At 75.0% G+C, this 115,343-nt stretch carries 103 protein-coding genes and 1 riboswitch (2 of these 104 only partly in view); of the genes, 45 read left to right on the top strand and 58 right to left on the bottom strand.

Features of this window, described 5'->3' with window-relative positions; genetic code table 11:
* Positions 1-1,310, bottom strand: partial view of an acyl-CoA carboxylase subunit beta gene (locus WAA21_RS01100; RefSeq protein ID WP_336920877.1) — the 5' portion only. It extends 250 nt beyond the left edge of the window; only the first 1,310 of its 1,560 coding nucleotides appear in the window; it begins with the start codon at positions 1,308-1,310; the stop codon falls past the left edge of the window.
* A complete protein-coding gene (locus WAA21_RS01095) occupies positions 1,307-2,485 on the bottom strand; it encodes an acyl-CoA dehydrogenase family protein (protein WP_336920876.1) in 1,179 nt (392 codons plus the stop codon). The genes WAA21_RS01100 and WAA21_RS01095 overlap by 4 nt, the downstream gene beginning before the upstream one ends.
* Before the next feature lie 117 nt (positions 2,486-2,602).
* On the opposite strand from WAA21_RS01095, the gene pta reads away from it, so the two are divergent.
* The 4 genes from pta to WAA21_RS01075 are packed head-to-tail and all read left to right on the top strand — an operon-like array spanning position 2,603 to position 6,805.
* Positions 2,603-4,753: a phosphate acetyltransferase gene (gene pta, locus WAA21_RS01090; RefSeq protein WP_336920875.1), complete on the top strand. Its 2,151-nt coding sequence runs from the start codon at positions 2,603-2,605 to the stop codon at positions 4,751-4,753.
* A complete protein-coding gene (locus WAA21_RS01085) occupies positions 4,750-5,985 on the top strand; it encodes an acetate/propionate family kinase (protein WP_336920874.1) in 1,236 nt (411 codons plus the stop codon). Before pta ends, WAA21_RS01085 begins: the two co-directional genes overlap by 4 nt.
* A gap of 47 nt (positions 5,986-6,032) precedes the next feature.
* Positions 6,033-6,464 (top strand): hypothetical protein, encoded by a 432-nt coding sequence (locus tag WAA21_RS01080; RefSeq protein WP_336920873.1) that lies wholly within the window; start codon positions 6,033-6,035, stop codon positions 6,462-6,464.
* Complete coding sequence (locus WAA21_RS01075; RefSeq protein ID WP_336920872.1) at positions 6,461-6,805, top strand: winged helix-turn-helix domain-containing protein; 345 nt, start codon at positions 6,461-6,463, stop codon at positions 6,803-6,805. The genes WAA21_RS01080 and WAA21_RS01075 overlap by 4 nt, the downstream gene beginning before the upstream one ends.
* Before the next feature lie 110 nt (positions 6,806-6,915).
* Here WAA21_RS01075 and WAA21_RS01070 read toward each other — a convergent pair whose 3' ends face one another.
* From WAA21_RS01070 to WAA21_RS01055, 4 genes are read right to left on the bottom strand one after another with little or no spacing between them, the layout of a single operon-like run.
* Positions 6,916-8,226, bottom strand: a complete 1,311-nt coding sequence (locus WAA21_RS01070; protein ID WP_336920871.1) for an ABC transporter ATP-binding protein — start codon at positions 8,224-8,226, stop codon at positions 6,916-6,918.
* Between the two features lie 27 nt (positions 8,227-8,253).
* Positions 8,254-9,096, bottom strand: a complete 843-nt coding sequence (locus tag WAA21_RS01065) for a carbohydrate ABC transporter permease (RefSeq protein WP_336920870.1) — start codon at positions 9,094-9,096, stop codon at positions 8,254-8,256.
* Positions 9,096-10,070 carry a carbohydrate ABC transporter permease gene (locus tag WAA21_RS01060; protein WP_442893206.1) on the bottom strand — a complete coding sequence of 325 codons (975 nt, stop codon included), beginning with the start codon at positions 10,068-10,070 and terminating at the stop codon, positions 9,096-9,098. The genes WAA21_RS01065 and WAA21_RS01060 overlap by 1 nt, the downstream gene beginning before the upstream one ends.
* 38 nt (positions 10,071-10,108) lie before the next feature.
* Complete coding sequence (locus tag WAA21_RS01055; protein WP_336920868.1) at positions 10,109-11,368, bottom strand: extracellular solute-binding protein; 1,260 nt, start codon at positions 11,366-11,368, stop codon at positions 10,109-10,111.
* A 313-nt stretch (positions 11,369-11,681) separates the two neighbouring features.
* On the opposite strand from WAA21_RS01055, the gene WAA21_RS01050 reads away from it, so the two are divergent.
* Entirely contained in the window at positions 11,682-13,493 is a 1,812-nt protein-coding gene (locus tag WAA21_RS01050) for an acetyl/propionyl/methylcrotonyl-CoA carboxylase subunit alpha (RefSeq protein ID WP_336920867.1), read from the top strand.
* Between the two features lie 4 nt (positions 13,494-13,497).
* Here WAA21_RS01050 and arr read toward each other — a convergent pair whose 3' ends face one another.
* A complete protein-coding gene (gene arr, locus WAA21_RS01045) occupies positions 13,498-13,941 on the bottom strand; it encodes an NAD(+)--rifampin ADP-ribosyltransferase (protein WP_336920915.1) in 444 nt (147 codons plus the stop codon).
* Positions 13,942-13,961: 20 nt separating this feature from the next.
* Complete coding sequence (locus WAA21_RS01040) at positions 13,962-15,377, bottom strand: NAD(P)H-quinone dehydrogenase (protein WP_336920866.1); 1,416 nt, start codon at positions 15,375-15,377, stop codon at positions 13,962-13,964.
* A gap of 56 nt (positions 15,378-15,433) precedes the next feature.
* On the opposite strand from WAA21_RS01040, the gene WAA21_RS01035 reads away from it, so the two are divergent.
* Positions 15,434-15,889: a gamma-glutamylcyclotransferase gene (locus WAA21_RS01035; RefSeq protein ID WP_336920865.1), complete on the top strand. Its 456-nt coding sequence runs from the start codon at positions 15,434-15,436 to the stop codon at positions 15,887-15,889.
* On the opposite strand, the gene WAA21_RS01030 is transcribed toward WAA21_RS01035, so the two are convergent.
* A complete protein-coding gene (locus WAA21_RS01030; RefSeq protein ID WP_336920864.1) occupies positions 15,844-17,004 on the bottom strand; it encodes a DUF418 domain-containing protein in 1,161 nt (386 codons plus the stop codon). The two genes, WAA21_RS01035 and WAA21_RS01030, sit on opposite strands and share 46 nt — an antisense overlap.
* 126 nt (positions 17,005-17,130) lie before the next feature.
* On the opposite strand from WAA21_RS01030, the gene WAA21_RS01025 reads away from it, so the two are divergent.
* Both WAA21_RS01025 and WAA21_RS01020 read left to right on the top strand, forming a co-directional pair.
* A complete protein-coding gene (locus tag WAA21_RS01025; protein ID WP_336920863.1) occupies positions 17,131-18,024 on the top strand; it encodes a purine-nucleoside phosphorylase in 894 nt (297 codons plus the stop codon).
* Positions 18,021-19,832, top strand: coding sequence for a phospho-sugar mutase (locus tag WAA21_RS01020; RefSeq protein WP_336920862.1), 1,812 nt, complete (start codon positions 18,021-18,023; stop codon positions 19,830-19,832). Before WAA21_RS01025 ends, WAA21_RS01020 begins: the two co-directional genes overlap by 4 nt.
* 28 nt (positions 19,833-19,860) lie before the next feature.
* Here the strand turns inward: WAA21_RS01020 and WAA21_RS01015 are convergent, their stop codons facing one another.
* Positions 19,861-20,577 (bottom strand): PH domain-containing protein, encoded by a 717-nt coding sequence (locus tag WAA21_RS01015; protein ID WP_336920861.1) that lies wholly within the window; start codon positions 20,575-20,577, stop codon positions 19,861-19,863.
* A gap of 147 nt (positions 20,578-20,724) precedes the next feature.
* Between WAA21_RS01015 and deoC the strand changes: the two genes are divergently transcribed.
* Positions 20,725-21,711 (top strand): deoxyribose-phosphate aldolase, encoded by a 987-nt coding sequence (gene deoC, locus WAA21_RS01010; RefSeq protein ID WP_336920914.1) that lies wholly within the window; start codon positions 20,725-20,727, stop codon positions 21,709-21,711.
* A 32-nt stretch (positions 21,712-21,743) separates the two neighbouring features.
* Positions 21,744-23,216: an aldehyde dehydrogenase family protein gene (locus WAA21_RS01005; protein ID WP_336920860.1), complete on the top strand. Its 1,473-nt coding sequence runs from the start codon at positions 21,744-21,746 to the stop codon at positions 23,214-23,216.
* Between the two features lie 50 nt (positions 23,217-23,266).
* Here WAA21_RS01005 and WAA21_RS01000 read toward each other — a convergent pair whose 3' ends face one another.
* Together WAA21_RS01000 and WAA21_RS00995 are read right to left on the bottom strand one after the other, a co-directional pair.
* Positions 23,267-24,190 carry a hypothetical protein gene (locus tag WAA21_RS01000; protein ID WP_336920859.1) on the bottom strand — a complete coding sequence of 308 codons (924 nt, stop codon included), beginning with the start codon at positions 24,188-24,190 and terminating at the stop codon, positions 23,267-23,269.
* Positions 24,191-24,315: 125 nt separating this feature from the next.
* On the bottom strand, positions 24,316-25,233 hold the full coding sequence (locus tag WAA21_RS00995; protein ID WP_336920858.1) for a hypothetical protein: 918 nt from the start codon (positions 25,231-25,233) through the stop codon (positions 24,316-24,318).
* 67 nt (positions 25,234-25,300) lie between these two features.
* Here WAA21_RS00995 and WAA21_RS00990 point away from each other — a divergent pair, with 67 nt between their 5' ends.
* The 4 genes from WAA21_RS00990 to WAA21_RS00975 are packed head-to-tail and all read left to right on the top strand — an operon-like array spanning position 25,301 to position 29,410.
* Positions 25,301-26,212, top strand: a complete 912-nt coding sequence (locus tag WAA21_RS00990) for an aldehyde dehydrogenase family protein (protein ID WP_336920857.1) — start codon at positions 25,301-25,303, stop codon at positions 26,210-26,212.
* Positions 26,213-26,216: 4 nt separating this feature from the next.
* Complete coding sequence (locus WAA21_RS00985; protein WP_336920856.1) at positions 26,217-26,855, top strand: uridine kinase family protein; 639 nt, start codon at positions 26,217-26,219, stop codon at positions 26,853-26,855.
* 4 nt (positions 26,856-26,859) lie between these two features.
* Positions 26,860-29,010, top strand: a complete 2,151-nt coding sequence (locus WAA21_RS00980) for an MMPL family transporter (protein ID WP_336920855.1) — start codon at positions 26,860-26,862, stop codon at positions 29,008-29,010.
* A 58-nt stretch (positions 29,011-29,068) separates the two neighbouring features.
* Entirely contained in the window at positions 29,069-29,410 is a 342-nt protein-coding gene (locus tag WAA21_RS00975; RefSeq protein WP_336920854.1) for a DUF2200 domain-containing protein, read from the top strand.
* Here the strand turns inward: WAA21_RS00975 and WAA21_RS00970 are convergent.
* The 9 genes from WAA21_RS00970 to WAA21_RS00930 form a co-directional block, all read right to left on the bottom strand.
* Positions 29,400-30,470, bottom strand: a complete 1,071-nt coding sequence (locus WAA21_RS00970) for an adenosine deaminase (RefSeq protein ID WP_336920853.1) — start codon at positions 30,468-30,470, stop codon at positions 29,400-29,402. The genes WAA21_RS00975 and WAA21_RS00970 overlap by 11 nt on opposite strands.
* Positions 30,471-30,890: 420 nt before the next feature.
* A complete protein-coding gene (locus tag WAA21_RS00965) occupies positions 30,891-32,189 on the bottom strand; it encodes a thymidine phosphorylase (RefSeq protein ID WP_336920851.1) in 1,299 nt (432 codons plus the stop codon).
* Positions 32,186-32,659, bottom strand: coding sequence for a cytidine deaminase (locus WAA21_RS00960; protein ID WP_336920850.1), 474 nt, complete (start codon positions 32,657-32,659; stop codon positions 32,186-32,188). Before WAA21_RS00960 ends, WAA21_RS00965 begins: the two co-directional genes overlap by 4 nt.
* Positions 32,656-33,960 carry an ABC transporter permease gene (locus WAA21_RS00955; RefSeq protein ID WP_336920849.1) on the bottom strand — a complete coding sequence of 435 codons (1,305 nt, stop codon included), beginning with the start codon at positions 33,958-33,960 and terminating at the stop codon, positions 32,656-32,658. Before WAA21_RS00955 ends, WAA21_RS00960 begins: the two co-directional genes overlap by 4 nt.
* Positions 33,957-35,201 (bottom strand): ABC transporter permease, encoded by a 1,245-nt coding sequence (locus WAA21_RS00950; RefSeq protein WP_336920848.1) that lies wholly within the window; start codon positions 35,199-35,201, stop codon positions 33,957-33,959. The genes WAA21_RS00955 and WAA21_RS00950 overlap by 4 nt, the downstream gene beginning before the upstream one ends.
* Positions 35,198-36,796, bottom strand: a complete 1,599-nt coding sequence (locus tag WAA21_RS00945; protein ID WP_336920847.1) for an ABC transporter ATP-binding protein — start codon at positions 36,794-36,796, stop codon at positions 35,198-35,200. Before WAA21_RS00945 ends, WAA21_RS00950 begins: the two co-directional genes overlap by 4 nt.
* A gap of 114 nt (positions 36,797-36,910) precedes the next feature.
* Positions 36,911-38,041, bottom strand: coding sequence for a BMP family lipoprotein (locus WAA21_RS00940; protein ID WP_336920846.1), 1,131 nt, complete (start codon positions 38,039-38,041; stop codon positions 36,911-36,913).
* 140 nt (positions 38,042-38,181) lie between these two features.
* Entirely contained in the window at positions 38,182-39,762 is a 1,581-nt protein-coding gene (locus tag WAA21_RS00935) for an acyl-CoA mutase large subunit family protein (protein ID WP_336920845.1), read from the bottom strand.
* Between the two features lie 44 nt (positions 39,763-39,806).
* Positions 39,807-40,949, bottom strand: coding sequence for a mannose-1-phosphate guanylyltransferase (locus WAA21_RS00930; protein ID WP_336920844.1), 1,143 nt, complete (start codon positions 40,947-40,949; stop codon positions 39,807-39,809).
* A 71-nt stretch (positions 40,950-41,020) separates the two neighbouring features.
* On the opposite strand from WAA21_RS00930, the gene WAA21_RS00925 reads away from it, so the two are divergent.
* The 7 genes from WAA21_RS00925 to WAA21_RS00895 all read left to right on the top strand — a co-directional run bounded on the left by WAA21_RS00925 (position 41,021) and on the right by WAA21_RS00895 (position 48,987).
* Complete coding sequence (locus tag WAA21_RS00925) at positions 41,021-42,202, top strand: glycosyltransferase family 4 protein (RefSeq protein WP_336920843.1); 1,182 nt, start codon at positions 41,021-41,023, stop codon at positions 42,200-42,202.
* A gap of 404 nt (positions 42,203-42,606) precedes the next feature.
* Entirely contained in the window at positions 42,607-43,035 is a 429-nt protein-coding gene (gene sdhC / locus WAA21_RS00920; protein ID WP_336920913.1) for a succinate dehydrogenase, cytochrome b556 subunit, read from the top strand.
* Between the two features lie 2 nt (positions 43,036-43,037).
* Positions 43,038-43,478, top strand: a complete 441-nt coding sequence (locus WAA21_RS00915) for a succinate dehydrogenase hydrophobic membrane anchor subunit (protein ID WP_336920842.1) — start codon at positions 43,038-43,040, stop codon at positions 43,476-43,478.
* Between the two features lie 62 nt (positions 43,479-43,540).
* On the top strand, positions 43,541-45,316 hold the full coding sequence (gene sdhA / locus WAA21_RS00910; protein WP_336920841.1) for a succinate dehydrogenase flavoprotein subunit: 1,776 nt from the start codon (positions 43,541-43,543) through the stop codon (positions 45,314-45,316).
* Positions 45,317-45,357: 41 nt separating this feature from the next.
* Positions 45,358-46,122 (top strand): succinate dehydrogenase iron-sulfur subunit, encoded by a 765-nt coding sequence (locus WAA21_RS00905; protein ID WP_336920912.1) that lies wholly within the window; start codon positions 45,358-45,360, stop codon positions 46,120-46,122.
* A 4-nt stretch (positions 46,123-46,126) separates the two neighbouring features.
* On the top strand, positions 46,127-47,545 hold the full coding sequence (locus WAA21_RS00900) for a D-alanyl-D-alanine carboxypeptidase family protein (protein WP_336920840.1): 1,419 nt from the start codon (positions 46,127-46,129) through the stop codon (positions 47,543-47,545).
* Positions 47,542-48,987 (top strand): threonine/serine ThrE exporter family protein, encoded by a 1,446-nt coding sequence (locus WAA21_RS00895; RefSeq protein ID WP_336920839.1) that lies wholly within the window; start codon positions 47,542-47,544, stop codon positions 48,985-48,987. The genes WAA21_RS00900 and WAA21_RS00895 overlap by 4 nt, the downstream gene beginning before the upstream one ends.
* Before the next feature lie 63 nt (positions 48,988-49,050).
* Here WAA21_RS00895 and WAA21_RS00890 read toward each other — a convergent pair whose 3' ends face one another.
* The 7 genes from WAA21_RS00890 to WAA21_RS00860 form a co-directional block, all read right to left on the bottom strand.
* Entirely contained in the window at positions 49,051-50,202 is a 1,152-nt protein-coding gene (locus tag WAA21_RS00890) for a YihY/virulence factor BrkB family protein (protein ID WP_336920838.1), read from the bottom strand.
* A 28-nt stretch (positions 50,203-50,230) separates the two neighbouring features.
* A complete protein-coding gene (locus WAA21_RS00885; protein WP_336920837.1) occupies positions 50,231-50,833 on the bottom strand; it encodes a 2'-5' RNA ligase family protein in 603 nt (200 codons plus the stop codon).
* An 18-nt stretch (positions 50,834-50,851) separates the two neighbouring features.
* Complete coding sequence (trpS, locus tag WAA21_RS00880) at positions 50,852-51,946, bottom strand: tryptophan--tRNA ligase (protein WP_336920836.1); 1,095 nt, start codon at positions 51,944-51,946, stop codon at positions 50,852-50,854.
* Between the two features lie 83 nt (positions 51,947-52,029).
* Entirely contained in the window at positions 52,030-54,243 is a 2,214-nt protein-coding gene (locus WAA21_RS00875) for an alpha-galactosidase (RefSeq protein ID WP_336920835.1), read from the bottom strand.
* A gap of 1 nt (position 54,244) precedes the next feature.
* Positions 54,245-55,174, bottom strand: coding sequence for a carbohydrate ABC transporter permease (locus WAA21_RS00870; RefSeq protein WP_336920834.1), 930 nt, complete (start codon positions 55,172-55,174; stop codon positions 54,245-54,247).
* Positions 55,171-56,139: a carbohydrate ABC transporter permease gene (locus tag WAA21_RS00865; RefSeq protein ID WP_336920833.1), complete on the bottom strand. Its 969-nt coding sequence runs from the start codon at positions 56,137-56,139 to the stop codon at positions 55,171-55,173. The genes WAA21_RS00870 and WAA21_RS00865 overlap by 4 nt, the downstream gene beginning before the upstream one ends.
* Positions 56,140-56,146: 7 nt before the next feature.
* The gene (locus tag WAA21_RS00860) at positions 56,147-57,496 is read right to left on the bottom strand and encodes an ABC transporter substrate-binding protein (RefSeq protein ID WP_336920832.1); all 1,350 of its coding nucleotides are present in this window, start codon (positions 57,494-57,496) and stop codon (positions 56,147-56,149) included.
* 233 nt (positions 57,497-57,729) lie between these two features.
* On the opposite strand from WAA21_RS00860, the gene WAA21_RS00855 reads away from it, so the two are divergent.
* The 4 genes from WAA21_RS00855 to galK are packed head-to-tail and all read left to right on the top strand — an operon-like array spanning position 57,730 to position 63,033.
* A complete protein-coding gene (locus WAA21_RS00855; RefSeq protein WP_336920831.1) occupies positions 57,730-59,790 on the top strand; it encodes a beta-galactosidase in 2,061 nt (686 codons plus the stop codon).
* Positions 59,787-60,596, top strand: coding sequence for a DeoR/GlpR family DNA-binding transcription regulator (locus WAA21_RS00850; protein WP_336920830.1), 810 nt, complete (start codon positions 59,787-59,789; stop codon positions 60,594-60,596). Before WAA21_RS00855 ends, WAA21_RS00850 begins: the two co-directional genes overlap by 4 nt.
* Positions 60,593-61,789: a galactose-1-phosphate uridylyltransferase gene (gene galT, locus WAA21_RS00845; protein WP_336920829.1), complete on the top strand. Its 1,197-nt coding sequence runs from the start codon at positions 60,593-60,595 to the stop codon at positions 61,787-61,789. The genes WAA21_RS00850 and galT overlap by 4 nt, the downstream gene beginning before the upstream one ends.
* Positions 61,786-63,033 (top strand): galactokinase, encoded by a 1,248-nt coding sequence (gene galK / locus WAA21_RS00840; RefSeq protein WP_336920828.1) that lies wholly within the window; start codon positions 61,786-61,788, stop codon positions 63,031-63,033. Before galT ends, galK begins: the two co-directional genes overlap by 4 nt.
* 347 nt (positions 63,034-63,380) lie before the next feature.
* Here galK and WAA21_RS00835 read toward each other — a convergent pair whose 3' ends face one another.
* Positions 63,381-64,352, bottom strand: a complete 972-nt coding sequence (locus tag WAA21_RS00835) for a helix-turn-helix domain-containing protein (RefSeq protein WP_336920827.1) — start codon at positions 64,350-64,352, stop codon at positions 63,381-63,383.
* Between the two features lie 117 nt (positions 64,353-64,469).
* On the opposite strand from WAA21_RS00835, the gene WAA21_RS00830 reads away from it, so the two are divergent.
* The 3 genes from WAA21_RS00830 to WAA21_RS00820 are packed head-to-tail and all read left to right on the top strand — an operon-like array spanning position 64,470 to position 65,984.
* A complete protein-coding gene (locus WAA21_RS00830; protein ID WP_336920826.1) occupies positions 64,470-64,787 on the top strand; it encodes a hypothetical protein in 318 nt (105 codons plus the stop codon).
* A gap of 1 nt (position 64,788) precedes the next feature.
* Positions 64,789-65,025 carry a hypothetical protein gene (locus WAA21_RS00825; protein WP_336920825.1) on the top strand — a complete coding sequence of 79 codons (237 nt, stop codon included), beginning with the start codon at positions 64,789-64,791 and terminating at the stop codon, positions 65,023-65,025.
* Positions 65,022-65,984: a proline dehydrogenase family protein gene (locus WAA21_RS00820; protein WP_336920824.1), complete on the top strand. Its 963-nt coding sequence runs from the start codon at positions 65,022-65,024 to the stop codon at positions 65,982-65,984. Before WAA21_RS00825 ends, WAA21_RS00820 begins: the two co-directional genes overlap by 4 nt.
* A gap of 118 nt (positions 65,985-66,102) precedes the next feature.
* Here WAA21_RS00820 and WAA21_RS00815 read toward each other — a convergent pair whose 3' ends face one another.
* Positions 66,103-66,837: an alpha/beta fold hydrolase gene (locus tag WAA21_RS00815; protein WP_336920911.1), complete on the bottom strand. Its 735-nt coding sequence runs from the start codon at positions 66,835-66,837 to the stop codon at positions 66,103-66,105.
* Positions 66,838-67,123: 286 nt separating this feature from the next.
* A complete protein-coding gene (locus WAA21_RS00810; RefSeq protein ID WP_336920823.1) occupies positions 67,124-67,669 on the bottom strand; it encodes a DUF3592 domain-containing protein in 546 nt (181 codons plus the stop codon).
* A 347-nt stretch (positions 67,670-68,016) separates the two neighbouring features.
* On the opposite strand from WAA21_RS00810, the gene WAA21_RS00805 reads away from it, so the two are divergent.
* Genes WAA21_RS00805 through WAA21_RS00785 form a run of 5 tightly spaced genes read left to right on the top strand, consistent with a single transcriptional unit; the run spans position 68,017 to position 74,409 of the window.
* On the top strand, positions 68,017-69,477 hold the full coding sequence (locus tag WAA21_RS00805) for a dihydrolipoyl dehydrogenase family protein (RefSeq protein WP_336920822.1): 1,461 nt from the start codon (positions 68,017-68,019) through the stop codon (positions 69,475-69,477).
* A 9-nt stretch (positions 69,478-69,486) separates the two neighbouring features.
* Positions 69,487-71,172, top strand: coding sequence for a Gfo/Idh/MocA family protein (locus WAA21_RS00800; protein ID WP_336920821.1), 1,686 nt, complete (start codon positions 69,487-69,489; stop codon positions 71,170-71,172).
* On the top strand, positions 71,169-72,209 hold the full coding sequence (locus WAA21_RS00795; protein WP_336920820.1) for a Gfo/Idh/MocA family protein: 1,041 nt from the start codon (positions 71,169-71,171) through the stop codon (positions 72,207-72,209). The genes WAA21_RS00800 and WAA21_RS00795 overlap by 4 nt, the downstream gene beginning before the upstream one ends.
* The gene (locus tag WAA21_RS00790; RefSeq protein ID WP_336920819.1) at positions 72,206-73,114 is read left to right on the top strand and encodes an alpha/beta hydrolase; all 909 of its coding nucleotides are present in this window, start codon (positions 72,206-72,208) and stop codon (positions 73,112-73,114) included. The genes WAA21_RS00795 and WAA21_RS00790 overlap by 4 nt, the downstream gene beginning before the upstream one ends.
* The gene (locus tag WAA21_RS00785) at positions 73,111-74,409 is read left to right on the top strand and encodes a CysS/YqeB C-terminal domain-containing protein (RefSeq protein WP_336920818.1); all 1,299 of its coding nucleotides are present in this window, start codon (positions 73,111-73,113) and stop codon (positions 74,407-74,409) included. Before WAA21_RS00790 ends, WAA21_RS00785 begins: the two co-directional genes overlap by 4 nt.
* Positions 74,410-74,430: 21 nt before the next feature.
* Here WAA21_RS00785 and WAA21_RS00780 read toward each other — a convergent pair whose 3' ends face one another.
* Complete coding sequence (locus WAA21_RS00780) at positions 74,431-75,222, bottom strand: exodeoxyribonuclease III (protein WP_336920910.1); 792 nt, start codon at positions 75,220-75,222, stop codon at positions 74,431-74,433.
* A gap of 27 nt (positions 75,223-75,249) precedes the next feature.
* Between WAA21_RS00780 and WAA21_RS00775 the strand changes: the two genes are divergently transcribed.
* From WAA21_RS00775 to WAA21_RS00760, 4 genes are read left to right on the top strand one after another with little or no spacing between them, the layout of a single operon-like run.
* A complete protein-coding gene (locus tag WAA21_RS00775; protein ID WP_336920817.1) occupies positions 75,250-76,512 on the top strand; it encodes a M20 metallopeptidase family protein in 1,263 nt (420 codons plus the stop codon).
* A 38-nt stretch (positions 76,513-76,550) separates the two neighbouring features.
* The gene (locus WAA21_RS00770; RefSeq protein ID WP_336920816.1) at positions 76,551-76,910 is read left to right on the top strand and encodes a VOC family protein; all 360 of its coding nucleotides are present in this window, start codon (positions 76,551-76,553) and stop codon (positions 76,908-76,910) included.
* Positions 76,907-77,383, top strand: coding sequence for a nucleotidyltransferase domain-containing protein (locus tag WAA21_RS00765; protein WP_336920815.1), 477 nt, complete (start codon positions 76,907-76,909; stop codon positions 77,381-77,383). Before WAA21_RS00770 ends, WAA21_RS00765 begins: the two co-directional genes overlap by 4 nt.
* Complete coding sequence (locus WAA21_RS00760; protein ID WP_336920814.1) at positions 77,374-77,766, top strand: VOC family protein; 393 nt, start codon at positions 77,374-77,376, stop codon at positions 77,764-77,766. Before WAA21_RS00765 ends, WAA21_RS00760 begins: the two co-directional genes overlap by 10 nt.
* 19 nt (positions 77,767-77,785) lie before the next feature.
* Here the strand turns inward: WAA21_RS00760 and WAA21_RS00755 are convergent, their stop codons facing one another.
* Together WAA21_RS00755 and glyA are read right to left on the bottom strand one after the other, a co-directional pair.
* Complete coding sequence (locus WAA21_RS00755; protein WP_336920813.1) at positions 77,786-78,670, bottom strand: bifunctional methylenetetrahydrofolate dehydrogenase/methenyltetrahydrofolate cyclohydrolase; 885 nt, start codon at positions 78,668-78,670, stop codon at positions 77,786-77,788.
* Positions 78,667-79,989 carry a serine hydroxymethyltransferase gene (gene glyA, locus WAA21_RS00750; protein WP_336920812.1) on the bottom strand — a complete coding sequence of 441 codons (1,323 nt, stop codon included), beginning with the start codon at positions 79,987-79,989 and terminating at the stop codon, positions 78,667-78,669. Before glyA ends, WAA21_RS00755 begins: the two co-directional genes overlap by 4 nt.
* Positions 79,990-80,011: 22 nt before the next feature.
* Positions 80,012-80,094: riboswitch (ZMP/ZTP riboswitch) on the bottom strand.
* Between the two features lie 39 nt (positions 80,095-80,133).
* On the opposite strand from glyA, the gene purU reads away from it, so the two are divergent.
* The gene (gene purU, locus WAA21_RS00745) at positions 80,134-80,997 is read left to right on the top strand and encodes a formyltetrahydrofolate deformylase (RefSeq protein WP_336920811.1); all 864 of its coding nucleotides are present in this window, start codon (positions 80,134-80,136) and stop codon (positions 80,995-80,997) included.
* A 16-nt stretch (positions 80,998-81,013) separates the two neighbouring features.
* Here purU and WAA21_RS00740 read toward each other — a convergent pair whose 3' ends face one another.
* The 3 genes from WAA21_RS00740 to WAA21_RS00730 form a co-directional block, all read right to left on the bottom strand.
* On the bottom strand, positions 81,014-81,667 hold the full coding sequence (locus tag WAA21_RS00740) for a gluconokinase (protein ID WP_336920810.1): 654 nt from the start codon (positions 81,665-81,667) through the stop codon (positions 81,014-81,016).
* Positions 81,664-83,196, bottom strand: a complete 1,533-nt coding sequence (locus tag WAA21_RS00735; RefSeq protein WP_336920809.1) for a GntP family permease — start codon at positions 83,194-83,196, stop codon at positions 81,664-81,666. Before WAA21_RS00735 ends, WAA21_RS00740 begins: the two co-directional genes overlap by 4 nt.
* Before the next feature lie 112 nt (positions 83,197-83,308).
* A complete protein-coding gene (locus WAA21_RS00730; RefSeq protein ID WP_336920808.1) occupies positions 83,309-84,526 on the bottom strand; it encodes an NADP-dependent isocitrate dehydrogenase in 1,218 nt (405 codons plus the stop codon).
* A 149-nt stretch (positions 84,527-84,675) separates the two neighbouring features.
* Here WAA21_RS00730 and WAA21_RS00725 point away from each other — a divergent pair, with 149 nt between their 5' ends.
* Positions 84,676-85,674: a malate dehydrogenase gene (locus WAA21_RS00725; protein WP_336920807.1), complete on the top strand. Its 999-nt coding sequence runs from the start codon at positions 84,676-84,678 to the stop codon at positions 85,672-85,674.
* Between the two features lie 237 nt (positions 85,675-85,911).
* Here the strand turns inward: WAA21_RS00725 and purH are convergent, their stop codons facing one another.
* Both purH and purN read right to left on the bottom strand, forming a co-directional pair.
* Positions 85,912-87,561: a bifunctional phosphoribosylaminoimidazolecarboxamide formyltransferase/IMP cyclohydrolase gene (gene purH / locus WAA21_RS00720; RefSeq protein ID WP_336920806.1), complete on the bottom strand. Its 1,650-nt coding sequence runs from the start codon at positions 87,559-87,561 to the stop codon at positions 85,912-85,914.
* An 11-nt stretch (positions 87,562-87,572) separates the two neighbouring features.
* Positions 87,573-88,223 (bottom strand): phosphoribosylglycinamide formyltransferase, encoded by a 651-nt coding sequence (purN, locus tag WAA21_RS00715; protein WP_336920805.1) that lies wholly within the window; start codon positions 88,221-88,223, stop codon positions 87,573-87,575.
* A gap of 50 nt (positions 88,224-88,273) precedes the next feature.
* Here purN and WAA21_RS00710 point away from each other — a divergent pair, with 50 nt between their 5' ends.
* Positions 88,274-88,705, top strand: coding sequence for a hypothetical protein (locus tag WAA21_RS00710; protein WP_336920804.1), 432 nt, complete (start codon positions 88,274-88,276; stop codon positions 88,703-88,705).
* Here the strand turns inward: WAA21_RS00710 and WAA21_RS00705 are convergent.
* From WAA21_RS00705 to WAA21_RS00685, 5 genes are all read right to left on the bottom strand, one after another.
* Entirely contained in the window at positions 88,680-90,041 is a 1,362-nt protein-coding gene (locus WAA21_RS00705) for a cell division protein PerM (RefSeq protein ID WP_336920803.1), read from the bottom strand. The two genes, WAA21_RS00710 and WAA21_RS00705, sit on opposite strands and share 26 nt — an antisense overlap.
* Before the next feature lie 88 nt (positions 90,042-90,129).
* On the bottom strand, positions 90,130-91,029 hold the full coding sequence (sucD, locus tag WAA21_RS00700) for a succinate--CoA ligase subunit alpha (RefSeq protein WP_336920802.1): 900 nt from the start codon (positions 91,027-91,029) through the stop codon (positions 90,130-90,132).
* A gap of 19 nt (positions 91,030-91,048) precedes the next feature.
* A complete protein-coding gene (gene sucC / locus WAA21_RS00695; RefSeq protein ID WP_336920801.1) occupies positions 91,049-92,221 on the bottom strand; it encodes an ADP-forming succinate--CoA ligase subunit beta in 1,173 nt (390 codons plus the stop codon).
* A gap of 132 nt (positions 92,222-92,353) precedes the next feature.
* The gene (locus WAA21_RS00690) at positions 92,354-92,947 is read right to left on the bottom strand and encodes a hypothetical protein (RefSeq protein ID WP_336920800.1); all 594 of its coding nucleotides are present in this window, start codon (positions 92,945-92,947) and stop codon (positions 92,354-92,356) included.
* Positions 92,944-93,318 (bottom strand): PadR family transcriptional regulator, encoded by a 375-nt coding sequence (locus WAA21_RS00685; protein WP_336920799.1) that lies wholly within the window; start codon positions 93,316-93,318, stop codon positions 92,944-92,946. Before WAA21_RS00685 ends, WAA21_RS00690 begins: the two co-directional genes overlap by 4 nt.
* A gap of 128 nt (positions 93,319-93,446) precedes the next feature.
* On the opposite strand from WAA21_RS00685, the gene WAA21_RS00680 reads away from it, so the two are divergent.
* Positions 93,447-93,878, top strand: coding sequence for a cobalamin B12-binding domain-containing protein (locus WAA21_RS00680; protein ID WP_336920909.1), 432 nt, complete (start codon positions 93,447-93,449; stop codon positions 93,876-93,878).
* Positions 93,879-93,906: 28 nt separating this feature from the next.
* Positions 93,907-94,707, top strand: coding sequence for an esterase/lipase family protein (locus tag WAA21_RS00675; RefSeq protein WP_336920798.1), 801 nt, complete (start codon positions 93,907-93,909; stop codon positions 94,705-94,707).
* A 23-nt stretch (positions 94,708-94,730) separates the two neighbouring features.
* Here the strand turns inward: WAA21_RS00675 and pcrA are convergent, their stop codons facing one another.
* On the bottom strand, positions 94,731-97,196 hold the full coding sequence (gene pcrA / locus WAA21_RS00670; RefSeq protein WP_336920797.1) for a DNA helicase PcrA: 2,466 nt from the start codon (positions 97,194-97,196) through the stop codon (positions 94,731-94,733).
* Between the two features lie 94 nt (positions 97,197-97,290).
* Here pcrA and WAA21_RS00665 point away from each other — a divergent pair, with 94 nt between their 5' ends.
* Positions 97,291-98,016 (top strand): PIG-L deacetylase family protein, encoded by a 726-nt coding sequence (locus tag WAA21_RS00665; RefSeq protein ID WP_336920796.1) that lies wholly within the window; start codon positions 97,291-97,293, stop codon positions 98,014-98,016.
* 25 nt (positions 98,017-98,041) lie between these two features.
* Here the strand turns inward: WAA21_RS00665 and WAA21_RS00660 are convergent, their stop codons facing one another.
* Genes WAA21_RS00660 through WAA21_RS00635 form a run of 6 tightly spaced genes read right to left on the bottom strand, consistent with a single transcriptional unit; the run spans position 98,042 to position 102,289 of the window.
* Complete coding sequence (locus WAA21_RS00660) at positions 98,042-98,401, bottom strand: hypothetical protein (protein WP_336920795.1); 360 nt, start codon at positions 98,399-98,401, stop codon at positions 98,042-98,044.
* A 30-nt stretch (positions 98,402-98,431) separates the two neighbouring features.
* Entirely contained in the window at positions 98,432-99,424 is a 993-nt protein-coding gene (locus WAA21_RS00655) for a glutathione S-transferase family protein (protein ID WP_336920794.1), read from the bottom strand.
* Complete coding sequence (locus tag WAA21_RS00650) at positions 99,421-100,419, bottom strand: NUDIX hydrolase (RefSeq protein ID WP_336920793.1); 999 nt, start codon at positions 100,417-100,419, stop codon at positions 99,421-99,423. Before WAA21_RS00650 ends, WAA21_RS00655 begins: the two co-directional genes overlap by 4 nt.
* Positions 100,416-100,772: a DUF3817 domain-containing protein gene (locus tag WAA21_RS00645; protein WP_336920792.1), complete on the bottom strand. Its 357-nt coding sequence runs from the start codon at positions 100,770-100,772 to the stop codon at positions 100,416-100,418. The genes WAA21_RS00650 and WAA21_RS00645 overlap by 4 nt, the downstream gene beginning before the upstream one ends.
* Entirely contained in the window at positions 100,769-101,674 is a 906-nt protein-coding gene (locus WAA21_RS00640) for an SURF1 family protein (protein ID WP_336920791.1), read from the bottom strand. The genes WAA21_RS00645 and WAA21_RS00640 overlap by 4 nt, the downstream gene beginning before the upstream one ends.
* A gap of 54 nt (positions 101,675-101,728) precedes the next feature.
* Entirely contained in the window at positions 101,729-102,289 is a 561-nt protein-coding gene (locus tag WAA21_RS00635; RefSeq protein WP_336920790.1) for a peptidase, read from the bottom strand.
* A gap of 191 nt (positions 102,290-102,480) precedes the next feature.
* Between WAA21_RS00635 and WAA21_RS00630 the strand changes: the two genes are divergently transcribed.
* Positions 102,481-102,735: a hypothetical protein gene (locus WAA21_RS00630; protein WP_336920789.1), complete on the top strand. Its 255-nt coding sequence runs from the start codon at positions 102,481-102,483 to the stop codon at positions 102,733-102,735.
* Between the two features lie 59 nt (positions 102,736-102,794).
* Here the strand turns inward: WAA21_RS00630 and WAA21_RS00625 are convergent, their stop codons facing one another.
* Positions 102,795-105,635 carry a M36 family metallopeptidase gene (locus tag WAA21_RS00625; protein ID WP_336920788.1) on the bottom strand — a complete coding sequence of 947 codons (2,841 nt, stop codon included), beginning with the start codon at positions 105,633-105,635 and terminating at the stop codon, positions 102,795-102,797.
* Between the two features lie 193 nt (positions 105,636-105,828).
* Here WAA21_RS00625 and WAA21_RS00620 point away from each other — a divergent pair, with 193 nt between their 5' ends.
* Positions 105,829-106,344 (top strand): GNAT family N-acetyltransferase, encoded by a 516-nt coding sequence (locus WAA21_RS00620; RefSeq protein WP_336920787.1) that lies wholly within the window; start codon positions 105,829-105,831, stop codon positions 106,342-106,344.
* A gap of 1 nt (position 106,345) precedes the next feature.
* Here WAA21_RS00620 and WAA21_RS00615 read toward each other — a convergent pair whose 3' ends face one another.
* The 6 genes from WAA21_RS00615 to glpK all read right to left on the bottom strand — a co-directional run.
* Positions 106,346-107,392, bottom strand: a complete 1,047-nt coding sequence (locus WAA21_RS00615; RefSeq protein ID WP_336920786.1) for a serine protease — start codon at positions 107,390-107,392, stop codon at positions 106,346-106,348.
* A 388-nt stretch (positions 107,393-107,780) separates the two neighbouring features.
* On the bottom strand, positions 107,781-109,370 hold the full coding sequence (gene guaA, locus WAA21_RS00610) for a glutamine-hydrolyzing GMP synthase (RefSeq protein ID WP_336920785.1): 1,590 nt from the start codon (positions 109,368-109,370) through the stop codon (positions 107,781-107,783).
* 4 nt (positions 109,371-109,374) lie between these two features.
* Complete coding sequence (locus tag WAA21_RS00605) at positions 109,375-111,138, bottom strand: GMC family oxidoreductase (protein WP_336920908.1); 1,764 nt, start codon at positions 111,136-111,138, stop codon at positions 109,375-109,377.
* A gap of 191 nt (positions 111,139-111,329) precedes the next feature.
* Entirely contained in the window at positions 111,330-112,925 is a 1,596-nt protein-coding gene (locus WAA21_RS00600; protein ID WP_336920784.1) for a succinic semialdehyde dehydrogenase, read from the bottom strand.
* Positions 112,926-112,947: 22 nt separating this feature from the next.
* Positions 112,948-114,618 (bottom strand): glycerol-3-phosphate dehydrogenase/oxidase, encoded by a 1,671-nt coding sequence (locus tag WAA21_RS00595; RefSeq protein WP_336920907.1) that lies wholly within the window; start codon positions 114,616-114,618, stop codon positions 112,948-112,950.
* Between the two features lie 250 nt (positions 114,619-114,868).
* A protein-coding gene (glpK, locus tag WAA21_RS00590) for a glycerol kinase GlpK (RefSeq protein ID WP_336920783.1) crosses the window boundary here: on the bottom strand, positions 114,869-115,343 show its 3' end. Its footprint extends 1,043 nt past the window's final position; 475 of the gene's 1,518 nt are visible here — the last part of the coding sequence; the start codon falls outside the window, past its right edge — the gene reads right to left on this strand; it ends in the stop codon at positions 114,869-114,871.

The raw sequence follows: 115,343 nt of genomic DNA, 5'->3' as shown, positions 1-115,343 counted from the left end.
GCCTCCGGACCCATGACGGCGATCGCGGCCGTCGGCAGCGCGACGCACGCGTGCGGGGCGAAGCCGGGCCCCGCCATGGCGTACAGCCCGGCGCCGTAGGCCTTGCGGAGCACGACGCTCACCTGCGGCACGGTCGCCTCGCTGACGGCCGCGACCATCTTCGCGCCGTGGCGGATGATGCCCGCCCGCTCGACCTCGCTGCCGATCATGAAACCGGGGACGTCGGCGAGGTAGACGAGGGGGATGCCGAACGCGTCGCACAGCGTGACGAACCGGGCGGCCTTGTCGGCGGAGTCGACGAAGAGCACCCCGCCCTTGACCGCGGAGTTGTTGGCCACGACGCCGACGGTGCGGCCCTCGAGGCGCGCGAGCCCGACGACGAGCTCGGGGGCGAACAGCGGCTTGATCTCGAAGAAGGAGTCCTCGTCGACGAGCCCGTCGATGACGACGTGCACGTCGAACGGCTCGGACTCGCGGGCGGGCACGTCGCCGGTGACGAGCGGGCGCAGCGGCGGCTCGGGGGTGTACGTGGGCGGCTCGTCGCGCCACGTGGCCGGCAGGTACGACAGGTACAGCCGCGCCTGCTCGATCGCGTCGGCGTCGTCGGCGGCGAGCAGGTCGCCGCAGCCGGAGACGGTGCAGTGCATGCGCGCGCCGCCCATCTCCTCCAGCGACACCCGCTCCCCCACGACCATCTCCGCCATGCGGGGGCTGCCGAGGTACATGGACGCGTTCCCCTCGACCATGATCACCAGGTCGCAGAACGAGGGCACGTAGGCCCCGCCCGCCGCCGAGGGCCCGAACAGGCAGCAGACCTGCGGCACCTTGCCGGACAGCGCGACCTGGTTGTGGAAGATGCGCCCGGCACCGCGCCGGCCGGGGAACAGCTCGACCTGGTCGGTGATGCGCGCCCCGGCGGAGTCGACGAGCCACACGATCGCCAGCTGCTCGCGCAGCGCCACCTCGGTGGCCCGGACCATCTTCTCGACCGTCCGGGCGCCCCACGAGCCCGCCTTGACCGTGGGGTCGTTGGCGACCACGACGACCGGGCGCCCGTCGACGGTCCCGCGGCCCGTCACCACCCCGTCGGCGGGCAGGCCCTCGGCGGCGCCGTTCGCGAGCCGCCCGTCCTCCACGAAGGAGCCGTCGTCGCACAGCAGGCCGACGCGCTCGCGCACGGCGAGCTTGCCGGCCGCGTCCAGCCGGGCCCGTCCCCGCTCGTCGGGGGCGGCCGTGCGCCGCTCGGCCTCGGCGAGCCACTCGCCGAAGGCCGGGCGCGCGGTGCCGGTCCCCCCGGTGGTGCCCGTCATGCCACGGGCAGGCCGAGGCCGCGCGCGAGGACGAGCTTCTGCACCTCGCTCGTCCCCTCGCCGATCTCGAGGATCTTCGCGTCGCGGTAGAAGCGGGCGACCGGGTACTCCTCCATGAACCCCGCACCGCCGAACACCTGCGTGGCCACGCGCGCGGCGTCCATGGCGACGGTCGAGGTGAAGAGCTTCGCCTTGGACGCGGCCTCCTTGACCTGCGCGCGGGTCGCCCTCCCCTCCGCCTGCCGGTCCTTGAGCCACGCCGCCTTGTAGGTGAGGAGGTGCCCGGCCTCGACGTCGGTGGCGAGGTCGGCGAGCGGGAAGGCGACGCCCTGGTTGCGACCGATCGGCGCGCCGAAGGCGACGCGGGTCCTCGCGTACTCCGTCGCGAGGTCGAGGCACGCGCGGGCGGAGCCCAGCGCGAGCGCCGAGATCGCGATGCGTCCGTCGTCGAGGGTCGCGAGGAACTGGCGGAAGCCGTCGCCTCGGGCCCCGAGCAGGTGGTCCTCGGGCACACGGGCACCCTTGAACGCCAGCCCGTGGGTGTCGGAGGAGTTCCAGCCGAGCTTGCGGTAGGCCTGCTCGACGACGAAGCCGTCCGTACCCGCCGGCACCATGATCGCGGAGATCTCGGGGCCGCCGTCCTCGCGCGTGCCCGTGCGGGCGGTGACGGTGACGACGCTCGTCAGCTCGGTGCCGGAGTTCGTGATGTAGCTCTTCGCGCCGTCCAGGACCCACTCGCCGTCGACGAGCTCGGCGCGGGTGCGGGTCGCCCCGGCGTCGGAGCCGGCCTCGGGCTCGGTGAGCCCGAACGCCGCGAGCGCGCGGCCCTCCACGAGGTCGGGCAGCCAGCGCTGCTTCTGCTCGTCGGTGCCGAAGGTGAGGATCGGGTTGATGCCGAGCCCGACGCCCGCCGACAGCGTGATGCCGGCGGACTGGTCGACGTAGCCCAGCTCCTCGATCGCCACGCACAGGCTCGTGAAGTCGCCGCCCGCGCCGCCGTGCTCCTCGGGCACGACGAGGCCGAACAGGCCCAGCTCGCCCATCATCGGCACGAGGTGGGCGGGGAAGTGGTGCGTCTCGTCCCACTTCGCGATGTGCGGCGCGATCTCGGCCGCGGCGAAGTCCCGGACGACTGCGCGGAGGTCCTCGTGGTGCTCCGCCAGTGCGAACGTCATCGGTCGCTCCCTCTGGGCGGCCGAGGGGTGGTGGCCGCTCCGCGGCGAGCCTAGCCCGGGTGCCCTCGCGGACGGTCCTCGCTCGCCCGGGGCGGCGGGGCTCGTTAGCGTCGACCCATGAGCACCGCCCTGTTCCTCATGAGCACGGAGGCGGACAGCGGCAAGTCCGCGCTCGCGCTCGCGCTGTTCGACGCCATGGCCCGCCGCGTCGCGAGGCCGGCCGTGTTCCGCCCGGTGACGCGGGAGGGCGGCGGTGACTTCCTCGTCGACCTGCTGCTGAGCCGGCTGCCCGAGGGCGCCCGCCCGGAGCCGCAGGCGTGCGTCGGGGTCACCTACGACGAGCACCACGCCGACCCGACCGCGACCCGGCCCCGCATCGTCGAGCGGTACCGGGCCCTGGCCCGCGACGCGGACGCGGTGCTCGTGGTCGGCAGCGACTTCACCGACGTGGGGGCGGCGAGCGAGCTCGCGACCAACATCGACCTCGCGCAGGACCTCTCGGCGCCGGTCGTGGCCGTCGTCACCGGCCGGGACCGCGACGGCTTCCGCAGCACGGCGGACGTGCGGGCGGCCGCGGAGCACGCGCTCGCCCAGCTCACGGCCCGCCACGTGCCGGTGGTCGGGGTGGTGGCGAACCGCTGCCGCCCCGACGACCTCGGCGCCGTCCGCCGCGACGTCGAGGGGCTGCTGGACGAGCAGGGCCTCGACGTGCGGGCCGCGGTCGTCCCCGAGCTGCCGCTGCTGGCCGCGCCGACGCTGCGGCAGATCGCCGACACGGTCGGCGCGCGCCTGGTGAGCGGCGACGACGCCGACCTCGACCGGGCCGCGGTCGACGTCATGGTCGCGGCCATGACGCTGCCGCACATGCTCGAGCACCTCGTCGACGCGGCCGTCGTCATCGTCCCGGGCGACCGGTCCGACGTCCTCGTCGGCACGCTCGCCGCCGCGCACGCCGACACCTTCCCCACCCCGGCGGGCCTCGTGCTGACCGGCGGGTTCGAGCCCGACCCCACGACCGCCCGTCTGCTCGAGGGGTTCTCGCCCTCGCCGCCCGTCGTCGTCGCCGACGGCACGACCTTCGCGGTCGCGACCGCCGCCGCGGGGCTGCGCGGCCGGATGCGGGCGCACTCCCACCGCAAGATCGACGCGGCGCTCCGGCTCGCGGACGAGCACGTGCCGGCCGAGGCGTGGCTGGACGCGCTCGCGCTCGCCCCGACCGACACCGTCACCCCCGTCATGTTCACCCACGACCTCTTCGAGCGGGCGAGGGCCGACCGGCGCCGCATCGTGCTGCCGGAGGGCACCGAGCCGCGCGTGCTGCGTGCGGCCGAGCGCGTGCTGCGCCGCGGCGTCGCCGACGTCGTCCTGCTCGGCGCGCCGGACGAGGTCGCCGCCGCGGCGGCCGCCGCGGGCGCGGACGTGCAGGGCGCCACCGTCGTCGACCCGGTCACCGACCCGCGGCGCGAGGAGTACGCCGAGACCTACGCCCGGCTGCGGGCCCACCGCGGCGTCACGCCCGAGCAGGCCCACGACACCGTCTCCGACGTGTCGTACTTCGGCACCCTCATGGTCCACGCGGGCGAGGCGGACGGCATGGTGTCGGGCGCCGTCCACACGACCGCCCACACCATCCGGCCCGCCTTCGAGGTCATCCGGACGCGTGACGGCGTCTCCGTGGTCTCGAGCGTGTTCTTCATGCTGCTGCCGGACCGGGTGCTCGTCTACGGCGACTGCGCGGTCGTGCCGAGCCCGACCGCAGAGCAGCTCGCCGACATCGCGGTGTCCTCCGCGGCCACCGCGGCCGCCTTCGGCGTCGAGCCGCGGGTCGCCATGCTGTCGTACTCCACCGGCACCTCCGGCAGCGGCGCCGACGTCGACCGGGTGCGCACCGCGACGGAGCTGGTCCGGGAGCGGCGGCCGGACCTGCTCGTCGAGGGCCCGCTGCAGTACGACGCCGCCGTGGACCCGTCGGTGGCCCGCACGAAGCTGCCGGACTCCTCCGTCGCCGGGCAGGCGACGGTGCTCGTGTTCCCCGACCTCAACACCGGCAACAACACGTACAAGGCCGTGCAGCGCTCGGCGGGTGCCACGGCGGTCGGTCCCGTGCTGCAGGGGCTCAACGCGCCCGTCAACGACCTGTCGCGCGGCGCGACCGTCGACGACATCGCGACGACGGTCGCGGTGACGGCGGTGCAGGCGCAGGAGGCCGACCGGGAGCGCCGGGACGCCGAGGGCGGCCGCACCGACGGCGGGAGGGACGGCTCGTGAGCGTCCTCGTGGTCAACGCCGGCTCCTCCTCGCTCAAGTACGCCGTGCTCGAGCCGTCCGGCGACCCCGCCGCGGCCGCCCGGCGCCTCGGCGGCGGGACCGTCGAGCGCATCGGCTCCGACGGCGCGCGGCTGCGCCACGACGGCCCGGGCGGGCGAGCGGTCGACGACGAGGCGGTCGACGCGCCCGACCACGCCGCGGCGCTGCGGGCGGCTGCCGACGCGCTCGCGGCGCACGGGCCCTCCCTCGACGACGTCACGGCCGTCGGCCACCGGGTGGTCCACGGCGGCGAGGACTTCTCCGGCCCGGTCGTCGTCGACGACCGGGTGCTGGCCCGCATCGCGGAGCTCGCGGTGCTCGCCCCGCTGCACAACCCCGTCAACGCGGCCGGCATCCGGGCGGCGCGGGAGCGCTTCGGCGACGTGCCCCACGTCGCGGTCTTCGACACCGCCTTCCACGCCGACCTGCCCGAGGTCGCCCGCACCTACGCCGTGCCGCGGGAGTGGCGCGAGGAGCACGGGGTGCGCCGCTACGGGTTCCACGGCACCTCGCACGCCTACGTGTCGCGCGCGGCCACGGCCTGGCTGCAGCGCGAACGCGGGACGGACCCGGGCGCGGCGCGCGTCGTCGTGCTCCACCTCGGCAACGGCGCGAGCGCGTGCGCGGTGCGCGGCGGGCGCAGCGTCGACACCTCGATGGGGCTCACGCCGCTGGCGGGGCTCGTCATGGGCTCGCGCAGCGGCGACGTCGACCCCGCGCTCGCCGGCCACCTGCGCCGCGTCGCCGGGCTCGACGCGGAGGCCGTCGAGGAGGCCCTCAACGGCGCCTCGGGGCTGAGGGGGCTGTGCGGCGACGGCGACGTGCGCGACGTCACCCGCCGCGCCGAGGCGGGCGAGCAGGACGCGGCCCTCGCCCTCGCGGTGTACGCCTACCGCGTCCGCGCCTACGTCGGCGCGTACGCGGTCGCGCTCGAGGGCCTCGACGCGCTCGCGTTCACCGCGGGCGTCGGGGAGAACTCCGCCCGCGTGCGGGCCGACGTCTGCGACGGCCTGGCGGTGCTCGGTGTCCAGGTCGACCCCGCACGCAACGCCGACGTCGCCGCGGGCCCGGGCGACGTCGTCCCCGTGCACCCCGGCGCCGCGGCCGGTCCGGCCGTCCTGGTCGTGCCGACGGACGAGGAGGGCGAGATCGCGCGGCAGGCGGTCGACCTGCTCACGGCCGGAGGAGATTGACCCGGCATACGCTTTCCAATTTGGAAACCATGTGTCAGGCTGTCGTCATGACGGACGACGAGACGATGGACGCCGGGACCGCCCGGGCCGCCCTGCTCCAGGCCGACGAGGCCACCTCCCGCACCACGCGCCTCGCGCGGTGGTGGGTGCTCTACCAGGCCGTCTTCGGGGTCGCCTTCGGCGCCCTCACCGTGCTGCTGGGGGCCGCCGAGGGACCCGGCGACATCGTCGCGCCGATGGTCGCCTTCGGCGTGCTGGTGGTCGCGATGGCGTGGCTGGCGGTCCGCCGCCCCGTCCAGGGCGGCTTCTCCCGCCGGGTGTTCCGCAACGGCTGGGTCGGCACGGGAGTGACGTACGGCGTCTCGCTGTGGGTGGGCATGTACTACGAGTGGCCGCTGTGGGGCTGGGCGCTGGCGGCGGTGGTGGTCGCGGCCCCGCTGCTCGTCTCCGCCGCCCTCACCGCCCGGGCGCTGCGGTGAGCGGCGGCGCGAGCAGCCCCCCCGGCACGGCGACGGCCGGACCGTCCGGCGGCCACCCCCGCCACGACCTCGACCCGCTGCTGCTGCACGGCGTGCGGTTCTCGGTCCTCGCCGTCGTCGTCTCGGCGGACAAGGTCGCCTTCGCCCACGTGCGGGACACCGTCGAGGTGAGCGACTCCGTGCTCAGCCGTCAGCTGACCGCGCTGGAGGAGGCCGGCTACCTCGAGGTCAGCAAGGTCGCCGAGGGTCGGCGGGCGCGGACGTGGCTCGCGCCCACCGCGCAGGGGCGGACCGCCTTCGCGCAGCACCGGCGCGCCCTCGAGCGGATCGCCACCGCCTGAGGGCGACCCGGCCCTGGGGGGCCGCGGTCCACCCTCACGCGCGGCCCCAGCGCTGCAGTGCAGTCCTGGTGGTCACCGACGCGGGTGGGCCGAGGCTGCTGCGCCTGGGCTCAGGCGCGCGCACCCTCCTTGTCGCGGACGTCGACGGTCCGCGTGCCCTCGCCCGCACCGTCGGCGTCGCCGTCGCGCCGGCGCCGCTCCCGCTCGATCGCCTCCTTGCGCGCGTCGGCGCTCTCCCGGCCGAGCCGGGTCGCCTCCTCCTCGTCACGCGTGAGGTTGTCGCCGGTCTCCGGGTCGAACAGGTGCATGCGCCGGGTGTCGAGCCACAGCGTCGCCCGCGACCCGTCGCGCACCTTGCTCTGCCCGTCGAGGGCGACGACGAGCTGGGTGCGCATGCCCTCGCCGTCGAGCTCGCGGTCGAGCTCGTCGAGCTTGCGGCGCACGTCGCCCTCCGCCTCGAAGGGCACGTAGGCGTAGAGCTGGTCGCCGAGCCACTCGGTGACGTCGACCTCGGCGTCGAAGGTGACGCCGTCGTCGGGCGTGTCGACGATGGAGGCGTCCTCGAAGTGCTCCGGCCGGATGCCCGCCACGACGACCTCGCGGCCGCCCGCCTGCTCGACCATCGCCTCCGGCAGCGGCACGTCACCGAAGGGCAGGTGGAGCGTCGACCCCTCGACCCTGCCCGGCACGAAGTTCATGGGCGGGCTGCCGATGAACCCGGCGACGAAGAGGTTGACGGGCTGCTCGTACAGCTCGCGCGGGCTCGCGATCTGCTGCATGACCCCGCGCCGCAGCACCGCGACCCGGTCGCCGAGGGTCATCGCCTCGGTCTGGTCGTGGGTGACGTACACCGTGGTCGTGCCGAGCCGGCGCTGCAGCCGCGCGATCTCCGTCCGCATCTGCCCGCGCAGCTTGGCGTCGAGGTTCGACAGCGGCTCGTCGAAGAGGAACGCGTTGGCCTCCCGCACGAGGGCCCGGCCCATGGCGACGCGCTGGCGCTGGCCGCCGGACAGGTTCGCCGGCTTGCGCTCGAGGTGCTCCTCGAGCTCGAGCAGCCCCGCCGCGTTGCGGACCGCCTCGTCGAGCTCCTTCTCCTTGACCTTGTGCTTGGACAGCCGGAGCGGGAAGGCGATGTTCTCGTACACCGTGAGGTGGGGGTACAGGGCGTAGTTCTGGAACACCATCGCGAGGCCGCGGTCGCGGGGGGCCTTCTCGTTGACGCGGGTGCCGTCGATGAGGAGGTCGCCGGAGGTGATGTCCTCCAGCCCGGCGATCATGCGGAGCAGGGTCGACTTCCCCGACCCGGACGGGCCGACGAGGATGACGAACTCGCCGTCCTCGATGTCGATGCTGACGTCGTCGACCGCCGCGAAGCCGTCGCCGTAGACCTTGACGATGTTGTGGAGCTCGATGGTGGCCACAGGAGCCTCCTTCTCTCGGGGCGGGCCTCAGCCCTTGACGGCGCCGGACGTGAGGCCGGACACGATCCGGCGCTGGAAGATGAGGACGAGGACGACCACGGGGACGGTGACGACGACCGCGGCCGCCGCGATGGCGCCCGTCGGCTCGGTGAACTGCGACTCGCCGGTGAAGAACGCGAGCGCGGCGGGCACCGGGCGCGCGCGCTCGGTCGAGGTGAGCGAGATGCCGAAGACGAAGTCGTTCCACGCGATGAAGAACGCGATGATCGCGGTGGTGAAGACGCCCGGCGCCGCGAGCGGCACGATCACCTTGCGGAACGCCTGCCACGTCGTCGCGCCGTCGACCTGGGCCGCCTGCTCGAGCTCCCACGGGATCTGCCGGAAGAACGCCGACAGCACCCAGATCGACAGCGGCAGCGTGAGCGCCATGTACGGGATGACGAGCCCCGGGATGGTGTCGTAGAGCCCCACGAGCCGCCACACGTTGAACAGCGGCGTCACGATGCTGATGACGGGGAAGATCGACACCCCGAGCGCCGCGCCGAGGATCACGCGCTTGCCGGGGAACTCCAGCCGGGCGATCGCGTACGCGCAGAACGTCGCGAGCACGACCGCGAGCAGCGTCGACAGCCCGGACACGACGACGGAGACGCCGAGCGCGGGCAGGAACAGGTCGCGGGCGTCGCCGAGCAGGATCTGCTCGTAGTTCGCGAGCGTCGCGTTCGTCGGCAGGAACTGCCGGTTCGACAGGTCGGCGGTCGGCTTGAGCGACAGCGACACGATCCACGCGACGGGGAACAGCGCGTAGACCACGACGACCGCGGCCGCCACGTACCAGAGCACCCGCTCGCGGGTGGAGATGCCGGGCATCAGCCGTCCCTCCCTGCCGCCAGGTCGACCTTGAAGGCCTTGACGAAGCCGACGGCGATGAGCACGACGGACAGGAACAGCAGGACCGAAACCGCGGAGCCGAGGCCGATCTCGACCCGGCTGATGGTCTGCCGGTAGGCCAGGATCGACAGCGACTCGGTGCCCTGGGCCCCGTTCGTCATGATGAAGATGTTGTCGAAGACGCGGAACGCGTCGAGGGCGCGGAACAGGACCGCGACCATGATCGACGCCTTCATGCTCGGCGCCGTCACGCGGCGGAACCTCTCCCACCACGTCGCGCCGTCGACCTTGGCCGCCTCCTGCATGTCCTCGGGTACCTGGGCGAGGCCCGCGAGGAGGAGCAGGGAGATGAACGGCGTGGTCTTCCAGATCTCGCTCGCGCAGATCACGGCGAGCGCCGTCCAGAAGTCGCCGAACCAGTCGAGCTGGCCGAGCCGGAACCACGTGTTGACGAACCCGGTGTCGTTGGCGAAGGCGAACTGCCACGCGAACGCGGAGACGACCGTGATGATCGCGTAGGGGATGAGGATGGCCGCGCGGACGACGCCGCGCAGGTTCGTCAGCACCTTGTGCATGACCATCGCGAGCGCGAAGCCGAGCACGAGCTCCACCACCACGGTGATGACCGTGATGAGCGACGTCACGCCGAAGGCCCGCCACCAGACGGGGTCGGTGAGGATGACGCCGTAGTTGCGCAGCCCGATGAACGCCCGGTTGTCCGGGTCGGTGAGCCGGTAGTCGAAGAGCGAGTCGTAGGTCGCCTGCAGGATCGGGTACAGCGTCACCGACAGCATGACGAGGAACGCCGGCCCCGCGAGCATCCAGCCCAGGCGCCGCTCGGCCTTGACCCGGTCGCTGGCCTGCGCCCGGGCCTGCTCGACCGCCTGTCTGGTCCGCTGCGACGACGGTCCCGGTGGACCGCCGCCCGCCTCGCCCTTCTGCTCGACGCGCAGGTCGCCGGTGGCGGCGTTCGTCGCCGCGGTCGCGCTGCTCACAGCAGGTCCTCCTTCGCCAGCACGCCCTGGATGAGCTCGGCCGCCTCCTGGGGCGTCCGCTCGGGGTCGATCTCGCCCGGCGGGTGGAAGACCCGCTGCAGCGACTGCGACACCTCGCCGTAGTAGGGGGTGAGCGGGCGGGGCCGCGCCTGCTCCATGGACTCCCGGATCGCGTCGGCGGCCGGGTACTGCTCCTGGATCTCCTCGTCGTCGTAGACCGAGCGGGTCGCCGCGGGTACGCCGTTGACCTGCCACAGCAGCTTCTGGCTCTCGGGGCTCACGAGGCACTGCAGCGCCTCGAGCGCGAGGTCGCCGTTCTCGCTGAAGGCGCCGACCCCGACCGCCCCGCCGCCGAAGGGCGGCGCGGACTCCTCGCCCTCGACCGTCTGCGGGTAGACCGTCCAGCCCAGGTCGTCGAGGAACTCCTGGTCCAGCGCGCCGCTCTCGACGGCGCCCGAGAAGGCCTCGTAGACGTACGGCCAGTTGACCATGAAGCCGCTCTGCTCCCGCTGGAACAGGGCGAGCGACTCCTCCTCCGTCGACGTCGACACGCTCGGGCCGACGACACCGGCGTCGACCGCCTGCCGGATGACGGCGGCGGCCTCGGCGGCCGCCTCGCCGTCGAGGCCGAGCTCCAGGTCCTCCGGCTCCGCCTCCGGGTTCTCCAGCACCTGCCCGCCCGCGCCCTCGATGAGGGCGTTGATCCAGACCGTGTACCCCTCGTAGCGGTTCGCCTGGACCGAGATCGTCGTGCCGGTCTCCTCCGCGGCGGCGATGACCTGGTCCCACGTGACGGGCCCGGCGTCCGGGTCGAGGCCGGCCTCCTCGGCGACCGACTCGCGGTACCAGAGCAGCTGGGTGTTGGTCCACATCGGCGCGGCGACGAGCTCGTCCTTCCACGTCGCGCTCTCGACCGCCGCGTCGAAGACGTCCTCGGTGAGGGTCTCGGCGAGGTCGTCGGGCAGGTCGGCGATGAAGCCCGCCTCGGAGAACTCGGGGACGAACGGCGGGTCGAGGCTCATGATGTCGATGGAGGAGTCCTCGGCCGCGAGCCGGCGGATCAGCTGCTCGCGCTGGGCGTCCGCGTCGCTCGGCAGGCTCGCCGTCTCGATGCGGTAGGCGCCCTCGCTGGCCTCGCTGCAGGCGGCGGCGACCTGCGCCTGGCCGCCGTTGTCGGGGATCGTGTACCACGTGAGCGCGGTGGACCCGCCGGCGTCCCCGCCGCCGCACGCGGCCACGAGTGCGAGCGGGAGCACGGCCGCGGCCACCACCGGGCCGCGGGCGGGAGGTCGTCGTCGCACCCTCCCCCGCGACGGTCGGGCTGGTTCCGGTCCTCGACGCACCATGTGCCGCCTCCTCCCCCACCGGCGCCGCGGCACCGGCGGCGACCGCGCCGTCGCGGTCGTCAGGTGGTCCGGAGCCGGGGGCACCCGGCTCCGGTGGTCCGACACCCTCCTCCCCCCCTCCCGGGGCCGCAAGTGGTGACGAACCGGGGCGAGCCGGGTGCGGCGCGCACCCCGCGCGCGGGGTCGGTGGCGGCCCGCCCGTCGGGGGCTAGGCTCCGCAGCGATGTCGACGACGCAGTCCTCCGAAGCAGCGGCCCGTCCCTTCACGACGGTCCTCATCGCCAACCGCGGCGAGATCGCGGTCCGGGTCGCGCGGGCCTGCGCCGACCACGGGCTCCGCTCCGTCGCGGTGTACGCCGAGCCCGACGCCGACGCCGTCCACGTGCGCGCCGCCGACGAGGCGTTCGCGCTCGGCGGGTCGACCCCCGCGGAGTCCTACCTCGACATCGCCAAGCTGCTCGACGTCGCGGCGCGGGCCGGTGCCGACGCCGTCCACCCCGGCTACGGGTTCCTGTCGGAGAACGCCGACTTCGCCCAGGCTGTCACCGACGCCGGCCTGGTGTGGATCGGGCCTCCGCCGCAGGCCATCCGCGACCTCGGCGACAAGGTGTCGGCCCGCCACATCGCCGCCCGCGCGGGCGCCCCGCTCGTCGCGGGCACGCCGGACCCGGTCGCCGACGCCGACGAGGTCGTCGCCTTCGCGCGCGAGCACGGCCTGCCCATCGCCATCAAGGCCGCCTTCGGCGGCGGCGGGCGCGGGCTCAAGGTCGCCCGGACCATCGAGGAGGTGCCGGAGCTCTTCGACTCCGCCACCCGCGAGGCCGTCGGCGCCTTCGGGCGCGGCGAGTGCTTCGTCGAGCGCTACCTCGACCGGCCGCGCCACGTGGAGACGCAGTGCCTCGCCGACACCCACGGCGGCGTCGTCGTCGTGTCGACGCGCGACTGCTCGCTGCAGCGCCGGCACCAGAAGCTCGTCGAGGAGGCGCCGGCGCCGTTCCTCACCGACGAGCAGGTCGAGCAGCTGTACGCCTCGAGCAAGGCGATCCTGCGCGAGGCCGGCTACGTCGGCGCGGGCACGTGCGAGTTCCTCGTCGGCCAGGACGGGACCATCAGCTTCCTCGAGGTCAACACCCGCCTGCAGGTCGAGCACTGCGTGTCCGAGGAGGTGACCGGGCTCGACCTGGTCCGGGAGCAGCTCCGCATCGCCATGGGTGAGCCGCTCGGCTACGACGACCCCGAGGTCCGCGGGCACTCGATCGAGTTCCGCGTCAACGGCGAGGACGCCGGCCGCGGCTTCCTGCCGCAGCCCGGACCGGTCCGCGTGTGGCAGCCGCCGAGCGGCCCCGGCGTGCGGCTGGACTCAGGCGTCGAGGCGGGCTCCGTGGTGGGCGGCGGCTTCGACTCCATGCTCGCCAAGCTCGTCGTCACCGGCGCGACCCGCCAGCAGGCGCTCGAGCGCTCGCGGCGCGCGCTCGCGGAGTTCGTCGTCGAGGGCCTGCCGACCGTGCTCCCGTTCCACCGCACCGTCGTCTCCGACCCCGCCTTCGCCCCCGACGACGCCGACGAGGCGTTCACCGTGCACACGCGCTGGATCGAGACCGAGTTCGACAACACGATCCCCGCGTGGACGCCTGACGCCGCCGAGTCCGGGCAGCCGGAGCCCGCGGAGCGGACCCGCGTCGTCGTCGAGGTCGACGGCCGGCGCGTCGAGGTCGTGCTGCCCGCGTCGCTGGCCGCTCCCACCGCCCCCGCGGCGGGCGCGGGCCTCGCCCGCGCCCCCCGGCGCAGCGGCCGCAGGGCCGCGGGCGGCGCCGCCGCGTCGGGCAACGCGCTCACGAGCCCGATGCAGGCGACCGTCGTCAAGGTCGTCGTCTCCGACGGCGACGAGGTCGCCGAGGGCGACCTCGTCGCGGTGCTGGAGGCCATGAAGATGGAGCAGCCGCTCAACGCCCACCGCGCGGGGACCGTCACGGGCCTCGCGGTCGAGGTCGGCGGCACCGTGACGGCGGGCGCCGTCGTCTGCGAGATCGAGTAGCGGCTCAGTCGAGGATCACGTCGCGGCCCTCGGCGCGCAGCCGCGCGAGGGAGTCGAGCATCCGCTGCAGCACCTCGGGCGGGTGCGCCGGCCAGTCGGGCACCTCCCGGAGCACCCGCAGCGGGTCGCGGCTGCGGTAGGACCCGGTCGGGTTCCCCGGGAACCGCTGGTCGGTGACGTTCGGGTCGTCCTCGAACGGACCGAGCGGCTCGACCTCGTACACGTGGCCGGGGTTCCCCGCCCCGGTGAGCGCGCTCGCGAGCTCCGCGCCCCACACCGCGGTCTCCAGCACCGACGCGAAGTACACGTGGTGCAGCACCCGGCCGGCCTGGAAGTTCGACACGAACCCGGCCGCGAGCTCGCTGCCGGGCGGGAGCACGGCGGCCGTGCCGTGGAAGAACGGTCCGCCCACGTGGTCGTGGTCGGCGAAGGTGACGGGACGCCGCACCGGCGCGGCCGCGGGCTCGCTCACAGCAGCGGCGCGGGGTGCAGCCGGCGCGCGGCCTCCGCGATCGAGCCGGACAGGCTCGGGTACACCGTGAAGGCGCGGGCCATGTCGTCGACCGTGAGCCGGTGCTCGACGGCGAGCGTGATGGGGAAGATGAGCTCGCTGGCCCGTGGCCCCACGACGACGCCGCCGATGACGGTGCCGGAGCCGGTCCGTGCGAAGAGCTTGACGAAGCCCTCGTCGACGCCCTGCATCTTGGCGCGCGGGTTGGTAGCGAGCGGGAGCATGACGCCGTCCCCCTGGGCCTCGCCGCTGTCGAGCTGGGCCTGCGTCCAGCCGACGGTCGCGATCTCCGGCGCGGTGAAGATGTTGCTGGCGACGGTCTTGAGCGAGAGCGGACGGACGGCGTCGCCGAGCAGGTGCCGCATGGCGATGCGGCCCTGCATGGCCGCGACGCTGGCGAGGGCGAGCACCCCCGTGCAGTCCCCCGCCGCGTACACCCCGGGCACGCTCGTGCGCGACACCCGGTCGGTGGCGACGTGGCCGCTGGGGCTCAGCTGGACGCCGGCCTCCTCCAGCCCGAGGCCCGCCGTGTTGGGGATCGAGCCGACGGCCATGAGGCAGTGGCTGCCCTCGACGCGGCTGCCGTCGGTGAGGGTGACGACCACCCCGTCGCCCTCCCGCCGGACGGTCTCCGCGCGCGAGCGCGACAGCACCCGCATGCCGCGGCGACGGAACGCGTCCTCCAGCACCGTCGCGGCGTCGGCGTCCTCCCCCGGCAGGACGCGGTCGCGGCTGGAGACGAGGGTCACCTGGCTGCCGAGCGCGAGGTAGGCGGAGGCGAACTCCGCGCCCGTCACGCCGGACCCCACGACGACGAGCCTCTCGGGGAGCACGTCGAGGTCGTACAGCTGGCGCCAGTCGAGGATGCGCTCCCCGTCCGGCATCGACGACTCCAGGCGGCGCGGCGTGGCGCCGGTCGACACGAGCACCGCGTCCGCGGGCAGCCGGTGGGCCCCGTCCGGCCCGTCCACGGCGACCTCCCCCGGCCCGAGCCGGCCGCGGCCGACGACGACGCGGACGCCGACCCCCTCCAGGGCGGTGCGGATGTCGGTGGACTGCGCGGCGGCCAGGCGCTTGACGCGGGCGTTGACCACGCCGATGTCGACGCCGACCGTCTCCCCGCGCTCGAGGGCGTCCGGGTAGCGCACGCCGAGGCGGGAGGAGCCGTCGACCTGCGTCATGACCTCGCTCGTGGCGATGAGGGTCTTGCTCGGCACGCAGTCGGTGAGGACGGCGGCGCCGCCGAGCCCGTCCTCGTCGACGACGGTGACGTCGGCGCCGAGCTGGGCGGCGACGAGGGCGGCCTCGTAGCCGCCGGGGCCGCCGCCGACGACGACGACGCGCTGCTGGGGCCGGGTGGGAACCTCGCTCACGACCTCCAGTCTGTCAGCCGGCCCCGACAGGGCCACCCGCCACTACGCTCCCCGCCATGCTCTACGCCGCCTACGCGGGGAACCTCGACCCGGACCGGATGGCCGAGCGCGCCCCGCGCTCGCCCGCCCGCGGGTCGGGCTGGCTCGCCGGGTGGCGGCTGACGTTCGGCGGGGAGGAGCACGGCTGGGACGGCTCGCTCCCCACGGTCGTGCCGTGCCCGGAGCGTCCGGACAGCGCCGTCTACGTGCTCCTCTACGAGGTCGCGCGCGAGGACGAGCACCTGCTCGACGAGTGGGAGGGCGCCTCGACGGGCCTGTTCCGTCGCCTGACCGTGCGCGTCGACACCCTCGACGGCAGCGTGCCCGCGTTCCTCTACGTGCTCGACGCCTACGAGGGCGGCCTGCCGTCGGCGATGACGCTCGGCGTGGTGGCCGACGCCGCGGAGGCGGGCGGCGCGCCCGCGGACTACGTCGCGGAGCTGCGCTCGAGGCCCTGCCGCTCGCTCGGCTGAGCCGGCCCCGTGCCGCGCCCGCCGGCGGCCCACGGGGCCGACCGGACGAGCAGCACGACGACCAGCGACAGCCCCCACGTGCCGGCGGCGAGCAGGGCCGTGGCCGTGGTGCCCCAGCGGGCCCCCGCCCCCAGCGCCCACGGCGCGAGCACGACCGCGAGCACGGCGGACGTCGCGAGGTAGGCGGCGAGGCTGTGGCGGCCGAGCCGCTCGAGCGCCTCGAGCGCGCCAGGCCCCCGACCCGCGCGGAGCTCCCGGGGCGCCCGCGGCACGAGCAGCGCGAGCAGCGCGACGAGCCCGACGGCGCCGGCCGGCCCGCTCACCGACGACGCGACCCCGGCCAGCGCGCTCGTGGCGAGGTCCGGTGCGCCCGGCCCCGCGACCACGCGCGCGTACGGCACGGCGCCCGCGAGCCCGACCGCGAGCCCGACCACCGCGAGCCCGACGAGCCCGCGTCGGTGCGCCTCGGGACGCTGCAGCCACCCGCCGCGCACGAGCGCGACGCCGGCGACCACGCCGACGAGCGGGCCGGCCTGGGCGAGCGGCAGCAGCACGAGCCCGAGCAGCCACGTGCCCGTCCGGTCCACGACCGACAGCACGTAGTCGGCGGGCGGGTCGGGGAAGCCGGCGCTGCCGCCGACGCCGTCGGCGGCCCCGTGCAGCACGAGCGCGGGCAGCACGGCGACGCACGCGACCACCCACCACCGGCGTCGGGCCCGGACCAGCGGCAGCCCGAGCACGAGGAGGACCGCGAGCACCCCCAGCACGTCGGCCTCGAGCACGAGCGTGGCGTGGAGCAGGCCGAGACCGAGCAGGACCGCGGCGCGGCGCAGCACGACGGGCGTCGCGCGGGCCCCGTCCCGCTGCACCCGGAGCGCGAGCGCGGCCCCGAGCACGACCGCGAACAGCGGCAGCACCCGGTTGTCGACGAGCAGGGCCGTCACGAGGTCGGTGAGGCGGTCGACGTCGCCCCGCTCCGCCGGGCGGTAGCCGGGGCCGAGCCGGCGCGCGTCGAGCCAGAGCGTCGCGGTGCCGACGGCCGCGCCGAGCAGCCCCACGCCGCGGGCGACGTCGAGCGCCCGGACGCGGCGCGGCTCGGGCACGGCGGCGACCACGCCCCCCATGCTGACGGCTGCGCGCCGCCGGCGCGACGCGCCCCCCGCCCGCCGGCCCCCTGGCTCGTCGGCGCGCTGGCCCGTCGGCGCGCTGCCCCGGTGACGGCTTCCCAATACCCTCCGAGCGTGACGCACGACGACGCGACCGCCGCCCCCTCCTCCGCCTCCCCGCCCGGGAACGTCGCCGGTGCGCCCGGGACCGACGCGCCCGGGTGGCAGCGAGCGGCCGCGGACGCCGCGGCGGCGGTACGCGCCGCGGCGGGCCTGGACGCCGGCACCGCGCTCGACACCGCGGTCGTCCTCGGTTCCGGCTGGGGTCAGGCGGCGGACCTGCTCGGCGAGGTCGTCGCCGACGTCGCCGCCGGCGACGTGCCGGGCTTCCGCGCCTCCGCCGTCGCAGGGCACCACGGCCGGCTGCGTGTGGTGCGGACCGGCTCGGGCCGCCTCGTGCTGCTCGTCGCCGCGCGCACCCACCTGTACGAGGGCCACGGCACCGACGCCGTCGCCCACGGCGTCCGCACGGCCGCGGCCCTGGGGGTGCGCCACGTGGTCCTCACCAACGGCTGCGGCTCGCTCGTGGCGGACTGGACGCCGGGCACCGCCGTGCTGCTGCGGGACCACCTCAACCTCACGGGCGCCACCCCCCTGCGCGGCGCGACCTTCGTCGACCTCACCGACGCGTACTCCCCGCGGCTGCGCGCGCTCGCGCACGAGGTCGACCCGGACCTGCCCGAGGGCGTGTACGCCCAACTGCACGGACCGCAGTACGAGACCCCCGCCGAGGTGGCGATGGTCGGCGTGCTCGGTGGGCAGCTGGTCGGCATGTCGACGGCGCTGGAGACCGTCGCGGCCCGCGCGCTCGGCCTGGAGGTGCTCGGCCTGTCGCTGGTCACCAACCTGGCCGCCGGCACCACGGGTGAGGCCCTCGACCACTCCGAGGTCCTGCAGGCCGGCCGGGAGGCCGCCGAGCGCTGCGGGCGGCTGCTCGCGGCGGTCGTCGACCGGGTCGCCGCGGCGTGAGCCCAGAGGAGCGGCTGCGGGCCGCTGCGCTGGCCTGGGCCGATGGCGACGTCGAGCCCGCCGACGCGGTCGCGCTCCGCGACCTCGTGGCCCGCGCCGAGGCCGAGCGCGAGGCCGGTGCGGCGGGCGAGGCGACCGCGGAGCTGCGCGACAGCGTCGGCAGCGCGCTCGCCTTCGGCACCGCGGGGCTCCGCGGGCGGATGGGACCGGGGCCCAACCGCATGAACCGCTCGGTCGTCGTACGGGCCGCGGCGGGCCTCGCGACGTGGCTGCGGGCGCACCCCGCCCTGGCCGGCGCCGCCCCGCACGTGGTCGTCGGGCACGACGCGCGCCACGGCTCCGCCCGCTTCGCCGCCGACACGGTCGCCGTCCTCGTCGCCGCCGGCTGCGACGCCGTGCTCCTCGACCGGCCCGCGCCGACGCCCGTCGTCGCCCACGCCGTGCGGCGCCTCGGCGCCGACGCGGGCGTCGTGGTGACGGCGAGCCACAACCCGAAGGACGACAACGGCTACAAGGTGTACCTCGGCGGTCGCGTCGCCCCCGACCCTGCTGCTGGGGTGCAGATCGTGCCGCCGGTCGACGCCGAGATCGCCGCCGCGATCGCCGCGGCCCCGCCCGCGGCCGCCGTCCCCCGCGCCGAGGCCGGCTGGGACGTCGCGGGCGAGGACCTCCTCACGCAGTACGCCGCCGCCGTCGCGGCCCTCGCGCCCCCCGGCCCGCGCGACGTGCGGCTCGTCACCACCGCCATGCACGGGGTGGGCGACGCGCTGCTGCGCGACGTGCTCGACCGCGCCGGCTTCACCGACGTGACGCCGGTGGCCGAGCAGGCCGACGCCGACCCGGACTTCCCCACCGTGCCGTTCCCCAACCCGGAGGAGGCGGGCGCCCTCGACCTCGCGCTCGCCCTCGCCGCCCGGACCGGCGCCGACGCCGTCCTCGCCAACGACCCGGACGCCGACCGCTGCAGCGTGGCGGTGCCGGACCCCGCCCGCGGCGCCTCCGACGACCCGGCCGCCTGGCGGCAGCTGAGCGGCGACGAGGTGGGCGCCCTCCTCGTCGCGCACGTGCTGCGCCGCACGCCCGCGCCCGCACCGGTCGACGACGGGGAGCCCGCGACCGTCGCTGCCTCGCTCGTGTCGTCCTCGCTCGTGCACCGCGTCGCGGCGGCCGCGGGCGTGCGCTCGGTCGCGACGCTCACCGGCTTCAAGTGGATCGCCCGGGTGCCCGGCCTCGTGGCCGGCTACGAGGAGGCGCTCGGCTACTGCGTCGCGCCCGCGCTCGTCCGCGACAAGGACGGGATCAGCGCCGCGCTCCTGGTCGCCGAGCTGCTCGCTGCGGCCCGGGCGGCCGGCCGGTCGCTGCTCGACGAGCTCGACGACCTGCACCGGCGGCACGGCGTGCACCTCACGACACCGGTCACCCTGCGCCTCGCGGACCTGTCCGTGGTGCCGACGGTGCTCGAGCGGCTGCTCGGCGACCCGCCCGGCGACCTCGCCGGTCGCTCGCCGGTCCGGGTCGAGGACCTGTCGACCGGGGTCGACGGCCTGCCGCCGACCGCGGGCGTGCGGCTGGTCGCCGACGGCGCGCGGGTGGTCGTGCGGCCGTCGGGCACCGAGCCGAAGCTCAAGGCGTACCTCGAGACCACCGAGCCGGTCGCGGCCGACGGGATCGACGGGACCGACGGGACCGACGGGACCGACGGGACCGACGGGACCGACGGGGCCCACGCGCTGGCCTCGGCCCGCACGACCGCGCAGGAGCGCCTCGACCGTCTCGCCCGCCAGGTCCGGGAGCTACTCACCGTCTGAGCGTCCGGCCGTCGACGTCCCGCGTCGCTCAGGGCAGGAGGAGGGCGAGCAGCAGCAGGGCGAGCGACACGGCGGTCGGCACGAGGCTCGACGGGCACCAGGCGGTGCGGGTCTCGCCGGTCCCGGTGGCCCGCTCGGCCGTGGGCGCGGTGCGCCAGCGCTCCCAGCGGGACTCCACGAGGACGGCCGCCTCGCCGGCGCTCGAGCCGGGGGCGCGGCTGCCCTCGATCCCCTCCGCGCCGCGCGCGGCCCACGGGGCCTCCCGCCGCTGCACGGCCCGGAACCGCCGACCAGACGCGGGGGCCGCCCACGCCGTCCAGCGCCGCCCGCCCGCCTCCAGCGTCAGCGCCCACCGGGTGTCGAGGTCGGTCAGCGTCGACCACGGCAGGTGGACGCGGCGCCACACGTTGACGAGCTCGACGCCCGTCACGTCGGCGCGCACGGCCGGGTGCCAGAACAGCGCGTGGACCAGCGCGCACGAGAGGCCGAGCAGGGCGACGCCCGCGAGCGCGCCCGGCAGCTCCCCCGGCAGGTCGCTGTTGAGCAGCAGGTCCGCGGCGAGCACCGCGGCGAGCACCCACCACGCGACGGCGAGCACCCGCACCCCACCCGGCCGGAACTCCCCCGGCACCGCGAGCGGGTCCCCACCGGGTCCCCCGGGACGCCCGTCGGGACCGTCACCGGGACCGTCACCGGGGCCGTCGGCGGGGGTCCCCGACGGGGGTCGGGGGAAGGTGGGCGGCACGCGCACATCCTGCCCGGCGTTACGCTCGCACCCGTGACCGACCTCGCCGCCACGGGCCCCGCGACCGCCCGCGACCGCGGAGCCGACGGGCCCGCCGAGCCCTCGCGCGGCGCCGACGCGGCGGCACGCCAGGGGGCCGGCAGCGCCGTGGAGAGCCTCGTCGGCCGGGTCGACGCCACGAGCCTGCGCCGCTTCCTGCGCGGCCTGCCGGGCGTCGACGAGGTGGGTGCGAACGCCCGCGCCGCGAAGTTCGGCACGCGGTCCATCAAGACCGACAGCAAGGCGTGGGGCCTCGACGCGGTCGTGTCGATGATCGACCTCACGACGCTCGAGGGCGCCGACACCCCCGGCAAGGTGCGCACGCTGGCGGCGAAGGCCGCCCACCCCGACCCCGCCACCGACTGCCCGCCGGTGGCCGCCGTCTGCGTGTACGGCGACCTCGTCGTGCCCGTCGCCGAGGCGTTGGAGCGCGCCGGTGCGCTGTGGCGGCGCCCGCCCGCGGCCGGCGAGCGCCCGGGGGTCAAGATCGCCGCCGTCGCGACCGCGTTCCCGTCCGGCCGGGCCTCGACCAGGGTGCGCCTGCTCGACACCGCCGACGCCGTCGCCGCGGGCGCCCACGAGATCGACATGGTCATCGACCGCGGCGCGTTCCTGGCCGGGCGCTGGCTGGAGGTCTTCGAGGACGTCGTCGCCGTGCGGGCCGCGTGCACCCGGCCCGACGGGTCCCGCGCGAAGCTCAAGGTCATCCTCGAGACCGGCGAGCTCGTCACGTACGACAACGTCCGCCGGGCGTCCTGGCTGGCGATGCTCGCCGGCGCCGACACCATCAAGACGAGCACGGGCAAGGTGTCCGCGGCCGCGAGCATGCCGGTCACGCTCGTCATGCTCGAGGCCATCCGCGACTTCCACCTCGCGACCGGCCACGTCGTCGGCATGAAGCCCGCGGGCGGCATCCGCACCGCCAAGGACGCCCTGCGCTACCTCGTCATGGTGCAGGAAACCCTCGGACCGGACTGGTTGCACCCGGACCGGTTCCGCTTCGGCGCGTCCAGCCTGCTCAACGACGTGCTCATGCAGCGCCAGAAGCTGCGCACCGGTGCCTACAGCGGCGCCGACTACGTGAGCGTCGACTGAGCCCCCGACCGAGGACCAGCGGAGAGACCCCCATGACCGACCTCACGCCCCGCGAGCTCACCGACCTGTCGGACACCCCGTTCCGCTACTCCCCCGCGCCGGAGTCCCGCTCCATCGCGCGGATCGCCGACTCCTACGGGCTGTTCGTCGACGGGGAGTTCACCGACGCCGCCGACGGCCGCACCCTCGACACGGTCAACCCGGCGACGGAGGAACGGCTGTCGAGCGTCGCCCACGCCGGCGCCGCCGACGTCGACCGCGCGGTCGCGGCGGCCCGGCGCGCGCACGAGAGGGTGTGGGGCCCGATGGCCCCCGCCGAGCGCGGCAAGTACCTGTTCCGCGTCGCCCGGCTCGTCGCCGAGCGGGCCCGCGAGCTCGCGGTCGTCGAGACCCTCGACAACGGCAAGCCGATCCGCGAGACCCGTGACGTCGACGTGCCGCTGGTCGCCAACCACTTCTTCTACCACGCGGGCTGGGCCGACAAGCTGCAGTGGGCCGGCCTCGGTCCCGACCCGCAGCCGCACGGCGTGGTCGGCCAGGTCATCCCGTGGAACTTCCCGCTGCTCATGCTCGCGTGGAAGGTCGCCCCGGCGCTCGCCACGGGCAACACGGTCGTGCTGAAGCCCGCGGAGACCACGCCGCTGTCGGCGCTGCTCTTCGCGGAGATCTGCCAGGAGGCCGACCTGCCGCCGGGCGTCGTCAACATCGTGACGGGCGCGGGCGACACGGGCGCCGCCGTCGTCGGGCACGACGGCGTCGACAAGGTCGCGTTCACCGGCTCGACGGGCGTCGGCAAGGCCATCGCCCGCAGCATCGCCGGGACGCGGAAGAAGGCCACCCTCGAGCTGGGCGGCAAGGGCGCGAACATCGTCTACGACGACGCCCCGTTGGACTCCGCGGTCGAGGGCATCGTCGACGGGATCTTCTTCAACCAGGGCCACGTGTGCTGCGCGGGCTCGCGCCTGCTCGTGCAGGAGGCCGTGGCCGAGGAGGTCGTCGACCGGCTCAAGCGGCGCCTCGCGTCGCTGCGCGTCGGCGACCCGATGGACAAGAACACCGACCTCGGGGCCATCAACTCCGCCGAGCAGCTCGGCCGCATCACCGAGCTCGCGCAGGTCGGCGAGGACGAGGGCGCCGGACGCTGGACGCTGGACTGCGAGCTCCCGGAGCGCGGCTACTGGTTCGCGCCGACCGTCTTCACCGACGTGCAGACGAGCCACCGGGTCGCGCAGGAGGAGATCTTCGGCCCGGTCGTGTCCGTCCTCACCTTCCGCACCCCCGAAGAGGCGGTGGCGAAGGCGAACAACACGCCCTACGGCCTGTCCGCCGGTGTGTGGACCGACAAGGGCTCGAAGATCCTGTGGACGGCGGACCGGCTGCGCGCGGGCGTCGTGTGGGCCAACACGTTCAACAAGTTCGACCCCACGAGCCCGTTCGGCGGGTTCAAGGAGTCCGGCTACGGCCGCGAGGGCGGCCGGCACGGCCTGGAGGCCTACGTCCGCTGAGGCGCGCCCGCCCAGAGGCCGGGCCCGGGAGACGGGCCCGCCGGTCGGGCTCAGCGGTCACGGGCGCGACGGGCGGCGAGGAACTCCTCGAGGTCGACGACCCGTGCCGCGGTGAGGAACGCGACCGGGTCCGGGTCGTCCTCCGGGTCGTACGCCGTCACCTCGACGAGGTGGCCGTCGAGCACGCGCCACGCGGACACGAACCCCGTACCCCCGTCGGGGACGGTGACGAGGACGTCGCCGACCTGCCGGCAGGGGTCGACGTCGCACCGCCAGCCCTCGCGGTCGAGGTCCGTCGAGAGCTCGACCGCGAGCCGGTCCCACCGGTCCTCGGTGCCGTCCACGACGACGTCGTAGTCGAGGCCGTCGGTGCGCTCCCACGGCGACACCCACCGCCAGCCGGGGGCGATCACGAGCGGGGTGCCGGCGGCGGCGACCACCCGCTCGTCCCTCGCCTCGCGCGCCGCGGGCGCGAGGAGGAAGACGGACCCCACCAGGGCGACGAGGGCGGCGCCGGCTCCCACGGCCCGGGCCGCCCGTCGAGGTCCCGACCAGGCGAGCCCGCCGGCGAGGACCGCCGGCCCGACCACGACGGCCAGGGACCAGGAGGAGCCCGGGCCGTCGAGCGCCGGCTCGGTGCGTCCCGCCAGCGCCGTCACCTCCTGAACGAACCACGGCACGGCGAGCAGCGGCACGCCCGTGCCCAGCGCGACGAGCAGGGAGAGGAAGGGCCGTCGCACGCCGCTCTCCCGGTAGGCAAGCCACACGGCCGGGGGCGCGAGCAGGATCACCGCCGCGCCGCCGAGGATCGCCTCGGACATGCACGTGAATTTCTCCCGGGGATCCCCGCAGCCGCCCGCCTCGTAGCCGTACCAACCCTCGGCGACGACCACCGTCAGCGCGGTGGCGACGAGCGCCACGAGCACGCCCGGCAGCCACCACCGTCGCGGCCGTCCGGCCGGCGCCTCCCCCACGCCCTCATGCTGCCGTGCCGCTCCCGCCGGCGGCATCACCCGTTCGTCGTCTCCGGTCGCGACCTGCGCGTCCCGCTCTCCTGCGCCCTCCGCGCCCAGGAGGCCGACGGCGGACTGCGCGCCGCTCAGCGCTCGGTACGGGCGGCGAGGAACGTCTCGAGGTCGGCGACCCGCGCCGCGGTGAGGAAGGCGACGGGGTCGGGGTCGTCCTCCGGGTCGTAGGCGGTGACCTCGACGAGGTGACCGTCGAGCACGCGCCACGCGGTCACGGTGCCCGCGCCGTCCGTCGGTTCGCTCACGAGCACGTCGCCGACCTGCCGGCAGGGCGTGAAGCCGCACACCGAGCCCTCCTCGTCGAGGTCGGTCGAGACCTCGACCCGCAGCGAGTCCCACATGTCGACCGTCCCGGTCGGGACGACGTCGTAGTCGAGCCGCGCCTGCCCGTCGTAGGGCGACAGCCACTGCCAGCCGGGCGCGATGACGAGGGGCGTGGCGGCCGCGACGACCTCACGCCGGTCGCGCGCGGCGTCCGCAGCCGGCTGCAGCAGCACGGCGGATGCGCCCAGCGCGGCGAGCGCCACGGCGGCCGTCGCCGCGCGGACGGCGCGTCGCGGCCCCGACCAGACCAGCCCTCCGGCGAGCACCGCGGGACCGACGACCACGGCGAGCGCCCAGGACGAGCCCTGTCCGTCGAGGTGGGGCTCCGCGACGTCGGCGAGCGCGGCCACGTCGCGGGTCAGCGGCGATAGGGCGAGGAGCAGCACGCCGGCGGCGAGGGCCACGAGCACGGACAGCAGCGGCCGGCGGACCCCGGCGAGGCGGTAGGCGAGGTACAGCAGCACCGGCGACGCCGCGACGACGACAAGCGCACCGAGGAGGAACTCCGCCAGGCACATGCTGGTCCAGCTGGAGCCGCAGGCGGCCGCCTCCTCGTAGGCGTACCAGCCCTCGGCGACCACGACCGTCACGGCGGTGGCGACCAGGGCCACGAGAGCGCCCGGCAGCCACCACCGTCGCGGCCGTCCGGCCGGTGCGTCCCCCACGCCCTCATGCTGCCCTGCCGGGCGACCGCCGGGGAGCACCCGTCCGGTGGACCTAGTCTTGTGCCCCGTGAGCCAGACCCCCGCAGCGCCGGCCGGTGAGCGCCTCGACGTGCGCAAGACCTACAAGCTGTACGTCGGCGGGTCGTTCCCCCGCAGCGAGTCCGGCCGCACGTACGCCGTCCACGGCGCCGACGGCCGCGTGCTCGCGCAGGCGGCGCTGGCCTCGCGCAAGGACGCGCGCGACGCGGTCGTCGCTGCCCGCTCGGCTGTCGCGAAGTGGTCCGGCGCGACCGCGTACAACCGGGGCCAGGTGCTGTACCGGGTCGCGGAGATGCTCGAGGGGCGCACCGCGCAGCTCGCCGACCTCGTCGAGCAGGCGGAGGGCGTGAGCGCCGCCGACGCGCGGGCGCAGGTGGCCGCCGCGGTCGACCGGTGGGTCTGGTACGCCGGGTGGACCGACAAGATCGCCCAGGTCGCGGGCAACGCGAACCCCGTCGCCGGGCCGTACTTCAACCTGTCGGTGCCGGAGCCCACGGGCGTGGTCGCGGTCCTCGCCCCGCAGCGCTCGTCGCTGCTCGGCCTCACGAGCGTCGTGGCGCCCGTGGTCGCGACGGGCTGCACGTGCGTGGTCGTGACGTCGTTCGAGCGGCCGCTGCCCGCGGTCGCCCTCGGCGAGGTGCTCGCCACCTCCGACGTGCCGGGCGGCGTCGTCAACCTGCTGACCGGCTCGGCGGCCGAGCTCGGCCCGTGGCTCGCGTCGCACCGCGACGTCGACGCGCTCGACCTCACGGGCGCCGCTGCGCTCACCGACCCGACGTGGGGCGGCCTCGAGGCCGCGGCCGCCGACACGCTCACGCGGGTCCTGCGCCCGGCGGACCTGCCCGACGGCGAGGAGCCGGACTGGACGGCCGCGCCGGACCCGCGCCGCATGCTCGCCGTCATGGAGACCAAGACCGTCTGGCACCCCAAGGGCCGCTGAGCACGTGCCCCGTCCGACCGACGGCCCCCCGCGGCCGCGCGCCCGCGTGCTGCTGCTGGCCGGGGCCAGCGGGTCCGGCAAGACGACGCTCGTCGAACGGCTGCGCGGTCGGCACGAGCAGGTGACGGTCGTCCAGCTCGACGACTTCTACCGCGACCACACCGACCCCGGCCTGCCCGCGTGGGGCGGCATCGTCGACTGGGACGACCCCGCGTCGTGGGACGTCGACGCGGCCGAGGCGGCGTTGCGCCGGCTCTGCGCGGACGGCCGGTGCGAGGTGCCCGTCTACGACATCCCGACGAGCCGCGCGACCGGGCACCGGCCGGTCACCGTGGGGCCCGGTGGCCTGGTCGTCGCGGAGGGCCTCTTCGCGCCCGAGCTCGTGGCGCGGCTGCGCGGCAGCGACGTGCTGCTGGACGCCGTGCACCTGCGCTCGCGCCCGGCGGTGACGTTCGTGCGCCGCCTCGCGCGCGACCTCGCCGGCCACCGCAAGCCGCCGCTCACGCTGCTGCGGCGCGGGGTGGCCCTCGCCCGCCAGGAGCCCGGGCTGCTGCGGCGCTGGACCGCGTGCGGCACCCGACCGGTCACCAAGGCCGAGGTCGAGGGGCTCGTCGCGCGGCACCTCGACGGCGTGCGGGCCTGAGGCCGTGGCCCGCAGACGGCCCGCGCGCCCCACCCCGCCCCGCGCCCCGCTGCCGACGACGCCCTCCGCCCGCCTCGGCGGCCTCGTCGCCCGCCACCGCGTCGTCGTCGTGGTCGTCTGGGTGGTCGTCGCGGTGCTCGGCGGCGTGGTCGGCGGCTCGGTGTTCGACCGGACCGAGACCGTCGCCGAGGTGCGGGCCGGGGCGGAGTCCGCCCGGGTCGCCGCCCGGCTCGCCGACGTCGACCCCGACGCCCCCACGGTCGTGGCCGTCGTGGGCGGCGCCGACTTCTTCGACCCGACCCTGCGCGAGAGCGCGACCGCCGTCATGTACCACATCCGTGAGGTCGACGGGGTCGAGGAGGTCGTCGACGCCTGGACCGGCGGCGGGCTCATCAGCGACGACGGGCAGCGCTCCCTCGTCGTCGTCGAGCTGGCCGACGACCTCGACGAAGACGCGGCCCTGGCGGTGGCCGACGAGGTGACGGACCTGCTGCGGACCGTGTCGGCCCCCGAGGTGCTCGTCGGCGGACAGCTGCTCGCCGAGCGGGCCTTCGCCGACCTTGCCGTCGCCGACGCGGTCCGCGGGGAGTCGCTCGCGCTCGGCGTGCTGTGCGTGCTGCTCGTGCTCCTGCTCGGCGGCGTCCGGGTGGCCCTCGTCCCGCTCGGGACGGCGCTGGCGGTCATCGCCGCGGCCCTGCTGCTGCTCACGGGCCTCACGAACGTCACCGCCGTCAGCGAGTTCGCCGTCAACATCGTCACGCTCCTCGGCCTCGGCCTGGCCGTCGACTACAGCCTGCTCGTGGTGTCGCGGTTCCGGGAGGAGCGCGCCGCCCACCCCGGCGAGCCGGTCGCGGACCTCATGGCCCGCACGGGCGCGCACGCCGGACGCGCCGTGCTGTTCTCCGGCCTCGCGGTCGCCACCGCGTTCCTCGCGCTGCTCGTCGTGGGCGAGCCGCTGCTGGCGAGCATGGCCACCGGCGGGGCGGTCGTCGCCGCCCTCGTCACCCTCGCCGGCCTCACGCTCGTCCCCGCGCTCGTCGCGCTGCTGCACGCCCACGTCCCGGCCCCCGGCACCCGGACGTGGGTGTGGCGGCGGCCGCGCCCCGAGCGCCCCGGCCTCATGGCGCGCCTTGCCCGGCGCGCGCAGGACCGGCCGGTCGTGGCGACCCTCGGCAGCGCGGTGCTGCTCGTGCTGCTGTGCCTCCCGCTGGCCACGCTGCGCCTCGGGGCCTCCGACGCCGGGTCCCTGCCCCCCGGCACCGAGGCCCGGGTGCTGTCCGAGGCGCTCACCGACGACTTCCCGCTCGTGGCGGTCCAGCCGCTGCAGGTCGTCGTCGACTCCGGCGACCCCGCCGACGCGACCCAGGTCGCCGAGGCGGTCTACGCCCTCGACGGCGTCGACGAGGTCCGGACGGCCGACGTCTCCCCGCCCGGCACGACGTCGCTGGAGGTGACGCCGACGGGCGCCACGGCCGACCCGGCCGCGCAGCGGCTCGTGCGGCAGGTGCGCGGCCTGGACGTCGGCGTCCCGGTGACGGTCGGCGGGCCCGCGGCGGAGCTCGTCGACACCCGCGACGGCATCGGCGAGCGGCTGTGGCTGGCTGCGGTGGTCGTGCTGCTGCCGACCCTGCTCCTGCTCGGTGCCCTCACGCGGTCCGTCCTCGTGCCGATCAAGGCGGTGCTGCTCAACCTGCTGACGCTGGGCGCGACGCTCGGGGTGCTCGTGCTCGTGTTCCAGGACGGCTGGGCGGCCGGCCTGCTCGGGGTCGACCCGCTCGGCCGACTCGACGTCACGACGCCGCTGCTGCTGTTCGTCCTCGTGTTCGGGCTGTCGATGGACTACGAGGTGTTCCTGCTGTCGCGCATCCGCGAGGCGTGGGACGCGGAGCCCGTCCACGACGCCGCCGCGAACCGGCGGGCCGTCCTCACCGGCATCACCGCGTCCGGACCGGTGGTGACCGCGGCGGCGGTCTGCATCGGCGTGGTGTTCCTCGGCTTCGCGATCGGGGAGCTCGTCGCGGTCAAGGAGGTCGGGGTCGGCATGGCGCTCGCCCTGCTCCTCGACGTGACGGTCGTGCGCGGTCTCCTGCTGCCCGGCACCATGACGCTCCTCGGGCGCTGGAACTGGGTCCTGCCCGGCGCACGCCGCTCCTGAGCGGGGCGGGTCGCGGCGGGACCCCGACACCGTCGGGGCCGGCCGCTAGCCTCCGGGCATGCACCGGATCTTCCGCACGAGCGTCGCCTCGGTGTACCCGCACTACGTCACCAAGGCGGAGCGCAAGGGCCGGACCCGCGCCGAGGTCGACGAGGTCACGCGCTGGCTGACGGGCCTGGACCAGGCCGCCCTCGAACGGCACCTGGCCGAGGGCACGACGTTCGAGGACTTCTTCGCGCAGGCCGACCTCAACCCCGGCGCCTCCCTCATCACCGGCTCGGTGTGCGGGGTCAAGGTGCAGGAGGTCGAGGACCCCCTCATGCAGAAGATCCGCTACCTCGACAAGCTCGTCGACGAGCTCGCGAAGGGCCGGCCGATGGAGAAGATCCTCAGGAGCTGAGCGCGGCCCAGCCGTCGCGCACGCGGAGCACGAGCTCCTCGCGCTGCGGCAGCGGCAGGAAGGACGCCTCGGCCGCCGCGACGGACGCGAGCGCGAGGTCGGCGTCGCTCCAGCCCGCCTGCTCGCGCAGCAGGGTCATCTCCCGCGTCATCGAGGTGCCGCTCACGAGCCGGTTGTCGGTGTTGACGGTGACGGCGAAGCCGAGGTCCTTGAGCAGCGTCGAGGGGTGCGCGGCGATGCTCGTCGCAGCGCCGGTCTGCACGTTCGACGTGGGGCTGGCCTCCAGCGCGATCCGACGGTCACGGACCCACGTGGCGGTCCGGCCGAGCGTCGGCACGCCGCCGGGCGCGTCGGGGGCGGTGACGTCGTCGGCCACCCGCACGCCGTGGCCGAGCCGGAGCGTGCCGACGCCGAGCGCGTCGTCGACGCTGTCGAGGCCGGCCGCCTCGCCGGCGTGGACGGTGAACGGCACGTGCTCGGCGCGCAGCAGGTCGAAGGCCTCGTGCTGCCGACTGGCCGGGAAGCCCGCCTCGGGCCCGGCGATGTCGAAGCCGAGGACCCCCGCGTCTCGGTAGCGGACCGCGAGCCGCGCGGCGGCCACGTGGTTGTCCGCCTGCCGCATGGCGCAGACGAGCTGACCGACGCTGATGACCCGGCCCGCGGCGGCGGCCTCGCGGACGCCGCGGTCCAGGCCCGCCTGCACGGCCTCGACGACGGCCTCGGCCGCGAGCCCGCCGCCCGTGCACAGCTCGGGCGCGTAGCGGATCTCGGCGTGCACGACGCCGTCGGCGGCGAGGTCGAGGACGGCCTCCGCCGACACGCGCTCGAGCGCCTCGGCGGTCTGCAGGACGGCGACGGTGTGGGCGAACGTCTCGAGGTAGCGCTCGAGGCTGCCGGACTCCGCGGACTCCACGAACCACGTGGCGAGCGCACCCGGCTCGGTGGCGGGCAGCTCGTGGCCTATGCCCGCCGCGAGCTCGACGAGGGTCTCCGGGCGCAGGCCCCCGTCGAGGTGGTCGTGCAGCAGGACCTTGGGGGCGGCGGCGAGGTCGACGGTCACGGTTGCACGCTAGCGCCCGGGCCGCCGGTCGCGAGCGGCCCCCGAAGGCCGTGAGCGGCACCGGGCGGCCCCGGGCGGCCGCGGGTCGGTCGTGCACGACCGCCTGGCGGGGTGCCGGCCCGCCGTCGGCTCACGCACGACCGTGTAGCGCGCGACTGGGTCGTGCACGGCACGGTCGTGCGCGAGACAGTCGTGCGCGAGACAGTCGTGCACGAGCAGAACGGGCACCCACCCCGCTCAGGAAGGTCGTGTTCGACACGGTCGTGCACGAGCAGACCGGGCACACGTCCCGCCAAGGACAGTCGCACACGACACGGTCGCGCACGAGCAGACCGGGAACTCACCGTGCCCAGCCGGGCACGACACAGCCGCGCACGGGCCGCGCACGGGCCGCGAGCAGCAGGCCGCGAGCAGCGGGCCTCAGCCGGCGACGCGGTCGAGCACGACGGGCGGCACGTCCGGCCGCGACCCGTCGGGCACGACGTCGTAGCCCCCCTCGAGCGCCTCCAGCGCCCGGGCGAAGCGCTCGGGGGTGTCGGTGTGCAGGGTCATGAGCGGCTCCCCGGCGCGCACCGGCGCCCCCGGCTTGGCGTGCAGCTCGATACCGGCCCCGGCCTGCACCGGGTCCTCCTTGCGGGCCCGGCCGGCGCCGAGGCGCCAGGAGGCGACCCCGACCGCGTACGCGTCGAGCCGGCCGAGCACGCCGTCGGCGGGCGCGAGCACGGTGTGGCTGTCCCGAGCGGTCGGCAGCGGCGCGTCGGGGTCGCCGCCCTGAGCGGCGACCATCGCGCGCCAGGAGTCCATGGCGCGCCCGTCGCGCAGCGCGTCGGCCGGGTCGGCGTCGATGCCGGCGAGGGCGAGCATCTCCCGGGCCAGCGCGAGGGTGAGGTCGACGACGTCGGCGGGCCCGCCGCCGGCGAGCACCTCGACGGACTCGCGGACCTCGAGCGCGTTGCCGACGGTGAGCCCGAGCGGCGTCGACATGTCGGTGAGCAGGGCGACGGTCGGCACACCGGCGTCGCCGCCGAGCCCGACCATGGTCTCGGCGAGCTCACGGGCGTCGTCGAGGGACTTCATGAACGCCCCCGAGCCGACCTTGACGTCGAGGACCAGCCCGCCCGTCCCCTCGGCGATCTTCTTGCTCATGATGGAGCTCGCGATGAGCGGGACCGCCTCCACGGTCCCCGTCACGTCGCGCAGCGCGTACAGCTTCCGGTCGGCCGGGGCGAGGCCCGACCCGGCCGCGCAGATGACGGCCCCGACCTCGGTGAGCACCTGCCGCATGCGGTCGTTGTCGACCGACGCCTGCCAGCCCGGGATCGACTCGAGCTTGTCCAGCGTCCCGCCGGTGTGGCCGAGGCCCCGGCCGGACAGCTGCGGCACCGCGGCGCCGCACGCCGCCACGAGCGGGGCGAGCGGCAGCGTGATCTTGTCGCCGACGCCACCCGTCGAGTGCTTGTCGACGGACGGGCGCGGCAGGTCGGTGAAGTCCATCCTCTCGCCGGAGGCGATCATCGCCGTGGTCCAGCGGGAGATCTCCTCCCGGTCCATGCCGCGCAGCAGGATGGCCATCGCGAGCGCGGACATCTGCTCGTCGGCGACGACGCCGCGGGTGTACGCGTCGAGCACCCAGTCGATCTGCTCCGGCGCCAGCCGGCCGCCGTCCCGCTTGGTGCGGATGACGTCGACGGCGTCGTAGGGCTCGGACTGCTGGCTCACCGGGGCTCCTGGGTGCTGGTCGGGTCGTACAGGTCGAAGGCGCCGGGCAGCATCTGCGCCATGGTGCGGGGCGGGTGGCCCTCGCCGCCGTCGAGCAGGCAGTCGGGCCCGCCGTTCTCCCACAGCAGCTGCCGGCAGCGCCCGCACGGCGCGCACGGCGCCCCGTCGCCGTCGACGACCGCCACCGCCACGAGCCGGCCGCCGCCGGTGGCGTGCAGGCCCGACACGAGACCGCACTCCGCGCACAGCGTGACCCCGTACGCGCCGTTCTCCACGTTGCAGCCGACGACGACCCGCCCGTCGTCGACGAGCCCGGCCGCCCCCACCCGGAAGCGGCTGTAGGGGGCGTAGGCCCGCCGCATGACGTCGACGGCCGCCGCCCGCAGCGCGGGCCAGTCGACCGCGGGGAGGTCCCCGGCCGCCGGGGGCCCGCCCGTCGGGGGCCCGCCCTCCGGGGGGTCGTCCGTCACGGCCGGTACGGGACGCCGTCGGCCGCGGGCGCCCGCACCTTCCCCACGAGACCCGCGACCGCGAAGATCGTGACGAGGTACGGCGCCATGAGCAGGAACGGTCCGGGGATCGGCGAGCCGATGATGGACAGGGTCGACTGCAGGTTGGCGGCGAAGCCGAAGAGCAGGGCGGCGAGCAGCGCCCCGACCGGGGACCACCGCCCGAAGATGAGCGCGGCGAGCGCGATGAAGCCCTGCCCGGCGGTCATCTCCTGCCCGAACGCGCCGACCGAGCCGAGCGTGAAGAACGCCCCGCCGAGACCCGCGACGGACCCGCCGAGCAGCACGCTGCGGAAGCGGACCCGGTTGACGGGGATGCCCGCGGTGTCCGCCGCCTTCGGGTGCTCCCCCACGGCCCGCACGCGCAGGCCCCACCGGGTGCGGAACAGCGCGACGCTCACCGCGATGACGGCCGCGTACATGAGGTAGACGATGAGCGACTGGTTGAAGAGCACCGGCCCGACGACGGGGATCTCGTACAGCCCCGGCACCTCCACGCGCGGCAGCCGGCCCGGCTGGTTCCAGCGGTCGGGGTCGGACTGCAGCACCTGGCTGTACAGGAAGCTCGTGAGGCCGATGACGAGGATGTTGAGGACGAAGCCGAGCACGATCTGGTCGACGACGTAGCGGATGGCGAAGACCGCGAGCAGCCAGCCGACGAGCAGGCCCGCGACGGGGGCCGCGAGCAGGCCGACGTACACGCTGCCCGTGAGGCTCGCGACGACGGCCGAGGCGAACGCCCCGCTCAGCAGCTGGCCCTCGATGGAGATGTTGATGACGCCGGCGCGCTCGCACAGCACGCCCGCGAGCGCGCCGAAGGCCAGCGGCGTCGCGAGGAACAGCGCCCCCTGCAGCAGGTTGGTGAAGGGGATCGTCGCGTCCTGCCCCGCCCACGTGAGGAAGCCGAGGAGGAACACCGCCCCGGCGAGCACCGACAGCCACAGCGGCACGCGACGGTGCTGCAGGACCGTCGCGGTCGCGACGGCGGCGATGGCGACCGCCGCGAGCGAGAGCAGCCACAGCGTGACGAGCGAGGGCAGCGCGAGCGCCGGCAGCTGCAGCGCCTGGTCGGACTGGCTGAGCCCGAGCCGGCTCACCGAGCCGGGCTCGGTGAGCAGCGCGAGCAGCACGACGAGGGCGGCGACCACGCCGAGGATGACGGGGACGCGCCACGAGCGCCGGGCCCGCGAGGTGGGCACCGACGTGGCGGTCGCACCGGGGCGCGCGTCGTCGACGGTGGCGGATCCGGTCTCGGTGCTCATCCGTTCCACCCCTTCGACAGCTGGCCGACGCCCGCACCGGTCGTGCGCAGGCGGAAGATCGCGGAGATGAGGGCCGGCGCCGCGATGAAGAGCACGATGAGGGCCTGCAGCACGACGACGATGTCGAGCGACGTGCCCGTCTGCGCCTGCATGGTGAGCCCGCCGGCCCGCAGCGCGCCGAAGAGGATGCCGGCCCCGACGACGCCGAGCGGGTTCGCCCGCCCGAGCAGCGCGACCGTGATGGCGTCGAACCCGAGGCCCGCGCTGATGCCGGTCGTGAGCTCCCGCTGGGTCCCGAGCGCCTGGGAGATGCCGGCGATCGCGGCGAACCCGCCCGCGAGGGCCATGACCGTCACGTAGGTGCGGGGCACCGACATGCCGGCCGTCCGGGCCGCCTCGGGGTTCGCGCCCACCGCGCGGAGCCGGAAGCCGACGGTGCTGCGGTTGATGAGCCACCACGCGACCGCCGCGGCGGCGAGGGCGAGGACGAGGCCCCAGTGCAGCCGCCCGAGCGCGCCACCGGGCACGAGCACCGGGATCTGCGCGGTGTCGGCCACGGGCGGGCTGATGGGGTCCGAGCGGCCCTCGCGCTGGAAGTACACCGTGCCGAGCAGGAAGAGGATGAGGTAGCGCGCGACGTAGTTGAGCATGATCGTCGTGATGACCTCGTGCGCGCCCGTCGTGGCCTTGAGCACGCCGGGGATCGCCCCCCACAGCATCCCGCCGAGAAGGCCGGCGAGGACCGCGAGCACGAGGTGGACGCCGACCGGCAGCTGCAGCGCGAAGCCGACGTAGGCGGCCAGGATCGCCGCGACGGTGATCTGCCCCTCCGCGCCGATGTTGAACATGCCGGCGCGGAACGGCAGCGCGACGGCGAGGCCGCCCGCGATGAGCGGCGTCGCGTTGAGCAGCGTGTTGCCGAGCGGGCGGATCCAGCCGAGCGCCGAGTCGGCCCGCCAGTCCAGCAGCGACCCCCGCAGCAGCGCCGCGTACGCCTCGGTGACGCTGGTCCAGACCGCCGCGAGCGTGTCGCCGGGGCGGGCGAAGAAGTAGCTCGACGCCGCGCGGACCTGCTCGTCGCTCACGGCGATGAGGACGGCCCCCACGACGAGCGCCATGAGCACGCTGAGCAGCGACGGCACCGCCGTGGAGCGCCAGAACGACACCGGGGCGGGCCGGGGCGCGGGCGGGGCGGGCGGGGGCGGCGGCGCGGCGGGCGCCTCGGTCTCGGTGGTGCTCATGCGTCCGCTCCGGGCGTGGGGTGGGCGTGGGGGGCGTCCGGCGCCGGGCCGTCGCCGGGGACGGCGACGGCCTCGTCGCCGTGGGCGCGCCGGGCCTCGTCCGCACCCATGCCGGCCATCATCAGGCCGAGGACCTCGCGGGGGGTGTCGGCGGGCACGACCCCGACGACGCGCCCGGCGTACATGACGGCGATCCGGTCGGCGAGCGCGACGACCTCGTCGAGCTCGGTCGACACCACGAGGACGGCGGCGCCGCTGTCGCGCTCGGCGACGATGCGGCTGTGCACGAACTCGATCGAGCCGACGTCGAGGCCGCGCGTCGGCTGCGAGGCGACGAACAGCCGCAGCGGGCGGCTCAGCTCGCGGGCGAGGACGACCTTCTGCTGGTTGCCGCCCGACAGCGACCCCGCCGTCGAGGCGGGCCCGCCGGCGCGGATGTCGAACTCGCCGATCCGCTGCTCGGCGTTGCGGACGACCGCCTTCGGGTCGTACGACAGGCCGTTGCCGTACGGGGCGGAGTGGAACAGGTCGAGGACGAGGTTCTCCGCGACGGTGAAGCTGCCGATGACACCGTCGGTCGAGCGGTCCTCGGGCACGAAGCCGACGCCGGCGTCGAGCACCTGCCGGACGCTGCGACCGCCGAGCTCCCGGCCGTCCAGGGTGATGGACCCCGAGCTCGGCCGCACGAGCCCGAGGACGGCCTCGGTGAGCTCGGTCTGCCCGTTGCCCTGCACCCCGGCCACCACGACGATCTCGCCGCTGCGCACGTCCAGGTCGACGTCGTCGAGCAGGGTGACCTCGTCCTCGACGAGGCTCACCCCCCGCATGCTGAAGCGGACCTCGCCCGGCTCCTTGTCCGCCTTGTCGACGGTGAGGTCGACGGAGCGGCCGACCATGAGCGAGGCGAGCTCGGTCGCGGACGCCGTCGGCTCGGCCGTGCCGACGACCTTGCCCCGGCGGATGACGGTGATCCGGTCGGCGACGGCCTTGACCTCGCGCAGCTTGTGCGTGATGAAGACGATCGACGTCCCGGACGCCGCGAGCTCCTTCATGATCGCGAGCAGCTCGTCGGTCTCCTGCGGGGTGAGGACCGCGGTGGGCTCGTCGAGGATGAGCACCTGGGCGTCGCGCACGAGCGCCTTGATGATCTCCACGCGCTGCTGCACCCCGACGGGCAGGTCGCCGACGAGCGCGTCCGGGTCGAGGTCGAAGCCGAAGCGCGCCGAGGTCTCGCGCACCCGCTGCGCCGCGGTGGCGCGGTCGAGGAAGCCACCACCGCGCACGGGCTCGTCGCCGAGGGCCACGTTCTCCGCGACGGAGAACACGGGCACGAGCATGAAGTGCTGGTGGACCATGCCGATCCCGGCGCGCATCGCGTCGCGGGGGCCGGTGAAGCGCACGGGCTCGCCGTCCACGAGGACGCGGCCCTCGTCGGCCGCGAGGAGACCGAACAGGACGTTCATGAGCGTCGACTTGCCGGCGCCGTTCTCGCCGAGCAGCGCGTGGATCTCACCCGGCTCGACCACGAGGTCGATGCCGTCGTTGGCGGTGAAGGAACCGAAGCGCTTGGTGATGCCCTCGAGCTCGAGTCTCACCGTCACCTCCTCGTGCGGCGCCCGGGCAGGGTGGGCGCGGAACCTGAACGTACAGCGGGGGGTGCGCCGTCGGCGCACCCCCCGCCTGAGCTGTCGTGGCTCAGGAGCCGGTCGTCATCCCGCGGAGGGCGACGCCGGGGACTCGACGGTCACCTCGCCGGAGATGATCTGCTCCTGCAGGGCCGAGATCTCGTCCTTGAGCTCCTGCGGGACCGTGTCCTCGAAGTCGTGGTACGGCGCGAGGCCGACGCCGCCGTTCTCCAGCGTGCCGACGTACGGCTCGTTGGAGAAGCTGCCGTCGAGGGTCTGCTGCGTCGCGTCGAACACGGCCGCGTCGATGTTCTTCAGCACCGAGGAGATGAAGAGCGCGCCGTACTGCGAGGCGGACTCGTAGCCGTCGGAGTCGACCCAGATGAGGTTGACGTCACCCGCGGCCTCCGCGGCGGCGGCGGCGCCCAGGCCGACCGGGCCCGCGACGGGCAGGATGATGTCGGCGCCCTGGCCGATGAAGTTCTCCGTCACCGTCTGGCCGTTGGCCTGGTTGTCGAAGTCGCCGGTGAACGTGCCGTCCTGCGCCTCCTTGTCCCAGCCGAGGACCTGGACGTCGGCGCCCTTCTGCTCGTTGTAGTACGCGACGCCGTCGACGAAGCCGTCCATGAAGATGGTGACGGGCGGGATCGGGATGCCGCCGAAGGTCGCGACGGTGCCGGTCTCGGTCATGCCCGCGGCGAGGTACCCGCCGAGGAACGCCGCCTCCGCCGTGTTGAACAGCAGCGGCTTCACGTTGTCCGCCGGCTCCTCCAGCGTGGAGTCGATGAGCGCGAACTGCTCCTCGGGGTTGGCCGCGGCGGCGTCGCCGACCGCACCGGCGAGCAGGAAGCCGACGCCGACGATCAGGTCGCAGTCCTGCGAGACGAGCTGCTCGACGTTCGGCTGGTAGTCGGTCTCGGAGCCGGACTCCACGACCGTCTTCTCGATGCCGAGCTCCTCGACGGCCTGGGTGAGGCCGCGGTCGGCCGCCTCGTTGAACGAGCGGTCGTCGACGCCGCCGGCGTCGGTGACCATGCACCCGGTGAAGTCGACCTGCTCGGCCGCCTCGCCACCCGTGGTGGCCTCGCCGCTGGCCGCGGTGTCGGTCCCGGGGCTGGCGACGTCGCCGCCGGCCTCCTCCGGAGCCTCGCCGCACGCCGCGAGGGCCAGGGCCGACAGGCCCACGACCGCGGTCAGACGCGCCCACTGCTTCACGTTTCCTCCTGCTGGGATGTCCCTGGACCGCGGGGCGCGCCGAAGCCGGCAGCTGGGTGAGTCCGCTCGCGGTCGCACGGAACATACCTGCCGCCGAGGTCGGGATCAGCCCCCCGGACGGGTCGTTGCAGCATCGTGACTCAGAAGCGCTCCGACGGCTGGTAGCGCCCCCACACCTCCCGGAGCACCCCGCAGACCTCGCCGACGGTCGCCAGCCGGCGCAGCGCCTCCTTCATCGGCACGAGCACGTTGGCGCTGCCCTCGGCCGCGCGGCGCACGTCGGCGAGCGCCGCCTCGACGCCCGCACCGTCCCGCTCCGCCCGCAGCGTCGCGAGCCCGTCGGCCTGGCGCCGCTCCAGCTCGGGGTCGACCCGCAGCGGCTCGTACGGCTCCTCGGTCTCGGTGCGGAAGCGGTTGACGCCGACCACGACGCGCTCGCCGGCGTCGATCTCGTGCGCGACGGCGTAGGCCGCCCGCTCGATCTCCTCCTTCTGAAAGCCGGCCTCGATGGCGGCGACCGCGCCGCCCAGGTCGTCGACGCGGGCGATGAGCCGCTCGACCTCCGCCGCGAGGTCGTCGGTCATCGACTCCACGGCCCATGACCCGGCGAACGGGTCGACGACCTTCGTCACGTCGGTCTCGTGCGCGATCACCTGCTGGGTGCGCAGGGCGAGGCGCGCCGCCTTCTCGCTCGGCAGGGCGATGGCCTCGTCGAAGGAGTTGGTGTGGAGGCTCTGCGTGCCGCCGAGCACGGCACCGAGGGCCTGCAGCGCGACCCGGACGAGGTTGACCTCCGGCTGCTGGGCCGTCAGCTGCACCCCGGCGGTCTGCGTGTGGAAGCGCAGCATCATCGCCTTCGGGTCGGTGGCACCGAAGCGCTCCCTCGTGATCCGGGCCCACACGCGGCGGGCGGCGCGGAACTTCGCGACCTCCTCCAGCAGCGTCGTCCGGGCGACGAAGAAGAACGACAGCCGCGGCCCGACGTCGTCGACGCTCAGCCCGGCCGCCTGCGCCGCCTCGAGGTAGGCGATGCCGTCGGCGAGGGTGAAGGCGACCTCCTGCGCGGGCGTCGCCCCCGCCTCGGCCATGTGGTAGCCGGACACGCTGATGGTGTTCCAGCGCGGCAGGTGCTCGCGGCAGTACGCGAACGTGTCGCTCACGAGCCGCAACGACGGCGCCGGCGGGAAGATGTACGTGCCGCGGGCGATGTACTCCTTGAGCACGTCGTTCTGGACGGTGCCGCGCAGCCTGTCCCCCGCGACCCCGTTCTCCTCCGCGACGAGCTGGTAGAGCAGCAGGAGGACCGAGGCCGGCGCGTTGATGGTCATCGACGTGCTCACCTCGTCCAGCGGCAGCCCGTCGAACAGCACGCGCATGTCCTGCAGCGAGTCGACCGCGACGCCGACCTTGCCGACCTCGCCCACCGCTAGCGGGTCGTCGGAGTCCAGGCCCATCTGCGTCGGCAGGTCGAAGGCGACGCTCAGCCCGCCCGTCCCTGCCGCGACGAGCTGGTGGTAGCGCGCGTTGGACTCCTTCGCGCTGCCGAAGCCCGCGTACTGCCGCATCGTCCACGGCCGCGTCGTGTACATGCCGGGGTGGACCCCGCGCGTGTACGGGTACTCCCCCGGCCCACCGAGGCGGTCGGCGAGCCCGTCGGCGACGTCGGCGGGGTCGCTGACGGCACGCAGCGGCAGACCGGACTCCGTCGTCGGGTTCTGCATGCGCGGCAGCCTAGGTGCGCGGGCGGCGCACGGCGGCCCGGCCTTCACACGAGGTCGCTGCGGCCCTCCCGCTTGAGCAGGTCGACGACGTCCTTGACCTCCTGCGCCCGCTCGCGCGTGGTGACGAGGACCGCGTCGAGCGTGTCGACGACGACGACGTCCTGCACGCCCGAGACCACGACGAGCCGCCCGCCGCTCGGCACCACGACCCCCGTCGCGTCGACGCAGACGACGCGGCCGGGGTCGCCGAGCACGCGCAGGCCCTCCGCGGGGCCGCCGACGGGCTGCTCCTGGTCGACGGCCGGGTCGAGCAGCTCCCCGAGCGACGTCCAGTCCCCCACGTCGTCCCAGCGGAACGACCCCGGCACCACGGCCACACGGCCGGCGTCCGCGGCGGGCTCGGCGACGGCGGTGTCGATGGGCAGCGACGGCAGCGACGGCCACGTGGCGGCGAGCACCTCCTCGCGCTGCTCGGTGTCCCAGGCCCGGGCGATGCGGCGCAGGCCCTCGGCGAGCGCCGGGGCGTTCTCGGTGAGCAGGGCGACGAGCACCGACGCCCGTACGACGAACATGCCGGCGTTCCAGCGCCAGCCGTCGGCGACGTAGCGCTCGGCGGTCGCGACGTCGGGCTTCTCCACGAACCGCCGCGCGCGCCGCAGCGAGGGGGCGCCGGCGACGGCGAGCGGCTCGGCGACGTCGATGTAGCCGAACCCCGTCGCGGGCCCGGTCGGCTCCATCCCGATCGTGACGAGCCAGCCCTCGCGGGCCGCGGCGACGGCCTCCGTGACGGCCTCGTGGAAGGCGGCGACGTCACCGATGACGTGGTCGGCGGCGAAGGAGCCGATGACCGCGTCGGGGTCCCGCTCGGCGAGGACCGCCGCCACGAGCCCGATCGCGGCGGCGCTGTTGCGCGGCGCGGGCTCCACGACGAGGTCCTCGTCCGACAGGGCCGGCAGCTGGCGACCCACCGCGACCGCGTGCTGCGGCCCCGTCACCACGACGACACCGGACTCGCCCGCGAGCGGCACGAGCCGGTCCCACGTCGACTGCACGAGCGTGCGGCCGCTGCCGGTGAGGTCGTGGAGGAACTTCGGCCGCGCCGCGCGCGACAGCGGCCACAGGCGGGTCCCGGCGCCGCCGGCGGGGACGACGGCGTGGAATCCGGGCAGGGTCGGGGTCGCGGCCATGCAGGGGAACGTAGCGAACGCCCCGACCAGGGTCCCGGGCCCGCGGCCGACCACGCACTACAGTGCCGAGCATGCGGGTCGCGGTCGTGGCGGAGAGCTTCCTCCCCACCGTCAACGGCGTGACCAACAGCATCTGCCGCGTGCTGGAGCACCTGGAGCGACGCGGCGACGAGGCCCTCGTCATCGCCCCCGGCCCGGCGCCCGAGTCCTACGCGGGCGCCCCGGTGCGCGAGGTCACGGCGTTCAGCTACCGGCAGTTCCCCGTCGGGCTGCCCACCGCGCACGTGCAGCAGGTGCTCGAGGACTTCGCCCCCGACGTCGTCCACGTCGCGGCGCCGTTCGTGCTCGGCGCCTACGGGCTGACGGCGTGCGAGCGGCTGGACCTGCCGACCGTCGCGGTCTACCAGACCGACATGGCGGGCTTCGCCGCCCGGCACGGCTTCACCCTCGCCTCCCGCGGGGTGTGGCGCTGGCTGCGCCGCGTGCACGAGATGGCCGACATGACCCTCGCGCCGTCGCGCTCGGCCATGGCCGACCTGCGCGCGCACCGCGTGCCGCGGGTGCGGCTGTGGGGCCGGGGCGTCGACACGGAGCGGTTCCGCCCGTCGCGCCGTGAGGGCGAGGCGGCCAGGGCGCTGCGCGCGCGCCTGGCCCCGGACGGCGAGGTGCTCGTCGGCTACGTCGGCCGGCTGTTCCCCGAGAAGCGCGTCGAGCGCCTCGCGGTCCTCGCCGGGCTGCCGGGGGTGCGGGTCGTGCTCGGCGGCGACGGTCCGAGCCGCGCGGCGCTGGAGCGGCTGTTCGAGGAGCGCGGCCTGCCCGCGGCCTTCCTCGGCCACCTCGACGGGGACGACCTCGCCGACGCGTACGCCGCGCTGGACGTGTTCGTCCACACCGGCACGGAGGAGACCTTCGGCCAGACGCTGCAGGAGGCGATGGCCTCACGGCTGCCGGTGGTGGCCCCCGACGTCGGCGGCCCGCGCGACATCGTCCAGCACGGGGTCACCGGCTACCGCTACGCCGGCGAGGACGACCGCGGCCTGCGCCGTCAGGTGGCCGTGCTCGCGGGCGACGCCGCCCTGCGCGAGCGGATGGGCGAGGCCGGGCGCCGTGCCGTCCGCACCCGCTCGTGGGAGGCGGTGTGCGACCAGCTGCTCGGCTACTACGACGAGGCGCGCGCCGCGCACCCGACGACCCCGCGCCGCCAGGTCGTCGACCTGTCCGCCGTCGCGGGCGCCGAGCTCTTCCAGCGCTGAGCGTCCGCGCCGCTGCGACGCCGGCGACGCCGCGTCCCACCCGCCGTCCCCCGCCCTCCCGCTCCCGGTCGTGGGACCTCCCGCACGCCTCACCGCCGGACCGGCCGCCGCGACGTCCCACGACGCGGCGGCCCCTCCCCGTTGTGGGACCTCCGGCACGCCCAGGCGCCGCACCGGCCGCCGCGCCGTCCCACAACCGGTGCGTGCGGTGGCGGGTGGCGGCGGGTGGCGGCGAGTGGCACGACCGTGCCGCTGTGACGCAGGCGACGCGGGGCCGGGCGGTCACTCCGCGCACCTGACCGTATGCTGGGACGACCTCCCCGGCACGCGCCCGACCTGCGCAGGTGCGCGCCCCGGAGGGCAGCAGCCCCCGCGAGAAAGGACCCACCGTGGCGTCCACCGCCATCGACCCGGCGACCGGGACCGGCAGCGCGCCGGGGACGCCGGGCACCGCCCGTCGTCGACCGGCCGGCACCCTGTACCGCGGCCGTGAGGGCATGTGGTCGTGGGTCGCGCACCGCATCAGCGGCGTCGTCCTCTTCTTCTTCCTGCTCGTGCACGTCCTCGACACCTCGCTGGTGCGCGTGTCGCCGGAGGCGTACGACCGTGTGATCGAGACGTACAAGAACCCGATCGTCGGCCTCGCCGAGGTGGGCCTCGTCGCCGCGTTCCTCTTCCACGCCCTCAACGGCCTGCGCGTCGTCCTCGTCGACTTCTGGTCGCAGGGCACGCGTTACCACCGCCACTTGCTGTACGGCGTGCTCGGCGTGTGGGTCCTGCTCATGCTGCCCTTCACGGTGCGGCACCTCGGCTTCGTCTTCGGAGGGGAGTGACCGTGGCTCTCGCCCAGGGCTCCGCGCCCGCCCTCGAGGCCCCTCGCAGCCGCCGCACCCGCACGGGCAACGGCGAGCTGTGGGGCTGGCTGTTCATGCGCCTGTCCGGTGTCGTCCTCGTCGTGCTCGTGTTCGGGCACCTGTTCGTCAACCTCATGACGGGCGACGGCATCAGCCAGATCGACTTCGCCTTCGTCGCCGGCAAGTGGGCGAGCCCCTTCTGGCAGGTCTGGGACATGCTCATGCTGTGGCTCGCGCTGCTGCACGGCGGCAACGGCATCCGGACGATCATCAACGACTACTCCGAGCGCCAGCGCACCCGGCTGTGGCTGCTCGGTGCCCTGTACGTCGGCGTCGCCGTCACCCTGCTCGTCGGCACGCTCACCATCACCACCTTCGACCCCTGCATCGACCCCGCGTCGACCCTGTCGGTCTGCCAGTGACCGGCGTCCGGCCCTGACGGGCCACGACCGACCCTGACCGACCCCCGCGAGGAGGACCCGCCATGACCGAAGTCCAGCACCACCGGTTCGACGTCGTCATCGTCGGCGCGGGCGGCGCCGGGATGCGCGCCGCCCTCGAAGCGGGCAAGCGCGCCCGCACGGCGGTCCTCACCAAGCTGTACCCCACGCGCTCCCACACCGGCGCCGCGCAGGGCGGCATGTGCGCCGCGCTCGCGAACGTCGAGGAGGACAACTGGGAGTGGCACACCTTCGACACCGTCAAGGGCGGCGACTACCTCGTCGACCAGGACGCCGCGGAGGTCATGTGCAAGGAGGCGATCGACGCCGTCCTCGACCTGGAGAAGATGGGGCTGCCGTTCAACCGGACCCCCGAGGGCCGCATCGACCAGCGCCGCTTCGGCGGGCACACCCGCAACCACGGCGAGGCCGCGGTGCGCCGGTCCTGCTTCGCGGCCGACCGCACCGGCCACATGATCCTGCAGACGCTCTACCAGCAGTGCGTCAAGCACGAGGTCGAGTTCTTCAACGAGTTCTACGTCCTCGACCTGCTCATGGTCGACGGTGAGGACGGCCGCCGTCACGCGACCGGTGTCGTCGCCTACGAGCTCGCCACCGGCACCGTGCACGTCGTGCACGCGAAGTCGGTCGTGCTCGCGACCGGCGGGTTCGGCAAGGTCTTCAAGACGACGTCGAACGCGCACACCCTCACCGGCGACGGCATGGGCATCGCATGGCGCCGGGGCCTGCCGCTGGAGGACATGGAGTTCTACCAGTTCCACCCCACGGGCCTCGCGGGGCTCGGCATCCTGCTGAGCGAGGCCGCGCGCGGCGAGGGCGGCATCCTCCGCAACAGCGAGGGCGAGCGCTTCATGGAGCGCTACGCCCCCACCATCAAGGACCTCGCCCCGCGCGACATGGTCGCCCGCGCGATGTCGACGGAGGTGCGCGAGGGCCGAGGCGCGGGTCCGGAGAAGGACTACGTCCTGCTCGACCTCACGCACCTGGAGCCCGCGCACATCGACGCGAAGCTGCCGGACATCACGGAGTTCGCCCGCACGTACCTCGGGGTCGAGCCCTACACCGAGCCCGTCCCGGTGTACCCGACCGCGCACTACGCGATGGGCGGCGTGCCGACGAACGTCGCGACGGAGGTGCTGAGCGACAACACGACGACCGTCGGCGGGCTCTACGCCGCCGGCGAGGTCGCGTGCGTGTCGGTGCACGGCGCCAACCGCCTCGGCACGAACTCGCTGCTCGACATCAACGTCTTCGGCAAGCGCGCCGGCCTCGCGGCCGCCGAGTACGCCGGCACGGCCGAGTGGCGCGAGCTGCCCGCCGACCCGGAGCGAGAGGTGACGACGCTGCTGGGCACGCTGCTGGAGCGTGGCTCGGACGGCGCGGCGACGGAGAACGTCGCCGCCATCCGCACGGCGCTGCAGGAGACGATGGACGCGAACGCCCAGGTCTACCGCACCGAGGCCACGCTCAAGCAGGCCGAGGTCGACATCGCCGGGCTCAAGGAGCGCTACGCGCGCGTGGGGGTGATGGACAAGGGCAAGCGGTTCAACACCGACCTGCTCGAGGCCGTCGAGCTCGGCTTCCTCCTCGAGCTCGCCGAGGTGCTCGTCGTGAGCGCCCGGCACCGCAACGAGTCCCGCGGCGGCCACTTCCGCGAGGACTACCCCACCCGCGACGACGACAACTTCATGCGCCACACCATGGCCTACCGGGAGCCCGAGGGCACCGGCTCGGCGGTGCGCATCGACTACAAGCCCGTCGTGCAGACCCGCTACGAGCCCATGGAGCGCAAGTACTGATGACGACGACCGAGACCACCTCCCGCGACACCTGGGGGGAGATGTCGGGCAGCGAGACCGACGTGCGCGAGGAGGAGGCCGGCTCGGAGGCCGTCCCCAGCTTCGACGTCACGCTCCGGATCCGGCGCTACGACCCCGAGCGCGACAGCGAGCCGCACTGGGAGGAGTACACGGTCACCGCCTACGGCACCGACCGCGTCCTCGACGCGCTCCACCGGGTCAAGTGGGACACCGACGGCTCCCTGACGTTCCGCCGCTCGTGCGCCCACGGCATCTGCGGCTCCGACGCGATGCGCATCAACGGCCGCAACCGGCTCGCGTGCAAGACGCTGCTCAAGGACCTCAACCCCGACAAGCCGATCCTCGTCGAGCCCATCAAGGGCCTGCCGGTGGAGAAGGACCTCGTCGTCGACATGGAGCCGTTCTTCGCCGCGTACCGCGAGGTCATGCCGTTCCTCATCACCAAGGGCGCCGAGCCGACCCGGGAGCGCGTGCAGTCGCAGGCCGACCGGGAGCGCTACGACGACACGACCAAGTGCATCCTGTGCGCGGCGTGCACGACGAGCTGCCCGGTGTTCTGGACCGACGGGCAGTACTTCGGCCCGGCGTCGATCGTCAACGCCCACCGCTTCATCTTCGACAGCCGCGACGCGGGCTCGGACCTGCGCCTGGAGATCCTCAACACGAAGGAGGGCGTGTGGCGCTGCCGCACGACCTTCAACTGCACCGAGGCCTGCCCTCGGGGCATCGAGGTGACCAAGGCGATCCAGGAGGTCAAGCGGGCGCTCATCTCCCGCAGCGTCTGAGGTCGTGAGGTCGCACCGCCGGCGGGCCCGGCTCGTCCTGCCTGCCGTCGCCGTGCTGCTCGCCGTGGCGGGGGCGGGCCCGGCGGCGGCGACCGCGTCCCCACCGCCGCGCGAGGTGCCGGCGTGCGAGGCCGGGCTCGTCGACCTCAGCACGCCCGTCGACGACCCCGCGTACGTCTCCGCCGGACCGCTGCCGCCGGTCGACCCGGCCGTCGCCGGTGACGGGCTCGACCGCCCGGGGCTGCTCGTCGACCCAGCGGTCCCGCCTCCCCCGCGCCTGCCCGCCACGGCGTGGCTCGTCGCCGACCTCGACACCGGCGAGGTGCTCGCCGCGTGCAACGCGCACGTGCCGCTCGCCCCCGCGAGCACGCTCAAGGTGCTGACCGCGGTCGCGCTCACCCCCGACCTGCCCGGCGACATGCGCTACCAGGCCAGCCACGCCACCGCGCAGGTCGAGGGCAGCCGCGTCGGCCTCGTGCCCGGCTACTACTACACGGTCGAGGACCTCCTGCACGGCCTGTGGCTCGACAGCGGCAACGACGCCGCGATCGCCTTCGCGGAGATCGCGGGCGGCGAGGAGGTCGCCGTCACCCGCATGCGCGAGACCGCGGTCGCCCTCGGCGCGGTGAGCACCCGGCCGCGCACCCCGCACGGTCTCGACGCACCCGGCCAGGTGAGCACGGTCCACGACCTCGCCGTCCTCGGCCGGGCCGCGCTGGCGGAGCCGCGCTCGGCGCGGCTCGCCGCCACGACGCGGTACTCGTTCCCCGGCCGCGGCACGACGGACGACCCCGACCGTCCCCGCTACGAGATAGCCACCAGCGGGCGGCTCGTCCGCAACTTCGACGGGGCGACAGGGCTCAAGTCGGGCTTCACCCGCGCGGCCGGCGGCGCGTACGTCGGCACGGCCGAGCGGGACGGACGGCGGCTCGTCGCGACCGTGCTGCGCTCCCAGGGCCGGCCGTGGCACCACGCGCGGGACCTCCTCACCTGGGCGTACGGTCCCGGCGCCGCCGCCGCGCCCGTCGGCGTGCTCGCGGACGCACCGCCGGCGCCCGAGCCGGCCCCGGCGACACCCTCACCGGCCGGGTCGACGGCGACGCCTGCCACGTCCCCCGCCACGTCCCCCGCCACGTCCCCCGCCACGTCCCCCGCCCCGTCCCCCGTCGGCTCGGCCGGTCCGTCCGCCCCGCCGCCGCGCCCGGAGCAGTCGGCGGCCTCGCGCGCGCAGCGCGACGACGGCGGGCCCGCGGCGGAACCGACCCACGACGCCGCCGCGGCGCCGGAGACGCTCGGCACGGACGCCGCCGCGACCGGGAGCGACGCCGGCCCGTGGCTCGTGGGAGCGGGCCTGCTCGCGCTCGCCGCTGCGGCGGCGGGGCTGCTCGCGCGGCACCGGCGGCGGAGGACGGGGCGCCCGTGATCGAGCAGACACCCGACGCCGGCTGGTCCGGGCCGTGGCCGGACAAGGCGTTCGTCAACCGCGTCCTCGCCACGGCGCTCACCGCCGGCGAGGAGGTGCTCGCCGCCGGCGCGGGCTCGGCGGACGCCGCTGCCACCATGGAGGCGACGGCGCTCGCCTCGGGTCTGCACCACGTCGAGATCGACGTCACCTTCACCTCGCTCACGATCTCGTGGGTGCCGGGCCCCGACGCCGACCCGACCATCCGCTCGCGCACGGTCGTGCAGCGCTCCCTGGACTACACGCGGCTCGTGCGGGTGCACCGGGTGCTCGGCGACCTCGCCCTCGGCACCGTCTCCCCCGCGGCCGCGGCCGGTCGCCTCGACGTGGTCCGGTCCCTCGACTACCCGTACGGCCGCCGTACGGCGGAGGCCGGGCTCGCCGGGCTCGCGGGGGCGGTCGTCGTGCTGCTGGGCGGCGGCTGGCTCGGCGTGCTGCTCGCGACGGTGTCGACGTACGGCGTGCTCGTCGTCGACCGCGCGGCCCGCGGTCGCGGGCTGCCGCCCTTCTTCGCCACGGCGGCGGCCGCGGCCGGCGTCACCGCCGTCGCGCTGGTCGCCGCGGCGCTCGGGCTGCCGCTGCGCCCAGGGCTCGTCGTGTCCGGCGGGATCGTCGCGCTGCTGCCGTCGGTCGCGCTGCTGTCCGCGGTGCAGGACGCGCTCGCCGGCTACGTGGTGACGGCCGCCGGCCGCTTCGTCGAGGTGTTCGTCGTGCTCGCCGGCATCGCCTCGGGCGTGGGGGCGGCGCTCGCGGTGTCGAGCGCCTTCGGGCTCCCGCTGACCGGCGTCGACGACGAGCTCCCCGCCGCCCCGGTGCTCCAGCAGCTGCTCGGCGGTGCCCTCGCCAGCGCCCTGTTCCTCGTGAGCGTCTACGCGCCGCGCCCGCTGCTCGCCCCGGCCGCCGTCATCGGCGGCCTGTCGACCGCGACCGCGTGGCTGCTGGCGCTCACCGGCACACCCGCGGTGTTCGACACCGCCCTGACCGCGGTGGTCGTCGGGACGGTCGCCGTCGTGGTCGCGGGCCGGCTCAACGTGCCGAGCCTCGTGCTCGCCGTCGCCGGGTTCGTGCCGCTGCTGCCCGGGCTCGCGCTGTACCGCGGCATGTTCCGGGTGTCGCAGGGCGAGACCACGCTCGGCATCGTCACGCTCACCGCCGCCGTGGGGACGGTGTTCGCCCTCGCGTCCGGCATCGTGCTCGGCGACCTCGCCGCGACCCGCCTGCGCCGGCTGCGACGGCTGTGGGACCGCTCGGCGCACACGCTGGTCGCGCTGCGGGACCGCACCGTGCGGCCGCGGCCGTACGGCCGGAGCCTGCCGGGCCGGTTCGTCGGCCCGTCGGTGGGCGTGGCCCGCCGCACCGGCCAGCGCCGACGGCACCCGCACCGCCGCGGCGACACCGGCTGACGGGCCGGGACCGTCGGCCGGGTGACGGGCGGCCCCGTGGGCGCGGCCTCCGGTCGACGGCAGTCAGTCGTCGCGGGCCCGCGCCACGCCGCCGACGACGGCCCGCACGGCGGCGCCCGTCGCCTGGACGAGTGCGACCGCGCTTGCACCGAGCACGACGCCCGCGCCGAGCACGGCTCGGTCGGTCCAGCGCACGGGCAGCGCGGGGGGCAAGGGCGTGGGCCCCGCGTCGTCCACGACCGGCTCACCCGGCTCGACGACCGGACGGAGCTCCGAGGTCGGCCCGACCGCGACCCACGAGGCGCCGAGGAGCATGACGCGGGCGGTCAGGTTGAGCCACACGAACAGCGCGAGGATGCCGACGAACGGCGTGAGGAAGCCGAACCCGCCCCCGACGTTGCCGAGGACCTGCCCGACGAGCTGGCGCAGCAGCACGGTGCCCACCGCCGCGATGAGCGCCCCGCCGAGCACCCGCCGGAGCGGCTCGCCGCTGTTGGCGAGCACCTTGAACAGGACGGCGTACAGCACGGTGTTCAGCGCGAGGGTCAGCAGCGCGACGACCACCGCGAGCGCGACGGTCCCCGCGGTGCTGCCCTCGAGGCCGACGAGGCGCAGCAGCTGCCGCCCCACCGAGGTGGAGACGAGGTCGGCGACGGCCGAGACCACGAGCAGCAGGCCGAGGCTCACGAGCACGGCGAGGTCGAACAGCTTGACGCGCACCGGGTCCAGCGCCATGACCGGCAGACGGAACATGCCCCGGATGCCTTCGCGCAGCGCGGCGATCCACCCCAGGCCGGTGAACAGCAGGGTGACGGCACCGATGACGGCGGACAGACCGAGCGCGAAGCGGTTGCTGGCCGCCTCGCGCAGGTCGCTCTCGGACACGATGCCGCCCTGCGGCCCCAGGTCCTCCGTGACGCCACCGTCGTCGGTACCGGCGTCCGACGCCCCGGCCTCGTCCGGGGCGATGAGACCGGGCACCGCGTCGGAGACGATGTCGATCGTCCGGTCCTGCACCGCCTCGTTGCCGCCGGCGACGAGTCCGAGGACCGCCACCCCGAGCACGAGCAGCGGGAAGATGGCGAAGACGCCGAAGAAGGCGATTCCCGCCGACAGCAGCGCCCCGCGGGACTGGCCGAAGCGCTCGTTCGTGCGCCACGGGCGCGAGCGCATGGCGGCGCCCACGGCCCCCTTGGCGGTGTCGACGACGCTCACGTGATCCACTCCACCACGACCCCGCAGGTCAGGCACCTCGACAGGCCGCGCCGGCACCGCCGTCCGCGGCCAGGGGCGCCAGCGACACGACCCGCCACACGCCGTCGGCGTCGCACCGGAACAGCGACACGTGCTCGACCGTGAAACGGGCCTCGAACCCGGCCAGGTCGCGCTCGGCCCGGTCGAGGGCGGCGTCCGGCACGTCGTGCCCGACCGTCACGTGCGGGTGGTACGGGAAGCGCAGCTCCCGCGCGAGCGGGCCGCAGCGCAGGCGCGACTGCAGCGCGTCGCACTCGGTCGCGCCGGCGGCCACGCGCACGAAGGACACCTGGCTGACGGGCCGGAAGGTGCCGGCACCGGCGAGGTGGAGGACGAACGGCTCGCAGCCGGCGGCGCGCTCGCGCACGTGCGCGGCGACAGCCTCGACCTGACCGGGCGCGACGACGAGCGGCGGCACGAGGGTGACGTGCGGCGGCACGGACCGCGCGACGGGGTCGCCCGTGGCCGCCCGCCGCTCGACGAGCTCACCGGCCCACGGCTCCGGGACGGCGACCGCGAGGCCGAGGGTGACCCCGTCCGCGCCGGCGGGGGTGTCGGGGTCGAGGACGGCGTCGTCCCAGGAGGTCGTCACGCTGGGGTGCCGTGCGCCTCAGGCGGTCCGCACGGGCGAGGCGGGCAGGAACCCGACACGGTCGTACACGCGCGCGAGGGTGGCCGAGGCCACCTCGCGGGCCCGGGCGGCACCGTCGGCGAGGAGACGGTCGAGCTCGGCGGGGTCGTCGAGCAGCGCGGTGAAGCGCTCCTGGAACGGCCCGAGCTCGGCGAGGACGGCCTCGGCGACGTCCGCCTTGAGGTCGCCGTAGCCCTTGCCCTCGTAGCCGGTGGCGGCCGCCTGCGGCGTCGTGCCGGTGAGGGCGGCGAGGATGCCGAGCAGGTTGGACACCCCGGGCTTGGCCTGGGTGTCGAAGCGGACGTCCCGCTCGGTGTCGGTGACGGCGGAGCGGATGCGCTTGGCGACGACCTTCGGGTCGTCGAGCAGGTCGACGAGACCGGTCTGGCTCGCGGCCGACTTCGACATCTTCGACGTCGGGTCCTGCAGGTCCATGATCTTGGCGGTGCCACCGAGGATGTACGGCTCGGGCACGACGAAGGTGGTGCCGAAGCGGGAGTTGAACCGCTGCGCGAGGTCGCGGGTGAGCTCGAGGTGCTGGCGCTGGTCCTCGCCCACCGGCACGAGGTCGGCGTCGTAGAGCAGGATGTCGGCCGCCTGCAGGACCGGGTACGTGAACAGCCCGACGCTCGCCCGCTCGGCGCCGCCGCGGGCCGACTTGTCCTTGAACTGGGTCATGCGGCTCGCCTCGCCGAACCCGGTGAGGCAGCCGAGCACCCACGCGAGCTGCGCGTGCTCGGGGGCGTGGCTCTGCACGAAGACCGTGCTGCGGGCGGGGTCGACGCCGGCCGCGAGGTACTGCGCGGCGGTGCGCCGGCTGCGCGCGCGGAGCACGGCGGGGTCGACCTCGACGGTGATGGCGTGGAGGTCGACGACGCAGTAGAAGGCGTCGTGGTCCTCCTGGACCGCCACCCACTGCCGCAGCGCCCCCAGGTAGTTGCCGAGGTGGAGCGAGTCCGACGTCGGCTGCATGCCCGAGAACACGCGGGCGGTGCGGGTGTCCTGGTCTCCGTCGTCGGGACGCGGGCCCGCCGTGCGGGCCCCGGCGACCGCGGTCGGTCCGGGAGGAGTCACCCGTCCATCATGTCAGCCGCCGCGGGCCGTCCCGTCCGTCCGTCCGGGGCTCACCCGTGCCCCCGTGGGGCGTAGGCGGACGCTCACCCTCCGTCCGGGTCGACGGCCGTCACCTCGAGCAGCAGGCCCGCCGCCGGGTGCAGCACGGGCAGGGCGACGCCGTGCGCCGAGAGCGCCCGCCCGCCCACCTCCAGGGCGTCCGCGGTCCAGGCCGGGGGCGCGTTCACGGCCCCTGCGGGGGCCGGGTCGGCGCGGCCCGTCGCGTCGACGAGCCGCACGCGGTACCGGCGCGACGGGTCGAGACCGGGCAGGCGCAGCAGACCCGGCAGGACGTCGGCGCCCGTCGTCAGCCGCACGTACGCGTAGACCGCGTGGTCGCGCGCGGCGGACACGACGCCGTGCAGCCACGCCCCGTCGCGCTCGTCGCCGCGGACCGTCCGCCCGCCGTGCAGCAGCGGTCGCAGCCGCTTGTGCAGGGCGACCCAGCCCGCGAGCCGGTCGAGCTCCGCCTCGTCGCACGCGCTCACGTCGAACTCCAGCCCCGCGTGGCCGAACAGCGCGGTGATGCAGCGCAGGTCGAGGTCGAGCACCCGCCCGGTCGTGTGCGAGTGCTCGGGCCCCACGTGGGTGCCCATGAGCTCCGGCGGCACCAGCAGCGACGTCCAGCGCTGGATGGCCTGCCGCTCCAGGGCGTCGTTGCAGTCGCTGGTCCAGACCCGCTGGGTGTGCTCGAGCACGCCGAGGTCGACGCGGGCGCCGCCGGAGGAGCACGACTCGACCTCCAGGCCTGGGTGCCGCTCCTGCAGCTCGGCCATGAGCCGGTAGGCGGCCTCGGTCTGCCGGTGGACGGCGGCACGACCGCGGGCGTCCACCGCCTCGTGCAGGTCGCGGTTGTGGTCCCACTTGAGGTAGTCGGGGCGCACGTCGGCGAGCACGCGGTCGAGTGCGTCGAGCACGTGGGCGTACGCGGCCGGCTCGGTGAGGTCGAGCACCTGCTGGTGCCGCCACGACCGGGTGCCGCGCACGGCCTCCGCGGACCCGGTCCCGCGCGTGAGCGGGCCCAGGACCCACTCGGGGTGCGCCCGGGCGAGCCCGGAGTCGGGGTTCACCATCTCCGGCTCCACCCACAGCCCGACCTGCATGCCGTGGGCGCGGACGCGGTCGGCGAACGGGCCGAGGTCCGCGGGCCACACGTCCGGGTCCACCACCCAGTCGCCGAGGCCACGGGTGTCGTCGCGGCGGCCGAGGAACCACCCGTCGTCGAGCACGACCCGCTCGACCCCGATCCGCGCCGCGGCGTCGACGAGCCGCGCGACCCGGTCGTGGTCGTGGTCGAAGTAGACCGCCTCCCACGAGTTGAGCGTCACCGGCCGCGGCGTGCGCGGGTGGGCCGCGCGGGCCCGCACGTGCGCGTGCAGGCGGGCCGAGAGCCCGTCGAGGCCGTCGTCGGCGCGGACGAACAGGACCGGCGGCGACGTGTACGTCTCCCCCGCGCCGAGCCGCACCTCCCCCGGCCGGAGCAGCTCGCCGCCCGCGAGCACGCCGGCGTGGCGCCCGGCGCCCTCGGGCAGCCGGTCGGCGAGGTGGACGTGGTCGCCGCTCCACGCGACGTGCACGGCGGCGACCTCGCCGTCGCGCCAGCCGAAGCCGGCCCCGCCGGCGACGAGCAGCAGCGTCGCGTCGTGGCCGGTGCGCCCGCGCCGGGACTCGCGGACCCGCCCGCCGTGCCGCAGGGGCAGCCGCTGCGGGTGCCGCTCGCGGCACCAGCGACCGGTGAGGTCGAGCAGCTCGTCGGCCTCGACCGGCAGCGGCACCACGGCGAGGAGCGCGTCGAGGTCGAGCGGGTCGTCGTCGGCCGACGCGGTCGACGTGACGGCGTGGACGACGCGCAGCACACCGTGCGCGTCGAGGTCGAGCTCGCTGCGCAGCCGGAGCCGCGCGCCCTCCTCCTCCGCGTCGACGACGAGCCGGGTGCCCTCGCGCACGACCGACGCCCTCGACCAGCGTCCGGTCACGGCCCTCCCACCGCGGTGCCCGGCCACCGCCGGGCGCCCGGACCAGCCGTCGGCCTCGCTCGGCAGCAGCGTGAGCGGCCAGGGCGCGTCGAGCGCGCTGTGCGGCACGGGCCTCGACCCGGCGCGCAGCAGCGCGGCGAGGTCGGCCCCCGGGGGCTCCCCGTCGCCCCACAGGTCCGCGCCCCAGTGGACGAGCTCGGGCAGCCCGTCGCGCTCGGCGAGCACGAGGCAGCTGCCGCCGCCCCGGAGCACGTGCACGGCGGCGGTGTCGGCAACGCTCATGTCACCCCTTGTTGGCGCCGAGCGTGAGCCCGGACACGAAGTGCCGCTGCAGCGCGAGGAACACGACGATCGTCGGCACCGCGACGATGGCGGAGCCCGCGGACAGCAGGTTGTAGTCGACGAAGAACTCGCCCTGGAGGTTCTGCAGGGCGCTGGTGACGGGCCGCTTGTCCCCGGTCGACATGAAGGCGACCGCCCAGAAGAAGTCGTTGTACACCCACGTCACCTGCAGCGTCGCGAGCGCCGCGAGCGGCGGGCGGCACAGCGGCAGGACGATCTGCCAGTACTGCCGCCACACGCCCGCCCCGTCGACGAAGGCGGCCTCGGTGAGCTCCTTCGGCAGCGTCTTCATGTAGTTGCTCAGCACGAAGGTGCAGAAGCCCATCTGGAACGCGATGTGGGTGAGGATGACCGCCCAGTACGTGTCGTACAGGCCGACCCAGTTGTACCAGCGGAACAGCGGGATGAGCAGGCCCTGCTGCGGCAGCAGGTTGGCGGCGGTGAAGAAGATGAGCATGGGGATGTTGAGCGCCCACGAGAACCGCGCGAGCACGAACGCCGCCATGCTCGACAGGGCCAGCGTGACGAGCACCGAGGGCACCGTGATCACGACGGAGTTCCAGAAGTACTGGGTGAAGTCGCCCCGGCCCCACGCGTCGGCGTAGTTGTCGAGGGTGAACCCGCCGAAGGAGAGGTAGCCGTTGACGGTCGTGTACTCGTAGTCCCGGAAGCTGTTGTAGAACGCCCACGCGACGGGGAACAGCCACAGCAGCGACGTCGCGAGCAGGAACACGTACAGCACGACCCGCGCGGGTGTGACGCGACGGCGTCGCGCGGGCGCGCGCGGCGGACGCCCCGTCTGCCCCGGGACGCGCGTGTCCGGCGTCGTGCCGGTCGCGCCCGTGGTCGCGGGCGAGCTCGCGGTGCTCATCGCTTCTCCTCCCGCAGGATGGTCCCGAGGTACACGACGATGAACACGACGCTGATGAGGATGAGGATCGTCGCGATCGCCGACCCGAAGCCGACGAGCGTCGCCTCGCCGATGAGGTTCGCCGTCACGAGCGCGCTCAGCAGCTCCAGGCCGTTGCGTCCACGGTTGATCACCCACACGAGGTCGAAGGCGCGCAGCGACTCGATGACGGTGATGACGAGCACGACGATGTTGATGGGCGCGAGCGTCGGGAACACGACGCTGAAGAAGGTCCTGGCCTCCGAGGCGCCGTCCATCTGAGCCGCCTCGCGCAGCGCCGGGTCGACGGCCTTGAGCCCGGCCAGGTACAGGAGCATGACGTAGCCGACGTGGCGCCACGACGCGGCGACGAGCACCGCCCAGATGTTGATGCTCGGGTCGCCGTACCAGTCGATCCGCTCGGCGCCCTCCAGGCCGAGCAGCGCGTTGATGAGCCCCTGGTCGCGGCTGTACTGCAGCTGCCAGATGAAGCCCGCGAGCGCGAGCGACAGCACGACCGGCAGGTACAGGGCGCTGCGGTAGAACCACGAGCCGCGCAGCTCCCGGTCCAGCAGCACGGCCATGAACATGCCGAGCGGCGTCGCCACGAGGAAGAAGACCCCGAGCCACAGCAGGTTGTTGCGGACCGCGACGTCGAACTGCGGGTAGTTCGTCACCACGTCGTCGTAGTTCTGCAGCCCGACGGGGTTGGCCCGGTCGAGGCTGCCGATGCCGTTCCAGTCGGTGAACGACAGGGCGATCGTCGCCAGCGTCGGCAGCCACACGATCGAGAGCACGATGACGGCCGGGACACCGACCATGAGGCCGAGCACGACCCGGTCGCGCCCGGTGAGCAGCCGCACCGGACGGCGCCGACCCGGCGCGGCGGCGGGGCGGCCCCCGCCGGCCGGGGCCGGCGGGGGCGCCTGCGGGGTGGAGACGGTCATGAGCGGCTCACCCCTCGCCGGTGAACAGGCGCTCCTTGCCGGCCTGCAGGTCCGACAGGACCGTGTCGATGTCGGAGGGGTTGTTGAGGAAGGTCTGCAGCGTCGGGATGACGACGGTGGAGGCGAAGTCCGGCCGCGTGTCGCGGTCGAGGAACTGCGCGATCCCGTCGGCGTTGCTGATGAGCTCGACGGCCTTCTGCTGCAGCGGCGTGTAGCCGGAGGTGTCGGCGTCGCTGTGGGCGGCGATGTTGTTCGGGTTGGTCGCGATGTAGATGTTGCCCGCCTCGGCGGAACCGATGAAGCGGAGGAACTCCTTTGCGGCCTCCTCGTTCTCGGGGCTCGCCGTCATCATGTAGCCGTCGATGGGCGCGTCGAGGGCGCCGGAGCCGATCTCGGGGTCGATCTCGGGGAAGGTGAAGAAGTCGAGGTCGTCGCGCTCCTCCTCCGGGAACTGCTCGCCGACGAACATGCCGAGGACGTACATCGCGGACTCGCCGTTGACCAGCGACGCGGCGGCGTCCTGCCACGTGCGGCCGTTGGGGTCGGCCTGGTGGAAGGGCAGCAGCTCGGCCCACTGCTCGAAGACGGCTCGCACCTCGCCGGAGTCCCAGTCCTGGTTCCCGGCCATGAGGTCGATGTGGTAGTCGTACCCGTTGATCCGCATGTTGAGGATGTCGAAGGTGCCCATGGCGGGCCAGCCGTCCTGGTCGCCGAGCGCGACGGGCGTGAGGCCGGCGCCCTGGATCTCCTCGCACAGCGCGGTGAAGTCGTCGAGGGTCTCCGGGATCGCCCAGCCGTTCTCCTCGAAGACGCTCTTCCGGTAGAAGACGGCCCACGGGTAGTTGTAGAGCGGGACGAAGATCTGCCGGTCGCCGTTGCTCGAGGCCTCGCGGAAGGCCTCGGTGAAGCCGTCGCCGATGTCGTCCCACACGTCGCTGATGTCGCCGATGAAGCCCTGGTCGTCGAAGAAGCGGGCCCGGTAGCCGGCGAACCACGTGAAGGTGTCCTGCGGGCTGCCCTGCAGGTAGGAGTTGATCGACTCCTGGAAGGACTCGTTGTCCTGGACGTTGACCTCGACGTCGATGCCCGTCGCCTCGGTGAACGCCGCGATCATGGCGTCCTCGGCGGCGCGGGGGACCTCGTCGCCGCGGTTGGACCCGAGGCTCGTGGAGCCGGCGGCCTCGCCGCCGCCACCGGCGGAGGCGCTGTCGGTGCTGCCGCCGTCGCCGCACGCGGCCAGCAGGCCCGCGGCGCCCACGGCACCGGCGCCGCCGAGGACGGCCCGACGGGGCACGACGAGGCCCGAGCTACGGCGCACGAGGCCGGGCAGGTGCGGGGACGGGAGACGCTGAGCCACTGGGCCCTCCTGGGTTCACTCGACGGTGAGTCGTCGACCTCGCAGGTTCGGTCAGGTTCGAACACAGATCGACGTCGATCGGCGTGACTCAAACAGCGCCCCGAGGCGGTGTCAAGGGGTCCGAATTCGTGTGACCGCTCACTCAACTGCACCGTTACGGCTCCGTGATGCTCGGCGCGTCGGTGTCCGGTTCTGTTGACTCGCGCGACGATCACCGACGAGAGTGTGCGCTCATGAGAGCGTGGCCGGGCGACCGCCTGCTGCTCGGCGGCGACTACAACCCCGAGCAGTGGCCGGAGGAGACCCTCGACGACGACGTCGAGCGGATGCGGGAGGCGGGCGTCGGCTTCGCGACCGTCGGCGTGTTCGCGTGGGCGCTGCTGGAGCCGGACCCGGGCCGGTACGAGACGGCGTGGCTGGACCGCGTCCTGGACCGGCTGCACGCCGCCGACGTCGTGGTCGACCTCGCGACGGCCACCGCGTCGCCGCCGCCGTGGTTCGCGCGCCTGCACCCCGAGGCGATGCCCGTGAGCCGGGAGGGGCTGCGGCTGTCCCACGGCAGCCGGCAGACGTGGTGCCCGTCGAGCCCCGCCTTCCGCGAGCGCAGCCTCGCGCTCGTCGACGTGCTGGCCCGCCGCTACGCCGGTCACCCGGCGCTCGGCATGTGGCACGTGGGCAACGAGTTCGGCTGCCACAACCTCATGTGCTTCTGCGACACGTCGGCCGCGCACTTCCGCGGCTGGCTGCAGGGCCGCTACGGCACCCCCGGCGACCTCGCCGCCGGGCTGGACCGGCTCAACGAGGCATGGGGCACGACCTTCTGGTCGCAGCGCTACACGAGCTGGGACGACGTCGTCCCGCCCCGGCTCACCACGGCGATCCCCAACCCGACGGCCGAGCTCGACTGGCGCCGCTTCTGCTCCGACGCCTCGCTCGAGCAGCACCTCGCCGAGCGGGACCTGCTGCACGAGCTGTCCCCCGGCGTGCCGGTGACGACCAACTTCATGGTCGGCTTCTCCTTCGAGGGCCTGGACTACCACCGCTGGGCCCCGCACCAGGACGTCGTGAGCAACGACCACTACCTCGCCGCGCACCTCCCGGACGCGCACGTCGAGCTCGCCATGAGCGCCGACGTCACGCGCGGGCACGCCGGTGGGCAGCCGTGGGTCCTCATGGAGCACTCGACGTCGGCGGTCAACTGGCAGCCGGTCAACACCGCCAAGCCCCCGGGTCAGATGCTGCGCGACAGCCTCGCCCACGTCGCCCGCGGCGCCGACGCCGTGGGCTTCTTCCAGTGGCGGGCCTCGCGGGCCGGCGCGGAGAAGTACCACTCGGCCCTGCTGCCCCACGCCGGCACGGACACGCGCCGCTGGCGCGAGGTCGTCGAGCTGGGCCGCGTCCTCGCGGCGTGCCGCGAGGTCGCGGGCAGCCGGACCGTCGCCGACGTCGCCCTCGTCCACGACTACGAGGCGATGTGGACGACCGACGCCGCGTCCACCCCGTCGCAGCTGCACCGCTACCGCGACGAACTGCGGGCCTGGTACGGCGCCGCGTGGCGGGCCGGTCTCGGCGTGCAGGGCGAGCACCCCGAGGCCGACCTCACCGGCTACCGGGTCGTGCTCGTGCCGAGCCTGCACCTGGTCTCCGACGCGGGCGCGGCGAGCATCGCCGACGCGGCGGCGGCCGGCGCGCAGGTCCTCGTCACGTACTTCTCCGGCACCGTCGACCCCGGCGACCACATCCGCCTCGGCGGCTACCCCGGCGCCTTCCGGGACCTGCTCGGGGTGCGCGTGGAGGAGTTCGCGCCGCTGCTGCCGGGCGCCGAGGTCGGGCTGCGCACCCCCGCCGGGTCGGCGGTCCCGCAGCTGGACCGCGCGCGCGGCAGCGTGTGGTCGGAGTGGCTGCGGGCGGCCCCCGGAACCGACGTGGTCGCGGACTTCGCCGACGGGCCGACGGCCGGCGACCCGGCCCTGACCCGGCGCCGGGTGGGCGACGGCGCGGCCTGGTACTGCGCCACCCGCCTCGCGCCGGCCGGGACCGACGCGGTCGTCGGCGCCCTCGCCGAGGCCGCGGGCGCCCGACCGGTGGTGCCGGGCCTGCCGGCCGGCGTCGACGCCGTCCGGCGCCGCGGGGACGACGGCGCCTCGTGGGTGTTCGTCCTCGACCACACCGGGGCGGGCGCGAGCGTCCCGCTCACGGGCACCGACCTCGTGACGGGTCGGAACTGCTCCCCCGGCGAGCCGCTGGAGGTGGCGCCCGGCGGGGTCGCCGTCGTGCGGGAGGCCGGCTCGTGACCGCCCTCGCCCGCCAGCGCCAGCAGGCGATCCTCGAGCAGGTGCGCCGCGACGGCGCCGTGCGGGTCGGCGAGCTCGTGGAGTCCCTCGGTGTGTCCGACATGACGGTGCGCCGCGACATCGCCCAGCTCGCCGACCGGGGGCTGCTCGTGCGGGTGCACGGCGGGGCGACCCTCGCCGACGCGCCCCACACCGGCTTCGAGCCGTCGTTCCGGACCAAGCTCGGCGAGCAGCGCGAGGAGAAGCTCGCCGTCGCACGGCTCGCCGCCACCCTCGTCGGGCCCGGCTCGACCGTCGCGCTGTCGGCCGGCACGACGACCCTCGCGCTCGCGGAGGAGCTGCGGGACGTCCCCGACCTCACCGTCGTGACGAACTCCGTACCCGTCGCCGACGCCCTGCACGACCCCGACCGGCGCGACCGGACCGTCGTGCTCACCGGCGGCACCCGGACACCGTCGGACGCGCTGGTCGGTCCGGTCGCGGTGGCCGCACTGCGCGACCTGCACGTGGACACCCTCTTCCTCGGCGTCCACGGCTTCAGCGAGAGGACGGGGTGCACGAGCCCGAACATGGTGGAGGCGCAGACCAACAAGGCGATGATCGCGGCCGCCGGGCGCACCGTCGTGGTCGCCGACCACACGAAGCTGCGCCTCGTCGGGCTGTCGACCATCGTCGGGCTCGACGACGTCGACGTACTCGTCACCGACTCCGGCGTCGCCGCGCAGGATCGGGCGATGCTCGCCGGTCACGTCGGCCGCCTGCTGGTCGCCGAGGCCAACGGGGCTGACGCGCAGGAGCACGCATGAGCACGCACCACCTCGACCCGGCCACGTCCCTGACGGGCCACCGCGTCCACCGCAGCCGGGTCCGGCTCGCCGACGGCCGGGACCTCTTCTACTTCGACGACACCGAGCCGTGGGTCTCCGGCGCCGTCCGCGACGGCGAGGACACGCGCGACCTGCCGCCGCTCGGCCCGTCGGCGCGCATGCGACGCGACCCGCTGACCGGTGAGTGGGTGCCGCTCGCCTCGCACCGCATGAACCGGACCCACCTGCCCCCGCGCGAGGCGTGCCCGCTGTGCCCGACGCAGCCGGGCGGTCACCCGAGCGAGGTGCCGGCGGCGGACTACGACGTCGTCGTGTTCGAGAACCGCTTCCCGTCCCTCAACCCGCGCGATCCCGGCCCGGACTCCCTCGTCGACGGGGAGGGGCTGTGGCCCGAGCGCGCGGCGGCGGGGCGCTGCGAGGTCGTGTGCTTCACCAGCGACCACGAGTCCACCTTCGCCGAGCTCCCGGTGGCGCGCGTGCGGACCGTGGTCGAGGCGTGGGCGGACCGGACGGCCGAGCTGTCGCGGCTGCCGCACGTGCGCAGCGTGTTCTGCTTCGAGAACCGCGGCCGCGAGATCGGCGTCACGCTCACCCACCCCCACGGTCAGGTGTACGCCTACCCGTACGTGCCGCCGCGCTCGGCGCAGCACGTCGCCCGGGCCGCCGAGCACCACGCGGCGACCGGGCGCGACCTGCTCGGCGACGTGCTGGCCGCCGAGCGGCGCAGCGCGCGCCGGGTCGTGCTCTCCGGGGAGCACTGGACGGCGTTCGTGCCCGCGGCCGCGCGCTGGCCGGTCGAGGTGCACCTCGTGCCGCACCGCCACGTGCTCGACCTCTCGGGCCTCGGCGGCGCCGAGCGCGACGAGCTCGCGGTGCTGTACCGGCGGCTGCTCCGCCTGCTCGACGGGTTCTTCGTCGACGACGACGGCGGGCCCATCACGCTGCCGTACATCGCCGGGTGGTTCGCGGCGCCGTTCGGGCCCGAGCGCGAGGGAGACCCGGCGACGCTGCCCCGGCTGCACCTGCAGGTGTTCTCGGTCCTGCGGGCCGCGGGCAAGCTGAAGTACCTCGCGGGCTCGGAGTCCGGGCAGGGCGCGTGGGTCTCCGACACCACGCCGGAGCGCATCGCCGACCGCCTCGCCGAGGTCGCCGGGCAGGACGGGTACGCGTGAGCGCCGACGTCCCGCGGTGGGCGCCCGTCCCGGACCCCGACGATCACCTCGCCGCGGTCCTCGCCGCCTTCGACGACGCCCACGGCGGCCGGCCCGACGGCGTGTGGCAGGCACCCGGTCGCGTCAACCTCGTCGGGGAGCACGTCGACTACAACGGCGGCCCCGTCCTGCCGTTCGCGGTGCCGCACCGCGGTCTCGTCGCGGTCCGGGTGCGCGACGACGGCGAGGTCCACCTCGCCTCCCGGCAGGAGCGCGCGACGTGGTCGGGTCCGGTGGCGTCGCTCGCCCCCGGCGAGGTGCCCGGCTGGGCCGGGTACGCCGCGGGCGTCGTGTGGGCGCTCCGCGAGGCCGGTCACGACGTGCCGGGCCTCGACGTGGCCGTCGACGGCCGGGTGCCGCTCGGTGCGGGCCTGTCGTCGTCGGCCTCGCTCACGTGCGCGGTCGCGGTGGCTGTGGCGGACCTGCTCGGGCTGCCGGGGGCCGACGCGGCGGACGGGGCGGGACGGCGCGCGCTCGCCGACGCGTGCGTCCGCGCCGAGAACGACTTCGCCGGCGCGCCGACCGGTGGCATGGACCAGGCGGTCGTGCTGCGCGGACGCGCCGGGCACGCGCTGCTCCTGGACTGCACGACGTTCGACGCCGAGCACGTGCCCGTGCCGGCCGACGCCGAGCTGCTCGTGGTCGACACCCGCAGCCACCACGCGCTCGTCGACGGCCGCTACGGCGGGCGTCGCGCCACGTGCGAGCGCGCGGCCGCGCTGCTCGGCGTCGACCGGCTCGCCGACCTCGCGCCGGACTCCCCCGGCAGCCCCGCCACGCACCCCGCCACCGACCCCACTGCCCTGGACGACGTGCTCGCCCGGCTGCCCGACGAGGAGCTGCGCGCCGCGGTGCGGCACGTGCTCACCGAGGTCGGGCGGGTGCGCGCGGTCGCGGCGCTGCTGCGCGAGGGCACTCTCGCCGGCACCGGGCGGCAGCTCGTCGCCTCGCACGCCTCCATGCGCGACGACTTCCGCATCTCCACCCCCGAGCTCGACCTCGTCGTCGAGACGGCCGTCGCCGCCGGGGCCCACGGCGCACGGATGACCGGTGGCGGCTTCGGCGGCTCGGCCGTCGCGGTCGTGCCGCCCGGCGGTATCGAGCTCGTCGCCGAAGCCGTCACACGAGCGGCGGCACGCGCCGGGCTTACGCAGCCCCAGCTGCTGAGGGTGCAGCCGTCGGCGCCGGCCGGGCGGCTCGGGTAGGCCGCCGGAGGGCGGGGTGGCAGGAGCACCGTCAGGTGTCGGACGGCGATGGCGCTCGTGCCACGTCCGAACGCGTCGTCAGATGGCGTACCTGAGCGGGACAGCAAGCCGGACGGGCGCAACGGGACGGCACCCCGATACGCCCAGACTGAGGCGCCCCTGGGCGGTGGTCCCGGCCAGGGGTTGGCTGCTGGGACGCCGAAGGTCAGATGTCACCTGTCCGTGCAGCGGTCCCGACCGCTACCCGGTCAGCGTTCGGCTGGGCAGCGCCGCCACTCGCCGCATCCGGACGCCGGCACCACCAGGCCGAGCACGATCAGTCAGGCGGGGCCCGGACTGCCTCGGGCTCAGCCAACCGGAGCCAGGCGGCCGCCTCGAAAGGTGCGCCGGTAGGCCTGGGGCGACGTGCCGACCCGGCGGGCGAAGTGGTGCCGCAGCGTCGTGGCGGTCCCGAGGCCGCTGCGCCGGGCCACCTCGTCGACCGACAGGTCTGTGGTCTCCAGCAGGTGCTGCGCGCGGGTTACGCGCTGGGCCAGCAGCCAGGCGTGCGGTGAGGAGCCCGTCGCGGCCCGGAAGTGCCGGGCGAAGCTTCGGCTCGACATGAGCGACCGGCTCGCGAGCTCCTCGACGCCGAGGTCCACATCGAGGTTCTCCTGCGCCCAGACGAGGGTGTCGCGCAGCCGCGACGTGTCGTCCACCTCGGGCACGGCGGCGGTCATGAACTGGGTCTGCCCGCCGTCGCGGTGGGGCGGGACGACCATCCGGCGGGCGACCGCGTTGGCCACCGCGGCGCCGTGCTCACGGCGCAGCAGGTGCAGGCAGGTGTCGATCCCTGCGGCGGTGCCGGCGCTGGAGAAGATCGGGTCGTCGTCGACGTAGAGGACGTCGGGGTCCACCGTGACGGCGGGGTAGCGACGGGCCAGCTCGGCCGCGTTGCGCCAGTGGGTCGCCACCGTCCGGCCGTCCAACAGCCCGGACTCCGCGACCACGAACGCCCCGCTGCAGTGGCTCATCACGCGCCCGCCCCGCGCGACGGTGTCGCGCAGGCCCTGCAGCAGCGCCTCCGACGGCATGGCGGCACCGTGCTCCCAACCCAGGACGCACACCAGGTCCGCCGTGGCCATCCGATCCAGCCCGTGCTCGGGCAGGATCTGCAGGCCGGTGTCGGTCCGCACCGCCCCGGGCCGCTCGGCCACGACCGCGAAGTCGTAGGAAGGGAGCCCGTCGTCGCTGCGGTCGTAGCCGAACACCTCCGACACCACGCCGAGCCCGAAGGCACCGACACCGTCGTAGACCACAGCCACCACGTCCTTCAGCACGCGTCCAGCATGGCAGAAAACGAGCGACCTCGGGCAGATCTGCCACTGGTCAGGTCAGCTGCTCGAGCGGACCGTGGTCACGCACCCACGAGGGTGCCCTGACTGGAGGAACGACACATGGCACTGATGACGACGGTGAGGAGATCGAGCCGGTCGCAGTCGGCGACGCGAGTCGAGGCCGACGGGTTCGAGCGGGCGGCGGCGGACACCGCAGACGCTCTGGACGCCACCGCGGACGGCCTGGACGTCCTCGTCAGACGAGTTCTGGACTGCCCCGACGGGGTGGCCGACGACGTCATCGCCGAGGCGGTCCGTGGCCTCGAGGCGCTGGGGGGCGGAACGCTGGGCGAGACGGTGGGCGATGCCCGGGTCCTGCTGCAGCGTCGCTTCAGTCGCGCTCTGGGGCGCTCCGGCTGGACGAGCGGAGGCGCCTGAGATGCTGGCCTCTGTCGCCCTCATCACGTCGTTCGTCCTGGTGCTCGCGCTCCTGGGTCTGCCCCGGCGTGGCTCCGAGGCGCCCGTGACTACCACCGCGGCCGTGCTGGTCCGGCAGGGCCTCGGCACCCTGCAGACGCTCAACGAGCGGCAGGACCACCGCCTGCGCCGTCCCGGGACCGGCCCGTTCCGGCCCTCGGCCGCCCGCCGGCCGGAACCGTGCGGCTGCGCCGCATGAGCACCGCCGACAGCCACGCGGTCCTGCGGCACGACGTCGAACGCTCGGCCGACACGCTGCGTGGGTGGGCTCTTGACGAGGACCTGAAGAGCCGGGTGCTCTCGGAGCCCACCTGGGCCGCCATGGCCGGTCGAGTCGCCCGGCGCTACACGGCAGGGGATGACGTCGCATCAGCCCTCGACGCCGCCCGGGCGGTCGCGGCACGCGGCCACCGGGTGAGCGTCGAGTACGTCGGTGAGAGTGTGCGCGACGCCGCCGTCGCCCGCGCCGAGGCCGCCGTGTTCGTCGACCTCGCGACCGCCCTGAAGGCAGCCCGTGTCGCGAGCACGGTGTCCTTCGACCTGTCCCACATCGGCCTGCTCGTCGACCCGGACCTCGCCGCCGACCACGTCCAGCAGATCGCCACGGCCGCGGCCCCGGGGACCGTCCTGATGATCTCGGCCGAGGGCTCCGACCGCACCGACGCCGTGCTGGACCTTTACGACTCCCTGGCCGACGCGGGCCTCCCGGTCGGTGTCACGCTGCAGGCCCGCCTACACCGCACCCCGGACGACCTCCCCCGCGTGCTGGCCCACCCCGGTCCCGTCCGGCTCGTCAAGGGAGCCTTCCTCGAGGACGACAGCACCGCACACCGCCGCGGCACCCCCGCCCTGACCGACGCCTACCTGAGCCTCGCCGGGTCCATCATGGAAGCGGACCACGCGCTGGCCGTGGCCACCCACGACCCGGAGCTGCTCACCGCCCTCGACGCCGCCCACGGGGAGCGGCTTCGCTCCGGGAACGTCGAGGTCGAGATGCTCATGGGCCTGGGCACCGACCTCCTCGACCAGCTCCTCGCCATCGGCTACCACACCCGTGAGTACGTCGTCTTCGGCCCGCACTGGTGGCTCTACGTCCTCAACCGCATCGCAGAGGACCCTGCACGCGTCATCACCGCGCTCGCAGACCTCGCCACCTGATGCGGTTCACCGATGGCCGGTCGGCGATCGCCAGCTGGGGATCAGCCGCCGCTGCCGCATGATGCAAGGCGGCCTTGCTCGCTGGCAGCAGGCAGCGGACGTCCGACGACGAGTCACGTCACCGGGTGCCCTCCAGGATCAGCCGGGTCGCCTCGTGCGGTGCGTCCCACTGCGGGAAGTGCCCGCACCGTTCGAACCAGGAGAGGACCGCGTCGGGGTACAGCGCCTTCGCTCGTGCCGCCTGTCTCGGCACGGTCACCAGGTCACGGCGCCCCCACCCGATCGTCACCCGGCCGGGCACGGTGCCTGCCGGTGCGCCGCCCTGCGTGGGCCCCTTGGTCAAGGCGTCCATGGCGGCACCGGTCGCCGGTGCATCGGCCAGCCCGAGCACGTCCGGCAGCACGGTCTCGCGCGACAGCGCCCACGGCCGCGCCGAGAGCTGCGCCAGCAGCACGGTCCTCCCGACGGGACTGGCGAGCAGGGAGGGGACGACCCTGCGGAGCATCCGGACGAGCCGGATGGACGGCCGCAGCGTGGCGCTGAAGACGAGGCGCTCGCGGTCGCTCCAGAAGCCCCCAGGGTCCAGGGCCACAGTGTCGCCGCCGACGCCCCGCCGCGCGAGCTCGAGCACCAGGCGACCGCCCATCGACTGGCCCACGGTCGCGACCCCGTCGAGACCCTGCTCCCGGATGAAGTCCGCGACGGAGTCGGCGAGGGTGGCGATGGAGACCTCGCCGGTCAGCGGCGGCGTCGCCCCGAACCCCGGCAGGTCGACAGCGATCACCTCTCGATGCTCTGCCAGGTCCTCGAGGATGGGAGCCCACGATCGCCACCCCGCACCCAGACCGTGCACCAGCAGCAACGGGCTGCCGCTTCCGAACCTGACATAATTCAACGTCACGCCGGCACGCTATCCCCTCGCCCCGCTCCGCACCGCGTCGGTGATGGACGGCCGGACGACCCGCGTGCTCGCGGGAAGACGGCGGCGGTCGATCCCGGGCGTTCGGGGGACCCGGCCGACGTGTCGCCCGCCGACGGCCTGTAGCGGTCGCACAGCGCGTGCTGCGCAGACCCGGAGTGCGGAGCCTGCCCGGCGACCGATCGGCTGCTGGCGACCGAAGGAGGCCGCGCGGGTCGACTCAACGGCCGCGCCGGTTGCGCTTCTTGCGCCTGCGCCGGAGCGCTCGCTTCTTCTTCGCGGCTATCTCGGCCGCCGACATCGCCTGGGGGGCTTGCCGCCCTACTCCTCGAAGGCTCGTGTCCGCCCAGCGTCGGTTGGCCCAGCGTGCCCACTCCCAGACCGAGCCGATTGCGAAGACTGCCGTGACGAGAGCGACGATCCAGGCGGTGCGGGCCTCGTCACCCAGAGCGGTTGCCTCCCATGGATCCTCAGGGTCGTACACGACCTCGATCTCGTCGCCCAGCTGCAGGTTCTCGCTCGGCTCCTCCAGCGTCGTGTCGACGACTTCACCGTCCTGCGTCGTGAAGCGCACGTCAACGCGAGACAGGCTCGCCCTCCCACCACTGCGCGTGTCGGAGGTGGCAGTCGCCGTGGCGGTTGTGCCCGTGTTCCTGAGGTCGTCGGCGAGGCTGAACGAGACGATCGTGACCACGACACCGATCGCGGTGGCCGCACTGAGCACGATCGCCAGCGCCAGAGTCGGCGGCTGCCATAGCGTTGCCATCGCGAACTGACGTTAACGCCCTGCCTGAACTCACTCTCGGGAGGCGCAAGCCGGCTGCGCGGCCGAGCCGTGCCGGGGCCCTCGTCGGTGTGTCCACTGAGGATCGTCGATCGGTTACGCCCGCGCGCGAGTGGGGCGGTGGCAGGTCGTCGCTATGGCATGAAGAGATCGAAGGCGACGCCGGTCGCACGGGCCAGCTCCGGCTCCTGGTCGTCGAAGAGCAGCCCGATGGCTTTCCGTCTGGTCTGCGCCGCCCGGGGAGTCACGGCTCGCGAGCCACCGCCGCGGACCAGCCTCGCCCGCCGCCCGGGTCGCCGGACCAGCACCCGGCAGGCAGGCTGCGGAGCATGAGCGACACCTACGACCTCGTCGTGATCGGGGCCGGGTCCGGCGGGGAGACGCTGGCGAGCGAGGCGGCCCGTGCGGGCCTGTCCGTCGCGGTCGTCGAGGCCGGCCTGGTGGGCGGTGAGTGCCCGTTCCTCGCGTGCGTGCCGAGCAAGGCGCTGCTGCTGCGGGCCTCGCGGGCGCGCCGGGCGGGCCTGGACCGCGACGGCCTGCGCGCCGCGTGGCGCGACGCGGTCGCCGCGCGCGACGAGGCCGCCGAGCACCGCGACGACGCCGAGCACGCCAAGGGCCTCGCCGAGGCCGGCGTCGTGCTGCTGCGCGGCCGCGGCCGCGTCGTCGCCCCCGGCGAGGTCGAGGTGACCGGCGAGGACGGGACGCAGCGGGTGTCGTGGGACCGCGCGCTCGTGGTCGGCACCGGCTCCTCCCCCGTCGTCCCGCCCGTCGACGGGCTCGACTCCGTCCCGACGTGGACCTCGGACGACGCGCTGTCGAGCGCGGAGCTGCCCGAGCGGCTGCTCGTGCTCGGCGGCGGCGCGGTCGGCTGCGAGCTCTCGCAGGTGTACGCGTCCTTCGGGGTGCGGGTGACCCTCGTGGAGACGGCCCCGACGCTGCTGCCCGGCGAGGACGGCTGGGTCGGCGAGGCCGTGGCGGCGCACCTGACCCGCACCGGCGTCGACGTCCGCGCGGGCACGACCCTGGAGCGGGTCGAAGCATCCGACGGCGGCGCGCGGGCGCACCTCGCTCCCGCCGACGACGACGGCCGCGACGACGGCGCCGAGCAGACCGTCGACGTCGACCGCGTCCTCGTCGTGACGGGCCGACGTCCCAACGGCGACGACCTGGGGCTCGACGTGCTCGGCGTGGCCGTCGACGACGGGGCGGTCCGGGTCGACGACGCCTGCCGTGCGGTCGACGCCTTGGACGAGGCCGTCGACGGGGTGTTCGCCGTCGGGGACGTGACGGGCGGGCCCGCCTACACGCACACCGCCAACGCCCACGCGCGCGTCGTCCTCGACCGCCTCCACGGCGGGGACGCCCGCCGCCACGACGACGACGCCCCCCGCGTCGTCTACACGGACCCGCCGGTGTTCTCCGTCGGTCTCGGCGAGGCCGCGGCCCGCGAGGCCGGGCACCGCACGGAGGCCGCGGGGCAGGACCTCGACGACACCGCGCGCTGGTACCTGGAGGACCTCGGTGCCGACGACGGGCAGGACGGGCAGGACGGGCCCTCGACCCCCGGGCACGTCCGGCTCGTCGTCGACCGCGCCGACGGCCGCCTCCTCGGCGCCGCGGCGGTCGGCCCGCAGGCGGACTCGTGGGGCGCCGAGCTCGCGCTCGCGGTGGCCGCCCGGCTCGACGTCCGCTTCCTCGCGCGGCACATCCGGGCCTTCCCGACCTGGTCGGAGGCGCTCAACGACCCGACGGCGACGCTCGCCGAGCGGCTCGCCCACGACCCGTCGTAGCGTTCGGGCGTGAGCAGAGGCCCCGGCGTCAGGCTCTGCCTGCACTGGCTCGTCGACCTGTCCGACGCGCACCTGGCCGACGCGGTCGCGGACCTGCGGCTCGGCCTGCGCGGGGCCGGCGTGGAGGAGGCGCCCGGCGCGCGCGACGCGCACGCGGTCCTCGTGTGGCGCGACACCCCACCCGGGCCCGCCCTCGTGGACCGGCTCGCGAGGCTCGGCGTCCCGGTCGTCCTCGCCGGCCCGACGCTCGCCGCCGACCCCGACGGGGCCTGGACCGGGCACACCGGTCTCGTCACCGGGCCGGTCACCCCCGCCCACGACGTGCGGGTCCGCGCCGGCCGGGACGCGGGCGGCATGGCCGCGCGGCTCGTCGACCACCGGCACGGCACGGGCGCGCACCTCGGCGAGCACGTGCACGTCCACGACCGGGTGCTGCGGGTCGAGCAGGTCGACGACGACGTCGCGGTGCTGCTCACGGCCGCCGTCGGGCTCGCGGTGCACCCGGTCGCCTCGCGGCGCGGCCCCGTGCTCGCGTGGCTGCTCGGCGGCACCCCCACCGGGGTCGCCTCGCCGACGGCACGGCGGCTGCTGCTGCTCGCGCTGCACGAGCTCGTCGCGGCGACCGGGCGCCCGGCGAGCGCGCCGCGGACCCCCGTGCGCGCGGCGCTGCTCGGCTACGGCGCCATCGGCCACGAGCACGCCGCCGCGTTCCGCGAGGTGACGGGCCTCGGCCTGGAGCTCGTGTGCGACCGCAACCCCGAGCGCCTCGCCGCCGCCCGGGAGGTGTCGCCGGGACTGCGCACGACCACCGACGCGGCGGCCGCCGTCGAGGACCCGGACGTCGACCTCGTCGTCGTGTCGACCCCACCGGACACGCACGCGGAGTGGGCCCTGCGGGCGGTGCGCGCGGGCAAGCACGTCGTCGTGGAGAAGCCGTTCGCCATCCGCACCGAGGAGGCCGACGCCGTGCTCGCGGCCGCCGACGAGGCGGGTGTGCTCGCCGTCGTCTACCAGAACCGGCGCTGGGACCCCGACTACCTGGCCGTGGCGCGGGCGGTGCGCTCGGGTCGCCTCGGCGAGGTGTTCCACGTCGAGGCGTTCGTCGGCGGTTTCGGGCACCCGTGCAACCTGTGGCACTCCGACGTCGACGCCTCCGGCGGCGCCTTCTACGACTGGGGCGCCCACGTCATCGACCAGCTGCTCGACCTGTTCCCGGCTCCCGTCGCGCACGTGAGCGCGACGACGCACAAGCGCCGCTGGTTCGACGTCACCAACGCCGACCACTCCCGGGTGCTCGTGCACTTCGCCGACGGCGCCGAGGCGGAGTTCACGCACTCCGACCTCGCGGCCGCCCTCAAGCCGCGCTGGTACGTGCTCGGCACCGCGGGCGCGCTCGTCGGCAGCTGGCGGGTGGAGCGGGTCGTGTCCCGCAACGCCGTCGGGACGCTCGAGGAGGACGTGCTCGCCCCGGCGGACTCCCCGCCCGTGCTCGACCTGCACGACGCGGACGGGTCGGTGACCCGGCTCGCGACGCCGTCGGCGCCGCCCCACCCCTTCCACCGTGAGCTCGCCGACCACCTCCTGCTCGGGCTGCCGATGAGCGTCACCGGCGCGACGAGCCGCCGCGTGCTCGCGGTCATGGAGGCCGCGTCGGCCTCGGCCGCCGACGGTGGCCGACCGGTGGTGCCGCGATGAGGGCGGACGGCTCCGTGGGCGTCGGCCTGCTCGGGGCGGGGACCATCTCCCGCAGCGCACTCGCACCGGCGACGCACGCCGCCGAGGGGGCCCACCTGCAAGCGGTCGCCGCCCGTGACGAGTCCCGCGCCGCCGCGCTCGGGCCCGTCGGCCGGGCCTACGGCGGCCACGGCTCGGGCGCGGCCGCCTACGCCGCGCTGCTCGCCGACCCCGACGTCGACCTCGTCTACGTGGGGCTCAACAACGACGCCCACCTCCCATGGACCCTCGCCGCGCTGGAGGCCGGCAAGCACGTGCTGTGCGAGAAGCCGCTCGGGCTCGACGCCGGTGAGGCCCGCCGCATGCACGAGGCGGCGGCCTCCTCCGGGCGGCTGCTCGTCGAGGCGTGGTGGTACCGCTGGCACCCGCGTACCCGCCGTGCCGTCGCGCTCCTCGCCGACGGGGTGCTCGGGCCGGTGCGCCGGGTCGAGGCCGACTTCAGCTTCGACGGCGGGGACCGGCTCGCGGGCAACTACCGGCTGGAGCGGGCGCGCGGCGGCGGGGCGCTGCTGGACGTCGGGTGCTATTCCGTCGACGCGGTCCGGTGGGCCACGGGCGCCGGGCCGCTGGAGGTCCTCGACGCGACGGGTGACGTCGAGCACGGGGTGGACGTGCGCGCCCGCGGCACCCTGCGGCCGGCCGAGCGTCCCGACGGTCCCGAGGCCGTCGTCCGCTGCGGCATCGTCGGGCGGGACGAGCAGCTCGTCACCGTCACCGGTGACGACGGCACGCTCGTGCTCGACCGACCCGCCTTCACAGCGAAGGACGACGCGTGCAGGCTGAGCCTGCGCGGACCGGACGGGACCGTGCGGGTCACGGAGGACTTCGCCCCCGTCGACCCGTACCGGCTCATGGTCGAGGCCGTCGCCAAGGCCGTGCGCGGGGACGACGTCTGGCTGCCGACCGCGGCCGACAGCGTCGACGTCGCCACCACGGTCGACGCGCTGCTCGCGCGCGTGCACGGCGGGGCCGGCGCCGACGCGCCGGAGACCCGGTGAGCGCCGCGACGGCCGACGTCGTCGCCCTGCCGGGGCGCGGGGTGCGGCTCGCGGTCCGCCGGACGGTCCCGGCGGGACGGCCGTGGGCGCTCGCGGTGCTCGTGCACGGCCTCGCGTCCAACGCGCGGATGTGGGACGCGTGCGCCGAGGCCCTCGCCGCCCGAGGGGTCGCCTCGGTCGCGGTGGACCAGCGCGAGCACGGTGCGAGCGCGGCGCTGCCCGACGCCGTCGGCGTGGACACCGCCGTGGCGGCCGCCGACGTCGCCGCCCTGCTCCGCGCCCTCGGCGACGAGCCGGACCTCGCCGGGCTGCCGGTCGTCCTCGCCGGCCAGTCGTGGGGTGGCAACGTCGTGCTGCAGTGCGCCGCCGACGGCGCCCGCCCCGCGGCACTCGCGCTCGTCGACGGCGGGTGGCTCCGCTTCCCCGAGGACGAGCCGTTCGAGCGGCTGTGGCAGCGGCTCGCGCCGCCGTCGTGGGGCACGACGACCTGGGATGAGCTCGTCGAGCGCATCCGCCCGTCCGTGCAGGCGTGGGGCCCCCACGCGCTGCCCGCGGTCCTCGGCAACCTCACGACCGACCCGCCGGGCGACCCGGCCGGCCACGTCCGCAACATCCTCCCCCTCGCGGCGCACGAGCGGATCCTCCGCTCGATGCACGCGCAGGACCCGCGCCGGCTCTACCCCCGCATCGGGGTGCCCGTGCTCCTGGCCCCGGCCGGCGGCCCCGCGTCCGCCCTCGTCGAGGAGGCCGTCGGGGGCCTCGCGCGGCCGCTGCTGCGGCCCTACCCGGACGCGCACCACGACCTGCACCTGCAGCACCCCGACCGCCTCGCGTCCGACCTCGTCGACGTGCTGACCGCCGCGGGACACTCGCCCACCCCGACGTCCCAGGAGGGACCCGCGTGAGCCGCATCGTCGTCATGGGGTCGGGCGAGACCGCCCCCACCATGGTCCGCACCCACCGGGCGGTCCTCGCCGACACCTTCGAGCAGGGCGGCGCCGGCACGGCGCTCGTCCTCGACACGACGTTCGGGTTCCAGGACAACGCCGACGAGCTCGTGCAGAAGACCCTGCAGTACTTCGAGCAGGCGGTCGGGCGGCGGGTCGACGTCGCACCGTGGCGCCGTGCGGGCACGGGCGCCGAGGCGGAGCGGACGCTCGCGCTGCTGGAGCAGGCGCGGTGGCTGTTCGCCGGGCCCGGCAGCCCGACCTACGCCCTGCGGCAGTGGCGCGGCACGGCCGTGGCCGCCGCCATGCTCGACGTCGTGCGCCGGGAGGGGACTCTCGTGGTCGGGTCCGCCGCCGCGTGCACCGTCGGGTCGCACGCGGTGCCGGTGTACGAGATCTACAAGGCGGGCGCCGACCTGCACTGGGCGGACGGGCTCGACGTGCTCGGCGAGGCGACCGGCGTGCGCGCGGCGCTCGTCCCCCACTTCGACAACGCGGAGGGCGGCACGTACGACACCCGGTACTGCTACCTCGGCGCCCGGCGGCTGCAGGCGATGGAGGAGATGCTCCCCGAGGACGTCGGCGTCCTCGGGGTCGACGAGCACACCGCGCTGCTCCTCGACCTCCCGGCGGGCACGGCGACGGTGCGGGGCAACGGCACGGTGACCCTGCGGTACCGGGACCGACAGGTCGTGCTCACCGACGGGCAGGTCGTGGAGACCGGCTGGCTCGCCGACGCCCTGGCCGGCCGCGGTGCCGCCGAGCCCGGCGCCGCGCCCCCGGCCCCCGCCGCGCCGTCACCGGCGGACGCCGACCTCGCCGCCCAGCCCGACGACGCGGCCGCACCCGCCGCGGCCACGTCGCTGCGGGCCGCGGTCGACGCCGAGCGCGAGCGCTTCGACGCCGCGATGGCCGCCCCGGACGTCGACGGCGCCGTCGCCGCGCTGCTCGCGGTCGAGCAGGCGATGCAGGACTGGCTCACCGACAGCCTGCAGAGCGACGACCGGGACCACGCCCGCCGCGTGCTGCGCGCGATGGTCGTGCGCCTCGGCGACCTCGCCCGCACCGGGGCCAGGGACCCGCGCGAGGTCGTCGGGGGCTACGTCGGGCTGCTGCTTGAGCTGCGGGCCCGCGCGCGCGGCGCGAAGGACTTCGCGACGAGCGACGCGGTCCGCGACGGTCTCACCGGGCTCGGCGTCGAGGTGCGCGACACCCCCGACGGCGTCGAGTGGGAGCTGCGCGAGGTCGGCTGAGCGTCCCTGAGGTCCTGGCGCTCAGACGTCGTAGCCGACGACCACGGGCGCGTGGTCGCTGAAGCGACGGTCGTAGGCCACCGCGCGGTCGACGTCGCTGAACCGGGCCGTCGCCGCCAGCTTCTCCGTGGCGACGTGCACGTCGATGCGCCACCCGGCGTCGGTGTCGAACGCCTTGCCGCGCCACGACCACCACGAGAACGGTCCCTCGACGTCGCCGTGCAGCCGCCGCGACACGTCGACCCAGCCGGAGGCGTACCAGGCGTCGAGGAACGCCCGCTCCTCCGGCAGGAAGCCCGCCTTGCCGCGGTTGCCCTTCCAGTTCCGGATGTCGCGCTCGGTGTGGCCGATGTTGAGGTCGCCGGCCACCACGACGGGCGGACCGCCCGCCGCCTCGGCGGCGCGGAGCTCCCCGAGGCGGACGCTCATGGCCGCGAGGAAGCGCATCTTGTCGACCTGGCGGTCGGTGCCGGCCTCGCCGGAGTGCACGTAGACGCTCGCGCAGCGGACGGCGTCCGGACCGTCGCCGACCGTCGCCTCGACCCAGCGTCCGTCGGTCTCGAAGCCGGGCAGGGTGAGGACCGCGTCGCGCAGCGGACGCCGCGACGCGACGGCGACGCCGGAGCGGCCCTTCTGCGCGCACACCGCCTCGACCACGTGCCAGCCCTCGCCGAGCTGCTCCGCGACGGTGTCCGCGTCGGCGCGGACCTCCTGCAGGAGCAGCACGTCCGGGTCGCGCTGCTGCAGCCACTCCGGCATGCCGCGACGGTGCGCAGCCCTGATCCCGTTGACGTTGACGCTCGCGACGACCAGCACGGCGCCCCACCATAGGGTGGCGGTATGACGAGCCCGTCCGTGCCCTCGAGCACCGTCGCCGACGACGCCCTGGCCCTCACCGACGACCTCGTCCGGCTCCGTCACCGCATCCACCGCCACCCCGAGGTGGGCCTGCACCTGCCCCGCACGCAGCAGACCGTGCTCGAGGCCCTGCAGGGCCTCGACCTCGAGATCCGCACCGGTGACTCGCTGTCGAGCGTCACCGCGGTGCTGCGCGGCGAGGGCGACACGGGGCGCCGCGGGCACCGTGCGGCGCCCGGGCAGCGGCCCGTCGTGCTGCTGCGCGCCGACATGGACGCGCTGCCGCTCACCGAGGAGCTCGACGTCCCCTACCGCAGCGAGGTCGACGGCGTCATGCACGCGTGCGGGCACGACCTGCACGTGACCTCGCTGGTCGGGGCGGCGCACCTGCTCGCCGCCCAGCGCGGCAACCTGCCGGGCGACGTCGTCCTCATGTTCCAGCCCGGCGAGGAGGGCTGGGACGGGGCCGGCCACATGATCCGCGAGGGTGTCCTCGAGGCAGCGGGACGCCGCGCGGACGCCGCCTACGCGCTGCACGTCATGTCCGCGCTCGCCCCGCGGGGCGCCGTCGCCTCGCGGCCGGGGCCGCTGCTGTCGGCCTCCGACGGCCTGTTCGTCACGCTGCGCGGGCGCGGCGGGCACGGCTCCGCACCGCACCGCGCCGCGGACCCGGTCCCCGCGATCGGCGAGATCGTGCTGGGCGCGCAGGCCGTCGCCGGTCGGACCGTCGGGCCGTTCGAGACGGGGCTCGTCACCTTCGGCAAGGTCGAGGCGGGCACCCGGCGCAACATCATCCCGTCGACCGCGTACGCCGAGGCGACGATCCGCACCACCGACCCGGAGGTCCGGGAGCGCCTGCACACCGCGCTCGTCCGCTACTGCGAGGGCGTCGCCGCCGCGCACGGGCTCGAGGCGGACGTCGTGCTCGAGCCCGAGTACCCCGTGACGGTCAACGACGCCCGCGAGCTCGACTTCGCGCGCGAGGTCGCCACCGGGCTGTTCGGCGCCGACCGGTGGATCGACATGCCCGACCCGATCGCGGGCGCGGAGGACTTCAGCCGCGTGATCGACGCCGTGCCCGGGGTCATGGTGTTCCTCGGTGCGTGCCTGGAGGGCCGCGACTGGGAGACCGCACCGGACAACCACTCCCCGCTGGCCGGGTTCGACGACTCGGTGCTCACCGACGGCGCGGCCCTCCTCGCGACGCTCGCGGAGCGACGGCTCGTGCAGCTCGCCGGGCGGTAGCGCTCGCCGCTGTCGGCGGGTACGTGTAGGACGAGCCCATGAGGCTCTGCTCGACCGTGCTCGGCACGCCCGACCCGCGTGGGCTCGCGCGGTTCTACCAGCGGCTGCTCGGCTGGCCGATCGTCACCGACGACCCCGAGTGGGCGACGCTGCGCCCAGAGGACGGCTCGGCCGGGCTGTCCTTCCAGCTCGAGACCGACCACGTCGCGCCGACGTGGCCGCAGGGCCCGGGCGACCAGCAGATGCAGCAGCACCTCGACATCGAGGTCGACGACCTGGAGGCGGCGGGCCGGGTCGCCGCCGAGGCGGGTGCGACGCTCGCGGACTTCCAGCCGCAGGAGGACGTCCGGGTCTGGCTCGACCCGGCCGGTCACCCCTTCTGCCTGTTCGTCGGGTGAGCCCAGGCCTGCCGGACCCAGACGGAGCGGTGGAGGACCTGCTCGCCGGCGTCACGCGCTGGGCCGGCACCCGACCGGACGTCGCGGCGGTCGCGCTCGTCGGCTCCCGGGCGCGGGGCACGGCCGGGCCCGGCTCCGACGTCGACCTCGTCCTGCTCGTCGACGACCCCGCCGCCCTTCTCGGCGACGGCACCTGGGTGGCGGCCGTTTTCGGACCGGGTGTGAGCACCGTCCGGGTCCGCGCGTGGGGGCCGCTCACCGAGCGTCGCCTGCGGCGTCCCGACGGCTCGGAGGTCGACGTCGGGGTCACCGCGCCCACCTGGGCGGCCGTACCGCTGGACCCCGGCACAGCCGGCGTCCTCCGCGACGGGGTACGCGTCCTGCACGACCCTCGCGGGCTGCTCGCGCGTGCCACGGCGGATGATGCGACGGGCACCCCGCCCCACCACCCGCAGGAGACCGCATGCACATGAAGCTCGAGCTCGTCCCGCTGCCCGTGTCGGACGTCGACCGGTCGAAGGCGTTCTACGTCGAGCGCCTCGGCTTCCTCGCCGACGTCGACGTCACCCCGGCCGAGGGGGTGCGGGTCGTGCAGCTCACGCCACCGGGGTCCGGCTGCTCGGTCGGCCTCGGCACCGGGCTCGAGGCGTACGGCGGCACGCCGGGGTCCGTGCGCGGACTCCACCTCGTCGTGGAGGACATCGCCGCCGCGCGCCACGCGCTGCTCGCCGCCGGGGTGGAGGTCGGCGAGGTCGTCGACGTCGGGGGCGGGGTCCGCTACGCCGGCTTCGCCGACCCCGACGGCAACGGCTGGACGCTGCAGGAGATGGCGTGGCGCCGCGGCGACGCGTTCTGACCGTCCCCCGTCCCGACCCTCAGCCTGCGAGCGACCGCTCCGCGGCGTCGACCACGTTGGCCAGCAGCATCGCCCGCGTCATGGGGCCCACTCCCCCGGGCATCGGCGCGAGCCAGCCCGCGACGTCGCGCACCGCGGGGTCGACGTCACCGACCAGCCGGGCCCTGCCGGTCGCCTCGTCGACGACACGCGTGACGCCGACGTCGAGCACGGCCGCACCCGGCTTCACCCAGTCCGCGCGGATCGTGCCCGCCGCTCCGGCGGCGGCCACGACGACGTCGGCCCGGCGCACCGCGGCGGCGAGGTCGCGGGTGCGGGTGTGCGTGAGCGTCACGGTTGCGTCGACGCCCCGGCGGGTCAGCAGCAGCCCGATGGGTCGCCCGACCGTCACGCCCCGGCCGACCACGCACACGTCCGCACCGGCGAGCGGCACGTCGTAGCGCGCGAGCAGCTCGACGATGCCGCGCGGCGTGCACGGTAGCGGCGTCGTGATGTCACCGGAGACCTGCAGCACGAGCCGCCCGAGGTTGGTCGGGTGCAGGCCGTCGGCGTCCTTGTCGGGGTCGACGGCCTCGAGCACCGCCTGCTGGTCGACCTGCGCCGGCAGCGGCAGCTGCACGATGAACCCGGTGCACGCCGGGTCGTCGTTGAGCCGTGCGACGGCCGCGAGCACGTCGTCGGTGCTCGCCGAGGCGGGCAGGTCCTCCCGCAGCGACGTGATGCCGACCTCCGCGCAGTCGCGGTGCTTGCCCGCGACGTACGACGCCGAGCCCGGGTCGTCGCCGACGAGCACGGTTCCGAGGCCCGGCACCACCCCCTGCGCCGCGAGCGCGGCGACGCGGGAGGTGAGCTCGGAGCGGATCGCCGCCGCGGTGGCCTTGCCGTCGAGGAGCGTCGCGCTCACGCGCGCGCGAACGGCTGGACGGACGGGTACAGCGGGAAGTCGCGCGTCAGCACGTCGACGCGCTCGCGCAGCGCGCGGACGTCGCTCGCGGGGTCGAACGCGCCCGCGACGATGTCGGCGACCTCGGTGAACTCCACGTCGCCGAAGCCGCGGGTGGCGAGCGCGGGCGTCCCGAGCCGGACGCCGCTGGTCACCATGGGCGGGCGCGGGTCGAACGGGACGGCGTTGCGGTTGGCGGTGATGCCGGCCTCGTGGAGCCGGTCCTCGGCCTGCTTGCCGTCGAGCTCGCTCGCGCGGAGGTCGGCGAGGACGAGGTGGACGTCGGTGCCGCCCGTCACGACGTCGACGCCGGTCGCGCGAGCGTCCTCGCGCAGCAGCCGCTCGGCGAGCAGCGACGCGCCGCGCAGGGTGCGCTCCTGCTTCTCCCGGAACCCCTCGGTCATGGCGAGCTTGAAGGCGACGGCCTTGGCCGCGATGACGTGCATGAGCGGGCCGCCCTGCTGGCCGGGGAAGACCCCGGAGTCGATCTTCTTCGCGAGGTCCGCCGTCGACAGGATGAGCCCGGCGCGCGGGCCGGTCAGCGTCTTGTGCGTCGTGGTCGTGACGACGTGGGCGTGCGGCACCGGCGAGGGGTGCAGCCCGGCGGCGACGAGGCCCGCGAAGTGCGCCATGTCGACGAGCAGGTACGCGCCGACCTCGTCGGCGATGGCGCGGAACGCCGCGAAGTCGAGCCGGCGGGGGTAGGCGGACCAGCCCGCGATGATCATCTTGGGACGGCGCTCGAGCGCGGTCGCGCGGACGGCGTCCATGTCGATGCGGTGGGTCTGCTCGCTCACGCCGTACGTCGCGACGTCGTACAGGCGGCCGGAGAAGTTGAGCCGCATGCCGTGCGTGAGGTGGCCGCCGTGGGCGAGGTCGAGGCCGAGGATGGTGTCGCCGGGCTCGAGGAGCTTCTGCATGACGGACGCGTTGGCGCTCGCGCCCGAGTGCGGCTGCACGTTCGCGTGCTCGGCGCCGAACAGCTCCTTGGCGCGGGAGCGCGCGAGCTCCTCGGCGACGTCGACCTGCTCGCAGCCGCCGTAGTACCGCTTGCCCGGGTAGCCCTCGGCGTACTTGTTCGTCAGCACGCTGCCCTGCGCCTCCAGGACGGCCCGCGGCGCGAAGTTCTCGCTCGCGATCATCTCGAGCGTGCCGCGCTGGCGGTCGGCCTCGCCGTCGAGGACGGCCGCGATCTCGGGGTCGACCTGCCACAGGGGCAGGTCGGTGGGGTCGTCGTCGCGGGTGCGGACGGCAGCGGGCGGCGTGTGGGTCTGGGTCATCGCGTGCTCCAGGTCAGGTCGTGCCCCGGGCCCAGGCGAACGACCCAGCAGCGTGCCTACCGCTCCCCGGGGGTGGCCCCCTCAACGCCAGTCGCGGTGGACGCGAGCGTAGCAACCGCACGCGCCTGCGTAGGCTGCGCGCTCGTGAGTCCAGAGGCGAGGCAGGAGCCGCACTACGTCCTGCGGCTGTCGTGCCCCGACCGGCCGGGCATCGTCCACGCCGTCACGGGCGCGCTGCTGCGCCACCACGCGAACGTCACCGAGTCCCAGCAGTTCGGCGACCCGGACACGCGGCTGTTCTTCCTGCGCGTGCAGTTCACGTGCGACGCCCCGGAGGAGCGGCTGCGCGCGGCGCTGCGCGGCGCGGCGGAGGAGTTCGACCTCGTGTGGCAGCTGCACCGCGTCGACGAGCCCACCCGCACGCTCATCATGGTGAGCCGCGCCGGGCACTGCCTCAACGACCTGCTGTACCGGCAGCGCTCCGGACGCCTTCCCGTCACGCCGGTCGCGGTCGTCGGCAACCACCGCGACCTCGAGCCGCTCGCCGACTTCTACGAGGTGCCGTTCCACCACGTGCCCGTCACCGCGGACACGAAGGCGGCCGCGGAGGAGACGCTGCTCGGCCTCGTCGACACCCTCGACGTCGAGCTCGTCGTGCTCGCCCGCTACATGCAGGTGCTGAGCCCGCGGGTCTGCGAGGTGCTCGCCGGGCGGGCGATCAACATCCACCACTCGTTCCTGCCGAGCTTCGCCGGCGCCCGGCCGTACCACCAGGCGCACACCCGCGGCGTCAAGCTCATCGGCGCGACTGCGCACTACGTGACGGCCGACCTCGACGAGGGCCCGATCATCGAGCAGGACGTCGAGCGGGTCGACCACTCCCACGCCGTCGACGACCTCGTGGGCCTCGGGCAGGACCTGGAGTCCCGTGCGCTCGCCCGTGCGGTCCGCTGGCACGCCGAGCACCGCGTGCTCGTCGACCGGAACCGGACGGTCGTGTTCCGCTAGGCGCCGCACGGCCTCCTCAGGCGCTGCGACCGTCCGCGTCCGCCGACCGGTCGGGCGCCGGCCGGCCCTCCTGCTCCGCGTCCTCCGCCTCCTCGGCGGCCTCGACGTCGTCCTGCGCGTCGGCGTCCCGCTCGCCCTCGGGCCGCGGCTCGAGACCGAGACGGTCGAGCACCTGCGCGGCGATCGCCTCGGGGGTGTCGGAGATGTCGAAGGTGGCGCCGTCCTCGCCGTCGCCCAGGGGCTCGAGCGTGTCGAGCTGGGACCGCAGCATCGACGGCGGCATGAAGTGTTTCCGCGTCTCCATCCGCTCCATGATCAGGTCCGGGTCGCCGACGAGGTGGACGAACCACGTGCCGGGCACGTCCTCGCGCAGCACGTTGCGGTACACCCGCCGCAGCGCCGAGCACGTGACGACGCTCGAGCGGCCCTCGACGTGCTCCACGGCCGTCCAGTCGGCGATGGCCTGCAGCCACGGCGCGCGGTCCTGGTCCGTGAGCGGGGTGCCCGCGCTCATCTTCTCGACGTTGCGACGCGGGTGCAGGGAGTCGCCCTCGAGGAACGTCCAGCCCAGCAAGCGCTCCAGCTCCGCGGCGATGGTCGACTTGCCGGTGCCGGAGACGCCCATCACCACGAGGTGGTGCAGGTCGCCGTCGTGGTCCGCCACGGTCACACCACCACCCACGCGGCGAGGGCGAGCAGGAAGGCGGTCCCGCCGAGCGTGGTCTCCATGACCGTCCACGTCCGCAGCGTCGTCGCCTCGTCCATGCCGAAGAACCGGCTGACGAGCCAGAAGCCGGAGTCGTTGACGTGGGACAGCACCGTGGCGCCGGCCGCGATGGCGGTGACGACCAGCGCGGACTGCACGGCGGAGTAGTCGCCGCCGGCCACCGTCGGGCCGATGAGGCCCGCGGCCGTCGTGAGCGCGACCGTCGCGGACCCGATGGCCACGCGCATGGCCGTCGCGATGACGAACGCGGCGACGATGACGGGCAGCCCGATGTCGGCGAGGGAGTCCTCCAGGGCGCCCCCGATGCCGCTGGCCTCCAGCACGCCGCCGAACATGCCGCCCGCACCGGTGATGAGCACGACGGAGGCGATCGGACCGAGCGCCCCATCGAGCAGGTCCTCGACGTCGCGCCACGAGCGGTCCTGGCGCCGGCCGAGGACCACGACCGCCACCAGCAGGGTGATGAGCAGGGCGATCGGCGTCTGGCCGACGAGCAGGAAGGTGCGGGCGACGATGCCGCCGGGGTCGATGACCTCGGTCGAGCCCAGCGTGTCGGTAACCGTGTTCAGGCCGATGAGGACGATCGGCAGCAGGAGCAGCCCGAACACCGTCCCGAAGGCGGGCGCCCCGGCGGGACGCTCCTGACCCGTGGTCTCCGCCTCCCTCTCGGTCTCGGCCTCGACGGTCGCGGTGGACGTCGTCGTGCCGGTCGCCGGCGACGTGCCCGCGGGCCCGGCGGGGGGCAGGTCGACCCGCTCGCCCCCGCCCTCTCCGCCGGGGGGCGGCTTCGGCTGCCCCTGGGAGTCGCGCTGCTCGCCGAGCAGGACGTCGGGCAGGTCGACGAAGATCCGGCGGCCCAGCACCCGCGAGACGAGGTAGACGCCGACGAACCACGACGGGAGCGCGATGAGGAGCCCGACGAGCAGCACCATGCCGATGTCGGCCTCGAGCAGGTTCGCCGCGGCCACCGGGCCGGGGTGCGGCGGGAGGAACGCGTGCGTGGCGGCGAAGGCGCCCGCCGACGGCAGGGCGTAGAACAGCAGCGACCCGCCGAAGCGCCGCGCGACCGTCAGGACGATCGGCAGGAACACCACGAGGCCCGCGTCGAAGAAGATCGGCAGGCCGAAGACGAGCGACGCGACACCGAGCGCCAGCGGCGCCCGCTTCTCGCCGAACCTGCTCACGAGCACGTCGGCGAGCACCTGGGCCCCGCCGGTCACCTCGAGCAGCCGGCCGAGCATGACGCCGAAGCCGACGAGCAGGGCGACCTCGGCGAGGGTCCCGCCGAACCCGTCGAGCAGCACGTCGGGGATGTCGCCCGCCGGGATGCCCGCGGCGATGGCCGTGAGGACGCTGACGAGGACGAGCGCGATGAACGCGTGCAGCTTGAGGCGGATGACGAGCACGAGTAGCACCGCGACGGCGACCGCGGCGATCAGCAGCAGCACCGGTGCCGACCAGGCAGGTTCCATGGTCCGTCACCATGGTCCTGCACCCGGACCGGGGCAACTCGGGCCGAACGGGCACGGACGCACGACGGCCGGGAGCGGTCACCCGCCCCCGGCCGTCACGACGCCGTGTCGCTCAGCCCAGCTTGGCCTGCAGGTTCTCGTCGAGGGCGCCGAGGAACTCCTCGGTCGACAGGAACGGCGTGTCCTTGCCGACGAGCAGGGCGAGGTCCTTCGTCATCTGCCCGCGCTCGACGGACTCCACGACGACCTGCTCGAGGGTCTCGGCGAAGCCGACCACCTCGGGCGTGCTGTCGAGGCGGCCACGGTGGGCGAGGCCCCGGGTCCATGCGAAGATCGAGGCGATCGGGTTCGTCGAGGTCGGCTTGCCCTGCTGGTGCTGGCGGTAGTGCCGCGTGACGGTGCCGTGGGCCGCCTCGGCCTCCATCGTCCGGCCGTCCGGGGTCATGAGGACGCTCGTCATGAGGCCGAGCGAGCCGAAGCCCTGCGCGACGGTGTCGGACTGGACGTCGCCGTCGTAGTTCTTGCAGGCCCACACGTAGCCGCCCTCCCACTTCATGGCCGCGGCGACCATGTCGTCGATGAGGCGGTGCTCGTACGTGAGCCCGGCGGCGTCGAAGTCGGCCTTGAACTCGCGCTCGAAGACGTCGGCGAAGATGTCCTTGAAGGCACCGTCGTACGCCTTGAGGATGGTGTTCTTCGTCGACATGTACACGGGGTAGCCGCGGTTGAGGCCGTAGGCGAAGGACGCCCGCGCGAAGTCCTCGATCGACTTGTTGAAGTTGTACATCGCCATGGCCACGCCCCCGTCCTCGGGGTACTGCACGACCTGGTGCTCGATCGGCTCGCCGCCGTCGGCCGGGGTGAACGTCACCGTCAGCGTGCCCGGGCCGGGGACCTTGAAGTTCGTCGCCTTGTACTGGTCGCCGTGGGCGTGACGGCCGATGATGATCGGCTTCGTCCAGCCGGGCACGAGCCGGGGGATGTTGCTGATGATGATGGGCTCGCGGAAGACGACGCCCCCGAGGATGTTGCGGATCGTGCCGTTGGGCGACACCCACATCTTCTTGAGGCCGAACTCCTCGACGCGGGCCTCGTCGGGGGTGATCGTCGCGCACTTCACCCCGACGCCGTGCTCCTGGATGGCGCGGGCCGCGTCGACGGTCACCTGGTCGTCGGTCGCGTCGCGGTTCTCGATGCCGAGGTCGTAGTAGCGCAGGTCGACGTCGAGGTAGGGGTGGATGAGGCGGTCCTTGATGAACTGCCAGATGATCCGCGTCATCTCGTCGCCGTCGAGCTCGACGACCGGGCCCTCTACCGTGATCTTCGCCATGCGACCTGCATCTCCTCGTCGGGGGTGGGAACCGCCGCGAGCCTAGTCGCAGTGCCGCAGACCACAGCACGGTGGCGAGCCACCGCCCGAGCGGCGTCGCTATCGTCGGGCGACGTGCCCGTCCGGTCCACCGTCGAACAGGAGTGCCCGTGAGCCCCGCCCAGTCCCCCGTCACCGTCGCCGTCACCGGGGCCGCCGGCCAGATCGGCTACAGCCTGCTGTTCCGCATCGCCAGCGGCGCGATGCTCGGCCCCGACACCCCCGTCCGCCTGCGGCTGCTGGAGATCACGCCGGCGCTCGGCGCCGCGCAGGGCGTCGCCATGGAGCTCGACGACTGCGCGTTCCCCCTGCTGGCGGGCATCGACATCTCCGACGACCCGAACGAGGCCTTCGCGGGCGCGAACGTCGCCCTGCTCGTCGGCTCGCGGCCGCGCACCAAGGGCATGGAGCGCGGCGACCTGCTCGAGGCCAACGGCGCGATCTTCACCGGCCAGGGCAGGGCCATCAACGACCACGCCGCCGACGACGTCAAGGTGCTCGTGGTCGGCAACCCTGCGAACACCAACGCCCTCATCGCGATGAACAACGCGCCCGACGTGCCGCGGGAGCGCTTCACCGCCATGACGCGCCTGGACCACAACCGCGCCCTCGCTCAGCTGTCGGCCAAGGTCGGCGCGCCCGTCACCGACATCCGCCACATGACGATCTGGGGCAACCACTCCGCCACCCAGTACCCCGACCTGTTTCGCGCCGAGGTCGGCGGCCGGGTCGCGGCGGAGGTCGTCGACGACCAGCAGTGGTTGGAGTCCGACTTCATCCCGACGGTGCAGAAGCGCGGCGCGGCCATCATCGAGGCGCGCGGGTCCTCCTCCGCGGCCTCGGCCGCCTCGGCCGCGGTCGACCACGTCCGCGACTGGGTGCACGGCACGCCGGCCGACGACTGGGTGTCGATGGCCGTGCCGTCCGACGGCTCCTACGGCGTGCCCGAGGGCCTCATCTCGTCCTTCCCCGTCACGTGCGCGGGCGGCGAGTGGTCGATCGTGCAGGGCCTCGAGCTCGACGAGTTCTCCCGCGGGCGCATCGACGCCTCGGTCGCCGAGCTCAACGAGGAGCGCGACGCCGTGGCGGGCATGGGCCTGCTCGGCTGACCGGCTCCTGCCGCGGCGGTCACCCTCGGGTGACCGCCCGGTAGGTCGTGCACGACCGCCCGGGAGGCGGCTGTCCGCCGAGGTCGGTCGCGCACGACCGTCTCGTGCACGACCGTCTCGCCTACGACCGGGTCGTGCACGAGACGGTCGTGCGTGAGCAGACCTGTGACCGGCGTCCCTGCAGGAGGTCGTGCACGACCGGTCGACCGAGCGCCGGGTCAGTGAGCGAGCGCCGGATCAGTGGGCGAAGTGCCGCACGCCCGTCAGGTAGAGCGTGACGCCGGCCTCGCGCGCGGCGGCGACGACCTCCTCGTCGCGCACCGACCCGCCGGGCTGCACGACGGCGCGCACACCCGCGTCCAGCAGCACCTGCAGGCCGTCGGCGAAGGGGAAGAAGGCGTCGGAGGCGGCGACCGCACCGCGGGCCCGCTCCTCCCCCGCCCGCGCGACGGCGAGGCGGCAGGAGTCGACGCGGTTGACCTGTCCCATGCCGACGCCGACGGACGCGCCGTCGTGGGCGAGCAGGATCGCGTTGGACCTCACGGCCCGTACGGCGCGCCACGCGAAGGCGAGGTCCGCCAGCGTCGCCTCGTCGGCGGCCTCGCCGGCGGCGAGGGTCCACGCGGCGGGGTCGTCGCCGCCCGTCGGCCGGCCGTCGTCGCCCGCGGGCAGCGCGGCGTCGACGTCGTCGCGCTGCTGCAGCAGCACCCCGCCGCTCACCGGCCGCAGCTCGATCGCGCCCCGGGCGGGCGGGGCCGCCACGAGCAGCCGCACGTTCTTCTTGCGCGTCAGCACCTCGAGCGCGTCGTCGTCGAAGCCGGGCGCGAGCACGACCTCGGTGAAGACGTCGGCGAGCTGCTCCGCCATCGCGCGCGTCACCGGCCGGTTCGCCGCGACGACGCCGCCGAACGCCGACACCGGGTCGCACGCGTGCGCCTTGGCGTGCGCGTCGGCGACGTCGTCGCCGACCGCGATGCCGCACGGGTTCGCGTGCTTGATGATCGCGACGGCCGGCTCGGTGTGGTCGTGGGCGGCGCGCCACGCGGCGTCCGCGTCGACGTAGTTGTTGAACGACATCGCCTTGCCGTGCAGCTGCTCGGCGGTCGCGAGCCCGGCCGGCGCACCGTCGCGCCCCGACACGTACAGCGCCGCCCGCTGGTGCGGGTTCTCGCCGTAGCGGAGCACGTCGGCGCGCTCCCACGTCGCGCCGAGCCAGGTCGGGAACCCGTCGCCGTCCGGGTCGGGGGCGAGCACGTTGCCCATCCACGACGCGACCGCGACGTCGTAGGAGGCGGTGTGGACGAAGGCCTCGGCCGCGAGCCGCGCGCGCTGGGCGAGCGTGAAGCCGCCCGCGGCGACGGCGGCGAGCGTGTCGCCGTAGCGCGCGGGGTCGGTCACGACCGCGACGCTCGGGTGGTTCTTCGCCGCGGCGCGCACCATCGACGGGCCGCCGATGTCGATCTGCTCGACGCACTCGTCGGGCGCGGCCCCCGAGGCGACGGTCTCGGTGAACGGGTAGAGGTTGACGACGACCAGCTCGAACGGCTCGACGCCGAGCTCGGCGAGCTGGGCGCGGTGGGAGTCCAGCCGCAGGTCGGCGAGCAGCCCGGCGTGCACGCGCGGGTGCAGCGTCTTGACGCGGCCGTCGAGGCACTCGGGGAAGCCGGTGAGCTCCTCGACGGGGGTGACGGGCACCCCGGCGGCCGCGATACGCCCGGCGGTCGACCCGGTCGACACGATCTCGACGCCGGCGTCCGCGAGCCCACGGGCGAGGTCCTCCAGACCGGTCTTGTCGTAGACGCTCACGAGCGCGCGCCGCACGGGGCGCCGGGACGAGGCGCCGGCCTGGTCGGGGGTGGACGCGTCGGGCGCGGTCGTCTCGCTCACAGGGGGCGAGGCTAGCGAGCGGGCGTCGCCGCCGGCGCCGAGGTCCGCCCCGGCGCGGGACGCCACCGGGTGCGCCGCCCCTCGACGACCACCCCGCCCGTCACGAGGCCGGCGAGGACGTCGACGAGCAGGTCGCGCTCGACGACCTTGATGCGCTCGTGCAGCGTCGCCTCGTCGTCGTCGTCGAGCACCGGCACGGCCGCCTGGGCGAGCACCGGACCCGTGTCCGTCCCCTCGTCCACGAGGTGGACGGTGCATCCCGACACCCGGACGCCGTGGGCGAGGGCGTCGCGCACGGCGTGCGCGCCGGGGAAGGACGGCAGCAGCGCCGGGTGGGTGTTGACGACCCGGTCGGGGAACCCGGCGAGCACCGCCGGACCGAGGATCCGCATGAAGCCCGCGCTCACCACCCACTCCACGTCGAGGTCCGCCAGGTGGTCCGCGAGCGCCCCGTCCCACGCGGTGCGGTCCGCGAAGTCGCGCGGCCGCACGACCGCGGCGGCGACGCCGGAGCGGGCGGCGAGGTCGAGGGCGGCGCAGTCGCGGTCGGTGACGAGGGCGACGACGTCGGCGGGCAGGCGGCCAGCTCCGGCCGCGGCGACGAGGGCGGAGAAGAGGCTGCCGGTCCCCGAGGCGAGCACGGCGAGGCGGGGCGCGGGCACCTCGTCAGGCTAGTGGCGCCCGGGTCGCGCCCGTCTGCGACGATCGACCGGTGGCGACGACGAGCGGCCGGACGGTGGCGGGCACCTTCTCCAAGCCGCACGTGCGGCTGCCGCTGGAGATGGGCCTGCTGCTGCTCGGCGCGGAGCTGACGCGCCGCCTGGAGCTGCCGTGGGCGCTGGCGGGGCTGGTGTTCGCGGCGCTGGCCCTCGTGCAGGGCGTCCGCGCGCTGCGCGCGCTGAAGCGCGCACGCCTCGCGGGCGACGAGGGCGCGGGGCCGTTCGGCACCGCGATGGTGGCGCTCGGCGTCGCGCTGGCGGTCGGGCTGCTCGCCGTGCAGGCGCTGATGCTCGCGTTCTACCCGGTGGTCGGCGAGCACCGGGAGTGCGTGGCCGGAGCGCTCACGAGGACCGCACAGCAGGCGTGCGACGACCGGCTGCAGGAACGGCTGCGCGAGCTCACGGTCGCCCGGCTCGGCGCCTGAGCAGCGGCCGCCCCGACAGCAGGTGCAGGGCGGCGCCGACCGCGAGCCCACCCAGCAGCACCCCGCCGGTCACGCAGGCCGAGACGGCGAGCGGGTCGGCGCCGAGCGGTCCCCACGGCCCGAACGAGCCCCGCGCCACGAGCGCGAGCAGAAGCGCGCCGGTGCCGGCCAGGGCGGCCACCGCCACGGCGTCGGCGACCCGGTCCGCCACGGTCGCGCCGGTGCTGCTCGTGTGCCGATGGGCGTGCCACGCGGCGAGGCCACCGGCGAGGACGAGCACGAGCGGGCCGCCCCACGCCCACAGCGGCGCCGCACCGGCGTCGGGCAGCGCGGCCAGCAGCGGCAGCGCGGGCGCGTCGGTGACCGTCGAGCCCTGCAGGTCGATCCGGCCCTCCCCCAGCACCACCCCGGGACCCGCGAGCAGCGCGGCGCCCCACACCACGAGCAGCGGCAGCAGGAGCACCTGCAGCACGACGAGGACGGCGCCGCCGAGCGGGCCCGGGGCGAGCCGGCCGGTGACGTCCACCGCCTGGCTGACGTCGAGGACGAGCCCGGTGGTGACGAGCAGCGCGCCCGCCGTGAGCCACACCGTGAGGGCGACGGCCGCGCCCGGCAGGACCCGCTGCAGCTGGGAGCGGACGACGCGGGGCAGCGAGTCGACGACAGCCGGGCCGTGGACGTCGGCCGCCCCGACGAGGGCACCGGCCCCGCTGACGGCGGCCGCGCCGAGCGCGCACGCGGCGGGCACCGGGTCGGCGTCGGCGAGCCCGGCGGTCGTGGCCAGCAGCCACGCCGCACCGCCGTGCACAGCGGCGACGAGCCCGACGAGCAGCAGCGAGGGCAGGGGCCACGTGCGCTCGGCCAGCCGTCGTCCGACCTGCGCCGCCAGCAGACCCGCGAGCAGGACGAGACCGAGGACCGGCAGCGACACGACGCCGACGACCGGGACGAGGGGGTCCGCGGGCGACGTCGACGCCGCGACCTCGCCGTGGACCTCGAGCCGGCCCGCGTGGGCGAGCAGCCACGCGAGCGCACCGACCCGGAGGGTGTCGACCCAGCCGGTGCCTGCCTGCGGCTCCCCCGCCCACCCCAGCGCGACGAGCGCGACGCACACGACGACGCCGAGCGCGACGGCACCGAGTGACTGCGAGAGCGCGGCCCGGACGTCGGCGAACAGCCCCGGCTGCGGCACACGGGTCGCGCCCGAGCCGCCGCCGCCTGCGGCCGCAGCGGGGGACGCGGGACGGGCGCCGGCGGTTCGCGACGTGCCGGGTCGCACGCCGGGGCGTCCGGCCGGTCGTCCGACGGGCCGGGCGGGCGAACGGGTGCTGCTCACCGGCCCATGGTGCTGCGAGGCCCCGGTCCGGTGGTCGACCGACACGCGTCGGCGACCGACCGGGCCGGGGCCCGTGGTGCGCAGGCCGTCAGAGGGCCTCGACGACCTCCCGCATGAGCCGCGCGGTCTCGCTCGGGGTGCGCCCGACGCGGACGCCGACGGCCTCCAGCGCCTCGGCCTTGGCGGCCGCGGTGCCGGCGGAGCCGGACACGATCGCGCCGGCGTGGCCCATCGTCTTGCCCTCGGGCGCGGTGAACCCCGCGACGTAGCCGACGACGGGCTTCGTGACGTGGTCCTTGATGTAGGCCGCGGCCCGCTCCTCGGCGTCGCCGCCGATCTCGCCGATCATGACGATCGCCTTGGTGGCGGGGTCGTTCTCGAACGCCTCGAGGCAGTCGATGTGCGTGGTGCCGATGACGGGGTCGCCGCCGATGCCGACGCACGTGGTGAAGCCGAGGTCCCGCAGCTCGTACATCATCTGGTAGGTCAGGGTGCCGGACTTCGACACGAGGCCGATGCTCCCCGCGGTCGTGATGTCGGCGGGGATGATGCCGGCGTTGGACTGCCCGGGGCTGATGAGGCCGGGGCAGTTCGGCCCGATGATCCGGGTGGTGCCGGTCTGCTGGGCGCGGGTGAAGAACTCCGCGGTGTCCTTGACGGGCACGCCCTCGGTGATGACGACGGCGAGGGGGATGCCCGCCTCGATCGCCTCGAGCGCCGCGCCCTTCGTGAACTTCGCCGGGACGAAGATGACGGTGGTGTCGGCGCCGGTGGCGGCCATCGCGTCGGCGACGGAGTCGAAGACGGGCACCTGCACCGCCCCGCCGTCGGGGCCGGTGAAGTCGACGGACTGCCCGCCCTTGCCGGGCGTCACGCCCCCGACGACGGCGGTGCCGGAGGTGAGCATGCGCTGGGTGTGCTTGCGCCCCTCGCTGCCGGTCATGCCCTGGACGATGACCTTGCTCTGGTCGGTCAGGAAGATCGCCATGGTGTGCTCGGGTGCCCTCTCAGCTCGCTGCCAGCTGGGCGGCGCGGTCGGCCGCGCCGTCCATCGTGTCCACCTGCTCGACGCCGGCGAGACCGGCCTCGGTGAGGATGCGCCGGCCCTCCTCGGCGTTGTTGCCGTCGAGGCGGACCACGAGCGGCACGGAGACGTCCTCGCCGCGCGAGCCGAGCAGCTCGAAGGCGCTCACGATGCCGTTGGCGACCGCGTCGCAGGCGGTGATGCCGCCGAAGACGTTGACGAAGACGCTCCTCACCTGCGGGTCGGAGATGATGATCTCCAGGCCGTTGGCCATGACCTCCGCGGACGCGCCGCCGCCGATGTCGAGGAAGTTCGCGGGCTTGGCGCCGCCGTGGCGCTCGCCGGCCTGCGCGACGACGTCGAGGGTGCTCATGACGAGGCCCGCGCCGTTGCCGATGATGCCGACGGAGCCGTCGAGCTTGACGTAGTTGAGGTCCTTCTCCTTGGCCGCCTGCTCGAGCGGGTCGACGGCGGAGGAGTCGACGAGGTCGGCGTGGGCCGGGTGGCGGAAGCCGGCGTTCTCGTCGAGCGTCACCTTGCCGTCGAGGGCGACGACGCGGCCGTCGCCGGTGGCGACGAGCGGGTTGACCTCGACGAGCGTCGCGTCCTCCTCGACGAAGACCGTCCACAGCTGCTGCAGGACGTCGGCGACCTGCTCGGCGCGCTCGCCGGTGAACCCGGCGGCCGCCGCGATCTCGGCCGCCTTGTCCGCGTCGACGCCCGCGATCGCGTCGACGGGGACGCGCGCGAGCGCCTCGGGCCGCTCGACGGCGAGGGTCTCGATCTCGACGCCGCCCTCCTTGCTCGCCATGGCGAGGAAGGTGCGGTTGGAGCGGTCGAGGAGGAAGGAGACGTAGTACTCCTCGGCGATGTCCGCACCCGCGGCGACCATCACCCGGTGGACGGTGTGGCCCTTGATGTCCATGCCGAGGATCGCGCGCGCGTGCTCCTCGGCCTCGTCGGCGCTGCGGGCGACCTTGACGCCGCCGGCCTTGCCGCGCCCGCCCGTCTTGACCTGCGCCTTGACGACCGTGACCCCACCCATGCGCTCGGCGGCGGCGCGGGCCTCCTCCGGCGTCGTGGCGACCGCGCCGGCGAGCACGGGCACACCGTGCTGCTCGAACAGGTCGCGTGCCTGGTACTCGTACAGGTCCACGTCAGCGTCACGTCCTCGGGTCGGCAAGCCTGCGGGGGTGGCCGGCGCGGCGGGGCCGCTGCGGCCGGGAGCACCCTATCGCCGGGCTCCGGTCGCCCCGCTCCCGCGCCCCGCTGCTGCGGGAGACGGTCGTCACACGTCGACGGACGGTCCGGGTCGGCGGCGGAGCAGCCGCCACGGCCGGGAGGCGAGCAGGAAGGCGAGGACGCCGAGCGCCAGCGGATACCACGGCACGACGAGGCCGACGCTGAGGGCGTCGCCCGTGCTCGTGGTCTCGACCCGCGAGCTGAGCAGCGTCCCGCTCCCGCCGCCGGCCGCGAGGAGACCGCCGGCGAAGGTGACGGCGAGCACGAGGTGGCCGACGAGGGCCGCCGCCGCGACCACCGTGCCGACGACGAGGCCCCGCTCCCAGTGGAAGCGGCGGCCCTCCTCGACCGCCGCGCGGGCGAGGTCCTGCAGGCTGCCGGTGTCCCGCAGCGCCTCCCGGACGTCCGTCCCGGCGTCGTGGGCGGCACGGAGGTTGGCCCGCAGCTCGTGGCGCATGGCCCGGCTCGTCGCGGAGCGGACGCCGTACCACTCCAGCCACCACTCGAGGCGGAGGACGGCCACGCCCACGAGCAGGCGCTCGCGCGGTCCCCAGGCGGCTCCGCCCGTCCGGTCGTGGGCCGGCCTGCCGGCTGCGGCGCCACCCCGCAGGGGTGGTGCGGTGCGATCCGGTCTGCTCATGCGGTCCTCCCGGTCGGGGCGGTGGTGGCGTGGGGGCGCGGCGCCAGGGCGGGCGCGTCGACCGTCGCGACGACGGCCGTCACCGCCCGCCACGAGCGCCGGAGCCGGTCGAGCTCGGCGAGCCCGGCCGGGGAGACGCGGTAGTAGCGCCGAGCCGGCCCGCGACCCTGCGGCACCAGACGGGCCTCGAGGAGCTGCCGACTCTCGAGACGGGCGAGCGCCGGGTAGACGGAGCCCTCTCCTGCACCGTCCAGGCCGGCGGCCCGGAGGCGCTGGACGACCGCGTAGCCGTAGTCCTCCTCCTCGGCCAGCAGCGAGAGCAGCAGGAGGGTCAGCGCGCCCTTCAGCATCTGCGGCTCCGGCGGCTCCATGTCGAGGAGGTTATGCCTAGTACTTGGCTATGACAAGTACTAGGTGATGCCGGTCGATGGCCTGCGGCGCCGTCGTCCGCGCCGTTCCCGGGGCAGCCGAGGACGGTTAGTCTCAGGACGTGGACGACGTGGCGACGACGGCACGGGGCAGCGGGACCGAGGACGGCGAGCGCGAGGCGCCCCCGCGCGTGGTCATCGCCAAACCGGGGCTCGACGGGCACGACCGCGGGGCCAAGGTCGTCGCCCGCGCGCTGCGGGACGCGGGCGTCGAGGTCGTCTACACGGGCCTGCACCAGACGCCCGAGCAGGTCGTCGCGGCCGTCGTGCAGGAGGACGCGGACGCGGTCGGCCTCTCGATCCTGTCCGGGGCGCACATGACGCTGTTCCCGCGCGTCGTCGAGCTGCTGCGCGAGCAGGGCGCCGACGACGTCGTCGTGTTCGGGGGCGGGATCATCCCCGACGAGGACATCCCGCTGCTGCAGGAGAAGGGCGTCGCGATGGTGTTCACGCCCGGGACGCCGATGGCGACGATCGTGGAGTGGGTGAGGGAGAACGTCTGAGCGCCCGGACGACGCCCCGCGCCCCGGCGTGTGGGCGGGCGGCCACCTGCCCCGGCGGACCCACCGCGGCCTCGGTGCCGCGCTGGAGGTCGTGTGGAACGGCGCCCACGCCCTCACGTGGCCCGTGCAGGTGCCGCTGCGCCTGCTCGGCAGCAGCGGCTCCGCGCTGAGCCTCGCCGACCCGGCGCCGGACGGCGAGCACCCCCTCGTCGTCCCGCGGCAGGGCGCGGGCGACACCGAGCCGGACCGGCCGGTCGTCCTCGTCCACGGCATCGGCGACAACCCGTCGCTGTTCCCGGCGGTGCGCGCCGAGCTCGCCCGCCGCGGGCACGACCACGTGGTGGCGGTGGACTACTCCCCCGAGCGCGACGACGTGCGAGCGGTCGCGGCGGACCTCGGCCGCCACGTCGAGGCGCTCGCGGGCTCCCGGGGCGTCGACGTGGTCGCGCACTCCCTCGGTGGGCTCATCGCCCGCTACTACGTGCAGCGTCTCGGCGGGCACGAGCACGTGCGCACGCTCGCGACCGCCGGCACCCCGCACCACGGCACGCGGACGGCGCACCTGCTGCCGACGCGGCTCGGCCGACAGCTGCGGCCGCGCAGCGACCTCTACGCCGAGCTCGACGAGCCGGCACCCGGGGTCCGGACCCGGTTCGTCTGCCTCGCGTCGGGCATCGACCACGTCATCCTGCCGAGGACGTCGTCGCTGCTCGCCCACCCCGACCTGCCGGCCGAGCACACCGTGCTGCCGGACATCGGGCACATGAGCCTCGCGATCCACCCCGCCTCGGTGGGCCTGCTCGCGGACGCCGTCGCCGACGGCGCCTGACGCGCACGTGCCGCGAGTCGCGGCTAGAGCTTCTCGACCGGCGCGTAGCGCAGCAGCAGCTTCTTCTCGCCGAGGTCGCGGAAGTCGATCGTCGCGACGGCCTTGTCGCCCGCCCCGTCCACGCGGACGACGGAGCCGAGGCCGAAGGAGTCGTGGCTGACCCGGTCGCCCGGCTCGAGGTGGACGACCTCGCGCGTGCCGGCCGTCCGCACCCCGGGCCGCATCGCGACCCGCGCCATCGCGGGCGTCATCGCGCGACCGCGGCCGAAGCCGTCGTCGGACCCGCCGGAGCCGAAGCCGGAGCCGCGCCCGCCCCACCCGGTGCCCGCCGTGTCGACCGCGGACTGGGTGCGCCGCCACTCGACGAGCGCCTTCGGCACCTCCTCGAGGAAGCGGCTGGCCGGCAGGTACTGCGGCTGGCCCCACGCGCTGCGGACGCCGGCGCGGGAGAGGTACAGCCGCTGCCGCGCGCGCGTGATGCCGACGTAGGCGAGGCGCCGCTCCTCGGCGATCCCGAGCGGATCGTCGAGGCTGCGCATGTGGGGGAACGTGCCGTCCTCCATGCCGGTGAGGAAGACGACCGGGAACTCCAGGCCCTTCGCCGTGTGCAGCGTCATGAGGGTGACGCTGCCGCGGTCGCGCTCGTCGGCCGCCTCGGGCGCGTCGGGGATGTCGTCGCTGTCGGCGACGAGCGAGGTGCGCTCGAGGAACTCCGCGAGCGTGCCGTCGGGGTTGCCGGCGTCGTACTCCTCCGCGACGCCGACGAGCTCCGACAGGTTGTCGAGCCGGCCCTCGTCCTGCGGGTCGCGGCTGGTCCTCAGCTCGGTGAGGTAGCCGGTCCGGTCCAGCGCCGCCTGCAGCACGGTGGCGACGGCCGCGCCCTCGGCGACGAGCGCGCGCAGCTCGGCCATGAGCGCGACGAAGCCCGCGACGGCGTTGTACGAGCGCGCGGCCAGGCCCGGCACGTCGTCGAGACGGTCGAGAGCCGCACCGAAGGACAGCCCCTGCGACTCGGCGAAGCCCGCGACGAGCGCCTCGGCCCGGTCGCCGATGCCGCGCTTGGGCACGTTGAGCACGCGTCGCAGGTTGACGGAGTCGTCCGGGTTGCTCAGTGCCCGCAGGTACGCGAGCGCGTCCTTGACCTCGCGGCGCTCGTAGAACCGCGTGCCGCCCACGACGACGTACGGCACGCCGGTGCGGACGAGCACCTCCTCCACCGCGCGGGACTGGTTGTTGGTCCGGTAGAACACGGCGACGTCCCCGTAGGACAGGCCGTGCTCGTCGCGGAGCCGGTCGATCTCCTCCACGACGAAGGCCGCCTCGTCGTGCTCGGAGTCCGCGACGTAGCCGACGATCTTCTCCCCCGCGCCCGCGTCGGTGAACAACCGCTTGTCCTTGCGGTTGGGGTTGCGGGCGATGACGGCGTTGGCCGCGTCGAGGACGGTCTGCGTCGAGCGGTAGTTCTGCTCGAGCAGGACGACGTGGGCGTCCGGGTAGTCCGCCTCGAACTCCTCGATGTTGCGGATCGTCGCGCCGCGGAACGCGTAGATCGACTGGTCGGCGTCGCCGACGACCGTCAGCTCGCTCGGGCCGACGGGCGGGGCGGACCCGGTCGGCGGCGTCGGGTGGTGCTCGGCCTCGCGGTCGGTCCCGGGCAGCTCCTTGTCGTAGCCGCCGACCAGCTCGCGGACCAGCGTGTACTGCGCGTGGTTCGTGTCCTGGTACTCGTCGACGAGCACGTGGCGGAACCGGCGCCGGTAGTGCTCGGCGACCTCGGGGAACGTCTGGAACAGCTCGACGGTCCGCATGATGAGGTCGTCGAAGTCGAGCGCGTTCGCCTGCTGCAGCCGCCGCGTGTACCCGCGGTAGACGTCGAGCAGCACGAGCTCGTCCGCGGTGCCGTCGGCGACCTTCGCCGCGTACGCGTCGGGGTCGACGAGCTCGTTCTTGAGGTTGCTCATCCGCGCCGCGAGCGCGCGGGCCGGGTACCGCTTGGGGTCGAGGTCGAGGTCGCGGACGGTGATGCCGACCAGGCGCTGGGTGTCGGCGGCGTCGTAGATCGAGAAGCTCGACCGCAGACCGAGGCGCTTCGCCTCGAAGCGGAGGATCCGCACCGAGGCGGAGTGGAAGGTCGAGACCCACATCCGCTCCGCGCGCGGACCGACGAGCGCCTCGACGCGCTCGCGCATCTCCGCGGCCGCCTTGTTGGTGAACGTGATGGCGAGCACCTCGCCGGGCCGCACCCCGCGCGCCGCGAGCAGGTGGGCGATGCGGTACGTGAGCACGCGGGTCTTGCCGGAGCCGGCGCCGGCGACCACGAGCAGCGGCGAGCCGGTGTGCGTGACGGCCTCGCGCTGGGCGGGGTTGAGCTGCGCGAGCAGGTCGTCGACGTCGGGCCGCGGGGCGGCGCCGCTCGGGTGGCGCTGCCGGACCGTGCCGAGGACGGGGACCTGCGGCAGGTCGGCGACGGGGTCGAAGAGCGTGCTCATGGAGGTGCTCAGCCTACGTCGCGCTGCGGACGGTCCGGCGCCGTCCACAGGCGGTGCCCGAGCCGGACGGTCGCATGCGGCTTACCCTCGTCCGGTGCCGAGACCGGACTCCGAGATCGAGCGCGCCCTCGTCGTGGGCGCGCACCCCGACGACATCGACTTCGGCTGCGCGGGGACCGTCGCCACCTGGGTCGACGCGGGCGTCGAGGTGACGTACCTGCTCGTGACGCGTGGCGACCAGGGCGGCTTCGACGACACCCCGCGGGAGGAGATGGCCCCGCTGCGCGAGCGCGAGCAGCGCGCGGCGGCGAAGGTCGTCGGCGTGTCCGACGTGCGCTTCCTCGACGGGTACGCCGACGGCTGGGTCGAGCCGACCCGCGAGCTCGAGCGGGACATCGCCCGGGTGATCCGCCAGGTGAGGCCCCAGCGGATGATCGTGCAGTCGCCGGAGCGCAACTACGAGCGCCTGCCGGCCTCGCACTCCGACCACCTGGCGACCGGCGAGGCGGCGATCCGCGCGATCTACCCGACGGCCCGCAACCCGTTCGCGTGGCCGGAGCTGCTCGCCGACGAGGGCCTGGAGCCGTGGGTGGTGAACGAGGTCTTCATCATGGCGCACCCCGGCGCCGACCACGCCGTCGACGTCACCGACACCTTCGACCGCAAGATCGCGGCGCTGCAGGAGCACCGCAGCCAGACCACGCACATGGGTGAGGGGCTGCAGACGATGGTCCGGGAGTGGCTGACCCGCAACGCCGGCGTCGCGGGGCTGCCGCAGGGCCGGCTCGCCGAGCTGTACCTCGTCACCGAGCTCGCGTAGGACCGTCGACGGGCCCGGCGGGGTCTCAGCCGAGGAAGCGGTCGCTCCACAGCACCGCGACCACGACGTTGAGCAGGGCGAGCCCGCCGACGAGGTGGAACACCCCCGCCGGCACCGTCTCGCGCCGGCGGTTGACGACGGCGAGCACGGCGACGACGAGCGCGACGACGAGCTTGACGCTGATCTTCGCGTTGTCGATGTTCTCCCCGTCGAACGCGGGGTAGCTGAGGCCGACGAGCAGGATCCCCGTGACGAGCGCCGTCAGGGCGCCGTGCCACATGATCGGCGCGATCCGCGGGTGGCGGACCGTGGCGAGCCAGCCGCCGACCACCCCGGCCATGCCGACGAGGTGGAGGACCACGAGGACGCCGTACAGGATGGCCATGCCCGCCAGCCTAGAGAACGGCCCCGCGCCTCAGCGGGAGGACGACCCCGCCGGGAGCGTCCACACCGAGCGGTCCGGACCCTTCGGCACGATCCGGGTGGGGTTCAGCTGCTCGTGCGTGACGTAGTAGTGACGCTGGATGTGGTCGAGGTCGACGGTGTCGCCCCAGCCGGGCCGGGCCCACAGCTCGCGGGCGTAGCGCCACAGGTTCGGCAGCTCGGTGAGCTTCTGCCGGTTGCACTTGAAGTGGCCGTGGTAGACGGCGTCGAAGCGGACGAGGGTGGTGAAGAGCCGTACGTCGACCTCCCGGGGCTCCTCGCCCATGAGGAAGCGGCGGTCGGCGAGCCGCTCCTCGAGCGCGTCCAGCCGGGCGAACAGCCGGTCGAAGGCCTCCTCGTACGCCTCCTGCGTGGTGGCGAAGCCGCACCGGTACACGCCGTTGTTGACGTCCGCGTAGACGTCGTCGATGAGCGGCTGCATGTCGGCCCGCTCGTCGGCCGGCCACAGGTCGGGGACCGTCCCGTCCGGACCGGGCCGGTGGTGCTCGACCCACTCCGTCGACAGGTCGAGGGTGAGCTGCGGGTAGTCGTTGGTCACCACGCGGCCCGTGACGGTGTCGACGAGGCACGGCACCGTCACGCGGCCGGCGTAGTCGGGGTCGCTCGCGAGGTACGTCTCCGACAGGTAGCGGGTGCCGAGCACGGGGTCACGACCGTCGGGGTCGAGCGTGAACCGCCAGCCCTTCTCGTCGCGCACCGGGTCGACGACGGCGAGCGAGATCACGTCCTCCAGCCCGAGCAGCCGGCGCACGATGACGGAGCGGTGGGCCCACGGGCACGCGAGCGACACGACGAGCCGGTACCGGCCCGCCTCGACGGGCCAGCGCCCCTGGTCGTCGGGGCCCTCGCCGGGCGCGGACGTGCTGTCACGGGTGACGCGGTCGGTGAAGCGGTTGCCCTGGCGCACCCACTCCCCGCGGGAGGAGGTCTCGGACGCGAACTGCGCGGGGGCCGTCGTGCTCACCGACCGAGCGTACGAGCGGCCGGGTGGCCGAGCAGGTCGAGGGCGTCGTCCACGAGCCGCGTGCGCGGCAGTGCCGCGAGGTCGTGGACGCCGACCCAGCGCACGGCCTCGGTCGAGCCGTCGACCTCGACGACCTCGGGCTCGACGTCGGCCGGGACGTCGACGGCGTACACGACGCGCACGCCGTGGAAGTCCTCGAGCACGCCGCTGGGGGCGCGGCCCGTGAAGTGGGTGCTGGACACCCCGAGCAGCCGGGGCGACGACACCGGCAGCCCGGTCTCCTCGTGCACCTCGCGCACGAGCGCCTCCGGCACCGCCTCGCCGTGGTCGAGACCGCCGCCGGGCAGCGTCCACAGCCCGGCACCGGCCGCGCGGTCGGCGATGGAGGTGAGGAGCAGCTCCTGGTCGACGCCTCGGCCCCGCAGCGCCACGCCGTAGACGCCGACCCGCAGCCGACGCAGCGCCGGCTGCTCCCCCGGCGCGCCCGGGTGCCGGGGCTCGGCCGCCGGCGCCCCGGACAGCGGCTGCAGGAGGTCCTCCCGCACGTGGAGGTCGCCGAGCTCCCGCCCGGCGAGGCCGAGGGCGAGACCGACGTAGGGGGTGAGGGGCAGCGCGTCCGCCTCGGCCGGGGTGACGCTCAGCAGGTCCTCCGGCGCCGACCCGGCCTCCGGCCGGAGCGTCCCGCCGAGGACCTCCACGTCGTGCACGACCCGGACGGTGTGCACCTGCAGGCCGCGGTGAGGCAGGTCGACCACGTCGTCGAGCACCGCGCGCACGCCGGTCGGTCGCACCCGCAGCCCGGTCTCCTCGTGCACCTCGCGGACGACCGCGTCGGCCGGGTGCTCCCCGTGGTCGACGCCCCCGCCGGGCAGGAACCACCGTCCGGCGAGGTCGGAGGTCCGCGGCGCCCGCACGAGCAGCACGTGGTCCGGGTCCGGCCCCGGGTGCACGACCGCATAGGAGGCGAGCCGCTGGACCGGCCGCAGCCCGCTCACGCCGCGGTGCCGGTCGAGGTGCCCGCCGCGGCGGCGTCGCGCCGGGTGAGCTCCGCGCGCACGTCGGCCGTGACACGCCGCTCGGCCCAGAACGACAGGAACGGGACCGTCCCGGCCAGCAGCACCCCGAGCGTCGTGAGGGGGCGCCAGCGCCGGCGGCTCGCGAGGTCGATGCCGGTCGCCAGGTACACCATGTAGCCGAAGCCGTGGATCGGGCTGACGGTCCGCGACAGCACGTCGGTGCGGAAGCCGAACAGGTCGGTGTAGCGCAGCAGGATGCCGACCGTCAGCAGCAGCAGGAACGACCCCACCACCCACGCGACCACGCGGAACCTCGTCAGTGCGGCGCTCACGGGGCGCTCCTCTCGGTGGGGACGGGCGCACGGCCCGCCTCGGGCTGGGTCCCGGCGGCGCGGCGCCGCTCGAGCGCGGCCGCCTCGGCGGCGGCCTCCTGCCGGGCGACGTCGTCGCGGAGCATGCGCGCCCACAGGACGACGGCGAAGCCGGCGAAGACGAACCACTGCAGGGAGTACGCGAGGTTGCGCCAGTCCCGCGACACCCGGGCCGCGTCCGGCGGGCCGGCCAGCGGCACGGGCTGGTCGGCGGCGGGACCCGTCGGCGGGCCCTCCGCGCCCGGCGCCCCGGCCGCCTGGACGACGAAGCCGCCGACCAGCTCCTCGGGCCAGCGGTTGACGAGGTCCGCGGTCGCGAGCAGCGGGACGACGCCCTCCGGCTGCACGATGTCGACGGGCAGGTCGAGCGGCTCCGGCGCCTGCAGCCAGCCGACGACCCTGACGGGACCGGTGGGTGGGGCGGGGACCGGCGCGGCGGGAGATCCCGGGTCGGCGGGCACCCAGCCGCGCACGACCGGCACGAGCACCCCGGCGTGGCCGTCCACGGTCCCGTCCAGCCGCACGGCGGTCACGACCCAGCGACCGGGCTCACCGGCCCGCCCGCCCTCGCCGTCGCGGTCGGCGAGCAGCAGCGTGCGTTCGGGCACCCACCGTCCCTCGGCGACGACGAGACGGCCCGGGTCGCGCTGCAGCGGCAGCGCACCGACGCCGACCAGGTCCTGCACGCGCGGCAGGGCGGCGACGTCGGCGGGGCCCAGCGTGGTGGGGTCGGCGACCGGGCGCGTGCTCTCTGGGGCGCTGCGGCCCCACTGCCACTGCCCGAGCCACACCATGCCGGCGACGGCGGCGACGAGCACCGCGGTCAGCGCGACCCAGCGCCACGTGAGCAGGGTCCGGAGCACCCCTCCAGGGTACGGAGCGCGCGGCCGGGCCCCGTCGTCCGGTCGGCCGGGGGCTCAGGCCGCCATGAGCATGGCGAGCACGGCCGTGTCCACGTCGGCGGCGGGGTCGATGCCGCGGCGGCTCACGAGCCTGGTGACGGTGCCGTCCGGCTCGGCCTCGACCCACGCGGCCCGGTGGTCCAGGCCGAGGTGCGGCGCGCCGGGCAGGAGCACGCAGCCGCTCGCGACGACGTCGACGTCCGGCGTGGTGGTGGGGGTCTCCGCCGGCGGGTGCAGCAGCAGGAGCGCGACGGGCGGTCCCGCGGGCCGGCGCTGCGCGACGCCGGGGTCGAGCGCGCGCCCCACGAGACGGACGAGGCCGACCGCGTCGGGGACGCGGTCGTCGTCCGGCCGGGTCTCGTCGGCGCTGAAGAGGCTGGTGGTGGGCAGCAGCCCGGGCGTGGTGGCGACGCGGACGGCCAGGGTGAGCAGGTGCACCCACTCGCGGGTGCTGTCGGGCCAGCGCCCGGAGACGAGGAAGCCCGCGAGGCCGTCCTCCGCCCGGTGCAGTGGCGCGATCCCCACGCTGCGCGGGCGCGCGCCGTCGTCCGCCTGGTCTCCTCCGCGGGTCCGCACCGCAACCACCTCCTGCGTGGCCGGGCCCTGACGGCCCGGGTGGAGCGTCAGGGTGCGGTGGACATCGGCTGGCACACAAGATCCCTTGAGTGCCAGCCGCCATCCGCGTGCCGCACGGTGACGTACCCAGGGTGCGCCTGGTCGACCGGACCGCGCGTGCGACACGCTCACCGACCCCGATGGAGAGATCGATGAAGACAGCAGTCCTCACCTTCGCCACCGCCCTCGTCGCCGCCGGCGGCATCGCCCTGGCCGGGCCCGCCTCCGCCGCGCACTGCATCGACGCGGACGGCACCTCGCCCGGCTTCTCGTGGTTCGGGGTGCACGCCCGCACCGTCGACCACGCCGAGGGCGGCAACCCCGGCCCGCACGCCGGCACGTCCGGGGCGTCGAACTGCCTCGAGACGACCGGCAGCCCGTCGGACCGCGCGCCCGGCCGCGGCTGAGCGCACCCACGCGAGGGGCGCCCGGGCTCTGCCCGGGCGCCCCTCGTCGTGCGACCGGTTCAGCCCGCCTCGGTGAGGCGCACCTGCAGGGTGTGCTGCGTGCCGTCCTCCAGCACGATCACGAGCTCGCGGCAGGTGCCCGCCCACGCCTCCTCGGTCTCCCACAGGTACGTGTACCGGTCGCGGGCGCGGTTGTACCGCAGCACCGTCTCGCCGGGTCCGTCCGCTGGGGTGGTGACGGCGTACTGCACGACCTCGCCGGTGTCGCACGACACCTCGCGAGAGGCCGGCGAGTGCGACGGCTTCAGCACGTCGAGGCCGCGCGCCCCGCCGAGGGAGAACTCGACCGGGACGGCCGCGCCCGCGTCGCGCGTGACGAACCCGTCGGCCCCGGCCCGCGGGCTGAGGACCCCGGCCCCGGGCGCCGCGCAGGTCGGCGGCACGTCGAAGGCCTCGGTGTTGTCGTCGCGGTTGGTCGTGCCCTGCTCGGCGCTGTACCCGAGCCCACGGCGGGCGAAGGCGTTCCAGATGAGGCACGTGTCCTCGCCGCCGAGCGCCTCCGACGCCGCGATGATCCCGTCGCGGCCGGCGACGAACCCGGGCGCGCAGCCCTGCATCTTGAGCCCGTCGGTCACGTACTGCAGGGACCGGTTGTTGCCGCCGGCGTCCCACGTGTCGTAGACGTTGTCGTTGAACCCGTGACGGTCCACGAGGTCCCACGTCATGTCCCACAGCACCGCGGCCCACGTGTGACCGATGCCGTGCGGCACCGCGAGCGACGTGCCGCCGACCCAGCCGCCGGTCCTGATCCGGTCGTAGGTCGCCGGCTGGATCGTCATGTCGCGCGAGTACGGCGCCGGACGGATGCCCCCGCCGGAGCGGTCGTCCTGGTACAGCGCGTACGGGCCCATGCCGCGGGCGCCCTCGGGGTCGTCGACCGAGGGGTCCATGAGCATGACGATCGCGTAGAAGTCGCTCCAGCCCTCGCCCATCTGCTCGTTGCCCGACAGGCAGTTGACGTCGAGCCCGCCGGTGAGGCGGTTGGAGATGCCGTGGCCGTACTCGTGGATGACGATCCCGTTCTCCAGGTCGCCGTCGCGCATCGGGGGGATGTCCTCGTCCGCCCTCACCGCACCGGTCGCGGGCAGGCCGGCCTTGAGGACCTGGCCGTCCTCCTGCCGCACCATGACGGACGGGATGTCGGTGTCGAGGCTGCCGCCGAGCGAGATCGGGTTGCCGGGCGTGTTGTTGACGACGACGACGGCGCTCGCCCCGGCGGCGTCGGCGTTGGCCGTCTTGACGACGAACGAGCACGTACCGCGGTCGACGACGGCGATGGCGCCGGCCGGGAAGCCGACGAGGGGTGAGCAGCCCTCGTTGGTGCCGCTGCCGTCCTCGGCCAGGGCGAAGGCGCCGCTCAGGCCCTCGACGGTGGGCTCGGGACCGTAGCCGGCACCGCTCGCGCCGTACGTGCCCGCGGCGGACGACGGCGCATCGACGACGACCTGGTAGGGCAGGACCCCGCCACCGGGGTTCCACAGGTACATCTGCATGCGGGGGGACGAGCCGTCCGCGGCGGGCGTGGAGAAGTTGGCGTTGTTCGTGCCCCCGCCGTCCTGCGCCTCGGCGCGCACGGCGTCGCCGCCCCGGCCGGCGCCGGTGTAGTTGGTCGCCTGGAAGTTGCCGGAGACCTCGTCGAAGCCGTACCCGTGCATGACGTCGTGGATGACGTTGTTGAGGTAGAAGAGGTTCGTCACCGCCGCCGGCTGGTAACCCCCCGGGTCCAGCGACAGGTCGAGCTCGAAGTCGAAGTCGAGCCCCGCGCCGCCGTCGACGTCGGCGCCCGCGTCGGGCACCCCGTTGTTGTCCCGGTCGAGGTAGGCGTGGACGTTGTTGCCGCGCGTGGTCGTGAACTCCGGCCCGGCGACGCCGTCGGTGTCGTGCCAGCCGAACGGCGAGGACGCCGCGTCGGCGGGGTTCTCCACGAGCGTGCGCGGACCGTCGTTCGGGCTCTCCTTCGGGATCTCGTACACGCGGTACGACGAGCCGTCCTCGACGCGCTCGGCGGGGGCGTGCGACCCGCTGAGGACCTCGCCCCCGTGCTCGTCGGTGTGCTCGTCGGCGTGCTCGTCGGTGAGGCCGGTCTCCAGCTGGGTGCCGGTGGCCGCGCCGCGGGCGAGCGTGCTCGCGAGCTGGTCGTGGGTGTGCTCGACCGTCCAGTTGTCGGCCTGCAGCAGCTCGCCGGTCTCCGCGTCGACGACGGCGTTCCACAGGTCGGGGCTGTCGACGTCGTCGATGACCACCTGGTAGGCGGCGACCAGCCCGGCCTCGGTCGGCTGCCAGCCCAGCCGCGTCGGGATCGGCTCCTCGGAGATCCCGCCGTCGGTGAGGACCACCTCGCCCGGCTCGGCGGTGCGCGCCGCCACCGCCGGGCGCAGGTCCTCCGGCTCGGCGAGGTCGAGCTCCTCGGCCGCCGCCTCGACCGCGGCCACCGCACCGGTGGCCTCGGCGCGCTCGGCGCCGGACAGGTCCCGCACGAGCGTGCTGCCGACGTGCAGGACGCTGCCGTCGGCGGCGACGTTGACCGTGGCGGTGCCGCCGAACACCTCCAGGCCCTCGTGGCGCTGGTAGACGTTGACGTGGGTGACGCCGTTGTGGCGGCTGCGGTAGGCGGAGCGCACCTCGACGTCGGACACGTCGGCGTCGGTGACGCCGTGCCGGCCGGCCGCGGAGCGCAGGTACTCGACCGCGATGTCGACCGCGTCGGCCTCCGACGGGCCGGTCAGGGCGGTGCCGGTCGGGCCGTCGGCGGTCTCGGCGGCCAGACCGGGCAACGGGGCCACGAGCAGGGCCCCGAGCACGACGGGGGCGGTGAGCGCGGCGGTGCGCCTCGACCTCACGAGAGGTCTCCGCGGGCGCAGGGGTGGGTGGTGGGCATGGCGGGGTCGACCCTTCTCGCGGTGTTGACTCAAGCGATGACTTGTTCCGACTTGCGCATGCGACACTAGGCCGGTATCGGCGTCCTTGACCAGACCTTCCCGAACATCCGGTGCAGAAGGTGCGGACGGGGCGGGCTCCCCTACCGTCGACGCCGTGCAGCCTGCGGGTCCCGTCTCCGTCAACCCGGCCACCGAGGCCGACGTGCCGGCGCTCGCCGCCCTCGCCGTCGAGCACTACGGCGGCGACGTCGCCGCCTGGCGCGAGCGGCTCGCGGCGCCCGTGGCCGCGGGCGAGCTCGTGCTCGTCGCGCGGGCCGCCGCTCCCGGCGGACCCGGCGAGGGGGACGCCGACGGCGCGGCTCCCGTCGGCTACGTGCGGGCCGGCCGACGCACACCCACCGGGGACGACCCGGCGCCGGCCGGCTGGTGGCTCACCGGGCTCGTCGTCGCGGCGTCGGCGCGAGGCCGCGGGGTCGGCTCGAGGCTGGTGTCGACGGCCCTCGCGCACCGTCCCGCGGGTGAGCCGGTCTGGTCGATGGCGAACGCGACGAACGCGGCCTCCCTCGCGCTGCACGAGGCAGCCGGGTTCGCCGAGGTGCTGCGGGCGCCGGTGCTGCTCGGCGAGCCGTTCGAGGGTGGCGAGGGGGTGCTGTTCGGGCTCGACCCGTGAGTCAGACGTCCGACTCCGACGTGCACGGCTCGTACCGCGGCTGCCCGTCCACTGCGCCGCTCTCCTGGATCGACCAGCCGTGTTCGCCTCCGGGCACCAGGCGGTAGTCCAGGAGCCACGTGACGCAAGGAAGGTTGTCGGGACCGAATGCGGGGTCCTGGGTCGAGGTGAAGGTCACCTGAGCGCGGATGTCGTCACCGTCGGCGGACGCATCCATGACCACCACCGTGTAGACGTAGCTCGTCGCCTGCTCCTGGCGGAACTGCTCGAGCGACAGGCTGCTGCGACGGTCCTCGGACAGCTGCGCGTAGGCGCGTTCGTAGTCACCGGTCGTGATGCCGTCGAAGTAGTCGAAGAGGACGTCCGCGACGACGTCGGCCTGGACGCTGTCCACCTGCGTCGTGACGACCGTTCCCTGGTCCGACTCGTCGGTGGCCTCGCACACCTGTGGTTCGAGCGGTTCGGCCTCGTCGGCCCACTGCTCCATCCGGTCCGCGACCACCCGTGCCGGAACCGCGAACTTGAAGCCCTCCACGACGTCGACGACGACGTCCTCCCCGACCACCTCGCCGAGTGACGACCGGGTCCCCGAGACCAGTCCGACGATGACCCCGTCGGCATCCACCACGGGTCCGCCGCTGTTGCCCGAGTTGGTCGGCACGGTCATCCGCATGAGGTCGTACACCTCCACGGTCGACCCGTCGTACCAGCGGTACTGCACCTGTTCCCCGTAGGCGCTCACGATGCCGGGCCCCGCCAGCGAGAGGGCACCCGACAGGGGGTACCCGATGGCCGCGACCTCCGTGCCGATGTCCGCGGGCACCTGCGCGATCTCGAAGCGGTGACCCGACAGCGGCTGGCTCGACCGCAGCAGGGCGATGTCGTTCCCCTCGTCGTACCCGACGACCTCCGCGGTCGCGGTCTGCTCCCCCAGGAGCAGCTGCAGGGTGGCGTGCCCGGCGACGACGTGTGCCGCTGTGACGACGAGATCGGTGCCGACGACCGCGCCGCTTCCCGTGGCGACGCCGTCGCACAGGACGTTCTGCACCCTCACAGCACCTCCGGCGACGCGCCGGTACACGGCCGCGAAGTCCTCCTCCGCGTCAGCCGACGGAGACGGCGTCGAGGGCGTCGAGGGCGTCGGTGTCGGTGTCGGTGTCGGTGTCGGTGTCGTGGCGACGGTCCCGACCTCGGGAGCAGCGGCCGTTCCTCTTCCTGAGTCGTCCGCGCCCGAGCCGAACCCCACGGAGACCAGCCCGAGTGCCGAGGCGCCCACGAGGACGAGGATCGTCGACAGCACGCCGATGACCACTCCCGCGCCCGTCGAGCCGGCGTCCGCAGCCGTTGCTCTCCCCACCCACGCACGAGGCCGCCGCATGGCGACCGATGCTGCCAGACAGCCCGTCGCGAGGCGGCCGATCACGACGACCGGCGGCTCACTCCCACTCGATGGTGCCCGGCGGCTTGCTCGTGACGTCGAGGACGACCCGGTTGACCTCGGGCACCTCGTTGGTGATGCGGGTGGAGATACGGGCGAGCACGTCGTGCGGCAGGCGAGTCCAGTCCGCCGTCATCGCGTCCTCGCTGCTCACCGGGCGCAGCACGACCGGGTGGCCGTAGGTCCGCCCGTCACCCTGCACGCCGACGCTGCGGACGTCGGCGAGCAGCACGACCGGGCACTGCCACACCTCGCGGTCCAGGCCCGCGGCGGTCAGCTCCTCACGCGCGATGGCGTCGGCGCGGCGCAGCACGGCGAGCCGGTCGGCCGTCACCTCCCCGACGATGCGGATGCCGAGCCCCGGACCGGGGAACGGCTGTCGCCACACGATGTCCTCGGGCACGCCGAGCTCGAGCCCGACGCGGCGCACCTCGTCCTTGAACAGGGTCCGCAGCGGCTCGACGAGGGCGAACTCGAGGTCCTCGGGCAGCCCGCCGACGTTGTGGTGGCTCTTGATCGTCGCGGTGCCGCTGCCGCCGCCGGACTCCACGACGTCGGGGTACAGCGTCCCCTGCACGAGGAACTCGACCGGCTCGGCCTCGCTGCCCTCCTCGGCCACCACGCGCGCGGCGGCCTCCTCGAAGACGCGGATGAACTCGCGGCCGATCACCTTGCGCTTGGTCTCGGGGTCGCTCACGCCGGCGAGCGCGGCGAGGAACCTGTCGGCGGCGTCGACGACGACGAGGTCGACGCCGGTCGCGGCGACGAAGTCCTGCTCGACCTGCTCGACCTCGCCCTCGCGCAGCAGCCCGTGGTCGACGAGCACGCACGTGAGCCGGTCCCCGATCGCGCGCTGCACGAGCGCGGCGGCGACGGAGGAGTCGACGCCGCCCGACAGCCCGCAGACGGCCCGCGACTCGCCGACCTGGGCGCGGATGGCCTCGACCTGGTCGGCGATGACGTTGCCGATGGTCCACGTCGGGGCGATGCCCGCGACCTCGTGGAGGAAGTGCTCGAGGACGGCCTGCCCGTGCGCGGAGTGCAGCACCTCGGGGTGGAACTGGACCCCGGCCAGGCGCCGCTCGGGGTCCTCGAACGCCGCGACGGGCGTCCCGGTGGTGCGGGCGACGACGTCGAAGCCCGACGGGGCCTGGGTGACGGCGTCACCGTGCGACATCCACACCGACTGCTCGCGCGGCAGGCCGTGGAACAGCGTCGAGTCGCCCGCGACCACCTCGAGGTCGGTGCGGCCGTACTCGGCGCCGCCGGTGCGCTCGACGTGCCCGCCGAGCGCGCGGGCCATGGCCTGGAAGCCGTAGCAGATGCCGAACGTCGGGACCCCGGCCTCGAACAGCTCGGGGCCGACGTCGGGGGCGCCGAAGGCGTACACCGACGACGGGCCGCCGGACAGGATGATCGCGGCCGGGCCGCGCTCGAGGATCTCCCCCACCGGGGTCGTGTGGGGGACGATCTCGCTGTAGACGCGGGCCTCGCGCACCCGCCGGGCGATGAGCTGGGCGTACTGGGCGCCGAAGTCCACGACGAGGACGGTCGGGTGCTCGCTCGTGCCGGTCGTCGGGGTGCTCACGCGGTCAGGCTAGTGGCGCCCGCACCGCCTCCCCGCTCGGCACCGCACCACCGTCGCCCCGCCGAGCGTCCTCGGCGGGCGGGGCGCCCGTGAGCCGCCGGTACGGCGCACCGAGCGGCGGGCGGGCGTCGGCCTCGCCGCGGCGCGGCCACAGCGCCATCGCGCGCTCGGCCTGAGCGGTGATCGTGAGCGAGGGGTTGACGCCGAGGTTGGCGCTCACCGCGGAGCCGTCGACCACGTGCAGCCCGGGGTGGCCGTGCACGCGCTGGTAGGCGTCGAGCACCCCGTGCTCGGGGTCCGCCGCGATCGCGCAGCCGCCGAGGAAGTGCGCCGTCATGGGCACGTCGAGCACGTCGACGACCGTGCCGCCGGGCCGCACCGTCACCCCGGTGAGCTCGCCGAGGTGCCGGGCGAGCGCGCGCACCGCCGCGTGCCCCGCGGGGATCCAGCTCGGGTTGGGCTCCCCGTGCCCCTGCCGCGACGTGAGGCCGGCGCCGAGCCGCCCGCCCGGGCCCCGACCGCGCCGCCACGACGTGGTGAGGGAGTTGTCGCGGGTCTGCATGACGAGGCCGATGACGGTGCGCCGGCTCCAGTCGCGCTTCCGGAGCGTGCGCAGCGTGTCGAGCGGGTGCCGGAGCGCCTCGCCGACGAAGCGCAGCGGGCGCGGCACCCGCCCGCCGCCGTCGACGAGCAGGGTGGCGAGCAGCCCCATGGCGTCCGACCCGGCGTTGTAGCGGACGTTCTCCACGTGCGTGTCCGGCGTCGGGTGGAACGAGGCGGTGATGGCGACGCCGTGGGTGAGGTCGGTGCCGGGCACGCGGTCGGCGGTCGCCCCGACGAGCGCCTCGGAGTTGGTGCGCGTGAAGCGCCCGAGCGCGGGCGGCAGGTCCGGCAGGACGCCGTCGGCCCGCAGGCGCTGCAGCAGCGACTGGGTCCCCCACGTGCCGGCGCCGAGCACGACGTCGCGGCACAGCACCTCCCGGCGGTCGCGTCGCAGCCCCGTGAGCCCTGGTCGGCCGGTCCGGTCGTGCACGACCCGCCAGCGCGGTCCGGGCCGGTCCGCGAGCGAGGCGAGCGGGCCGAGCGGCTCGACCCGCACCACCGTCCGCAGCGCCTCGACCCGTGCCCCGCGCCGCTCGGCGAGGTGGAGGTAGTTCTTGACCAGCGTGTTCTTCGCGCCCACCCGGCAGCCGACCATGCAGGCCCCGCACCCCGTGCAGGCCGTCCGCTCCGGCCCCTCGCCACCGAAGTACGGGTCCGGGACGGTGTCGCCGGCGCGCACCGTGGGAGTGGGGAGGAACACGCCGACGGGCACGCGGCGGAACGTCTCGGGCACGCCGAGCTCGGCCGCGGCGCGGCGCACGGCCTCCTCGACCGGGCCGTCGAAGTCGTGCCCGCGGACCCCGAGGACGCGTGCGGCGGTGTCGTAGTGGGGCGCGAGCTCGGCCTCCCAGTCGGTCAGGTCCGCCCACGGTCCCTGCCGGTAGAACGCCGACGGCGGCCGGTAGAGCGTGTTCGCGTAGTTGAGCGAGCCACCGCCGACCCCCGCACCCGCGAGCACGAGCACGTCCGGCAGGCGGTGCAGCCGCTGCACGCCGAAGCAGCCGAGCCGCGGCGCCCACAGGTAGCGCGGCAGGTCCCACGAGGTCCGGGCGAACTCGTCGTCGGCGAACCGGCGGCCCGCCTCGAGCACGAGGACGTCGTGGTCCTTCTCGGCCAGCCGGAGGGCGGCCACGGACCCGCCGAAGCCGGACCCGACGACGACCACGTCGACGGTCGGGACGCCCTCGTCGCTCCCGTCGCTCCCGTCGCTGCCGTCGCGCCCGTCGACCTGCTGTCCCGCCTGCCGTCCCGACTGCCGTCCCGCCTGCCGTCCCGCCTGCCGTCCCGCCTGCCGTCCCGCCTGCCGTCCCGACTGCCGTCCCGACTGCCGTCCCGACTGCGGTCCCGCCTGCCGTCTCACGGCAGCCTCACCGCCCGCGCCACCCGCGCGAGCGCGACGAGCACGGGCTCCCAGCGCCGCGGCGGCTGGCGCAGCAGCCGGCCGACGACCCCGCCGTGCGCCGTGACCACGGCGCGGGTGCGGGTGACCTCCGCGAGGCCCTCGGGCCCGTAGCGGCGCCCGTACCCGGACGTGCCGAACCCGCCGAGGGGCACCGCCGGCGAGCCCCACGCGAGGTGGTAGCTCTCGTTGACCACGACCGTCCCGACCCGGAGCCGGGACGCGAGGCGTCGGGCGCGACCGGCGTCGGTGGTCCACAGCGCGGCGGCGAGCCCGCTCGGGTGGTCGCTCATGCGGGTCACGGCGTCCTCGTCGTCGCGCACGACGGTGAGCGCGACGACGGGCCCGAACGTCTCCTCCGTCGCCGCGCGCGCGTCGGCGGGGACGTCGGTGAGGACGGTCGGCTCCATGGCGGCAGGGCCCACGTCGTCGCGCGCGCGGCCGCCGGTGAGCACGCGCGCGCCGCGCGCGACGGCGTCCTCGACGTGGCCGAGGACGCGCTCGCGCTGCGCGGGCGACACGAGACCGCCCATGTCGGTGAAGTGGTCGCGGCGGCTGCCGAGCCGCAGCGCGCGCGTGCGGGCGAGGAAGGCGCGCTCGAAGTGGTCGGCGACGGCGGCGTGCACGTACAGGCGCTCCGTCGCGGTGCACGTCTGCCCGGCACCGCCGAAGCAGTCGCGCACGAGGCCGGCCGCGGCGGCGTCGACGTCGGCGTCCGCGGCGACGTAGGCGGCGTTCTTCCCGCCGAGCTCCAGCGTGTGCCCGACGAGCGAGCGGCCCGCGAGGGCGGCCACCTCGCGCCCGACGCCCTCCGAGCCGGTGAACAGCACGTGGTCCGCGCCCGCGACGAGCGCCTGCGCCGTGGCGGGGTCGTCGCCGGCCACCAGCTGCCACACCCCGCCGGGCACACCGGCGTCGGCGAGCAGCCGCCCGACCGCGAGCGCGAGCGGGAGGCTCTGCTGCGCGGGCTTCACGACGACGGCGTCACCCGCGAGCAGCGGCGCGAGGCTGTCGGACAGCACGAAGACGAGCGGGTAGTTCCACGCGGCGACGTTCGCGACGACCCCGACCGGCACGCGCTCGACCCGCGCGCTCGTGAGGCCCGGCACGTAGGACGGCCGACGCCGGGGTCGCAGCAGTCCGGGCCCGCGCAGCCACAGGTGCCGGCTCACCTGCAGGGCGTTGACGACCTCGAGCACGGCGTCGCCGCGCGCCTTGCCCGTGACGTCCTGCACGGTGTCGGCGAGGTCCTCGCGCCCGCGCACGACGAGGTCGTGGACGCGGCGCACGACCCGGGCCCGCGCCGCCGGCCCGAGCGCCTGCCACGCCGGCTGCGCCGCCCTGGCCCGGGCGAGGACGGCGGGCACGTCGTCGGCGGTGTGGGACCGGACCCGCGCGAGCACACCGCCCGTCGCGGGGTCCGGGACCTCGACGACGGGACCGTGCGCGCCCGTGACGACGTGCACCGGGACCTCGGCGCCACCACCGCGCGCGCCGTCCGGGTCCTGCCCCGCGGCCCGCCCACGGGCGGACCGCGGCAGCGACGTCGTCATGGCACCACGGTAGGCGGCGGCCTCAGGAGATGGGCACGACCTCCGGCGCGCCCAGCCGGACGGCGTCGGCGGTCTCGTCGTCGGGCTGCTGCTGGCTCTCCCGCTCCGCCTCGACGCGCTTGAGGTAGTGCTGCACCTCGCGCTCCACCTGGTCCTCGCCCCAGCCGAGGACGCTCGCCATGAGCTCGGCGGTGGGCCGGGCCGCGGCGACCCCTCGGTCGAAGGTCTCGATGGAGATGCGGGTCCGTCGCGCGAGGACGTCCTCGACGTGGCGGGCGCCCTCGTGGGTGCACGCGTACACGACCTCTGCCTGCAGGTAGTCCTCGGCGCCGGGCAGCGGCTGGCCCAGGTCGGGCCGGCGCGCGACGAGCGCGACGACGTCGTCGACGTCGGTGCCGAAGCGGCCGAGCAGGTGCTCGATCCGCGCGACGTGCAGACCCGAGGCCTCGGCGGTGCGGACCCGCGCGTTCCAGGCCGCCTCGTAGCCGGCCGCGCCGACCATCGGCACGTCCTCGGTGCACGAGTCGGGTACGCGGAACGGCAGGGCGCGGACAGCCTCGTCGACGGCGTCCTCGGCCATCACGCGGTACGTCGTGTACTTGCCGCCGGCGACCACGACGAGCCCGGGCGCGGGGTGCCCCACGACGTGCTCGCGCGACAGCTTGCTCGTGGAGTCCGACTCCCCGCTCAGCAGCGGCCGGAGCCCCGCGTACACGCCCTCGACGTCCTCGCGGGTGAGCGGGCGCTCGAGCACCGCGTTGACGTGGTCGAGCACGTAGTCGATGTCGCGGCTGCTCGCCGCGGGGTGGGCCTTGTCGAGGTCCCAGTCGGTGTCGGTCGTGCCGATGATCCAGTGCCGGCCCCACGGGATGACGAAGAGCACGGACTTCTCCGTCCGCATGATCATGCCGGTGGTCGAGGCGATGCGGTCCTTCGGCACGACCAGGTGGATGCCCTTGCTCGCGCGGACCTTGAACTGCCCGCGCTCCCCGACCATCGCCTGCGTGTCGTCGGTCCACACGCCCGTGGCGTTGATGACCTGCTGCGCGCGGACCTCGAACCGGTCGCCGGTCTCGAGGTCCTCCGCCACGGCACCGACGACGCGCTCTCCCTCGCGGAGCACGTCGACGACCCGGCACCGGCTCGCGACGTGCGCGCCGTACGCGGCGGCGGTGCGCGCGAGTCCCATCGTGTGGCGGGCGTCGTCGATCTGGGCGTCGTAGTACTGGATGGCGCCGCTCGCGGCGTCCTTCTTGAGCGCGGGGACCGCCCGCTTCACCTGCTTCTTCGTGAGGTGCCGGTGCAGCGGCACCCCGCGGGGGTGCCCGCCCTGCACCGCGCCCGCCACGGCCATCGCGTCGTACAGCAGCACGCCCGCGCCCACGTACGCGCGCTCGACGACCGGGTTCTTGAGCGGGTAGAGGAACGGCACGGGCCGCGCGAGGTGCGGCGCGAGCCGGGTGAGGATGAGACCGCGCTCCTTGAGCGCCTCCCGGACGAGGGCGAAGTCGAGCATCTCGAGGTAGCGCAGCCCGCCGTGCACGAGCTTGCTCGAGCGGCTCGACGTGCCGGAGGCGAAGTCGCGCGCCTCGAGCAGCCCGACGCGCAGCCCGCGCGTCGCCGCGTCGAGGGCCGCACCGGTGCCCACGACCCCGCCGCCGATGACGAGCACGTCGAGCTCGCCGGAGCGCATCACCTGCAGGGCCCGCTCGCGGTCGGCCGGACCCAGCCGGCCGCGGTGCGACAGCTCCTGGCCGACCAGCGTCGTGGGCGGGACGAGCGGCTCCGCCTCGTGCGGAGCAGGGCGGTCGTCGTTCTGCTGGCTGGTGGGCGTCTCGGGCATGGTCACGTCCTCAGTCTCGGCTCTCGTCGTGGTGTCCGCCGCCCGGGGCACGGCGAGCGCGCCCCGGGCGACGACGGGTCGGGTTCGGGTCAGCGGCGGCTCACTCGACGTCCACCCAGTCGAGGGTCCGCTCGACCGCCTTCTTCCAGCGGCCGTGGCCCTCCTCGCGCTGCTCGTCGTTCCACTGCGGCTCCCAGCGCTTGTCCTCGTTCCAGTTCTCGCGCAGCTCGTCGGTGCTGTCCCAGAACCCGACGGCGAGGCCGGCGGCGTAGGCGGCGCCGAGCGCGGTGGTCTCCGCGACGACCGGCTTGGACACCGGGACGCCGAGCACGTCGGCCTGGATCTGCATGCACAGGTCGTTGGCGGTGATGCCGCCGTCGACCTTGAGCGTCTCCAGGTGGACGCCAGAGTCCTTCTCCATGGCCTCGACCACGTCCTTGGACTGGTAGCAGATCGCCTCGAGCGTGGCCCGCGCGAGGTGGGCGTTCGTGTTGAACCGCGACAGACCCACGATCGCCCCGCGGGCGTCGGAGCGCCAGTACGGCGCGAACAGGCCGGAGAACGCGGGCACGAAG

This window comes from Aquipuribacter sp. SD81 (assembly GCF_037153975.1).
Lineage (GTDB): Bacteria > Actinomycetota > Actinomycetes > Actinomycetales > JBBAYJ01 > Aquipuribacter.
The sequence above is the reverse complement of the archived record's forward strand: the minus strand, read 5'-3'. Positions and strand labels throughout refer to the sequence as shown.

Coding starts and splice junctions, on each gene's coding strand:
- WAA21_RS00825 (WP_336920825.1), top strand. CDS start 64,789: ATGCTGGCCTCTGTCGCCCTCATCACGTCGTTCGTCCTGGTGCTCGCG.
- galT (WP_336920829.1), top strand. CDS start 60,593: ATGAGCACGCACCACCTCGACCCGGCCACGTCCCTGACGGGCCACCGC.
- WAA21_RS01050 (WP_336920867.1), top strand. CDS start 11,682: ATGTCGACGACGCAGTCCTCCGAAGCAGCGGCCCGTCCCTTCACGACG.
- WAA21_RS00875 (WP_336920835.1), bottom strand. CDS start 54,243: ATGAGCGTTGCCGACACCGCCGCCGTGCACGTGCTCCGGGGCGGCGGC.
- WAA21_RS00935 (WP_336920845.1), bottom strand. CDS start 39,762: ATGCAGAACCCGACGACGGAGTCCGGTCTGCCGCTGCGTGCCGTCAGC.
- WAA21_RS00950 (WP_336920848.1), bottom strand. CDS start 35,201: ATGAGCACCACCGAGACCGAGGCGCCCGCCGCGCCGCCGCCCCCGCCC.
- WAA21_RS00830 (WP_336920826.1), top strand. CDS start 64,470: ATGGCACTGATGACGACGGTGAGGAGATCGAGCCGGTCGCAGTCGGCG.
- WAA21_RS00730 (WP_336920808.1), bottom strand. CDS start 84,526: ATGGCGAAGATCACGGTAGAGGGCCCGGTCGTCGAGCTCGACGGCGAC.
- sucD (WP_336920802.1), bottom strand. CDS start 91,029: ATGGCGATCTTCCTGACCGACCAGAGCAAGGTCATCGTCCAGGGCATG.
- WAA21_RS01095 (WP_336920876.1), bottom strand. CDS start 2,485: ATGACGTTCGCACTGGCGGAGCACCACGAGGACCTCCGCGCAGTCGTC.
- WAA21_RS00975 (WP_336920854.1), top strand. CDS start 29,069: ATGCACCGGATCTTCCGCACGAGCGTCGCCTCGGTGTACCCGCACTAC.
- WAA21_RS00600 (WP_336920784.1), bottom strand. CDS start 112,925: ATGACGACGTCGCTGCCGCGGTCCGCCCGTGGGCGGGCCGCGGGGCAG.
- WAA21_RS00630 (WP_336920789.1), top strand. CDS start 102,481: ATGAAGACAGCAGTCCTCACCTTCGCCACCGCCCTCGTCGCCGCCGGC.
- WAA21_RS00820 (WP_336920824.1), top strand. CDS start 65,022: ATGAGCACCGCCGACAGCCACGCGGTCCTGCGGCACGACGTCGAACGC.
- WAA21_RS01035 (WP_336920865.1), top strand. CDS start 15,434: ATGCTCTACGCCGCCTACGCGGGGAACCTCGACCCGGACCGGATGGCC.
- WAA21_RS00810 (WP_336920823.1), bottom strand. CDS start 67,669: ATGGCAACGCTATGGCAGCCGCCGACTCTGGCGCTGGCGATCGTGCTC.
- WAA21_RS00865 (WP_336920833.1), bottom strand. CDS start 56,139: ATGACCGTCTCCACCCCGCAGGCGCCCCCGCCGGCCCCGGCCGGCGGG.
- WAA21_RS00595 (WP_336920907.1), bottom strand. CDS start 114,618: ATGCGCTCCGGCGAGCTCGACGTGCTCGTCATCGGCGGCGGGGTCGTG.
- WAA21_RS00735 (WP_336920809.1), bottom strand. CDS start 83,196: ATGGAACCTGCCTGGTCGGCACCGGTGCTGCTGCTGATCGCCGCGGTC.
- WAA21_RS00905 (WP_336920912.1), top strand. CDS start 45,358: ATGTCGGGCAGCGAGACCGACGTGCGCGAGGAGGAGGCCGGCTCGGAG.
- WAA21_RS00795 (WP_336920820.1), top strand. CDS start 71,169: ATGAGGGCGGACGGCTCCGTGGGCGTCGGCCTGCTCGGGGCGGGGACC.
- WAA21_RS01065 (WP_336920870.1), bottom strand. CDS start 9,096: ATGCCCGGCATCTCCACCCGCGAGCGGGTGCTCTGGTACGTGGCGGCC.
- pcrA (WP_336920797.1), bottom strand. CDS start 97,196: ATGAGCACGCTCTTCGACCCCGTCGCCGACCTGCCGCAGGTCCCCGTC.
- WAA21_RS00690 (WP_336920800.1), bottom strand. CDS start 92,947: ATGAGCAGACCGGATCGCACCGCACCACCCCTGCGGGGTGGCGCCGCA.
- WAA21_RS00805 (WP_336920822.1), top strand. CDS start 68,017: ATGAGCGACACCTACGACCTCGTCGTGATCGGGGCCGGGTCCGGCGGG.
- WAA21_RS00660 (WP_336920795.1), bottom strand. CDS start 98,401: ATGGCCATCCTGTACGGCGTCCTCGTGGTCCTCCACCTCGTCGGCATG.
- WAA21_RS01005 (WP_336920860.1), top strand. CDS start 21,744: ATGACCGACCTCACGCCCCGCGAGCTCACCGACCTGTCGGACACCCCG.
- WAA21_RS01080 (WP_336920873.1), top strand. CDS start 6,033: ATGACGGACGACGAGACGATGGACGCCGGGACCGCCCGGGCCGCCCTG.
- WAA21_RS00685 (WP_336920799.1), bottom strand. CDS start 93,318: ATGGAGCCGCCGGAGCCGCAGATGCTGAAGGGCGCGCTGACCCTCCTG.
- WAA21_RS00775 (WP_336920817.1), top strand. CDS start 75,250: ATGACGAGCCCGTCCGTGCCCTCGAGCACCGTCGCCGACGACGCCCTG.
- glyA (WP_336920812.1), bottom strand. CDS start 79,989: ATGACCCAGACCCACACGCCGCCCGCTGCCGTCCGCACCCGCGACGAC.
- WAA21_RS00870 (WP_336920834.1), bottom strand. CDS start 55,174: ATGAGCACCGCGAGCTCGCCCGCGACCACGGGCGCGACCGGCACGACG.
- WAA21_RS00930 (WP_336920844.1), bottom strand. CDS start 40,949: ATGGCCGCGACCCCGACCCTGCCCGGATTCCACGCCGTCGTCCCCGCC.
- WAA21_RS00925 (WP_336920843.1), top strand. CDS start 41,021: ATGCGGGTCGCGGTCGTGGCGGAGAGCTTCCTCCCCACCGTCAACGGC.
- WAA21_RS00770 (WP_336920816.1), top strand. CDS start 76,551: ATGAGGCTCTGCTCGACCGTGCTCGGCACGCCCGACCCGCGTGGGCTC.
- WAA21_RS00855 (WP_336920831.1), top strand. CDS start 57,730: ATGAGAGCGTGGCCGGGCGACCGCCTGCTGCTCGGCGGCGACTACAAC.
- WAA21_RS00760 (WP_336920814.1), top strand. CDS start 77,374: ATGCACATGAAGCTCGAGCTCGTCCCGCTGCCCGTGTCGGACGTCGAC.
- WAA21_RS00955 (WP_336920849.1), bottom strand. CDS start 33,960: ATGAGCACCGAGACCGGATCCGCCACCGTCGACGACGCGCGCCCCGGT.
- pta (WP_336920875.1), top strand. CDS start 2,603: ATGAGCACCGCCCTGTTCCTCATGAGCACGGAGGCGGACAGCGGCAAG.
- sdhA (WP_336920841.1), top strand. CDS start 43,541: ATGACCGAAGTCCAGCACCACCGGTTCGACGTCGTCATCGTCGGCGCG.